This is a genomic window from Salicola sp. Rm-C-2C1-2, assembly GCF_040196175.1.
Lineage (GTDB): Bacteria > Pseudomonadota > Gammaproteobacteria > Pseudomonadales > Oleiphilaceae > Halospina.
In genome coordinates this window covers 1-112,820 of the sequence record NZ_JBEFNF010000008.1, presented here as the reverse complement: position 1 = coordinate 112,820, position 112,820 = coordinate 1, and the positions used below count along the sequence as shown (strand labels likewise).

110 protein-coding genes and 4 pseudogenes (1 of these 114 running past the window's edge) are annotated in these 112,820 nt (G+C 57.2%); 38 read left to right on the top strand and 76 right to left on the bottom strand.

All coding sequences use genetic code 11. The features are described 5' to 3' along the window. Window positions 1-1,065: the 3' portion of a RelA/SpoT family protein gene (locus tag AAF659_RS13250; RefSeq protein ID WP_349752255.1), read on the top strand. Its footprint begins 1,062 nt before the window's first position; the window shows 1,065 of its 2,127 coding nt (coding positions 1,063-2,127); its start codon lies off the left edge, out of view; its stop codon occupies window positions 1,063-1,065. 62 nt (window positions 1,066-1,127) lie between these two features. Further along, complete coding sequence (gene ridA, locus AAF659_RS13245; protein WP_349752254.1) at window positions 1,128-1,514, top strand: deaminase RidA; 387 nt, start codon at window positions 1,128-1,130, stop codon at window positions 1,512-1,514. A gap of 3 nt (window positions 1,515-1,517) precedes the next feature. Here ridA and AAF659_RS13240 read toward each other — a convergent pair whose 3' ends face one another. From AAF659_RS13240 to AAF659_RS13220, 5 genes are all read right to left on the bottom strand, one after another. Beyond that, entirely contained in the window at window positions 1,518-2,207 is a 690-nt protein-coding gene (locus tag AAF659_RS13240; protein ID WP_349752253.1) for a 3'-5' exonuclease, read from the bottom strand. After that, window positions 2,207-4,066 (bottom strand): putative nucleotidyltransferase substrate binding domain-containing protein, encoded by a 1,860-nt coding sequence (locus AAF659_RS13235; RefSeq protein WP_349752252.1) that lies wholly within the window; start codon window positions 4,064-4,066, stop codon window positions 2,207-2,209. The genes AAF659_RS13240 and AAF659_RS13235 overlap by 1 nt, the downstream gene beginning before the upstream one ends. Beyond that, window positions 4,063-4,557, bottom strand: a complete 495-nt coding sequence (locus AAF659_RS13230) for a hypothetical protein (protein WP_349752251.1) — start codon at window positions 4,555-4,557, stop codon at window positions 4,063-4,065. Before AAF659_RS13230 ends, AAF659_RS13235 begins: the two co-directional genes overlap by 4 nt. A gap of 140 nt (window positions 4,558-4,697) precedes the next feature. After that, complete coding sequence (locus tag AAF659_RS13225; RefSeq protein WP_349752250.1) at window positions 4,698-6,431, bottom strand: sodium:solute symporter family protein; 1,734 nt, start codon at window positions 6,429-6,431, stop codon at window positions 4,698-4,700. 12 nt (window positions 6,432-6,443) lie between these two features. Next, window positions 6,444-6,722 carry a DUF4212 domain-containing protein gene (locus AAF659_RS13220; RefSeq protein WP_349752249.1) on the bottom strand — a complete coding sequence of 93 codons (279 nt, stop codon included), beginning with the start codon at window positions 6,720-6,722 and terminating at the stop codon, window positions 6,444-6,446. Between the two features lie 266 nt (window positions 6,723-6,988). Between AAF659_RS13220 and acs the strand changes: the two genes are divergently transcribed. The 3 genes from acs (at window position 6,989) to AAF659_RS13205 (ending at window position 10,956) form a co-directional block, all read left to right on the top strand. Beyond that, complete coding sequence (gene acs, locus AAF659_RS13215; protein WP_349752248.1) at window positions 6,989-8,953, top strand: acetate--CoA ligase; 1,965 nt, start codon at window positions 6,989-6,991, stop codon at window positions 8,951-8,953. Window positions 8,954-9,080: 127 nt separating this feature from the next. Beyond that, window positions 9,081-9,737, top strand: a complete 657-nt coding sequence (locus tag AAF659_RS13210; protein ID WP_349752247.1) for a response regulator — start codon at window positions 9,081-9,083, stop codon at window positions 9,735-9,737. A gap of 82 nt (window positions 9,738-9,819) precedes the next feature. Beyond that, window positions 9,820-10,956, top strand: a complete 1,137-nt coding sequence (locus tag AAF659_RS13205; protein WP_349752246.1) for an alpha/beta fold hydrolase — start codon at window positions 9,820-9,822, stop codon at window positions 10,954-10,956. Window positions 10,957-10,971: 15 nt separating this feature from the next. Here the strand turns inward: AAF659_RS13205 and AAF659_RS13200 are convergent, their stop codons facing one another. Both AAF659_RS13200 and AAF659_RS13195 read right to left on the bottom strand, forming a co-directional pair. Continuing rightward, on the bottom strand, window positions 10,972-14,469 hold the full coding sequence (locus AAF659_RS13200; protein WP_349752245.1) for a PAS domain-containing hybrid sensor histidine kinase/response regulator: 3,498 nt from the start codon (window positions 14,467-14,469) through the stop codon (window positions 10,972-10,974). Between the two features lie 30 nt (window positions 14,470-14,499). Then, complete coding sequence (locus tag AAF659_RS13195) at window positions 14,500-15,357, bottom strand: NAD(P)H-binding protein (RefSeq protein WP_349752244.1); 858 nt, start codon at window positions 15,355-15,357, stop codon at window positions 14,500-14,502. 68 nt (window positions 15,358-15,425) lie between these two features. On the opposite strand from AAF659_RS13195, the gene AAF659_RS13190 reads away from it, so the two are divergent. The 3 genes from AAF659_RS13190 to AAF659_RS13180 all read left to right on the top strand — a co-directional run bounded on the left by AAF659_RS13190 (window position 15,426) and on the right by AAF659_RS13180 (window position 19,908). Then, window positions 15,426-16,391 (top strand): hydrogen peroxide-inducible genes activator, encoded by a 966-nt coding sequence (locus tag AAF659_RS13190; protein WP_349752243.1) that lies wholly within the window; start codon window positions 15,426-15,428, stop codon window positions 16,389-16,391. Between the two features lies 1 nt (window position 16,392). Then, complete coding sequence (recG, locus tag AAF659_RS13185; protein WP_349752242.1) at window positions 16,393-18,471, top strand: ATP-dependent DNA helicase RecG; 2,079 nt, start codon at window positions 16,393-16,395, stop codon at window positions 18,469-18,471. A gap of 69 nt (window positions 18,472-18,540) precedes the next feature. Then, entirely contained in the window at window positions 18,541-19,908 is a 1,368-nt protein-coding gene (locus tag AAF659_RS13180; protein WP_349752241.1) for an HDOD domain-containing protein, read from the top strand. 41 nt (window positions 19,909-19,949) lie between these two features. On the opposite strand, the gene AAF659_RS13175 is transcribed toward AAF659_RS13180, so the two are convergent. The 3 genes from AAF659_RS13175 to AAF659_RS13165 form a co-directional block, all read right to left on the bottom strand. Continuing rightward, the gene (locus AAF659_RS13175; protein ID WP_349752240.1) at window positions 19,950-20,474 is read right to left on the bottom strand and encodes a DUF2489 domain-containing protein; all 525 of its coding nucleotides are present in this window, start codon (window positions 20,472-20,474) and stop codon (window positions 19,950-19,952) included. A gap of 16 nt (window positions 20,475-20,490) precedes the next feature. Continuing rightward, window positions 20,491-20,946: a copper chaperone PCu(A)C gene (locus AAF659_RS13170; protein ID WP_349752239.1), complete on the bottom strand. Its 456-nt coding sequence runs from the start codon at window positions 20,944-20,946 to the stop codon at window positions 20,491-20,493. 97 nt (window positions 20,947-21,043) lie between these two features. Then, on the bottom strand, window positions 21,044-22,165 hold the full coding sequence (locus AAF659_RS13165) for an HD-GYP domain-containing protein (protein ID WP_349752238.1): 1,122 nt from the start codon (window positions 22,163-22,165) through the stop codon (window positions 21,044-21,046). A gap of 152 nt (window positions 22,166-22,317) precedes the next feature. On the opposite strand from AAF659_RS13165, the gene AAF659_RS13160 reads away from it, so the two are divergent. Then, window positions 22,318-23,025, top strand: coding sequence for an outer membrane protein (locus AAF659_RS13160; RefSeq protein WP_349752237.1), 708 nt, complete (start codon window positions 22,318-22,320; stop codon window positions 23,023-23,025). 5 nt (window positions 23,026-23,030) lie between these two features. On the opposite strand, the gene AAF659_RS13155 is transcribed toward AAF659_RS13160, so the two are convergent. The 3 genes from AAF659_RS13155 to AAF659_RS13145 are packed head-to-tail and all read right to left on the bottom strand — an operon-like array spanning window position 23,031 to window position 26,012. Then, entirely contained in the window at window positions 23,031-24,503 is a 1,473-nt protein-coding gene (locus AAF659_RS13155) for a PhnE/PtxC family ABC transporter permease (RefSeq protein ID WP_349752236.1), read from the bottom strand. A gap of 1 nt (window position 24,504) precedes the next feature. After that, window positions 24,505-25,155, bottom strand: coding sequence for a phosphonate ABC transporter ATP-binding protein (locus tag AAF659_RS13150; protein ID WP_349752235.1), 651 nt, complete (start codon window positions 25,153-25,155; stop codon window positions 24,505-24,507). After that, on the bottom strand, window positions 25,155-26,012 hold the full coding sequence (locus AAF659_RS13145; protein WP_349752234.1) for a putative selenate ABC transporter substrate-binding protein: 858 nt from the start codon (window positions 26,010-26,012) through the stop codon (window positions 25,155-25,157). Before AAF659_RS13145 ends, AAF659_RS13150 begins: the two co-directional genes overlap by 1 nt. Before the next feature lie 103 nt (window positions 26,013-26,115). Here AAF659_RS13145 and senB point away from each other — a divergent pair, with 103 nt between their 5' ends. The 3 genes from senB to AAF659_RS13130 all read left to right on the top strand — a co-directional run bounded on the left by senB (window position 26,116) and on the right by AAF659_RS13130 (window position 29,388). Further along, on the top strand, window positions 26,116-27,105 hold the full coding sequence (senB, locus tag AAF659_RS13140; protein ID WP_349752233.1) for a selenoneine biosynthesis selenosugar synthase SenB: 990 nt from the start codon (window positions 26,116-26,118) through the stop codon (window positions 27,103-27,105). Between the two features lie 27 nt (window positions 27,106-27,132). Then, complete coding sequence (gene senA, locus AAF659_RS13135) at window positions 27,133-28,488, top strand: selenoneine synthase SenA (protein WP_349752232.1); 1,356 nt, start codon at window positions 27,133-27,135, stop codon at window positions 28,486-28,488. A gap of 156 nt (window positions 28,489-28,644) precedes the next feature. Beyond that, window positions 28,645-29,388, top strand: coding sequence for a putative 4-mercaptohistidine N1-methyltransferase (locus AAF659_RS13130; protein ID WP_349752231.1), 744 nt, complete (start codon window positions 28,645-28,647; stop codon window positions 29,386-29,388). Window positions 29,389-29,403: 15 nt separating this feature from the next. Here the strand turns inward: AAF659_RS13130 and selD are convergent, their stop codons facing one another. Then, window positions 29,404-31,677 carry a selenide, water dikinase SelD gene (gene selD, locus AAF659_RS13125; RefSeq protein WP_349752230.1) on the bottom strand — a complete coding sequence of 758 codons (2,274 nt, stop codon included), beginning with the start codon at window positions 31,675-31,677 and terminating at the stop codon, window positions 29,404-29,406. A 256-nt stretch (window positions 31,678-31,933) separates the two neighbouring features. Here selD and AAF659_RS13120 point away from each other — a divergent pair, with 256 nt between their 5' ends. Then, window positions 31,934-32,668: an outer membrane protein gene (locus AAF659_RS13120; RefSeq protein ID WP_349752229.1), complete on the top strand. Its 735-nt coding sequence runs from the start codon at window positions 31,934-31,936 to the stop codon at window positions 32,666-32,668. Window positions 32,669-32,723: 55 nt separating this feature from the next. Then, window positions 32,724-33,143 carry a hypothetical protein gene (locus AAF659_RS13115; RefSeq protein ID WP_349752228.1) on the top strand — a complete coding sequence of 140 codons (420 nt, stop codon included), beginning with the start codon at window positions 32,724-32,726 and terminating at the stop codon, window positions 33,141-33,143. Here the strand turns inward: AAF659_RS13115 and AAF659_RS13110 are convergent, their stop codons facing one another. After that, a complete protein-coding gene (locus AAF659_RS13110; protein ID WP_349752227.1) occupies window positions 33,144-33,458 on the bottom strand; it encodes a DUF4156 domain-containing protein in 315 nt (104 codons plus the stop codon). A gap of 115 nt (window positions 33,459-33,573) precedes the next feature. Between AAF659_RS13110 and AAF659_RS13105 the strand changes: the two genes are divergently transcribed. Next, a complete protein-coding gene (locus AAF659_RS13105) occupies window positions 33,574-34,707 on the top strand; it encodes a patatin-like phospholipase family protein (RefSeq protein ID WP_349752226.1) in 1,134 nt (377 codons plus the stop codon). Window positions 34,708-34,736: 29 nt separating this feature from the next. Here AAF659_RS13105 and AAF659_RS13100 read toward each other — a convergent pair whose 3' ends face one another. Further along, on the bottom strand, window positions 34,737-35,510 hold the full coding sequence (locus AAF659_RS13100) for an enoyl-CoA hydratase (protein ID WP_349752225.1): 774 nt from the start codon (window positions 35,508-35,510) through the stop codon (window positions 34,737-34,739). Window positions 35,511-35,735: 225 nt separating this feature from the next. On the opposite strand from AAF659_RS13100, the gene AAF659_RS13095 reads away from it, so the two are divergent. Continuing rightward, on the top strand, window positions 35,736-36,692 hold the full coding sequence (locus AAF659_RS13095) for a radical SAM protein (RefSeq protein ID WP_349752224.1): 957 nt from the start codon (window positions 35,736-35,738) through the stop codon (window positions 36,690-36,692). Between the two features lie 184 nt (window positions 36,693-36,876). Here the strand turns inward: AAF659_RS13095 and AAF659_RS13090 are convergent, their stop codons facing one another. Together AAF659_RS13090 and AAF659_RS13085 are read right to left on the bottom strand one after the other, a co-directional pair. Beyond that, the gene (locus AAF659_RS13090; RefSeq protein WP_349752223.1) at window positions 36,877-37,809 is read right to left on the bottom strand and encodes a carbohydrate kinase family protein; all 933 of its coding nucleotides are present in this window, start codon (window positions 37,807-37,809) and stop codon (window positions 36,877-36,879) included. Window positions 37,810-37,981: 172 nt separating this feature from the next. Continuing rightward, window positions 37,982-38,557: a DUF2452 domain-containing protein gene (locus AAF659_RS13085; protein WP_349752222.1), complete on the bottom strand. Its 576-nt coding sequence runs from the start codon at window positions 38,555-38,557 to the stop codon at window positions 37,982-37,984. Between the two features lie 162 nt (window positions 38,558-38,719). On the opposite strand from AAF659_RS13085, the gene AAF659_RS13080 reads away from it, so the two are divergent. Further along, entirely contained in the window at window positions 38,720-39,454 is a 735-nt protein-coding gene (locus AAF659_RS13080) for a Crp/Fnr family transcriptional regulator (protein ID WP_349752221.1), read from the top strand. A 2-nt stretch (window positions 39,455-39,456) separates the two neighbouring features. Here AAF659_RS13080 and AAF659_RS13075 read toward each other — a convergent pair whose 3' ends face one another. After that, window positions 39,457-39,816, bottom strand: coding sequence for a rhodanese-like domain-containing protein (locus tag AAF659_RS13075; RefSeq protein WP_349752220.1), 360 nt, complete (start codon window positions 39,814-39,816; stop codon window positions 39,457-39,459). 198 nt (window positions 39,817-40,014) lie between these two features. Between AAF659_RS13075 and AAF659_RS13070 the strand changes: the two genes are divergently transcribed. Together AAF659_RS13070 and AAF659_RS13065 are read left to right on the top strand one after the other, a co-directional pair. Further along, window positions 40,015-41,997 carry a polysaccharide biosynthesis protein gene (locus AAF659_RS13070; RefSeq protein WP_349752219.1) on the top strand — a complete coding sequence of 661 codons (1,983 nt, stop codon included), beginning with the start codon at window positions 40,015-40,017 and terminating at the stop codon, window positions 41,995-41,997. Window positions 41,998-42,099: 102 nt separating this feature from the next. Next, window positions 42,100-42,609 (top strand): BLUF domain-containing protein, encoded by a 510-nt coding sequence (locus tag AAF659_RS13065; RefSeq protein ID WP_349752218.1) that lies wholly within the window; start codon window positions 42,100-42,102, stop codon window positions 42,607-42,609. 6 nt (window positions 42,610-42,615) lie between these two features. Here AAF659_RS13065 and AAF659_RS13060 read toward each other — a convergent pair whose 3' ends face one another. The 6 genes and pseudogenes from AAF659_RS13060 to AAF659_RS13035 all read right to left on the bottom strand — a co-directional run. Then, on the bottom strand, window positions 42,616-43,653 hold the full coding sequence (locus AAF659_RS13060; RefSeq protein ID WP_349752217.1) for a DUF2333 family protein: 1,038 nt from the start codon (window positions 43,651-43,653) through the stop codon (window positions 42,616-42,618). Between the two features lie 173 nt (window positions 43,654-43,826). Beyond that, window positions 43,827-44,474 carry an ankyrin repeat domain-containing protein gene (locus AAF659_RS13055; protein ID WP_349752216.1) on the bottom strand — a complete coding sequence of 216 codons (648 nt, stop codon included), beginning with the start codon at window positions 44,472-44,474 and terminating at the stop codon, window positions 43,827-43,829. Beyond that, window positions 44,471-44,758, bottom strand: a complete 288-nt coding sequence (locus AAF659_RS13050) for a hypothetical protein (RefSeq protein ID WP_349752215.1) — start codon at window positions 44,756-44,758, stop codon at window positions 44,471-44,473. Before AAF659_RS13050 ends, AAF659_RS13055 begins: the two co-directional genes overlap by 4 nt. A 212-nt stretch (window positions 44,759-44,970) precedes the next feature. After that, on the bottom strand, window positions 44,971-45,261 hold the full coding sequence (locus AAF659_RS13045) for a helix-turn-helix domain-containing protein (protein ID WP_349752214.1): 291 nt from the start codon (window positions 45,259-45,261) through the stop codon (window positions 44,971-44,973). Between the two features lies 1 nt (window position 45,262). Next, a complete protein-coding gene (locus AAF659_RS13040) occupies window positions 45,263-45,487 on the bottom strand; it encodes a type II toxin-antitoxin system RelE/ParE family toxin (RefSeq protein WP_349752213.1) in 225 nt (74 codons plus the stop codon). 297 nt (window positions 45,488-45,784) lie between these two features. Continuing rightward, window positions 45,785-46,594: pseudogene (locus AAF659_RS13035) on the bottom strand (IS30 family transposase); the annotation flags it as partial. A 156-nt stretch (window positions 46,595-46,750) separates the two neighbouring features. Here AAF659_RS13035 and AAF659_RS13030 point away from each other — a divergent pair. Further along, a complete protein-coding gene (locus AAF659_RS13030; RefSeq protein WP_349752212.1) occupies window positions 46,751-47,089 on the top strand; it encodes a hypothetical protein in 339 nt (112 codons plus the stop codon). Here the strand turns inward: AAF659_RS13030 and AAF659_RS13025 are convergent. The 13 genes and pseudogenes from AAF659_RS13025 to AAF659_RS12960 all read right to left on the bottom strand — a co-directional run. Then, window positions 47,086-47,437: pseudogene (locus tag AAF659_RS13025) on the bottom strand (DegT/DnrJ/EryC1/StrS family aminotransferase); the annotation flags it as partial. The gene AAF659_RS13030 and the pseudogene AAF659_RS13025 overlap by 4 nt on opposite strands. A gap of 195 nt (window positions 47,438-47,632) precedes the next feature. Next, window positions 47,633-47,983: a hypothetical protein gene (locus AAF659_RS13020; protein ID WP_349752211.1), complete on the bottom strand. Its 351-nt coding sequence runs from the start codon at window positions 47,981-47,983 to the stop codon at window positions 47,633-47,635. Next, on the bottom strand, window positions 47,949-48,557 hold the full coding sequence (locus AAF659_RS13015) for a nucleotidyltransferase domain-containing protein (protein ID WP_349752210.1): 609 nt from the start codon (window positions 48,555-48,557) through the stop codon (window positions 47,949-47,951). The genes AAF659_RS13020 and AAF659_RS13015 overlap by 35 nt, the downstream gene beginning before the upstream one ends. A 341-nt stretch (window positions 48,558-48,898) precedes the next feature. Next, window positions 48,899-49,912 (bottom strand): MraY family glycosyltransferase, encoded by a 1,014-nt coding sequence (locus tag AAF659_RS13010; protein WP_349752209.1) that lies wholly within the window; start codon window positions 49,910-49,912, stop codon window positions 48,899-48,901. 1 nt (window position 49,913) lies between these two features. Further along, the gene (locus tag AAF659_RS13005) at window positions 49,914-50,876 is read right to left on the bottom strand and encodes a UDP-glucose 4-epimerase family protein (protein WP_349752208.1); all 963 of its coding nucleotides are present in this window, start codon (window positions 50,874-50,876) and stop codon (window positions 49,914-49,916) included. Window positions 50,877-50,925: 49 nt separating this feature from the next. Then, window positions 50,926-51,696, bottom strand: a complete 771-nt coding sequence (locus tag AAF659_RS13000) for a glycosyltransferase family 2 protein (RefSeq protein WP_349752207.1) — start codon at window positions 51,694-51,696, stop codon at window positions 50,926-50,928. A 13-nt stretch (window positions 51,697-51,709) separates the two neighbouring features. After that, window positions 51,710-53,119, bottom strand: a complete 1,410-nt coding sequence (locus AAF659_RS12995) for a mannose-1-phosphate guanylyltransferase/mannose-6-phosphate isomerase (RefSeq protein ID WP_349752206.1) — start codon at window positions 53,117-53,119, stop codon at window positions 51,710-51,712. An 11-nt stretch (window positions 53,120-53,130) separates the two neighbouring features. Next, complete coding sequence (gene fcl / locus AAF659_RS12990; protein ID WP_349752205.1) at window positions 53,131-54,102, bottom strand: GDP-L-fucose synthase; 972 nt, start codon at window positions 54,100-54,102, stop codon at window positions 53,131-53,133. Further along, the gene (gmd, locus tag AAF659_RS12985; RefSeq protein ID WP_349752204.1) at window positions 54,099-55,226 is read right to left on the bottom strand and encodes a GDP-mannose 4,6-dehydratase; all 1,128 of its coding nucleotides are present in this window, start codon (window positions 55,224-55,226) and stop codon (window positions 54,099-54,101) included. The genes fcl and gmd overlap by 4 nt, the downstream gene beginning before the upstream one ends. A gap of 52 nt (window positions 55,227-55,278) precedes the next feature. Beyond that, entirely contained in the window at window positions 55,279-55,956 is a 678-nt protein-coding gene (locus AAF659_RS12980) for a sulfotransferase family 2 domain-containing protein (RefSeq protein WP_349752203.1), read from the bottom strand. A gap of 16 nt (window positions 55,957-55,972) precedes the next feature. Then, the gene (locus tag AAF659_RS12975) at window positions 55,973-57,160 is read right to left on the bottom strand and encodes a hypothetical protein (RefSeq protein ID WP_349752202.1); all 1,188 of its coding nucleotides are present in this window, start codon (window positions 57,158-57,160) and stop codon (window positions 55,973-55,975) included. 246 nt (window positions 57,161-57,406) lie between these two features. Next, window positions 57,407-58,546, bottom strand: coding sequence for a glycosyltransferase family 4 protein (locus AAF659_RS12970; RefSeq protein ID WP_349752201.1), 1,140 nt, complete (start codon window positions 58,544-58,546; stop codon window positions 57,407-57,409). Between the two features lie 963 nt (window positions 58,547-59,509). Continuing rightward, window positions 59,510-59,686 carry a hypothetical protein gene (locus AAF659_RS12960; protein WP_349752200.1) on the bottom strand — a complete coding sequence of 59 codons (177 nt, stop codon included), beginning with the start codon at window positions 59,684-59,686 and terminating at the stop codon, window positions 59,510-59,512. 146 nt (window positions 59,687-59,832) lie between these two features. Here AAF659_RS12960 and AAF659_RS12955 point away from each other — a divergent pair. Then, a protein-coding gene (locus tag AAF659_RS12955) for an IS3 family transposase (RefSeq protein ID WP_349752199.1) occupies window positions 59,833-61,397 on the top strand; the annotation gives its coding sequence in 2 pieces (ribosomal slippage) (window positions 59,833-60,321 and window positions 60,324-61,397; 1,563 coding nt in all). A 247-nt stretch (window positions 61,398-61,644) separates the two neighbouring features. Here AAF659_RS12955 and AAF659_RS12950 read toward each other — a convergent pair. The 22 genes from AAF659_RS12950 to AAF659_RS12845 form a co-directional block, all read right to left on the bottom strand. Further along, window positions 61,645-62,523 carry a glycosyltransferase gene (locus tag AAF659_RS12950; protein ID WP_349752198.1) on the bottom strand — a complete coding sequence of 293 codons (879 nt, stop codon included), beginning with the start codon at window positions 62,521-62,523 and terminating at the stop codon, window positions 61,645-61,647. Window positions 62,524-62,579: 56 nt separating this feature from the next. After that, window positions 62,580-62,945 (bottom strand): transposase, encoded by a 366-nt coding sequence (locus AAF659_RS12945; protein ID WP_349752197.1) that lies wholly within the window; start codon window positions 62,943-62,945, stop codon window positions 62,580-62,582. Window positions 62,946-63,319: 374 nt separating this feature from the next. Continuing rightward, complete coding sequence (locus AAF659_RS12940) at window positions 63,320-64,702, bottom strand: hypothetical protein (RefSeq protein ID WP_349752196.1); 1,383 nt, start codon at window positions 64,700-64,702, stop codon at window positions 63,320-63,322. 39 nt (window positions 64,703-64,741) lie between these two features. Beyond that, on the bottom strand, window positions 64,742-65,785 hold the full coding sequence (pseI, locus tag AAF659_RS12935; RefSeq protein WP_349752195.1) for a pseudaminic acid synthase: 1,044 nt from the start codon (window positions 65,783-65,785) through the stop codon (window positions 64,742-64,744). Continuing rightward, entirely contained in the window at window positions 65,782-66,474 is a 693-nt protein-coding gene (locus tag AAF659_RS12930; protein WP_349752194.1) for a formyl transferase, read from the bottom strand. The genes pseI and AAF659_RS12930 overlap by 4 nt, the downstream gene beginning before the upstream one ends. Window positions 66,475-66,543: 69 nt before the next feature. Continuing rightward, complete coding sequence (gene pseH / locus AAF659_RS12925; RefSeq protein ID WP_349752193.1) at window positions 66,544-67,059, bottom strand: UDP-4-amino-4,6-dideoxy-N-acetyl-beta-L-altrosamine N-acetyltransferase; 516 nt, start codon at window positions 67,057-67,059, stop codon at window positions 66,544-66,546. A gap of 8 nt (window positions 67,060-67,067) precedes the next feature. Next, entirely contained in the window at window positions 67,068-68,147 is a 1,080-nt protein-coding gene (gene pseG, locus AAF659_RS12920; RefSeq protein ID WP_349752192.1) for a UDP-2,4-diacetamido-2,4,6-trideoxy-beta-L-altropyranose hydrolase, read from the bottom strand. Further along, on the bottom strand, window positions 68,144-68,839 hold the full coding sequence (locus AAF659_RS12915; protein WP_349752191.1) for a PIG-L deacetylase family protein: 696 nt from the start codon (window positions 68,837-68,839) through the stop codon (window positions 68,144-68,146). The genes pseG and AAF659_RS12915 overlap by 4 nt, the downstream gene beginning before the upstream one ends. Beyond that, a complete protein-coding gene (locus tag AAF659_RS12910; protein WP_349752190.1) occupies window positions 68,817-69,524 on the bottom strand; it encodes an acylneuraminate cytidylyltransferase family protein in 708 nt (235 codons plus the stop codon). The genes AAF659_RS12915 and AAF659_RS12910 overlap by 23 nt, the downstream gene beginning before the upstream one ends. Next, window positions 69,509-70,270 (bottom strand): SDR family NAD(P)-dependent oxidoreductase, encoded by a 762-nt coding sequence (locus AAF659_RS12905; protein ID WP_349752189.1) that lies wholly within the window; start codon window positions 70,268-70,270, stop codon window positions 69,509-69,511. Before AAF659_RS12905 ends, AAF659_RS12910 begins: the two co-directional genes overlap by 16 nt. After that, window positions 70,267-71,169: a Gfo/Idh/MocA family oxidoreductase gene (locus AAF659_RS12900; protein ID WP_349752188.1), complete on the bottom strand. Its 903-nt coding sequence runs from the start codon at window positions 71,167-71,169 to the stop codon at window positions 70,267-70,269. Before AAF659_RS12900 ends, AAF659_RS12905 begins: the two co-directional genes overlap by 4 nt. Continuing rightward, entirely contained in the window at window positions 71,166-72,026 is an 861-nt protein-coding gene (locus AAF659_RS12895) for an aldo/keto reductase (protein ID WP_349752187.1), read from the bottom strand. The genes AAF659_RS12900 and AAF659_RS12895 overlap by 4 nt, the downstream gene beginning before the upstream one ends. Next, a complete protein-coding gene (gene pseC / locus AAF659_RS12890) occupies window positions 72,023-73,180 on the bottom strand; it encodes a UDP-4-amino-4,6-dideoxy-N-acetyl-beta-L-altrosamine transaminase (protein WP_349752186.1) in 1,158 nt (385 codons plus the stop codon). The genes AAF659_RS12895 and pseC overlap by 4 nt, the downstream gene beginning before the upstream one ends. Beyond that, window positions 73,181-74,179: a UDP-N-acetylglucosamine 4,6-dehydratase (inverting) gene (gene pseB, locus AAF659_RS12885; protein ID WP_349752185.1), complete on the bottom strand. Its 999-nt coding sequence runs from the start codon at window positions 74,177-74,179 to the stop codon at window positions 73,181-73,183. It lies immediately after the preceding gene. A gap of 53 nt (window positions 74,180-74,232) precedes the next feature. Further along, window positions 74,233-75,951 (bottom strand): ABC transporter ATP-binding protein, encoded by a 1,719-nt coding sequence (locus AAF659_RS12880; protein ID WP_349752184.1) that lies wholly within the window; start codon window positions 75,949-75,951, stop codon window positions 74,233-74,235. Between the two features lie 191 nt (window positions 75,952-76,142). Further along, window positions 76,143-76,361, bottom strand: a complete 219-nt coding sequence (locus tag AAF659_RS12875) for a hypothetical protein (protein ID WP_349752183.1) — start codon at window positions 76,359-76,361, stop codon at window positions 76,143-76,145. A gap of 188 nt (window positions 76,362-76,549) precedes the next feature. Beyond that, complete coding sequence (locus AAF659_RS12870; RefSeq protein ID WP_349752182.1) at window positions 76,550-77,698, bottom strand: glycosyltransferase family 61 protein; 1,149 nt, start codon at window positions 77,696-77,698, stop codon at window positions 76,550-76,552. Window positions 77,699-77,799: 101 nt separating this feature from the next. Further along, the gene (gene rffA / locus AAF659_RS12865; protein ID WP_349752181.1) at window positions 77,800-78,948 is read right to left on the bottom strand and encodes a dTDP-4-amino-4,6-dideoxygalactose transaminase; all 1,149 of its coding nucleotides are present in this window, start codon (window positions 78,946-78,948) and stop codon (window positions 77,800-77,802) included. A 3-nt stretch (window positions 78,949-78,951) separates the two neighbouring features. Beyond that, a complete protein-coding gene (locus tag AAF659_RS12860; protein ID WP_349752180.1) occupies window positions 78,952-79,836 on the bottom strand; it encodes a methionyl-tRNA formyltransferase in 885 nt (294 codons plus the stop codon). Between the two features lie 370 nt (window positions 79,837-80,206). Then, window positions 80,207-81,088 carry a glucose-1-phosphate thymidylyltransferase RfbA gene (rfbA, locus tag AAF659_RS12855; RefSeq protein WP_349752179.1) on the bottom strand — a complete coding sequence of 294 codons (882 nt, stop codon included), beginning with the start codon at window positions 81,086-81,088 and terminating at the stop codon, window positions 80,207-80,209. A 129-nt stretch (window positions 81,089-81,217) separates the two neighbouring features. Continuing rightward, window positions 81,218-82,291 carry a dTDP-glucose 4,6-dehydratase gene (gene rfbB / locus AAF659_RS12850; RefSeq protein WP_349752178.1) on the bottom strand — a complete coding sequence of 358 codons (1,074 nt, stop codon included), beginning with the start codon at window positions 82,289-82,291 and terminating at the stop codon, window positions 81,218-81,220. Window positions 82,292-82,390: 99 nt separating this feature from the next. After that, window positions 82,391-82,720: a MarR family EPS-associated transcriptional regulator gene (locus AAF659_RS12845; protein WP_349752177.1), complete on the bottom strand. Its 330-nt coding sequence runs from the start codon at window positions 82,718-82,720 to the stop codon at window positions 82,391-82,393. A 371-nt stretch (window positions 82,721-83,091) separates the two neighbouring features. Between AAF659_RS12845 and AAF659_RS12840 the strand changes: the two genes are divergently transcribed. The 6 genes from AAF659_RS12840 to AAF659_RS12815 all read left to right on the top strand — a co-directional run bounded on the left by AAF659_RS12840 (window position 83,092) and on the right by AAF659_RS12815 (window position 89,974). Then, window positions 83,092-84,258: a nucleotide sugar dehydrogenase gene (locus AAF659_RS12840; protein ID WP_349752176.1), complete on the top strand. Its 1,167-nt coding sequence runs from the start codon at window positions 83,092-83,094 to the stop codon at window positions 84,256-84,258. A gap of 61 nt (window positions 84,259-84,319) precedes the next feature. Further along, window positions 84,320-85,906: a phosphohexomutase domain-containing protein gene (locus AAF659_RS12835; protein ID WP_349752175.1), complete on the top strand. Its 1,587-nt coding sequence runs from the start codon at window positions 84,320-84,322 to the stop codon at window positions 85,904-85,906. A gap of 109 nt (window positions 85,907-86,015) precedes the next feature. Continuing rightward, entirely contained in the window at window positions 86,016-86,987 is a 972-nt protein-coding gene (galU, locus tag AAF659_RS12830) for a UTP--glucose-1-phosphate uridylyltransferase GalU (protein WP_349752174.1), read from the top strand. Between the two features lie 41 nt (window positions 86,988-87,028). After that, window positions 87,029-88,420 (top strand): glutamine--fructose-6-phosphate transaminase (isomerizing), encoded by a 1,392-nt coding sequence (gene glmS, locus AAF659_RS12825; RefSeq protein WP_349752173.1) that lies wholly within the window; start codon window positions 87,029-87,031, stop codon window positions 88,418-88,420. Window positions 88,421-88,592: 172 nt separating this feature from the next. Then, window positions 88,593-89,423, top strand: coding sequence for a hypothetical protein (locus AAF659_RS12820; protein WP_349752172.1), 831 nt, complete (start codon window positions 88,593-88,595; stop codon window positions 89,421-89,423). A gap of 62 nt (window positions 89,424-89,485) precedes the next feature. After that, on the top strand, window positions 89,486-89,974 hold the full coding sequence (locus AAF659_RS12815; protein WP_349752171.1) for a hypothetical protein: 489 nt from the start codon (window positions 89,486-89,488) through the stop codon (window positions 89,972-89,974). Window positions 89,975-90,088: 114 nt separating this feature from the next. Here AAF659_RS12815 and AAF659_RS12810 read toward each other — a convergent pair whose 3' ends face one another. The 3 genes from AAF659_RS12810 to AAF659_RS12800 form a co-directional block, all read right to left on the bottom strand. Further along, window positions 90,089-90,424 (bottom strand): type II toxin-antitoxin system PemK/MazF family toxin, encoded by a 336-nt coding sequence (locus tag AAF659_RS12810; RefSeq protein WP_349752170.1) that lies wholly within the window; start codon window positions 90,422-90,424, stop codon window positions 90,089-90,091. Further along, a complete protein-coding gene (locus tag AAF659_RS12805) occupies window positions 90,414-90,614 on the bottom strand; it encodes a DUF2281 domain-containing protein (protein WP_349752169.1) in 201 nt (66 codons plus the stop codon). Before AAF659_RS12805 ends, AAF659_RS12810 begins: the two co-directional genes overlap by 11 nt. An 89-nt stretch (window positions 90,615-90,703) precedes the next feature. Beyond that, window positions 90,704-91,039, bottom strand: coding sequence for a BrnT family toxin (locus AAF659_RS12800; protein WP_349752168.1), 336 nt, complete (start codon window positions 91,037-91,039; stop codon window positions 90,704-90,706). 530 nt (window positions 91,040-91,569) lie between these two features. Here AAF659_RS12800 and AAF659_RS12795 point away from each other — a divergent pair. Then, entirely contained in the window at window positions 91,570-91,884 is a 315-nt protein-coding gene (locus AAF659_RS12795; RefSeq protein WP_349752167.1) for a hypothetical protein, read from the top strand. 4 nt (window positions 91,885-91,888) lie between these two features. Next, a complete protein-coding gene (locus tag AAF659_RS12790; RefSeq protein ID WP_349752166.1) occupies window positions 91,889-92,539 on the top strand; it encodes an RES family NAD+ phosphorylase in 651 nt (216 codons plus the stop codon). An 86-nt stretch (window positions 92,540-92,625) separates the two neighbouring features. Here the strand turns inward: AAF659_RS12790 and AAF659_RS12785 are convergent, their stop codons facing one another. Further along, the gene (locus AAF659_RS12785; RefSeq protein WP_349752165.1) at window positions 92,626-93,000 is read right to left on the bottom strand and encodes a hypothetical protein; all 375 of its coding nucleotides are present in this window, start codon (window positions 92,998-93,000) and stop codon (window positions 92,626-92,628) included. Window positions 93,001-93,752: 752 nt separating this feature from the next. Here AAF659_RS12785 and AAF659_RS12780 point away from each other — a divergent pair. The 3 genes from AAF659_RS12780 to AAF659_RS12770 are packed head-to-tail and all read left to right on the top strand — an operon-like array spanning window position 93,753 to window position 98,876. Next, window positions 93,753-94,250, top strand: coding sequence for a hypothetical protein (locus AAF659_RS12780; protein WP_349752164.1), 498 nt, complete (start codon window positions 93,753-93,755; stop codon window positions 94,248-94,250). Then, complete coding sequence (locus AAF659_RS12775) at window positions 94,250-96,745, top strand: hypothetical protein (protein ID WP_349752163.1); 2,496 nt, start codon at window positions 94,250-94,252, stop codon at window positions 96,743-96,745. Before AAF659_RS12780 ends, AAF659_RS12775 begins: the two co-directional genes overlap by 1 nt. Next, window positions 96,738-98,876 (top strand): site-specific integrase, encoded by a 2,139-nt coding sequence (locus AAF659_RS12770; RefSeq protein WP_349752162.1) that lies wholly within the window; start codon window positions 96,738-96,740, stop codon window positions 98,874-98,876. Before AAF659_RS12775 ends, AAF659_RS12770 begins: the two co-directional genes overlap by 8 nt. Window positions 98,877-99,023: 147 nt before the next feature. On the opposite strand, the gene AAF659_RS12765 is transcribed toward AAF659_RS12770, so the two are convergent. The 5 genes and pseudogenes from AAF659_RS12765 to AAF659_RS15135 form a co-directional block, all read right to left on the bottom strand. Beyond that, window positions 99,024-99,296, bottom strand: coding sequence for a BrnA antitoxin family protein (locus AAF659_RS12765; protein ID WP_349752161.1), 273 nt, complete (start codon window positions 99,294-99,296; stop codon window positions 99,024-99,026). Next, window positions 99,271-99,645: a BrnT family toxin gene (locus AAF659_RS12760; protein WP_349752160.1), complete on the bottom strand. Its 375-nt coding sequence runs from the start codon at window positions 99,643-99,645 to the stop codon at window positions 99,271-99,273. The genes AAF659_RS12765 and AAF659_RS12760 overlap by 26 nt, the downstream gene beginning before the upstream one ends. Next, window positions 99,620-100,795, bottom strand: a complete 1,176-nt coding sequence (locus AAF659_RS12755; RefSeq protein WP_349752159.1) for an RNA-guided endonuclease InsQ/TnpB family protein — start codon at window positions 100,793-100,795, stop codon at window positions 99,620-99,622. The genes AAF659_RS12760 and AAF659_RS12755 overlap by 26 nt, the downstream gene beginning before the upstream one ends. A 133-nt stretch (window positions 100,796-100,928) precedes the next feature. Beyond that, a pseudogene (locus tag AAF659_RS15140) lies at window positions 100,929-101,201 on the bottom strand (recombinase family protein); the annotation flags it as partial. Between the two features lie 30 nt (window positions 101,202-101,231). Beyond that, window positions 101,232-101,405 (bottom strand): MerR family DNA-binding transcriptional regulator, encoded by a 174-nt coding sequence (locus tag AAF659_RS15135; RefSeq protein ID WP_502949214.1) that lies wholly within the window; start codon window positions 101,403-101,405, stop codon window positions 101,232-101,234. A 55-nt stretch (window positions 101,406-101,460) separates the two neighbouring features. On the opposite strand from AAF659_RS15135, the pseudogene tnpC reads away from it, so the two are divergent. Continuing rightward, window positions 101,461-102,177, top strand: a pseudogene (gene tnpC / locus AAF659_RS12750) (IS66 family transposase); the annotation flags it as partial. 149 nt (window positions 102,178-102,326) lie between these two features. Here tnpC and AAF659_RS12745 read toward each other — a convergent pair. From AAF659_RS12745 to AAF659_RS12735, 3 genes are all read right to left on the bottom strand, one after another. Beyond that, window positions 102,327-102,602, bottom strand: a complete 276-nt coding sequence (locus AAF659_RS12745) for a helix-turn-helix domain-containing protein (protein WP_349752158.1) — start codon at window positions 102,600-102,602, stop codon at window positions 102,327-102,329. Further along, on the bottom strand, window positions 102,589-103,953 hold the full coding sequence (locus AAF659_RS12740; RefSeq protein WP_349752157.1) for a type II toxin-antitoxin system HipA family toxin: 1,365 nt from the start codon (window positions 103,951-103,953) through the stop codon (window positions 102,589-102,591). The genes AAF659_RS12745 and AAF659_RS12740 overlap by 14 nt, the downstream gene beginning before the upstream one ends. A gap of 653 nt (window positions 103,954-104,606) precedes the next feature. Beyond that, the gene (locus tag AAF659_RS12735; RefSeq protein WP_349752156.1) at window positions 104,607-104,843 is read right to left on the bottom strand and encodes a hypothetical protein; all 237 of its coding nucleotides are present in this window, start codon (window positions 104,841-104,843) and stop codon (window positions 104,607-104,609) included. 184 nt (window positions 104,844-105,027) lie between these two features. Between AAF659_RS12735 and AAF659_RS12730 the strand changes: the two genes are divergently transcribed. From AAF659_RS12730 to AAF659_RS12715, 4 genes are all read left to right on the top strand, one after another. Beyond that, the gene (locus AAF659_RS12730; protein WP_349752155.1) at window positions 105,028-105,270 is read left to right on the top strand and encodes a type II toxin-antitoxin system Phd/YefM family antitoxin; all 243 of its coding nucleotides are present in this window, start codon (window positions 105,028-105,030) and stop codon (window positions 105,268-105,270) included. Between the two features lie 3 nt (window positions 105,271-105,273). After that, window positions 105,274-105,660, top strand: a complete 387-nt coding sequence (locus AAF659_RS12725; protein WP_349752154.1) for a type II toxin-antitoxin system VapC family toxin — start codon at window positions 105,274-105,276, stop codon at window positions 105,658-105,660. A 551-nt stretch (window positions 105,661-106,211) separates the two neighbouring features. Then, the gene (locus AAF659_RS12720; RefSeq protein WP_349752153.1) at window positions 106,212-106,853 is read left to right on the top strand and encodes a hypothetical protein; all 642 of its coding nucleotides are present in this window, start codon (window positions 106,212-106,214) and stop codon (window positions 106,851-106,853) included. A 150-nt stretch (window positions 106,854-107,003) separates the two neighbouring features. Further along, the gene (locus tag AAF659_RS12715; RefSeq protein ID WP_349752152.1) at window positions 107,004-108,986 is read left to right on the top strand and encodes a polysaccharide biosynthesis protein; all 1,983 of its coding nucleotides are present in this window, start codon (window positions 107,004-107,006) and stop codon (window positions 108,984-108,986) included. A gap of 33 nt (window positions 108,987-109,019) precedes the next feature. Here AAF659_RS12715 and AAF659_RS12710 read toward each other — a convergent pair whose 3' ends face one another. Together AAF659_RS12710 and AAF659_RS12705 are read right to left on the bottom strand one after the other, a co-directional pair. Continuing rightward, on the bottom strand, window positions 109,020-109,442 hold the full coding sequence (locus tag AAF659_RS12710; protein WP_349752151.1) for an antitoxin Xre/MbcA/ParS toxin-binding domain-containing protein: 423 nt from the start codon (window positions 109,440-109,442) through the stop codon (window positions 109,020-109,022). A 210-nt stretch (window positions 109,443-109,652) separates the two neighbouring features. After that, entirely contained in the window at window positions 109,653-110,726 is a 1,074-nt protein-coding gene (locus AAF659_RS12705) for an RNA-guided endonuclease InsQ/TnpB family protein (protein ID WP_349752150.1), read from the bottom strand. Between the two features lie 169 nt (window positions 110,727-110,895). Between AAF659_RS12705 and AAF659_RS12700 the strand changes: the two genes are divergently transcribed. Then, window positions 110,896-111,588 (top strand): metallophosphoesterase family protein, encoded by a 693-nt coding sequence (locus tag AAF659_RS12700; RefSeq protein ID WP_349752149.1) that lies wholly within the window; start codon window positions 110,896-110,898, stop codon window positions 111,586-111,588. A gap of 101 nt (window positions 111,589-111,689) precedes the next feature. Here the strand turns inward: AAF659_RS12700 and AAF659_RS12695 are convergent, their stop codons facing one another. Continuing rightward, window positions 111,690-112,487 (bottom strand): metallophosphoesterase family protein, encoded by a 798-nt coding sequence (locus tag AAF659_RS12695; protein WP_349752148.1) that lies wholly within the window; start codon window positions 112,485-112,487, stop codon window positions 111,690-111,692. A gap of 105 nt (window positions 112,488-112,592) precedes the next feature. Beyond that, the coding region (locus tag AAF659_RS12690) for a transposase domain-containing protein (protein ID WP_349752147.1) at window positions 112,593-112,820 on the bottom strand (228 nt) is incomplete at its 5' end.

The window sequence follows — 112,820 nt, the reverse complement described above, 5'->3', positions numbered from 1 at the left end:
GATCGCTGGCTGGAAGGGTTGATGGAGATGAGTGAGCGGGCGGATGACTCGCTGGAGTTCATCGAGCACGTGAAGGTCGACCTTTTCCCGGATGAGATCTACGTGTTCACCCCCAAGGGCCGTATTATGGCACTGCCGCGCGGCGCCACGGCGGTGGATTTCGCCTATGCCATCCACACGGATATTGGCAATGCCTGTGTGGCCTGCCGGGTGGATCGCCAGCTGGCTTCGCTTAGCCAGCCACTTTACAGTGGCCAGACAGTGGAGATCATCACCGCGCCTGGTGCCAGGCCGAGCTCTGTATGGCTCAATTATGTGGTGACCGGTAAGGCCCGCTCCAGCATCCGTCATTTTCTCAAGACCCAGGAGCGCCGGGAGTCGGTCGAGCTGGGCCGGCAGCTTCTCAGCCGCTCGCTCAAAAGTCTCGGGTCACGTCTGGATGATATTGGTCAGTGGCGTATCGAGCGGGTGCTGGCGCATAACCAGGCGGAGGACTTTGACCGGCTGCTGGCGGACATCGGGCTTGGCAACCGCATGGCTTACATCATCGCCCGCCAGCTGGCGCCGGAGAACGGGGACGACAGCGATATCACACCGGCTCTGGAAGAGACCCGCGCAGGCCAGACCATGACCATTGCGGGAAGCGAAGGCTCGGTGATCCAGTTTGCGGACTGCTGCGATCCCATCCCGGGGGACCCCATTGTCGGCCGTATGAGCTCCGGCAATGGTATGGTGATCCACTCGGAGCGCTGTGAGAGTGTGCGCCACCTGGATGCCGATTCCGCCGAGCTGGTGTATCTGAGCTGGGCCAAGAACATTACCGATGATTTCTCGGTGGAGCTGCGGGTGGAAACCGCGCGTAAGCGCGGCCTGATTGCTGAACTGGCCAACACGGTAGCCCAGGCCGAGGCGAATCTCGAGGGCATCAATGTGGATGAACACGACGCCCGCCACAGTGTCGTTGTTATGACGCTGCATGTGAGCGGGCGTCAGCAGCTGGCACGGATCATGCGCCGCATCCGCAACCAGCGTACCGTCAAGTCGGTTACGCGGGTGCGGCGTTGACAGCGCCGCGCCGGCAGGCGAGCATCAGTATTCCGGTACAGACGACAGGAAAGCCGTAACCCATGACGAACAAGTCCATCATCCAGACGGATAACGCACCCGAAGCTATTGGACCCTACTCACAGGCCGTGAAGGCAGGCGATACCGTCTATCTCTCGGGCCAGATTCCGCTGGACCCGGATACCATGGAACTGGTCCCGGGCGGCTTCGCGGAGCAGGTCAATCGCGTGTTCGAAAACCTGAAGGCGGTTTGCGAGGCCTCCGGTGGTCGTATTCAGGATCTGGTCAAGCTCAATATCTATCTTACGGACATGGCCAACTTCGCCACGGTCAATGAGATCATGGCGACCGTCTTTGGTGAGCCGTACCCCGCGCGTGCTGCCATTGGCGTGGCCGCCCTGCCCAAGGGCGCCCAGGTGGAGATGGATGCCATCATGGTGCTGAAGTAGAGCTCAGACCCGGCTGAGGCAGTTCTTGACCCTGGGGCCGTCACCTCCGTAGTGGCGGGCCCAGGCCATGAAAAGCTCCCCACAGGCCAGAGCATCCTCCAGTGCATTGTGTGCCTTGGTATCCGGCAACCCGTAGCGTTCGCGGCAGCTGTTCAGCCGCAATACATTGCGCGGCAGGTTCTGATCGCGCTGAAACAGACGCTTTTTCTCCAGTGTCAGTGTGTCCGCAGTGGGTTGGAACCAATCCATGCCGAACTGCTCCCGGTAGGCGGCGCGCAGAAATCCCACATCCAGTGGCGCGTGATGCATGACCGCGATCCGCTCGGTCAGCGCCCGTGCCAGCATGCGCAGGGCTGCGGGCAAGTCTACGCCCTCGCTGCGGTCCGCATCCCGGATGTGATGGATGGTGGCGCTGTCGCCCACCAGATTGCGGCTGTCGATCAGCAGGTGCCGGGCGGTATCCAGCCGGATCCGGCCCTGGTCCACGGCCACCCACCCGAAGCTGATGATGTAGCCCGTTTTCGGGTCCAGCCCGGTGGTCTCCAGGTCAATCGCCAGCCAGTCCACCTCGTCCCAGCGGGCGCTGGTGTCCGGCCAGGGCGTTGCCAGCAGCCGCTCCAGCGTCGGCTCCGGGAAGGGGTGACGGGCATAGCGTCGCCGTGCCCGCTCGTGGCGGGCGCGGGTCAGCCACATCAACGCATGCCCTGGCGATAGGCCAGGCGCACGGATTTCTGGGCGCTGTCGACCAGCTGGAAGGCGTCCCGCAACTGCTCGCGTGCAAGCTTGGGCAGATTACGGGGATTACAGTAGTTGCTCAGCTCTTCGCCCTCGCGGATCTGGTCCGCCTGTACCTGCAGCCGCACCTGCATCAGAAAGCGCAGGGCGTCCTGCAGGTTGCGGGCGTCGTAGCGGGTCATGTGTTTGCTCCGCGCCAGCTCATCCAGTCGTTCCAGAGTGTTGATGCGGTCAATTCCGGCCGCCAGCGCATGCAGGCGCACAATCTCAATGATCGGCAGAAGGCCACGCTTCTTCAGGTTGAGCGTATCCTTATGGTCGCCATTACGCTCCACCACAAAGCGCCGGAAAATACCGATAGGCGGACTGCCTTCCAGCACGTTTTCCGCCAGTGCTGCCTGGAAGATGGAGTTCGCCTGAACGCGCTGGAGCATGTGCGACTGGATCTTTTCAGTGAGCGTGAAATCACCGTGGACGGTGCGCAGATCGAAGGCGATGCTGATCTCCATCACATGGTGCGGACTGAAGCTCGCGACCCAGTTATCCACCGCCACATGCCAACCGGAAAGCCGGCGCCGCCAGAAGGGGTTGGTCGCCATCACGTAGCCATCACAGTAGACATAACCGCATTCATTGAGGCTGTCGCTGACTCTGGTCGCCAGCTGTTCGAACCAGGCCATATCCTCGTCATTGGCCTCATCCGAGATGACCAGCCCGTTGTCCTGGTCCGCGTTGAGCAGCTGCTCGGCACGCGCCTGCGAACCAAAGCACAACCAGGCATAGGGCACCGGGGCCGGCCCCAGCTCCGCCAGCGCCATCTCGATCAGCCGATTGGTCACGGTATCGCTGATGGCGGTGAGGATGTGGCTGACCTGGTCTGCGGGAACGCCTGCATCCGTCCAGCGCAGAAGGAACTGGGGAATGTCCCGCAGAACCATCTGCAGGTTGGCAACCGATTCCTGGCGCGAGAGGCGCTGAACGATGTAGACGGGATCGTCCTGGCGGGCGGTTATCAGATCCGATGTCGTCAGGATGCCCACCGGCTTGTGGTCCTCAAGCACAGGCAGGTGATGCATGCGGTGGCGCGTCATCAGCAGGGTAGCGTCAAACAGCGTCGCCTCGTGCTTCAGGCTGACCGGATTCGCCGTCATGATGTCGGCGACCGGTGTATCAGGGCAACGCCGCGCTGCCAGCACCCGGCTGCGCAGGTCCCGGTCCGTGACAATGCCGCTGAGGTTACCGTCGTTCAGTACCAGTGCGGAGGATACCCGTCGGTTCGACATCATGTCCGCCAGTTCGGCCACTGAGGTATCCTCGGTGGTGGTGACCAGATCTGTGGCCATCAGGGCTTTGACGGGTGTCAGCATGCCGTCCGGGGAAACCATGCTCTGGGTCGCGCGGAACAGACGTCGACTGCGCTGACCATGGAAGAACCGGTCGAAATCCCGGAAGCGCCCACGAAGGTCCTGGTAGGCCTTTTGGGGGAGGAAGTAGATCAGGCTGTCCTCAATCAGCACAGCACGCACGCCGGGCTCCTGCTGAAGCAGGCCGCTCAGAGCGAAGCTTTCGCCCTCTGCCAGTCGATCGAGCAGCTCACCATCCTGGCTGCGGATTTCCGCCGCGCCGCTGCGTAGAATGCGCAGTCCCTGATCCCGGGTGTTTTCGTTGAACACATGGCCGTTACGGAAATAGCCGATTTCCATCTCGTGCACAATGCGGTCAATTTCGGGTTCGGGCAGGACATTGAACGGCAGCGTCGTGCGGATGAAATCCGCGACTGAGGCCAGCTCGGGCGGCAGCGATTGGGTTTCAGTCATTTCCGGAAGTCCTCCCCGAAACTGGTTTCGTAATCGATGAAGACGGTCTTTGCATCGCCGTAATAGCTGGTGCCGTCCGCTCTCGCCAGGACCCGCATGCGGGCCTTGGTACTCGCCTCGCCGGGGATAACACCCTGCCAGCGAGTGGCCTTTTCATTGACCGCTTCCAGCATCGTCTGTTTCGTGCTGTCGGCGTCGGGATTGACCCATCCCATGCTCATGGCATCCAGTGGATGGGCCGATTCCAGTCGCACCGCCAGCTTACCCTCGCCGGCGCGGTCCACCTGGATGTCCAATTTGAAGTTGCCGTTGCTCATGGTGCAGGTGCCACTCTCATAGCGGCAGTTGGATTCACCGATGAGTTCGTAGCCCAGACCTTCCTTCGCCTTCTCTTTTTTGTCCGAAAGCATGGTATCCGCTGCGTACCAGGCCAATATGGCCAGAGCCGGAGCAACCAGAAGGGCGACAATGAAATGGAAATTGCGGAACATGCACGGCCTCTGTTCAGGGGAAGGGGAATTGCCGGGGCAGCGTCCCGAAAGCGGGGCGCTCTCCCGGCATCTCCGTTAAGGGTAGCTGAAAACAGACAGTACTGCCGAAGCAGCACTGTCTGAAGTGGTTCCATCAGGGCTTAGTGACCGCCTGAGGCGAGCGACGCGCCCGTCGGCACCCGTACATCGTCCACGATGTGCTGGATATGATCCGGCGGTTCCGGGGTCATCTGGCACACCGCCATGGCGACGATGAAGTTGACGATGGCGCCCACAGCACCAAAGGCGTTCGGCGAGATACCGAAGAACCAGTTCGGGTCCAGACCACCCAGGAAGGAAGTACTGGAAACGAACATGATGCCCTTGTGCTGGAACACGTACAGCAGGTTCACGGTCAGACCCGACAGCATGCCGGCGATGGCGCCTTCCTTGTTCATCTTCTTGTAGAAGATGCCGAACATCAGCGCCGGGAACAGACTGGCGGCTGCGAGCCCGAAGGCCAATGCCACTGTGCCCGCCGCGAAGCCGGGTGGATTGAAGCCCAGGTACCCCGCTACGGCAATGGAGGCCGCCATCGAGATCCGGCCGGCAAGCAGCTCATTCTTCTCCGAGATGTCCGGCTTGAACACCCCTTTCAGCAGGTCATGGGAGACCGCCGAGGAGATGGCCAGCAACAGACCCGCTGCTGTGGACAGCGCGGCGGCAAGACCACCAGCGGCCACGATCGCGATCACCCAGTCGGGCAGCATGGCGATCTCGGGGTTGGCCAGAACAATGATGTCACGATTGAGCTCGGTGACCTCATTCTCTTGCGCGTTAGAGCTGTAGTTGATGGTGCCGCTGTTGTCCTTGTCGGTGAACTCGATGAGTCCAGTCTGCTCCCAGTTCTTAACCCACTGGGGCCGCTCCTCGTAGACCATCTCAGTGGCGTCCGTGGTGCCGAAGGTCTCCATCAGGTTCAGCCGGGCCATGGCGCCAACGGTCGGTGCGGTGGTGTACAGGATGGCGATGAACACCAGAGCCCAGCCCGCGGAGGAGCGCGCCGCCTTGACCGTCGGAACGGTGAAGAAGCGGATGATCACGTGCGGCAGGCCGGCAGTACCGATCATCAGCGACAGCGTATAGAAGAACATATTGACGCGGTTGTGCTCATCCACCGCCACGTATTCGGCAAAGCCCAATTCGCTCAGAACCTGGTCAAGACGGTCCAGCACATAGGTGCCATGCTCGGTCAGAGTGGAGCCCAGGCCAATCTGCGGCAGTGCCCAGCCTGTCATCTGCAGAGAAATGAACACAGCCGGAACGGTATAAGCCGTGATCATGACGCAGTACTGGGCAATCTGGGTGTAGGTGATCCCCTTCATGCCGCCCATGACGGCGTAAAAGAACACGATGACCATGCCAATGGACAGGCCCATCTCATAGCTCACTTCCAGGAAGCGTGAGAAAGCAACGCCGGTGCCGGTCATCTGGCCGATAACGTAAGTCAGCGAGGCCAGAATCAGGCAGATAACGCCAATGATCCGCGCCGTATTGGAATAGTAGCGATCCCCCAGGAATTCCGGCACCGTGAACTTGCCGAATTTGCGCAGGTAGGGCGCCAGCAGCATCGCAAGCAGCACGAAGCCACCGGTCCAGCCCATCAGAAAGACCGAGCCGCCATAACCGAGGAAGGCGATAAGACCCGCCATGGAGATGAAGCTTGCTGCGGACATCCAGTCGGCTGCCGTGGCCATGCCGTTGGCAACCGGATGGACGCCCTTGGAGGCTACATAGAATTCGCGGGTGGAGCCCGCCTTACAGTAAATGGCAATGCCGATATAGAGCGCGAAGGTAGCGCCCACGACAATATAGATCAGTGTCTGCTGGTCCATGGTGAGCCCCCGTTACTTCGCGTCTTCGGTTTCTTGAACGCCGTATTTCCGGTCCAGCCGGTCCATCAGTTTCGCGTAGACAAAGATCAGCACCACGAAGGTGACGATTGAACCTTGTTGTGCGAACCAGAAACCAAGCGGGTAGCCGCCGATGTGGATGGCGTTGAGAGCCTCCGCAAAGAGGATGCCGCAGCCGTAGGACACAAAGGCCCATACCGCGAGCAGCCACCCGATAATGCGCAGGTTGTCGCGCCAGTACTGCTTCTTGAGATCTTCATTTTGGAATGCCATCAGCATTTCCCCCCATTATTGTTTTCAACGCGTGCACGGTGGGATCACCGCTACTGCACAGCTTTGACCCAGTGGCTGCCAGTCTCCATACGACTTTGGTCTAAGCGCTCTGAGATGCTGGTTAAGCGCCTGTCATGAAAGGATTCACCGCCGTTAGACCATGGTCTAATACCCAGTGGCGCCACCCTTGTCGACACTGGGTGGTACGAAGCCTTCCCGCACGAAGGCCCCGAATTGACCAATAAAACCCAATTGAGGAGGTAGTGATGAGTGACGAAGCGGTCTACCCGGTCACGGACCACTTCCGGAACAAGGCGCTGATCGACAGAGAGACCTATGAGTCCATGTATCAGCGTTCCATTCAGGATCCGGAGTCTTTCTGGGCGGAACAGGCCAAGCGTCTTGACTGGATGAAGCCGTTCTCGCGCGTCAAGGATGTCTCTTTCGCCAGTAACGACGTGCACATCCGCTGGTTCGACGATGGCACGCTGAACGCGGCGGCCAACTGCATCGACCGTCACCTAGAAGAGCGCAGCGGTCAGCCAGCAATCATCTGGGAGCCGGATGAGGAGAGCGAAGACAACCGCGTCATCACCTACGCCGAGCTGCACGAAGAAGTCTCCCGCCTCGCCAACGGCCTGAAGTCGCTGGGTGTCAAAAAGGGCGACATCGTCACGCTCTATATGCCCATGGTTCCGGAGGCGGCCTACGCCATGCTCGCCTGCGCACGCATCGGTGCCATCCACAGCGTGGTGTTCGGCGGTTTCTCTCCGGAAGCGCTGGCGGGCCGGATTGACGATGGTGGTTCACGGGTTGTGATCACCGCGGATGAAGCGCGTCGTGGTGGCAAGAAGGTTCCGTTGAAGGCTAACGTCGATGAAGCCGTTTCGCTGTGCAAGGAATCGAACGTCGACAGCGTCGTGGTTCTCAAGCAGAGCGGCAGTAACGCTGACTTCAACGGTAACCGCGACATCTCGTATCGGGACCTGGTGGAGAAACAGTCCGCTCAGTGCAAACCGGAAGAGATGAACGCCGAAGACACCCTTTTTGTGCTTTATACATCCGGCTCCACCGGCAAGCCCAAGGGCGTGGTCCATTCCACCGGCGGTTACCTTCTGCATACCTCGCTCACCCATGAGTACGTCTTCGACTATCGTCCGGGCGAGGTTTACTGGTGCAGCGCGGATGTGGGCTGGATCACCGGCCACTCCTACGTGGTTTATGGCCCGCTCGCCAACGGCGGCACCACCATGATGTTCGAAGGCGTGCCGACCTACCCGGATGTGGGCCGCCTTGGCCGTATCATCGACAAGTACAAGATCGCCACCTTCTACACCGCGCCGACGGCGATCCGTTCACTGATGGCCGAGGGTGATGCCCCCGTGGCCAACGCCGATCTCAGCTCCCTGAAGCTGCTGGGCACCGTGGGCGAGCCCATCAACCCCGAGGCCTGGCGCTGGTTCTACCAGAAGTTCGGCAAGGGGCAGTGCCCGATCGTTGACACCTGGTGGCAGACCGAGACCGGCGGCATCCTGATCTCGCCGCTGCCCGGCGCCATCGACCTCAAGCCGGGCTCGGCCACCAAGCCGTTCTTCGGCGTACAGCCGGCGCTGATGGACCCCGAGGGCAACGAGATGGAAGGTGCCACCTCCGGCGGCCTGGTTCTGAAGGACAGCTGGCCCGGCCAGATGCGCACCATCCTGGGCAACCACCAGCGCTTCGTGGAGACCTACTTCTCTACCTATGAGGGCTGTTACTTCACCGGTGACGGTGCCAAGCGTGACGAAGATGGCTACTACTGGATTACTGGCCGCGTGGACGACGTACTCAACGTCTCTGGCCACCGTATGGGCACTGCCGAGGTGGAAAGCGCGCTGGTGTCCCACGACAACGTTGCAGAAGCCGCCGTTGTGGGCTGCCCGCACGAGATCAAAGGCCAGGGCATCTACGTTTACGTGACGCTGACCCACGGCGCCTCGCCCAGCGACGAGCTGGCGAAGGAACTCAAGCAGCACGTGCGCAAGGAGATCGGCCCGATCGCGACGCCGGACGTTATCCAGTGGGCCGACGGTCTGCCCAAGACCCGCTCTGGCAAGATCATGCGCCGCATCCTGCGCAAGATCGCCGCGGATGAGTTCGACGCTCTCGGTGATACCTCCACACTGGCGGACCCGAATGTGGTCGACGACCTCATCGAAGGCCACAAGGTAGCGGCTGGTTCCGGAGAATAAACCGGGACTGCGCTGTTTTCCCCGGAAAATTGCGCAGCCGCCCAACAGCAACTATGGTCAGTGGGGCATCGGCGATGGGTCGTTGCCCCACTTTTGCTTTCAAGTCAGCGAGCGTGACGCCTGAATCATGACAACCCTGATCGTCGCCGACGACCATCCGCTGTTCCGCTCGGCCCTGAAGGATGTGATCCGTCAGGAAGAGCCTGACGCCACCCTCGAAGAGGCCTCGGACTTCGGTGATCTGCAATCGGTGATGACCCGGCTCACCGAGGCCGCAGTGGTACTCCTTGACCTGCATATGCCCGGCGCCCACGGGTTCAGCGCATTGCTGTTCCTGACTGCCCATTATCCAGATACCCCGGTGCTGATGATCTCCGCCAACGAACGTGAAGACATCATTCGCCGAGCCGCCGACCACGGTGCTGTTGGTTTTATCTCCAAAAGCGCCAGCATGGAAGCCATTGGTGACGCCATCCGTGGCGTTGCCCAGGGTGACTTCTGTTTTCCGGACAGCGTCGACCTGGCCGTCCCAGGGGTCAGCCAGGAAGAATCCGGCGTCGCCGAAGCGCTATCGGAACTCACTCCGCAGCAGTTCCGCGTTGCCACCATGATCAGCCAGGGCCTGCTGAACAAGCAGATCGCCTATGAGCTCAACGTCACCGAAGCCACGGTCAAGGCCCACGTTACCGAAATCTTCCGTAAACTCGGTGTGCACTCCCGAACCCAGGCCGCCCTCAAGCTGGGCCAATTGGATCTTGCGGATGTCTCCCAGGAAGACGGGTGATATGCTTTCTCAACGTTTTCCGTGACCTAACCTGAGGGGATCGGGGAATGCTAAAAGTCCAGTGATATGGGAGTAATGGAGGATGCCCGAAACCCTGAATGAACCTCTGACCAGCCTATCCAGAATCACCCGCAACGCCCGCCAGCGCTTCCTCAACCCGGAAACCCTGGTCCAGGCAGAACAGACCCCCTACGACGTCATCTTCAATGACGACCTTGTCAGCGTGCGCTACTACCCACCGCTGCGCGACAACCATATCCCCGTGGGCGACGACGACACCCCCATGGCCGTCCAGCGCGACACTCACAAGGTCCCGCTCGTGCTGGTTGCACCGCTGGCCGTGAACATGTCCATCTACGACCTCTTCCCCAACCGCAGCCTCGTACGCTACCTGCGCGCCAGCGGCTTCGAACTCTACCTGATCGACTGGGGCACCCCCGGCTGGGACCATAACCATTTCGACATCGCCACCTACTTCGCCGACTACCTGCCCAAGCTTGTCGACGAAGTCGAGAATCACAGCGGTGTCAGTGAGGTCTCGCTCTACGGCTGGAGCTTTGGAGCCCTTTTCAGTTACTGCGCGGCGGCCATCGACGCGGATCAACGCATCCGCAACCTGATTCTGGTGGGCAGCCCCTGTGACTATCACGCCAATGGAAGCATCGGTAAGCAGTACCAGCTGATATCGAAGTCCCTGAGCTTCCTCGAGAACACCCTCGGATTCCGGGTCCACCAGACCAAGCGCCGCTTCTGGCGCTCGCCCGGCTGGGCCAACGCTACCGCCTTTAAGCTCACTTCGCCCATCAGCAGCCTGCGCAACTACCTGGACCTGGTGCGCAACCTGCACTCGGAAGAGTACATCACCCGCAACGCCACTCAGGGCGCGTTCTTGAATGACATGGTGGCCTACCCCGGGAGCGTTATACAGGACACCGTGCAGTACCTGTGGGTGGACAACTGCACCGCCTATGGAAACCTGCCTATGCATGACCCGGATCATACGCTCAGGGATGTCACCTCGGACATCATGCTGGTCTACGGCGACAACGACCCGCTGGTTACCCCGGAATGCAGCCGCGCACTCGTGGACCAGGTCGCCAGCCGGGAGGTTGAGCAGGCGCTGGTGCCAGGGGGGCACATGGGGATCCTTGCGGGCAGCGCCGCACCCACTCACATCTGGCCGCAAATAAGCGAGTGGCTGAAGAAGCGCTCTGACTGAACCTGTTTGCCGGGGTCAGCGCGTCGGGCGTCGGCGTAACAGGCGCCGCAGCGTCAACCGCAGCGAGGCCGCATCCACCGGCTTGGCCAGAAAGCGGTAGCCCGCCTCACGCACACCATTGCGGATAGGGTCGCTGTCGTCGGCGCTGATGATCAGAACCGGCACCGTTACCGCCCAGTTGAGTGTCAGCGCCTGGGCCACCGCCACCCCTGTTTCCTGATCCAGATGATAGTCAGCAACCACAAGGTCCGGAGCTGTCGCCGGCTGTTTCTGCATGGCTTCCCCGAGGGACTTAGCCGTGGTGACCCGGCAGCCGAACTGGGTCAGAAGGGCCTGTAACCCAGCGAGCAGGTGGGGTTCGTTATCAATACAGACCACCTGCAGGCCACTCAGCTGCGGGTCCTCGGTCTGGGGCTGATCGCGGCGGGTCTGTTCGGGAGTACCCCGTGGTGCCGTCAGCGCAAACATGGAGCCCTGGCCCTGAATCGAGCGGCAGTCGATGGGGTGCTCCAGCAACCGGGCGATGCGCATGGCGATCGGCAGACCCAGCCCCAGCCCCTGGACTTCCCGGGTGGCGTCCGTGTGCAGGCGCTCAAACTCGTCAAAGATGCGTTGCTGGTCCTCTTCGGCGATGCCGGGGCCAGTGTCCCAGACCTGGATGCTCACCGACTTCTGGCTCTGGCGGCAGCCCAGCACCACGCGCCCTTCCCGGGTGTAGTTGATGGCATTGCTCAGAAAGTTCTGGATCACGCGGCGCAGCAGGTGTGGATCGGTTCGGATCCAGAGTGAGCAGGGCACATAGTCGAGCTGGATGCCCTTACGCTCGGCGGTCATGCGGAACTCGTTGGTCAGTTCTTCCAGAATCGGATTCAGTTCGACATTGCGCACCTCCGGCTCCAGCCGTCCAGAATCCAGCCTGGAGATCTCACGCAGGTGGCTGATGAGCGTCTCGGCCGAGGCCAGCGCCGAATCAATGTGGCGCAGCTCCGGCGCCGCCTCCTCCCCCTGGCGGCGCAGCAGGGTGGAAGACAGCAGCCGCGCGGCGTTGATCGGCTGCAAAAGGTCATGGCTGGCACCGGCGAGGAAACGGCTCTTACTCGCGTGTACCTGATGCAACTCGCGCTCAATGCGGGCCCTGAGTTCATTCTCGCTCTGAAGGGACTCGTTGGCGGCGGACAGTTCCCGCGTGCGCTCGGCCACGCGTTCCTCCAGAGTATGGCGGGCTTCTTCCAGCTCGGTCATCACCCGGTGATACTCGGAGACATCGTTATAGGCGGTTACATAGCCCCCGGAAGGGATGGGCTTGCCGCGGATCTCGATGACACTGCCATCCGGCATATGGCGTTCCAGCCGATAGGGGCGCCCGGAACGCAGCATTTCAAGGCGCCGCTCCACGGCCGCATTGATGTTGTTGTCGCGCACGTCCGACAGCAGACCGCGGGCAGCGTTGTACTCATAGATGCGGGAAATAGGGCAGCCTACGTAGAGCAGCCGCGGCGGGTAGTTGAACAGTTTCTCGTACTGGCTGTTCCAGGCCACCAGCTCCAGATTGCGATCCACCACACTGATGCCCTGGGGGATGTTTTCCAGTGTCGTCTGCAGCAGGTGGCGTGAGAACTGCAGCTGCTCCGAGGTCCCGCCCATGAGGTCGGCAATGTCCTCCATCTGCAGTGGTGTCTGGCGTTCCAGCAGGCGGATGGCGCGGTGGGCGGAGGCAGCACCAATGACTGACCCCAGCTTGGACTCCGTCATGCGTACCGTGTAGCGGGTCGCCCGGTCGAAGGGCAAAAGGCGCTGTTCCTGGCTCTGCTCCAGCTCTGCCCAGAGCCGTTCGGCTTCTTCCTGGCCGAGCACCGGCCGGATCAGGCTGTGCAGCTGATGGAGAGTGATCTCGGTGGCGGAAAGGTCTTCATCGCTGAGTCCGTGCCCGGGCATCGGGTCCATGAACGCCAGTGCCTGGCGCTCATCCAGGGGGGTGGCCTTGGAAACCTGTGACACCAGACTCATGACCGTGATATTAAGGCCCAGGCTCCAGACCACACCGTGGGTCAGCGGATCAAGGACAGCGCCGAGCCCGAACAGGCTTTCCGGTTGCAGCCAGCCAAGCCCGAATGGCCCCTGGGTGAGCCAGCCATTACTGGACTGGATCAGCACCGGCAGCAGCAGGGTATAGAGCCAGGCCAGCGTGCCGGTGAGCAGCCCCACAAGCACCCCATTGCGATGGGCGCGGCGCCAGTAGAGCCCGGCCACCAGCGCCGGCATGAGCTGGGCACAGGAAGTGAACGCGAGCAGCCCCATATACGAGAGCCCCTCGGTGAAACGTGCCCCCTGCTCCAGGATCCAGCCCAGAAAGAGAATGCCCAGGATCGATGCCTGGCGCACCTGGCGCAGCACTGCGCCCAGGTCATTGCGTGGGCGGTTCAGGCGCTCGCGCACGCGCAGGTACAACGGCATGAAGAGTTCGTTGGAGATCATCAGGGACAGGGCAATGGTCGCGACCAGCACCATGGCGGTGGCGGCGGACATGGCGCCCACAAAAGCCACGGCGGTCAGCCAGGAGTGACCGGTGAACGCCGGCAGTGCGAGCACATAGCTGTCGCCGGGAATCGCCAGATCGCCAAGATGGTAGCGGCCGACCTCCACCAGTGGCAGCACCATGACGGCGAACAGTGCCAGATAGAGCGGGAACATCCAGCGGGCGCAGCGGGCTGAGGCCTGGTCATGGTATTCCACCACCAGCACGTGAAACTGGCGGGGCAGACAGACAATGGCCAGAGCGCTCACCAGCAGCTGGGTGTAGAAGCCCGTATCACCGAAAGTCGAGAAGGAGAATGACGAGCCCTCGCCCAGTGGGCGCATGTCCGTCTCGCCGGCCAGCAGCCAGATGGCGAAGCCTCCCAGCAGCAGAAAGGCGAGCAGCTTGACCGCGGACTCGGCCGCCACCACCGCCAGCAGGCCGCGGTGGCGGTTGGCGCCATCGATGATGCGGGTGCCGAAGGTGATGGCGAACCAGGCCAGAAAGAGCGCGGCAAAGAAGCTCACGTTATTACCCAGGGAAAAGGGCATCTGCCAGTCTGTGATGTTCGCGGAGCTCCAGGCCAGGGCAATGCCGCGCAGCTGCAGAGCAATGTAGGGTAAGGTGCCGATCAGGGCGACGACGGTGACCAGCGCGGCCAGCTTCTGGTCTTTGCCAAAGCGCGAGCCGATGAAGTCCGCGATGGAGGTGACCCGGTTGCGGCTGCCAGCCTGCAGCAGGCGCCGGATGAAGGGCCAGGCAAAGACGAACATCAGGATGGGACCGAGGTAGATCGGCAGGAAGGTCCAGCCGCTGTCCGCGGCATTGCCGACGGCGCCCAGAAAGGTCCAGGAACTGCAGTAGACGCCCAGCGACATGCCGTAGAGCAGGCCCCGCATGCGCTTGGGCCAGCCGCCGGCACGCTCCGCCAGCCACGCGAGAACCACAAGGGTCAGCGCGTACAGGCTCCCGAACAGGATCAGTTCATTACTCGCCATGGTCTCCCGCAGTCAGTGAACGGCCCATTACTATGGCACAGGATGACGGGTCATGCTGTCATAGCCTTCGCGGAAGGTCGGGAACAGAAACTGATAACCGCAAGCCTGCAACCGCCCACTATCCACGCGTTTCGAGCCCACGCGGCTGTCACGGCGGGCATCGGGCCGGACCGGCTCACAGCTCATGGTTTGCCGGACCCAGGCAACCACATCACCCAGGCGGGCGGGTTCGCAGTCGCTGGCCAGATAGCACGCCGCCAGCTCGCTGCCGTTCAGTTCCCTCTCCACCAGGTGGCAGAGCGCGCCCACGGCGTCGTCCTCATGGATGCGATTGGTGTAGCCGCTGTCCGGATCGGGGGCGATGCTGCCGTCGCGCATCTTGGACAGCATGCCATCGCGGTCGTTGCCATAGATGCCCGAGAACCGCACCACCGTGCCCGGAATCGGGCTGTCATGCAGCCGCTGCTCGGCCTCAAGCAGGGCGGTGCCGTTGTAGCGAGGTGGATCCGTGGGGCTGGTCTCATCCACCCATTCATCGTTGTGCTGGCCATAGACCGCCGTGGAGGAAATGAAAAACACCCGCTGCGGGGGCCGGGCTGCGGCTTCAAACACCGCCATCAGGTTACTGGTCCCCTGCAGGAAGGTGCGGTGGTAGCCCGCCTCATCGTACTGGTCCGGTGTCAGGCAGATGATGGCAACAGCCACTTCGGGAACCTGGGCCGCCAGCGTTGCCGGGTCAATAAGATCCGCCTGGACGGGCGTCAGCGGCAGAGGAACCCGGTTTGCCTGGCGCCGCAGCCCGAATACATGGTGGTGTTCGGAAAGGGCACTCCCGATCCGCTGACCAAGCCTGCCGCAGCCGGCCATCAGGATTCGTGCATCGTGCATTGCGCTGTCTCCGCTCATTTCTTATGCTGCAATAGAAAAATTTAATCATTACCGGCCCGGGAGCGGCCATGACCCTTACGGAACTTCGCTACATCGTCACCCTCGCTCGGGAGAAGCACTTCGGCCACGCAGCGGAGCGCTGCCATGTAAGCCAGCCTACACTCAGTGTGGCCGTGAGAAAACTCGAGGATGAACTGGGCATTGCGCTTTTTGAGCGCAGCAAGAATAGTATCCAGGTCACCGGGATCGGTCAGCGTATTGTGGAGCAGGCCCAGAAGGTTCTCGACCAGGCCGGTGTCATCCATGATCTGGCGGAGGATGGCAAAAACCAGCTCAGTTCGCCGCTTAAGGTGGGTGCCATCTACACCATTGGGCCTTATCTGTTTCCCCAGCTGATGCCCAGCCTGCGGGAGACCGCGCCGGATATGTCGCTGTTCATTGAAGAAGGCTATACCGGGGACCTGCGCCGCAAGCTTCGTCATTCCGAACTTGATGCCATTATTGTAGCGCTGCCGTTTGAGGAACCGGAGGTAGTAACGCTGCCGCTCTACGATGAACCATTCGTTGTGCTGATGCCCGCGGATCACCCGCTTGCGGAATTGGAGCGCATCGACAGCACTCAGTTGGCGGATCAGCCCCTGCTGCTGCTTGGCCCTGGTCACTGCTTCCGCGACCAGGTCCTGGAATCTGTGCCGGAGCTGATCGACACCATCAACCAGCGCCGCGAGACCGCTGGCGGGGTGGTTACCGAAGGCAGTTCACTGGAAACCATCCGCCATATGGTTGCCTCTGGGCTGGGGATAACCGTGTTGCCGCTGTCCGCCGCCACCGCCATGAACTATCAGCCGGATCTGCTCGCGGTACGCCCCTTCGTGGACCCGGTGCCTTCGCGGACGGTGGCATTGGCCTGGCGGGTAACCTTCCCGCGGCCCAAGGCCATCGATGCCTTGGCCCACGCGGTTGCCCAGTGCCGCGACAGCACCGCCACCCAGGCGGCCTGCGGGCTGAGCCTGCGCGCGCCCACGCGGGGCTGACATGACTGATCCGGCCACAGTGGATGTGACCGTGCTCAAGGGCGTTGGCAGCAAGCTGGCGGCCACCCTTGAACGTCTGGGGATTACCTGTCTTCAGGACCTGCTCTTCCACCTGCCGCTGCGCTATGAGGACCGCACCCGTATCCTGCCCATGGGCCAGCTGCGAGTGGGGGATGCTGGCGTGGTGGAAGGCGAGGTGGTGAGCGCCGATGTGGTCCAGGGCCGGCGCCGCAGCCTGCAGGTGACCCTGCGCGACAGCAGCGGTTTTGTGGCATTGCGGTTCTTCCATTTCAGCGCCGTGCAGCAGCGCCAGTTCGCCCCGGGCACCCGGGTGCGCTGTTACGGTGAGATCCGGCCCGGGCGCGCCGGGCTCGAGATCTACCACCCGGAATACCAGACCAATCCCGGCCCCCTGGCCACCGGTGACGACGCCACCCTTACGCCGGTCTACCCGCTCACCGAGGGCATTCAACAGCCGCGCCTGCGCCGTCTGTGCGAGCAGGCAGTGGCCATGCTTGACCGTCATCCGGTGCGCGAATGGCTGCCGGATTCGGTACTCGGGGAGTATGAGCTGCCGGAGATCAACCAGGCCTTGAGGATGCTGCACCAGCCACCAGCGAGTGCGGACCTCAGTGCTCTGATGGAACAGCGCCATCCGGCGCGGGACCGTCTGGTGATGGAGGAACTGCTGGCTCACCATCTAAGCCTTCTGAAACTGCGGGCGCAGGTCCAGTCATGGCAGGCATTGGCCCTTAATACCGGTGATGGTCGCCTGGTCACCGGTTTTCTGGAAAGCCTGGCGTTTGCGCTCACAGGTGCCCAACGACGGGTGAGCGAGGAGGTCAGTCAGGACCTGGCCCGCCCAGCGCCCATGCTGCGGATGATTCAGGGCGACGTGGGATCGGGCAAGACGGTGGTGGCGGCCGTAGCGGCCCTTCAGGCCATTGAGGCCGGTGCCCAGGTGGCGCTGATGGCGCCCACGGAAATCCTGGCCGAGCAGCACTACCTGAGCTTTCATGAATGGTTGGCGCCTTTGGGCATCGAGCCCGGCTGGCTCTCGGGTAAAAGCCGGTCCAAACACAAACAGGCAACGCTGGCGCAGCTTGCCAGCGGCGAATGCCCGCTGGTGATCGGCACCCATGCGCTGTTCCAGCAAGAGGTGGTCTTCCAGCGTCTGGCATTGGCGATCATCGATGAACAGCACCGCTTCGGCGTGCATCAGCGGCTGGCGCTGCGGGAAAAGGGCGCCAACACCGAAACCGTACCGCACCAACTGATCATGACCGCCACGCCCATTCCGCGCACCCTGGCGATGAGTGCCTACGCGGATCTGGATACCTCGGTGATCGACGAGCTGCCGCCGGGGCGCCAGCCTATTGAGACCATTGCCCTGCCAGATTCACGCCGGGGTGACGTGGTGGAACGGGTGCGCAGCGCCTGTGCCGAGGGCCGCCAGGCCTACTGGGTCTGCACCCTTATTGAGGAATCCGAGGCTCTGCAGTGCCAGGCTGCGGAAGATACCGCGGCGCAGCTCCAGACGGAACTTTCTGAGCTCAACGTCGGGCTGGTGCACGGGCGCATGAAGGCAGCGGAGAAGGCCGATGTCATGGACGCCTTCAAGGAGGGGCGCATCGACCTTCTGGTGGCGACCACCGTGATTGAGGTGGGCGTGGATGTGCCCGAGGCCACGCTGATCATCATCGAGAACCCGGAACGGCTGGGTCTGGCTCAGCTGCACCAGCTGCGCGGCCGCGTTGGCCGGGGTGAACGCGCCAGCTACTGTGTTTTACTGTACCATCCGCCTCTATCGGAGACGGCTAAATCCCGCCTCCAGGCATTGCGTGAGACCCAGGACGGCTTCGCTATCGCCCAGCGTGACCTGGAGATAAGAGGCCCCGGCGAGGTACTGGGCACCCGTCAGACCGGGCTCATGGGCTTCCGTCTGGCAGACTGGCAAAAAGACACTGGCTGGCTCGAGGAGGTGCGCCGGATCGGACCGGCGCTGATGAGCGATCCGGAACGGGTTGACGCTCTGGTCCAGCGGTGGCTGGGTGAGCGTATCCAATACGGTGATGTGTGAGCTATGCTCACGCGTAACGACGCCCGGATGGCGAACAGGGAATTGAATGCACCCGCATTGGACAGGACCATGAGCGCACCCCAACACCTTGAGACCTATTTCCGCACTGATGACGGTGCTCTCAACCCCGAGCTCATTGCGAGCGATGAGCCCTCAGCCGAACCCCGGATCCGTGCAGCGGTGCTCGCGGATGCGTTGGGCCGCATCCAGGCCTTCTACCGGGAAGACAGCCTGCTGGATATTGACCGGCTGAACCAGGCCCTGGCGCGTGAGCTCCGCAGGCTGACTCTGCGCGACATGGGGCGCTTGCGCCAGAAATACCAGGTGCGCCAGCTGCCCCCGCTGCCAGCGATGACCCACTTTGAAACCACGGTGGACAATCAGGTTACAGCGCTCAACCGGGTGCGGTTCTACAGCGGTCAGGGGGATGATGATGTGGCGCTCTCCCTGGAGGCTTACATGAGCCTTTTGCGCGGCGTTCGCTGGCTGGATTTCACCCGCCCGCTCAGTGAGATTGACGTTAATCGCCAGTCTCCGGATCAGGATGAGGCTCAGCTGCGCCAGGCGGTGCACAGTTTCACAGGCCTGCGCATCAAACAGCGCCTGGATGACACCCTGGAGATCCCGCCGCTGCCGGAAACCGCCCAGCGCATTCTGCATCTGCGCATGAAGCCCAATGCCGAGGTCGGTGACCTGGCGGACATTGTCGAGAACGATCCGAGCCTGGCAGCTCAGGTGGTGAGCTGGGCCTCATCCTCTTTCTATGCCTCGCATACCCCGGTGAACTCCATCTACGACGCCATCCAGCGGGTGCTCGGGTTTGATCTGGTGATGAACCTGGCCATGGGGCTGTCCCTGGGGCGAACTCTTAAGCAGCCCACGGACCAGCCCGAAGGATTCATCGGCTACTGGACCCAGTCCATCTGGATGGCCCAGGCGGTGAGCGTGATCATCAGCTGCATGCCCCGGCGCGAACGCCCCTCGTTTGGTCTGAGCTACCTGGCAGGGCTGCTGCACAACTTCGGCTACCTGGTGCTGGCGCACGTATTCCCGCCGTATTTCTCGCTGATCTGCCGCTATACTGAAGTCAACGGCCATGTGCCCCATGAGCTGGTGGAGCACCACCTGATCGGCATTACGCGCGAGCAGATCGGTGGTGTGCTGATGGATCTGTGGCATATGCCGGAAGAGGTCGTGGCTGCGATCCGCCACCAGAAGAATCCGGATTACGCCGGGGACCATGCGATCTACGCCAATGCACTCTACCTGGCGCGGGCACTGCTGGTTGAACGCGGCGTCCGGCTGGGTCCGTCACTGTCGGTGCCGGCGGAGCTTTATGAGCGTCTCAACGTCTCCTCCGGGCGGGTGGGCGAAGAGATGGACATTCTGGTGGAAAACACTGACTCAGTCGCCAGCATGGCCGGCATGCTGGCCTGAACACCCTTGGTCATTCCGCTAGCCCTGGTACCGGCGCAGAGTCAGGGCTGGAGCGTGGATGCGCCCGGGTCAACGGTACGTGGTTCGCCTGCGGAGGCGCTCACGCTGCCGTCAAAGCGATAGTACCGGATGGCCATGGCGCCTTCCTGAATGGCGTCGGCGTACGCCGCTTCCAGCGCAAAGCGTTCCTCGTCCAGACGCTGGATGAGCCTGGGATCCGCCTGCTGGCGGGCCTCATGAGTAGGCATGTGTTGTGTCTTCTCATAGATGGTCTGGAAAACGTCGTAGGGGCTGTGGCTGAGCAGCTCTGGCTCCACATGGTCGAGGAGGCCTTTGATGCGGATACAGCCCTCGGAAGGCTCCACCTGCTCCTGCTGAAGCGTCATGGCAAGGATGCGGATGCTTTCGATCATACTGTCTCTGCGCTCGGCTTGTAGGGCCCGTGTGCGCGCCACAGCACGCTGGTGCTGGCGCAGCCTCCGCCACTGGTAAATGATATAGAACGTCAGGCCGGCGATGGCAATGACGCCGGCGGCGATGAGAATCCATTGCAGATTCTGGGGCATGGGTGGCTCCTGATCGTCAGTGACTGCTCTGGCTGGTGCTTGCGTCCGGGCCACGGACGTCCAGCTGTGTGTTCAGCGTCCCGCCGTTGCGGAACTCAAGCGTGAGCGCCAGCGTGTCGCCCTGGGTAAGCCGTTCCGTCAGCCCCATGAGCATTAGATGGCGGCCCATCGGGGCCAGTTCAAGTGATTCCCCCGGTTGCAGTGTCAGCCCGTCGGGCAGCGCCTGCATCCGCATCTGGCCGTCGACCTCGCGGGATTCATGGATCTCGATGCGCTGCGCCCAGGTCGCGCTGGCACCGGTCAGGGTGCGGGCCTGCTCACCGGTGTTGTGCAGCGTCATGTAACCGGCGCCACGCTCAATGCCGGGTGGGGTGGCGCGGGACCAGGCATCTTTGATGCGAACCTCCGCCAGGGCGCTGCTCATCGTTGTGAGCAGAATCAGAGCCCAGAGCGTGCGGGTTGCTTGTCTCATGATCAAGTCTCCAGAAAGCCTTTTTGACGGCTCACACCCATGTCAGTACGAATGATCAAGGGCAATCGGATCGCAGCCGTCGAGCATAGCGTTGTTTTCAACTGTAGCCCCAAAGCAGCGCCAGGTTGAGCGAGGGCAGCATGTCTGGCACCAGAGTACTGTGAACGCGATACTCCTCAACACTGGCATCACGCCGCAAGGGCCCCAGGTAGCGTCGGCCCTGGGCATTGAAAATGGCCTGGGCAACAGGTGATCTGGGGCTGCGGCGCCGGTGAGTGACCAGGCCCGTCTCACCGTTGGCGAGCTGCACCAGGACGCCTGGCGGGTAAGGCGTGAGCTGCTGGAAAACGGCCTCGTAGACGACCTGATGCGGGTCTTGCGCCATCGAATGAAGGATCTCATCCATGGCCTGATCGGCGTGGTAGCGCTCGCGGTAGGCGCGCTTGGTGATCATGGCCGTATAGCGTTCCGCCAGGGCAACCACCTTGGCTTCAACCAGAAGCTCGGGGCCGCTGATGCCTTCGGGGTAGCCGGAACCGTCGAAGCATTCATGGTGCTGCTCCACAATGCGTAGCAAAACCTCGTCGTTGATGCCCGCCTGGCGCAGGGCACTGGCACTGAGTTCCGGATGTTTCTGGATGATGCGGCGCTGTTCCTCCGAGAGCCTACGGTTGGTGTTGTTGAGTTTGTCCAGATAGGGCAGCAGCGAGATGTTTGCCGTCAGCGCCGCCTGCAGCAGGATCAGCGTCCGGTTTTCGTCCAGCTCGAAGTGGTAAGCGGCCAGCCAGCAGATGATGGCGTAGAACAGGGTCTGTTCGTAGGCGGTAGGCCGCACCGCGTAGACGTGCACCAGGCCAATGCAGGCATCCGGATCCTGCTGGCACAGGCGCTGAATGCGCCGGGCCAGATGCTCAAGACGTTCGAGCGCGCGGCGATCGGCGTCAACGATCCGGTCGAGCGCACGCTCAAGCTCATAAAGCAGTATGGAGTACTCTGCAAAGGGGCTGAACCGGGGGGTGTCGTCATCCTCCCGGCGTTTTTCAGCCTGGCGCTCCGGCGGCTCATACAGGCCCTGCTCGTAGAGACGCTCAAGCTGCCATTCGCTCTGGATCACATACCCCTGAGCGACCAGCAGATTGCCGGTTCGGTCGTAGACTGGCCAGGGCAGTGGCTTCCCGACGGTCAGCAGCCCAGGTGCGAGTCGTACCAGATCCGACATCAAAAACCTCTTGCAGACTGTATGAAGATGACAATAAACCACAGACAGGGTTCACGGTATAGATCGGAATTCATGCCTATGCCTTGAGCGTGCGGGCATTATCAACTATATCTAGGCGTAATCGTACGTCATACAACGTCAGGAGAAACACAATGAAAAAACTGCCTATGACCGTGGCGGTATCCTTGCTTACCGTTACCGCGCCGGGGCTGGCCGCAGCAGAGAGTGGCAATTATGTTGCTGTCAGAGCGGGTATCAATGATACGCGCGAAAGCGATTTCAATACAGATGAGTCCGCGACCCGAAGTACAACCGTCTCGAGCAAGTACGACACGGGTTACGGCGCGGCACTGGCGATTGGTCGTGTTCTTGATGCAAGCCGCAACCTGGGTCTGCGGACTGAATTTGAGCTTGGTTACAGCGAGACGGAAGCGGATTCCCATCGCGAAGTGGTAACGGATAGCAGCGGCCCTTCACCCCAGACCGTCAGCCGCCAGTCGCTGAGCCCGGCCAAGGGGGATCTGATGGTGACCACAGCCTTTGCCAACTTTTACGGCGAGACGGAGCTTGACGCAATTGCGAACGCCCACTTCCTCGTTGGCGTTGGTGGCGGACTGGCTCAGGTTAATCTGGACCAGGCCGGGGCGCCGGGTAATATCAAGCTGGATGACCAGGCAACCACCTATGGTTTTCATCTGAGCACAGGCTGGTCCTATGATCTGAACGATCAGATTTCGCTGGAAGCCATGTACCGCTATCAATCCATCGAAGACGTGGATCTCGAATCAGTGGCGGGAAACGAAGACAGTGCTCGGCTTGATTCCCACAACTTCCTGGCCGGATTGCGCTACAACTTCTGAGTCGCTCAGGCCTCGCAGGTGGGCCGGGTTCTCAGCCTCAGCCATGCCCTGATCCGTCGTGACAGGGCATCCACCGCGATGTTCAAAAGGGCTGTGATCAGAATCAGTACCATGGCCCGGTCAAAGCGGATCTCCTGGATTGCACCTTCCACATAGAACCCCAGCGTGGTGATGCCGAGAATGCCCAGGATGGCGGTCTCGCGCATGATGATTTCCCACCGGTAGAACAGAAACGCCAGAAAGGGTGGGTAGACCCGTGGCACCAGCTCCCATGCATAACGGTTGAAACCACCAGGCGCACCCTGGCGCAAGGGCACTTCGTCGCTCATGCGTCCGACCAGGTGGCCGATGATGCCACCGTTGTGCAGTGCCAGGGCCACTACGGCCGGCAGCATGGACGGGCCCCAGAGCTGGAGCAGGATGTAGGCCAGCATGTACTCCGGGGTGGAACGCGCTATGACCAGCAGCACGTGACCACTGGTGCGGCGTACCGGCCCGGTGAAGTGGGTGGAGATCAGAGGAAAGGCCAGCAGCGCCAGAACACCAGTGGCCACCAGTGCCATCTGGGTCAGCAGCAGGGTGTTCCAGACGCCCGGCAAAGCCTGGTTAACCAGGATCTCTGTGAGCCAGGGTTCCAGACCCTGCCAGCCTTCGCCTTCGCGCAATGGTCGGGGCACGATGTCCTGGGTGACGAAGCGGGTTACGTTGCCCCAGATGATGGGCAGCCCTTCCCCCAGGAAGAAAGGCGCCACCACCAGATAGACTGGGACCAGGCGCGGCCGTACCCACAGCCGCATGGTGGCGATCAGGAGGTAGAACAGCAGCAGAAGCGCGCCCACCTGGGAGTAATAGCCCTGAGAGAAGGCCGCCTCCAGGTGGAACCCAAGGGTGGGCAGGCCGATGAACCCCAGGATGGCGGACGAACGCAGGCCGCACTCCAGCCGGTACGCGGTGTAGGTGCGCAGGTGCGGCCAGGCCTCGGGCACCTGAGTGAAAAAGTAGCGCAGCAGACGGCCCGTATTCTTCGGTACCGCTCTAGCGGGCAGAGGGTCAGCCTCATCGATGATCTCGGAATACACTTTGGCAAAAATGCCCGAGAACGGAATGGCGATGGCCAGAACCCCGGAAAGCGGATGGATCCCGAAGCACTGGAGAAAGATCAGTGCCCAGAAAATCTCATGGATGGAGCGGATAAAGGCGCAGAAAGCGCGCACCAGGCGCGAGCTGAAAACCGTCGTGAGGAGGAAGCCCGCGACCGCGCCGAGCGCTACCCCGGTGAAGGCATAGGCCAAGGTTCGGGTGAAAGCGGTCAGCAGCTCATCCGTTGCCGTGAAATCCGGGGTGATCAGGCCATGAAGGAGCCGCTGGAGTTCCCGCCACGGGTTAACCGTGGTAATCGCCAGGTCCGCAAACGGCAGGCAGGCCAGAGCCACGCCGATGAACGCCAGGGTTATGAAGCCGGTGCGGGATCGAAGCATGTCAGTAGAGCGGCTGCAGATCGGCGGTTGAAAGTCGACTGCTTGGCTCGTCCAGGGCGATGTGGCCATCCTGGATACCGACGACACGGTCGGAATAGGCCAATGCCAGATCCACGTCGTGCAGCGCGATCACGGAGGTTGGATAGCCCCGCGACAGAGCGTCCATGATGCGTCGCGCCAAAGGCCCATCGAGGGCGGAAACCGGCTCATCCGCCAGCAGCATACTGCCCTGCTGGTAAAGCGCCCGGGCGACCGCTGTCCGTTGGCGTTGGCCACCAGAGAGCTCACCTGTGGGCTCACGCAGTTTGTCGCCAAGCCCGAGTTCATCGAGGATTGTCTGGACTTCGCCACGCGGCTTTTGCAGCGGAAACAGCAGGTTGATCAGGCTATAAATCGCGCTATGGCGGTCCAGCTGGCCCATGTAGACGTTGTGAAAGACCGACAGTGTATCCACCAGCCCCAGATCCTGGGGCATAAAGGCGGTGCCGGAACCGGCCTGATCGTAAAGCAGGCTCAGCAGTGTCGACTTGCCGGCGCCGCTTTGTCCCACCAGGGCCACCCGTTCACCGGCCGCCAGACTGAGCGAGAGCGGGCCCAGGACCCGCTCGCCACCATAGCTGGCAGAAAGGTTGCTGACCTCAAGTGCTGCCATCAGTCGAGCAGGCCTGTTTCCCTGCCGACCCGCCGGATAGTCTTATAGTCGTCATTGCTGGCAGGCACGAACGCGGAGCGCGGGAAGGTCTCCAGCAGTTCCGGATCGTCCATGTTCAGCAGCGCCTTCTGCACCCTTTGCTTGAAACCGTCGCCAAAACGCTCATTCACATCGCCCCGGATGGTCCATTGATAATCGGGATAGGTGGGCGACTTCCAGATCACCTGGGCCTCATCCGTATCAATCTCACCGTTGTCGACCATTTTCTCCCAGACCGTGTAGTTCAGCACACCGACCTCATAGGTCCCTGTCTCAACGAGCCTGGCAGTGCGGGTATGGTTGCCGCTAAAGCCGACGCGGCTGAAAACCTCATCCGGTGCCTGATTGAAACGCTCACGGATGTAGTACTCCGGCATCAACCGTCCCGAGGTTGAGCCGCGCGAACCAAAGCTCAGGGTCTTGCCTGTGACTGCTTTTGGCAGCTTACCCTCGGACGGTTCAATCCCGGTGCTTTTGTGAGCAATGAAATAACTGCGGAATTTCTGGTCCTCAGCGCCCTGTGCAATGGCTTGCGAGCCGGGAACAGCTTCACGCGCCCGGACGCCGGAAAGACCGCCGAACCATGCCAGCTGAACCTGATTATTGCGGAAGGTGGTGACCGACGCCGCGTAGGATTTGACCGGAACAAAGCGAACCGGTACATCAAGCTTGCTCTCCAGGTAGTCCGCCACCTTGGAGAAGCGTTTTTCCAGACTGGTTTCATCCTCATCCGGAATCGCCGTGAAATAGAGCGTCGGTTCGGCCAACGCCGGAGAGCTCATCATCAGGGCCACAAGTAGGCCGGTTATCAAGCGCATCGTATCGTCTCCTTGATCATTATCGTATCTGAGGTAGCGTGGAGTCCTACGCTGGAAAGTCTCTCAGCGTTCATTAGTAATCATCAAATCAGGATCCGGCACCTTGCACATCACATTTGTCACGCCCGCCGTGCGCGGATCACGCGCCGGTAATCGCGCCACGGCCGAACGCTGGGCCCGCCTGTTGCGGGCTGGCGGCCACCGGACGCGCATTATAACGGAATACGACGCCGAACCCACGGATCTGCTGGTGGCGCTGCACGCCTGGCGCAGCAGTGAGTCCGTGCGTGCGTATCGGGCACACCATCCTGCCGCGCCCTTGATTGTGGCGCTCACCGGCACCGACATCTACCGCTTCCAGCACACGGATCCGCAGGCAACAGCGTACAGCATGCACGAGGCGGACGCCTTGATTGCGCTGCATGAACGGGCTGCGGACGACCTCTCGAGGGCTTTTCACAATCGCCTCCATACGATCTTTCAATCGGCTGAGCCACTGCCCCGGCGCCAGTCTCCGGTACAGTCCCGGTTCGATGTGGTGGTCATTGGTCACCTGCGGGACGAGAAGGACTCGTTGCGCACCGCCTGGGCGGCCCGCCAGGTGCCATCGGCTTCGCGGCTCAATGTGATTCAGCTGGGCCGGGCGCACAATGATCATTGGCAAGCGCTGGCGCACCAGGAGGCGCGCGGGAACGCGCGTTTCGACTGGAAGGGCGAACTGCCCCGCTGGCAGGTGCGTCGGCACATGGCCAGGGCCCGCCTGATGGTGATCAGTTCAGTCATGGAAGGGGGCGCCAATGTGGTCTCCGAGGCGTGCGTGGCCGGATTGCCGGTGATCGCCTCCGCGATTCCCGGCAACGTGGGGCTGCTCGGTGACGACTATCCCGGTACCTATCCAGTGGCGGACACGGCCGCCCTGCGCGAGCAGCTCCTGCGCGCTGAAAACGACCCGGGGTTCCTGCAAACACTGCGGGCCCATGTTGAAGCGCGGGCGCCGCTGTTCCGGCCCAAAACCGAGCAGGCGGCGCTGGAACGGGTGGTCAATACCGTCATGGGCCAATACGCTGGCCACCAATCAACGTACACTCTTTAGAATCGAACGCTACGGAGAACGCACGGGATGAACGACCGCGACAGCCTGATCCAGGCCCTCCATCAAACCCGGGACCGCGTGAAGGATCTGGTCTGCAGCCTGCGCGAGGACCAGCTCAGCGTGCCCTATCACCCCGGCGTGAACCCGCCGGTCTGGGAAATGGGCCACGCCACCTTTTTTTACGAGGTCTTCGTCCTTAACCGGCTGGACGGCACACCCAGCTACGACCCCGCCATGGACCAGCTCTGGGACTCCTTCTATATGGACCATGGAGACCGCTGGTCCAAAGAGCTGTTCCCCTCGCGCGCGGCGACGCTCGAATACATGGATACCATCATCCAGCGCGTCGAGGACCGCATCCGTAACCAGCCGCTGACGGATGAGGCACTGTATCTCTATCGCTATGCGATCTATCACCAGAACATGCACGTGGAGTCCATGACCTGGTGCCGCCAGACCGTGGGCTATCCGGCACCGCCTTTCGTGCAACCCAAGGGCTTAACCAGCGAAGGCGTGGATCAGGACGCACGTGGCGATGTGACCATTCCCGCGGGGCGCTACCTGATTGGCCTGCCGGCGAACCGCGATACCGATGCCTACGCTACCGAGGACTTCGGCTTCGATAACGAAAAGCCGGCCTTCGAGGTGGATCTTCCGGAATTCAAAATGTCGCGCACCCTGGTGACCAACGGCGAGTTCCAGAAGTTCGTGGAAGAGGGGGGCTATGAGCGCGCTGAATTCTGGAGCCAGGGCGGACGCAAGTGGCTGGAACGCGAGATCAACCTGCACTTCGGCACTGGCGAGCCGCCGCTGATGGGAAGCCAGACGCAGCCGTTCCATTGGCGCAAGCGCGATGGCCGCTGGTACGAGCGGGTGTTTGACCAGTGGCTGGCGCTGGAGCCGGGGCATCCGGTGAAGCAGATCAGTTACTGGGAGGCAGAGGCGTTCTGCAACTGGGCCGGGCGGCGTCTGCCTACTGAGTATGAGTGGGAAGTAGCGGCTCTCGCCAATCAGCCGGGCGAGCAGCGCCAGCGCTACCCCTGGGGCAATGAGATGGACCCGGAGAAGCTGGATATGGACCAGCGTTACATGGGGCGTGTGCCGGTAACGGCGTTCCCAGCGGGTGAGAGCCCTTTCGGCTGCCGGCAGATGCTGGGCACGGTCTGGGAGTGGACGAGCAACGAGTTCTTCCCTTATGACGGCTTTGCGGTGGATATGTATCCGTTCATGTCGACGTTGCAGTTCGGGACGCACAAGACCACCAAAGGCGGTGGGTGTGCGGCCTCGTCCATGCTGATTCGTGGTACTTACCGGCAGGCTTACCATCCGGATCGGTGCGATGTTTATACCGGGTTCCGGACCTGCGCGTTGTCTCAAGATTGAAAGCTGGTACGGGGCAGGTGCTCGGGTAGTGTTGTACGGGAATCGCCACAAGTACATGCATGTAGGCTGCGCGGTCGCCATCCCTGGCGACCGAGCTTCCCGTGCAATACTACCCGACCCCCTGCCTCAGAGTTTGTTGCTGTACGAGAACCCTATATGACTGACTTCTATGAGTCTGATGAGCAGTTGGGCCAGTACATGGACTTCCATTACGGCCCCGAGCATTTCGGCGTGCCGAATTTCCCGAAAGCCTGTGCCGAACGCTGTCTGAGGGCCAAGCCCGAGGGCAACCGGGCTCTGGATCTGGGCTGTGCCACCGGCCGTAGCACCCTGGAGCTGGCGAAGGGGTTTGAGCATGTGCTGGGTATGGACCTGTCGCATCGGTTCATTGAGGCGGCGGAGCGGCTGCGCCGGGATGGCGAGCTGGAGTACCGGCTGGTGGATGAGGGCGAGCTTGCGCACCGCGAGACGGTTGCCCTGGCGGATCTGGGGCTGGTGGAAGAAGCCGACCGGGTGGCGTTCGAGGAGGGCGATGCCGGGAACCTGGGGCTGGATTACAGCGGCTACGACTTGATTTTTGCCGGTAATCTGATCGATCGCATGCCCAACCCGGGAGCTTTTCTGAGTGGTTTGCGGGAGCGGTTGAATCCGGGCGGGGTGCTGGTGGTGACCTCACCCTACACGCTGCTGCCCGAGTTCACGCCCCGTGACAACTGGATCGGCGGTTACTACGGCGCGGATGGCGAGCCTGTGACGGTTCTGGATGGCATGAAAGCGCATCTGGAACCCGGCATGCAGCTGGCCGCCGAGCCAGAGGGTGTGCCTTTCGTGATCCGCGAGACACGTCGCAAGCACCAGCATACGCTGGCGCAATTGACGATCTGGAGTCGGGTCGAGTAATCACGGAGGGACTGCTCAGGGATTGAGCAGGATCGGCTCCAGTGCCTCGCCCTGAGCCTTGACCCGGCCGATGACCGCTGTTTCCGGGTATCCCATTGCCTGCAGCGCGTGCACACAGGCGTCTGCCTTGTCCGCCGGTATACTGGCAAGCAGGCCACCGGCCGTCTGTGGGTCGAATGCCAGCGGGTAGCGCGGATGGTTGACCATGGCCTCCTGGTTGCGGATGGCGCGGCGCAGGCGCACATTGGCCGGCTGCAGTGAGCTGAGGATGCCGGAGGCGGCGGTTTCCTCGGCGCCGGGCAGGACCGGGATGGCACCCAGGTCCAGTTCCGCGTCCACGCCCGAGGGACGGGTCATTTCCACCAGGTGGCCGAGCAGGCCGAAGCCGGTCACATCCGTGCAGGCCTTGGCCCCGTACTCATGCAGACAGCGCGCGGCCTGCTGGTTCGAAACAAGCATGGATTCAAGTGCTGAGTCGATCCAGCGGCCTTTCGCTTCCAGCCTGGGATGGGCGGCAAACAGGGTGCCGGTCCCGACCGGCTTGGTCAGGATCAGCACATCCCCGGGCTTCATGCCGCCCTTGCTCATAACGGTCTCAGGGTCGATGTAGCCATTGGCGGCAAAGCCCAGAGCCAACTCCTTACCCTCGCCGGTGTGGCCGCCGACCAGGGCGCAGCCGGCGTTATTCAGGGTCTCAACCGCACCGGCCATCATCTGGTAGACCACGTCTTCCACTTTGGATTCCAGCCCATACGGCACGGTCGCCACGGCGGTGGCACTCTGGGTCTCCGCGCCCATGGCGAAGAGGTCGCCCAGGCTGTGGTTGGCGGCAACCTGCCCGAAGATGTAGGGATCGTCGATGAAGGCGCGGAAGAAGTCCACTGTGTGCACCATGGCCATACCCTCTGGCACACGCACTACGGCGGCGTCGTCGGGCGCGTGCAGGCCCACCAGGACGTCGTCGCGCTCAATGGGTTGCAGGCTGTTCAGGGCCCGTGACAGCACCGTGCTGCCGACCTTGGCGCCGCAGCCACCGCAGCGCATGGCTACCGCGGAAATGGCCTGCTGGGCCTCGTCATTGCCGAGGGCAATACCGGAGGTGGGGTCGTCTTTGCTGTCCTCGCTCATTGCGGGCAGCTGATTGAACTTGGCCATGAAGCGCTGGTCGATCCAGTCCTTCCAGCGCCACACCCATTCACCCGCGAACCCGATGGACCCGCGCGAGGCCACGGCGTACTGGTCGCCAGTACTGATCAGGGCCAGCCACTGCTTCTGCGGGTGGTAGTCCTTCAGCTTTTTGCCATGCACGGCCCGGCGCAGGTTCTGCCCCAGCGGCTTACCCTGGCGCACGGCGAAGACGCCCGCCTTCTCACGCGGGTGGTTGATCATGGTGGCGATGTCGCCGGCGGCGAAGATTTTGGGATCCGTGACGGTCTGCAGCGTATCACGGACCTTGATGAAACCGCCCTCGTCCAGTTCCAGGCCGGTGCCTGCCAGCCATGGCGCGCCGCCGGCCTGGGTCACCCAGAGGACTTCGTCCGCATCAAAGGTCGCGCCGCTGGTGGCGGTCAATTGGCCATCGGAAACCTGATCAATGCGCGTGTTTTCATGAACGTTCACACCTCTTTGCTGCAGAACGGACTCGAAGCGGCGGCGAACGCCGCTGTTGTGCGTAGGCAGAAGCTGCCCCGAGGCATTGAACAGATGGAACCGTGCCGCCTCCGGGTCTTTGCCGGCGGCACTGAGCGCGTTGCGCAGCCGGTGCTGCATCGCCAGAGTCAGCTCCACGCCACCCGCGCCGCCGCCGACCACGGCTACATCCAGCGGGCCTTCGTGGTTTTCCATGCGTTCCAGCAGGGATTGCCAGCGGTTATTGAAGCGGTTGATGGGTTTGACCGGCACGCTGTGGTCCTCGGCTCCGGCAACCTGGTCGACCCGTGGCGTGGAGCCGATGTTGATGGACAGCAGGTCGTAGGGAATGGCCGGGCGATCACGGCAGATGACCTGCTGGTTGCTGCGGTCGATGTCGATGGCTTCGCTGCGGTAAAAGCGGGCGCCGGCGAACTCGGCCAGGCGGCTGAGGTCGATGTGGACGTCGTCGTAGCTGTAATGGCCGGCGATGTAGCCGGGGAGCATGCCGGAGTAGGGGGTGTGAGTGTCGCGGCAGATGAGGTTGAGGCGCACGCCTGGGATGGGGTTCATAGCGAAGTTGCGCAGTACGCCAACGTGGCTGTGGCCGCCTCCGATGAGGACGATATCGCGGAGTACTGGCTGATCGGGTCGGTCCATTAGGTGCCTCATCTGTGAATTGCTTTCGGTCTGGGGCGGTGGTGGCGGGGGTTGCTGCACGGCAAGCTCTGGAACCATGGATTCCCGTGCAGCAACCCCGCCGCCGCCTTCTCGCCTGATCCAACCCCTAATCTACGCAGAAGAAGGCGTTGAAGATCGCAGGTTGATTCCCGGCACTGTTAAAAGCACCACGGAATCATCGGGCGCGCTATGGTATCAATGCCGCTCGCGATACAGCGATAGGGAGAGATATCGCATGAGGCAGGCCTTTTCCGTAGTGGCGGTGGCGACGCTGGTGGTGGCGATACCGGCGCAGGCGCAAAGTTACTACATCGGTGTGAACGGCGGCTATTCCGATTTCCGGGATACGCGCTTCAGCTATGGTGATGCGGGGAGTACCCGCGTTCTGGGCGCCTATGAAGGGGGCGAGACGGTGTCCGTGAGTATCGGCCGGGCGTCGGAAGGCAGCGCAACCTTCAATGGTCGGACGGAGCTGGAGTTCGGGTTCCAGCGTGATCGCGTCGACGGCATGGTGTTTGATGACACCACCAATGAAGAGCCGGCGATTGACGACGACAGCCAGGCGGTCGACGGGGATAGCGGTGAGGTTGAGGATGAAGGCAGTCGTGAGCGTATAGGCGATGTATCCGGGCATTCAGAAGCGGCTTTCGGGTTCGCCAATGCCATTGGCGATTTCAGTTTTACCAGCAATACGGCCCTGGTGGGCGGTTTTGGGTTTGGTATCGCGGAGGTGAATTTTGATCAGCACAGCGCCCGTGGGCAGGGAGTGGTGATGGATGAGCGTGACATCACCTACGGCTATCAAATGATTGGCGGGATGGCTTGGCGGCCGTTCAGTATGCTGGATCTGGAGGTGTCGTACCGTTACCGCTCCTGGGAGGACGTCAGCCTGCGCGCCACCAATGGCATCAAGACCAAGCTTTCCGTGCGCTCGCACAATCTCATTGGCAGTCTGCGTCTGCGGTTTTAATCCGGATGGAAACTGCTAGTCTGGGAGGCAATGTTCGTAAACCGGAAGGATAATCATGGTCTGGCTCAAGGCGTTTATTGCTGCATTTCTGGCAACCCTCGTGTTCCATCAGGGTGTATTCGGTCTGATGTATCTGGCCGGGATGGTTCCCGCTCCGCCGTTCAATATGGAGCCGAGGGGGCCGCTGGGCGTGCCCGCAGTGCTTTCGCTGGCATTCTGGGGCGGGCTCTGGGGCCTGGCGCTCTGGGCGGTGGTCCGGCGCATGGGGGCTCTGGGTTACTGGGGGATTGCCCTGGTCTTCGGGGCGGTGCTGCCCACGGCCGTGGCCATGCTGGTGGTGTTTCCGCTCAAGGGACTGGATGTGTCCGCCTCCACCTGGGTCGGTGGTGGCATCCTCAATGGCGCCTGGGGAATTGGAACGGCCCTGTTCATGGTGCTGATGGGGGCCCGCCGGCGCCCTGTGGATGAGATCTGACTATCGCGGGCAGCGGTAGGCTGTGCCGCTTACCTCGGGCGTGACGCTCGTCTCATTGTGCTGCCAGACCACATGCGTGGCATCACGCCGGGCGGCACTCTCGAGCGCCCGGTTACGCGCACTGACCATGGCTTCACCCTGGGACCAGTGGAACCCGGAAGTGCTGCCGTAGACTGAACCCACAGGCTCACAGTTTGCCACCTCCGAGGGATGGGCCTCCACAATCCGTGCCGCTTCGGGACTGGGGCTGCTGGCGCACCCCGCTATCATTGCAACCGCACCTGCCAGCGCCGTGAACCGCTGAATCACTCCCATAACGACCTCCTCGACCTAATTCCTGCCTTGATAACACGATTCCCTCGTGAACCGCTATGCTGGTGGAGCAGTGGCGCTGAATGAAGGCACTGAGCAACCCAGAGAGGAGTACAGAATGACCCATACCGGTGTCGTACTGACCGGCGGAGGCGCCCGGGCCGCCTATCAGGTTGGCGTATTGCGGGCGATTTCGGATATGTATCCGGCCAGTGGCCACCCGTTCGACGTAGTGGTTGGCACCTCAGCGGGCGCTATCAATGCCGCAGGTCTGGCGGGCGGTGGCAGCATTTTCCGCCACAATGTCACGCATCTTGAAACGATCTGGGCGAACCTGAGCGTGGACCAGGTCTATCATTCCGGCTCCATGGCCATCATGCGGAATATGACCCGGGTCGCGCGCAAGCTGATCTCGGGGAGCGAGCAGCGCCAGAGTCTGTCGCTTCTCAATAACGCCCCGCTCAGGCAGCTTCTGGAACAGCAGCTGGACTTTGATGCCGTCCATGAGGCGATTGAACAGGGGCATCTTCGGGCGCTCGGGCTCAATGCCTGTGGCTACACCACGGGGCGCAACCTGTGTTTTTTCGAGACCGGCTCAGACATCAGCAGCTGGAACAACGGCCAGCGTGGCGGCGCACGCACAGAGCTTTCGCTGGATCATGTCATGGCCTCGTCCGCCATCCCCACGCTCTTTGAGCCGGTTCACATCAACCGCGAGTATTTTGGCGATGGCGTGACACGCCAGATGGCGCACATCAGCCCGGCCATCCGTCTGGGCGCGCAGAAGGTGCTCATCATTGGCGTCAGCGGCAACAGCCGGAGCGAGCCCCGACGCCCGCAGAAGCCGGTGATCCCCACGTTCGGCCAGATCATGAGCCATGTGTTCAACGGGCTCTTTCTGGACACGCTGGAGTACGACATTGAGCGGCTGGATGTCATCAATCAGCTGTTGTCGCTGATCCCGGAAGAATCAGTGGCTCAGGCCGGGCTGGATCTCAAGCCCATCGAGCTTCTGGATATTTCGCCCAGCAAGCCACTGGAAGACATCGCAGAACAGTATATGGACGGCCTCCCCGCTATTTTGCGCACCCTCGGCGGGGTGCCCGAGGATGGCAACATCTCCGGTGCCAGCCTGGGCAGCTACCTGCTGTTCGATCAGCGCTTCAGCCGGGATCTGATCGAGCTGGGCTACAAGGACGCCCAGGACCAGAGCGATGAGATCGCGCGTTTCTTCGGCCCCGGCACCCCCTGAGTCAGGGTCGCAGTCCCTTCATCAGGCATTCAGTTGAAGCGGGTAAAATCCGGTGCCCGCTTCTCCTTGAACGCCGCAAAGGCTTCGGTGGCTTCCGGGGACTCCAGCCGCTGCGCAAACTGCTGACCTTCGCGTTCCATGGTCTCTGACACCTCTTCCGCGGTGGCGGCGTTCATCAGTTCCTTGGTGGCGCGCAGGGCGGCGGGTGGCAGTGCGGCCAGCTCCAGGCAGGCGTTCCAGGCGGTGGTCTCGGTGTCCGATGGGTCGCAGACGCCGTTGATCAGGCCATAACGCTCGGCTTTTTCGGCGTCGAAGGGGCGGCCGAGCAGCAGCAGTTCACCGGCGCGCACACGGCCGAGCCAGCGCGGCAGCAGCAGGCTGGAGGCACCCTCTGCGCACAGGCCCAGGTTGGTGAAGGGCATGCGGAAGGTGGTGTTGCTGCCGGCCCAGGCGAGGTCGCAGTGCAGCAGCAGGGTGGTGCCGATGCCCACTGCGGGGCCGTTGGCGGCGGCGACGATGGGTTTGGTGGCTTCAGCCAGGGCGAACAGGAAGCGGCCGACGGGGGTGTTCTGGAATGTATCCGGCAGGCCGTTTTCGAATTCGGAGAGATCGTTGCCGGCGGTGAAGCATTCGCTGTTGCCGGCGATGAGGATGGCGCGGATGGCGGGGTCGTTATGGCCCTCGGCCACGCCGTCCGCGAGGGCGGTGTACATGGCGTGGGTGAGGGCGTTTTTCTGGTCCGGGCGGTTGATGCGCAGGATCAGGATCTGGTGGCTTTTTTCCTGAGTGATGTGGTCGGTCATGGGTTTTTCCTGGAATTCGGTTGTGGCATGGAAAGTGATTCTGAAAGTCTAACGCTGGAAAGGGTGGGTGGATGCTCTCCTCCATGTATTCAGAGGCAATGCCAGTATCTGAGTTGAGCAAAAGCAGAGTATAACGGCCCGCGCCGATTCTGTAACATCATGGTCCACACACTGTCTGGTGCGTATGAGAAATCAGAGAAGTCAGGAACAGAACAGGAATCGATAATGGAAGAGACCGTCGCTCAACCGCTGAAACTGCTGGATCCGCGTAAGTTCCGGGACTCGTGGACGACTGCGGACGGGGAGCCGCGGGCGAGTGTGCACCTGGTGAAGCTGGAGACCCTTTGGTTCTGCACCGGTACCCTGTGCAATCTGACCTGTGAGCACTGCTACATCGAGTCCTCGCCCACGAACGACAGCCTGGTCTACATCAGCGTGGGCGAGGTGGCGACGTATCTGGATGAGATTGAGCGGGAAGGGCTGGGGACGCAGACTATTGCGTTCACCGGCGGTGAACCGTTCATGAACCCCGATATGGTGCCGATCCTCGACGAGGTGCTGCGGAGGGGCTATGAGGTGATGGTGCTGACCAATGCCATGAAGCCGATGATGAAAGTGAGCGAGCCGTTGCTGGCGGTGCATAAGCAGTACGGCGAGCGCCTGACCATGCGCATCTCCATCGATCACTACAGCAAGGATGTACACGAGCAGGAGCGCGGCAAGCGCTCCTGGGATCCGGCGATCCAGGGCATGCAGTGGCTCAGCAGCCATGGGTTCCATCTCGACATTGCCGGGCGTCTGTTCTCCGGCGAGACCGAGGAACAGATGCGCGCCGGTTTTGCACGCCTGTTTGAGCGCGAAGGCATCCAGATGGACGCCTGGAACCGGCATCAGGTGGTGCTGTTCCCGGAAATGGACGAGCGGGTGGACGTACCCGAGATCACCACCGACTGCTGGCGCAAACTCAAAGTGTCGCCAGACGACCAGATGTGCGCCAGCTCCCGCATGGTCATCAAGCGTAAGGGCGCCGACCACCCCGTGGTCGTCCCCTGCACCCTGCTGCCGTACCAGCCCGAATTCGAACTGGGCCAGACCCTGAGCGAAAGCTTCCAGGAAGTCCCCCTCAACCACCCCCACTGCGCCAAATTCTGCGTCCTCGGCGGCGCCAGTTGTTCCGGCTGATCAAGGATGGGAGGGGGAATCCTATCCGGGAGGCTCGATGGCAGGGATGCCATCGCGCCAGCGCCCATGGATGGGTTCACAGCGGTCCCGGAAAGGGTTCCCCCTCCCAGCCGCAGGCAACCAAATCAAAAATGCCCAGCACAAGGCCGGGCATTTCCAAAAGCTTAAAAGGTAGAGCGGACGATCAGTCCAGCGCCACCCCAAAAGCCTCCTTGAACTGCTTCGCAAACTCATCACGCGTCAGCGAATGGTTCTGCGGCCCGGTGCTGGCGACCTTGATGGAGCCCATCAGTGACGCCATGCGGCCCGCGGTCTTCCAGTCCTTGCCTTCACTCAGACCGGTGAGCAGCGCCGCGCGGTAAGCATCGCCACAACCCGTCGGGTCCTTGATGGCGGCCGGCTTCACCGGCTCCACGTGAACCTCCTCATCGGCATAGATCACGGAACCATCGCCGCCCAGCGTCACGATCAGCGCCTCAACCTTATCACCAATCTGCTGGCGGCTCAGGCCCGTCTTCTCTTCCAGCATGCCCGCCTCGTAGTCGTTCACGGCAACCCAGGTGGCTTTCTCAACGAACCACTCCAGATCATTGCCATCGAACATCGGCAGGCCCTGGCCCGGATCGAACATGAACGGAATGCCCGCCTCCGCGAACTGGCGCGCGTGCTCAATCATGCCGTCGCGCCCGTCCGGCGCAACAATGCCCATCTTGATGCCCTGGCCCGTGGGCACGCTCTGGGTGTGCGCATGGTTCATGGCGCCCGGGTGGAAGGCCGTGATCTGGTTGTCTTCCATGTCCGTGGTGATGTAGGCCTGAGCGCAGTACTCGGAATCAATGGTCGTCACGTACTTGTCATTGATGCCGTGCTTGTTCAGCCAGTCACGGTAGCTGCCGAAGTCGGCGCCGACGGTGCCCATGGCCAGACCATCGCCACCCAGCAGGTTCATGTTGTAGATGATGTTGCCGGCGGTACCGCCAAAGTTGCGCTGCAGGTCCGGTACCATGAAGGCCACGTTCAGCATGTGAACGCGATCCGGCATGATGTGATCCTTGAATTTGCCATCAAAGGTCATGATGGTGTCGTAAGCGAACGATCCACAGATCAGTGCTGTCATCGGTAGTCTCCTTGGTTCCCTGCGCCGCTTGCGGCTAAGCGCGGGTGCGCCCGCGAGCGGTGCCAGTTGTGAAGTTATGATTGGGGCTTCCAGCCCCATGGTCGCCTTGCAGGCTACCTTTGTCTGGCGCTTGTTTCAAATCGGAAACATACGGCCGCATCAGGAAATGCGGCTACGCGTCGGCCCCTGAATCATCCGGCAGCTGTGCCTGAGCCTCGTGGTAGGTCAGTGCCTGAATGCCTGAGCCCTGCATGGAGGCACGCAGAGAATGGGCCAGGGCGAAAGCGTAGGCACGCTGGTAGAACGGCATCTGCCCCTGATAGCGCGGCAGCGCGTCCTCCACCGTTTCGGATTCCTCCATGGCTTCTTCGAACGACGCCCAGCGCTGCTCCAGGCTGGCCATCAGCTGCTCGTCCGCCGCGGCCTCCTCGCACATCTCCAGCGACCAGGTCATATCCTCATGCAGCTCACACTCACCGATGTAGCGGCCGTAGACTCGTTCATTCCACTCATCCGGGCGGATGGGCGAGAGCCAGAACCGGCCGTTCTTCTGGTAGAGCCAATAGCTGTTGCCACGCACGGGCTTGAACTTGAAGTCACTCTCCAGCACGAACAGCGACGTGAACAGCTCGAGTGAAATCTGCTTGATCTGCTTGGGCTGGGCCATGAGTGCTGGTGCCCGGCTTTCTTCAAGGAAAGCCAGAACCGGTCGCAGGCCCTTGCCCTGGGGGTTGGGATTATCCGACATAATTGAAACCCTATCATAAAGTCCTGTGGTGTCCCACGTTTACCCATTCCGGGATAGACGGATCAGCCATCGGAGCAAGAGTCAGGATTGGGGCTGACTGCTAGTCTGATTAACGCGTTATAACTTTCCTGTGCGGGCTGATTCTACGGCATGAATGACTGTATGAGCGAAGAAACCGAAACAGTCGCACCACCCAGGCAGGAACAGCGGTGCCGCAACCCCGGCTCTGGCATGGCCCTTCTCGGCCAGCATCCGCTGTTCAATGGTCTTTCCAGAGCCGACTTTGAGGATCTGGCTGACAGTGTGCGCCTGGTACAGCTGCGTCGCGGCCAGGTGCTGTACGAGCAGGACTCACCGGCCTACGAATTCTTTTACGTCATCAGTGGCCGGTTGCGTTTATATCGGCTTGATCCCTCCGGCCAGGAGCGCACCCTGGACAGCCACGGCTCCGGGGAGGTGTTTGCGGATGTGATGATCTACGCCGACCCGGCCCGGTACGTGGCCTATGCCGAGCCTTTGCGGCGAACGGAATTACTGGCGATCCCCACGGCCAGGTTCCGGGAAGTGCTTAATCGCAACCCGGAATACAGCCAGCTGCTGCTGCGCCAGTATGCCTCGCGCATGGTGCAGCGTTTTCAGGATCTGGAAGTGATGACGGTGCGCCGCGGCGTACAGCGCGTGATGCGTTACCTGCTGCAGTTTGTGCCGGAGAGCCAGCGCTACAACATCGAAGTGGAGCTGCCGCTACCCCAGAACCAGATCGCCACCCGCCTGGCGATGCAGCCGGAGACCCTCTCCCGGCTGATGCGGGACATGGCCGATGAGGGTGTGTTCGAGCTCCGGCGCGGTCGGTTGTTCATTCCGGACCGTCGCGCGCTGGAAGAGCGCTGCCGCTAACCTCAGGCAGCGCCCAGAGCCTGCATGACCTCGTCGCAACTGCAGTCGATAATGCTGACATGGCGGAACCCCATGCGCTCGAGCGCCTCCGCCGCCAGCGCCGCCCGGCCACCGGTGGCACAGTGGAGGAAGATCGGTGTCTCGGGGTCCGTGGTGTATTCCGGAATCTTCATCTCCAGAACGCCGCGCGGCAGATTGATGGTGCCGGCGGCCTGTTTCTCGCTCACCTCTAAAGGTTCGCGCACGTCGATCACCAGCGCCTCAGGCTGATCCGCGAGCATGTCGCGTGCCGCCTGTGGCGTGAGACAGCGCAGGTTTGCTTTGGTCTCTCCAACGATCTCGGGAAGGGATCGAATGCTCATCAGCTGGCTCCTCGTTAGTCTATTTAGATTATTCTAATGTAAAGGCGCGGGTGCGTCACTGGTCATCCGTAGTCTCCTCAGTGGGCAAGCCGCCGCAGAATGTGGATAATCGTCATCAATGATTGTCTGTACGGGCTGTTTCAAAGCGACAGCGCCAGTTGTTGTTATACTGTTGAAAACAGTTGAAAGGATCTGCGCATGACTGGACGTCTCAAATCCGTTTTCCGCCATATCTTCGCGCGCTTTGCGGCGTTGGAGCGACCCCATAAACGGTTTGTCTCTGTCATCTCGGATGCGCTTTTTGTCCTGTTTTCCCTCTGGGCGGCTTTTTCCCTGCGCTACGAGACGCTGTTCCGGTTTGATGCCCCGGCTTACTGGGTGCTGTTCGCCGTTACGGCCGGGGCGACCATCTTCCTGTTTGCACGGCTCGGGCTTTACCGGGCGGTCATCCGTTATCTGAGTGAACGGGCTCTGGTTACTGTTCTGGCCGGGATCACCGGCTCGGCACTCATCCTCATCGCCACGGCCTTTGTGCTGCAGGTGGCCATGCCCCGTTCGGTTCCGTTTCTCTACGGCGCGCTGGCGTTCCTGTTCGTTACCGGTACCCGCTTCAGTGTGCGCACCGTGCTTAACCGCCCGCGCCATTTGAGCAAGATGCCGGTGCTGATCGTGGGCGCCGGCGAGACCGGCCTGCAGCTGGCCTCCGCGTTGAGCCAAGGCATCGAGTATCGGCCTGTCGCCTTTATCAGCCTGGAACCTGATAACCACAGTACCACGATCAACGCGCTGCCGGTCTATGACCTGGGCCATGCCCGCAAGGCGGTGCATAAGCACCAGGCGGAACGGATCCTGCTGGCGATTGATGAGCGCGCGGTGGTGGATCGCCGTCAGCTGCTGAGTGATCTTGAGGACCTGCCCGTGCCGGTGCAGACGGTGCCCTCGGTAACGGAACTGGTGACCGGCCAGGCCCGGATCAGCGATGTGCGGGATCTGGCTATTGATGATCTGCTCGGGCGCGACCCGGTGCGCTACCGTAATGAGGAGGTGGCGGAATCGCTTAGCGGCAAGGTGGTCATGGTCACCGGCGCAGGTGGCTCCATCGGCTCTGAGCTGTGCCGCCAGATCCTGAGGCAGGAGCCCGCGGGGCTGGTGCTGTTCGAGCAGTCTGAGTTCGCGCTCTACAGCACGGAGCGCGAACTGCACACCATCTGTGAGAACGAGGAACTCGAGATCCCCATCCACCCGCTTCTGGGCAGCGTCACCCACCGGCGCCGTTGCGAATGCGTGATGCGTGGGTTCGGAGTGAACATTGTCTACCATGCCGCCGCCTACAAGCACGTGCCACTGGTCGAGCAGAACGTGGTCGAGGGGGTGCAGAACAACGTCTTTGGCACCTGGTACGCCGCCGAATCCGCCATCGCCGCGGGCGTGGAACAGTTCGTTCTGATCTCCACGGACAAAGCCGTGCGGCCCACCAACGTCATGGGCGCGAGCAAGCGTCTGGCTGAGCTGGTCCTGCAGGGGCTGGCGCGGCGCCAGAGGCACACCGTCTTCTCCATGGTGCGCTTTGGCAATGTGCTGGGGTCCTCGGGCTCCGTGGTGCCGCTGTTCCGGGAACAGATCCGCAGTGGCGGGCCCGTGACCGTGACCCATCCGGACATCACGCGTTATTTCATGACGATCCCGGAGGCCAGCCAACTGGTCCTGCAAGCCGGCACCATGGGTGAGGGTGGGGAAGTGTTCGTGCTCGATATGGGCGAACCGGTGCGCATCGCCGACCTGGCCCGGCGCATGATCCACCTGATGGGGCTTACTGAGAAGAGCGAGGATAACCCCCGTGGTGACATTGAAGTGGTCTTCAGCGGTCTGCGCCCCGGCGAGAAACTCTATGAGGAGCTGCTGATCGGCGACAACCCTCAAGGCACCGCCCACCCGCGCATCATGAAGGCACGGGAAAGCGACATGGACTGGGCCTCATTGGAGGAGTTGCTGGAACAGCTGATGCTGGCCAGTCGAGGCTTCGACTGCGAGCGCGTGGTTGAGCTGCTGCGCGTCGCACACACCGGCTACCAGCCCAACGACGGCGTCTGCGATCTGGTCTGGCGTAACGGTGGCGATGAGGTCCTGCACATGAGTGACGGTGCCAATGTCAGCGAGACGCTGAGGCGCATTTTTGAATAGCGTCGAGCACGAAGCCCATAGCAGGCTGATCCTGGCAGGGGCAGCGTGCGTAATGGTTCGGCACGAAATCATTCACGGTAGAGCAGTGCTCTGGAGGTATTGTTGAGCGGATCGCTGGTTCGACTGATCTACGCAAGCACAGCCACTTTTAAGGCTAATGAGAAAGGCGGTGTGGAAGTCGCCGTCGGCCAGATCCTGTCTGAATCCCGGCGCAATAACAAACGGCAGCGGGTTGGGGGCGTACTCCACTACGGCAACGGCTATTTCTTCCAGTGCCTTGAAGGTGAGCGCGAGGCGGTGGATGCGTGTTACAACCGCATCAGCGAGGACGATCGGCACCGGGATGTGCAGTGCCTGTCCTATGTTGAGATCGACAGCCGCATGTTCCCGGACTGGTCCATGAAGTACCTGCCGGTGGAAGACGAAATCACCCGGCTACTGAAGCACTACAACACCGACTTCAACCCCTACCGGTTCAGCAATGCCATGCTCATGGAGCTGTTGAAAGCCTGTGCCCGGGGCCATGAGCCCGAGGCGACCCGCCAGACTGCGGCGGATCAGACCCCGGCGCCGAAACGGCCCTTCTGGAAGCGCCTGTTCGGCAAATCCTGAGGGCGGTCAGCCGTCGCGCAGCAGACTGATGATGTTGATGAGCCCGGCGTTGGCGCGCGTCAGGTAAGACGACATCGTCAGCGAATAGTTGGGAACGATCCCGAACTGGGAGCCATTGAGCACCATCGGGCTGGTCAACGAGCGCTGGGTGTACTCCAGCTCGCGGATGATCTGCTCAAGGCTGATCATGGCGTTCTTGTCCTCCAGTACGCTGCGGAAATCGCGCTTGAGGGCCTTGAGGTAGACCAGCATCGTCCAGGTTGTGCCGCGCGCCTGGTAGAACACATTGTCCACCTGCATCCACGGCGTCTGGCTGACGTCCTCCACCGGCTGGACCTTGGCCGCAGCGGCATTGGGGTCGTTTGCCAGCATCGTGGCCCGGCGGTTCTCCGCCACGCTGGCGGCCAGATTCTGGGACATGCTGCCCAGGCGCTTGTTCATCAGGTCGAGGATTGTGGCCAGGTTGTCCGCCCGGGCGTAGAAATCCCCACGGCTGGTATCAGGGTTCGTCAAATCCTTGCGGTAGGCCTTGAGTTCCTCAATGGCGCCGTTGTACTTACTTTCCGCCGAGGGAAAGATCCAGCGCTCACTGTCGTTGTTCAGCAGGATCTGAGCCTGGACCAGGTTCGGATTCTCGTTCGATTGCGACTGAGCGCGTGAAATGTCATTACGCAGCGCCAGTGACAGATCCCGCGCCTGGCGGATCGCGCCCGTCTCCCAGGCCGCGATGTTGTCCATCAGCACAAACGGGGGCAGCACGTCATTGGAAAGGAACCCACCGCGCTTGTTAACGATGATGTCCAACGAGCGGATCAGCGATTCCGTGGTGTAATAGCCCACCGGCGGCTTGTCCTGATCGGATTGCGCCGTGAACGATTCCTCAATGGCACCCTGCTTCGGCGCTTCAGGCGCGGCGTTGGGCCAGAACGAAATCACAAACAGCGCCACCGCAATGGCCAGTGCCAGAACCAGTGGCGTCATGACCAGGCCCCGGGCCGGGAGGCGCAGCCTCGGCATCCGGATCCGATCGGTGATTGCCCGCATCGTGCGTCTTACAGTTCCCATAGGATTCCCGTCATTGTTGATTACTGATCAGCCCTAAGGATAACTGACTTCACTCCATTCGGGCACGGGCGATTCGGTAGACAAGCCGGTGATGACGCCGTGGTGTTTGAAGTTGGGTGGATAGGCCAAACCGGAGAGAAAGACGTTGGGTATTATTTGCCTTCCCGCCCCCAGCGCTCACGGACCTCTTCCGGAGAGGATGGTGGGAACTCGACGCCGCGCTCTTCAAGTTGTTGTTTGACCTTTTGGGCCCATTTGTAGGTTTCAGATTTCGGATCGATAAGGTCCCTTTTGAGCCGCTTATGGATGGTCCATGCGATATCGGCTCCAACTTGATCACGCTGAAGGGGGTCGGCACCCTGACTGATCAAATAGTTGGCAATTTCAAATTGGTTGAGCCGAGCAGCATATCTTGCGCTGGTCGTGCCGGTTTTATCTGTAAGGTCTGGATCAGCGCCGTACCCCAGCAGTGTTTTGATATTATCCCAGCGCTCCTCGCTGATGGCATCAAAAAGGGCTGGCTGGCCATTGCGATTGGTACCGTTAGGATCACCACCATGTTCGAGCAACAGCCGCAGTATCTCGTTGTCATTGCCCCCTGCCATCATCGTGACTGGGGTATCTCCGCTGTCATCGGGGAAGTTGGGATCTGCCCCGAGCTTAAGGGCAAGTTTCTGATACTCAATGCCGGCGATGACTTGATCCATCTTGTGACGCTCCAGAGGTGTGCCGCCGTTCACGCTTGGAAGGGATCGATGATTCCCAAGGGCTTCTGGAAGGTCCAGGAGCATCGAGGTCATGGTAGCTCCCGCGACTCCTGAATCGGGTCCGCCTCGGCGGTGGGTGCTCTGGGGATGGCACCGGCAGCGGAGCTTTTATCACTGTCCTGCGGCGGCCGTTCCACGGATTTCCGGGGCCGGGGTTGCTCTGCCACTTCGGGGGCGGTGTCACGAGAGGACGCTTGGCTTTCCGTGGCGGCGGCTTTTTCAGCCATCTGTTGCCGCATCCCTTCTTCGGTGGGGCTGTATTCCAGATAGACACGCAGGTCGCCCCGCCCAGTGGCCTCGGCCAGGTCCTCAATCACGTCGTAGAGGTCGGTGGGTTGGTCCCAGGGCGTCTGGAAGACGTCCAGCCAGAGCTTCCACAGCTTTCGATTCAGGGTATCATCCCACCAGCTTTCGGCTATGGACTGAAGCAGCTGACGACCGTAGGCAGGGCACTGGAGAATGCCTGGGCGGCGGGGGTAATCCAGGCGCTGGCAGGTGCGCGGGGTGTTGTTCAGTGTCCTGGTGCGCTTTACGCTACCTCTTCATCGGAAACCGTCACAGTCACATGCTTACCCGCTCGGGCCAACACATTAACGAGCTTATCCAGGCTGAACCGGTCCAGACGGCCATGCAGCAATTCATTCAGGCGCGGTTGTGTCAGCCCCAGGCTTTTGGCCGCAGCTTGCTGGGTCATGTTCAGGCTCTCCACGTACTGGCGGATCTGTGTCATGAGTTCGGCACGCAGCTTCATGTTTTCAGCCTGCTCCGGAGAATCCTCCAGAGCATCCCATACGCTATTGAAACGTTGACTGTTACTCATGTCATGACCTCCGATCAGTCATCAACTGTTTGAAGCGCTGAGTTGCAACCTCCAAGTCCCGCTTGCTTGTCTTCTGGGACTTCTTCTGAAACGCATGCAGTACATGCACAGCATCCTCAAAACGGGCTATATAAACGACCCGGTAAGCATTGCCGGATTCCTTTATTCGGATCTCTTCAACGCCCGCTCCGATGCTTTTCATCGGTTTGAAATCGTCCGGCTGCATTCCCCGCTGCAATCGATCAAGCTGATAGCCAGCGGCAGTTCTCGCCCCTCAGGCAGATTCCGAATGACGTCCAGACTGTCTCCCCAGAATTCAATATCCTTCATGGTGTGATTTTATATTAAATTCTGAATAATGTGTACAGCTGGGTAAGGCTTCCCGCTCGTTATTGCGCGGATGCCTCCTGCATAACCACCTTCAACGCATCACACGTCTTCTCAATTTCTTCGTCAGTCAGGGTAAGGTGGCGGAGAAATATGTCTGGCGTTGCTCAGCTCATGAGGAGCGGTGACCCTGGATTCAAGTAATAAATGCAGCACCCCCCGTATGGAGTGCTCCTGAGTATTCACCCCAGAACACTTCCGCCGGTGTGCGATAACCGAGCCGCTTCCGGGGTCGGTCGTTGAGCTGTTCCACCGTCTGTCTGAGCTGGTGGTCGGAGACAGTCCGGAAGTCGGTTCCCTTCGGGAAGTACTGGCGTAGCAGCCCGTTGGTGTTTTCATTCGTTCCCCGCTGGCTGGAGCGGTACGGATCGCAGAAATAGGTTGCGGCACTGAGCGTATTGCCCACACGTTGATGATCTGCAAACTCAAAGCCATTGTCGAACGTCAGCGTCTTCACAGCCCCGCGGATACGGCGGAACTGGCGGATGATCGCCTGGGCGGTGGGCTTCGCCTTCAACTGCGTGAGCCGCTAAGCAAGAAGATAGCCGCTGCGCCGCTCCACCAGGGTCATCATGCCCGATTGTTTGTGCCCGTGAAGGACTGTGTCGCCCTCCCAGTAGCCGATGGTCAGGCGCTGGTCCACATGCTCGGGCCGGTCCTCGATGCCAGTACGGTTGGGGATACGCCCCAGCCCGGCCTGTTTGGCCAGGTGACGCTGATAGCGCCTGTGACTTGGATGACGGCAGTAACGCCACAAATCACCCCCAGCGGCTTTATCCCAACGGATCAGATCATAGATCCACTGGTGGGACACAAGCCGGCTACCACAACGGCGAATGAACCCGGCAATATGCTCCGGACTCCAACGCTCCCGCAGTCGGGCGCTGACCCACACAATGATCGATAAAGCCTGTTTGTGGGCCTTGCGAGCGCTGCGGCGGCGCTTGGATGTGGTGGTCAACGCACCGTCTCTCAAGCGGCTCCCGATCCATGAAATCGCCGAAAGGAAGCAGAACATCTGGAACAGACAGCGGGGCATCTGTTTCCGGCAGACAGGGAGCTGAGTGAGGCAATCGTCAGCGAATGGATCAATGATCTGACGATGTCGGAGAGGCTCGACGCTTTCGTAACCCGCTTCAGTCGGCTTCAGGATACCGTTGGCGATAAGCTGATACCTGCGCTTTTGGTCTACCTGCAGGAAAAGACAGGCCCCGCGATTGATAATCTGAACCACGCGGAGAAGTTTGGGTGGCTTAGTTCAGCGGAGGACTGGATTATCTTTCGTAAACTCAGAAACCAGATGGTTCACGATTACATTGAAGACATTTCTGTATTAACAGATGCGTTGCGTAGTGGCCAATGCTATGTGCCGGAATTAACCCGGGCTGCACGAAAGATTGCCGAGGAAGTGGAGCGTCGTGTGGGGAAGGGGTGGCCTTAACCAGCCGCCTCCTGCATTACCTCAGCCAGAACCTCACAGGTCCTCTCAATTTCGGAATCGATCAGGGTAGGATGGCAAAGAAACATCAGGCTGGTGCTGCCCAGCTCGCGGGCGGTGCGCCAGATTGCCTCGCAGTTGGCCGGGCGCTGTTCATGCCATTGGGGCATGCGCTGGACTGGATGCGGCCGATCACCGCCTGCATCTCCGTCATGCGCCAGTTGGTGCCGAAGCTCTCATGGAGCCACCGGAACCCGGGGGATGCTCGCGGTTGTAGACTGCCTCGTAAATCTTGCCGTGGTCCTTGTAGCTCCACATGCGGGACCAGAGCCCGGGGTCATTGGTAGTGACCCTTCAACAATCCCCAGCCTCTTTACACCCAGATTCAGCACCAGCTTTTCTAAGCGGTGACACTTCATGAAACCCGGATCGAATCTCGTCCACCAGCTCTGGATGGTTCACACACAGCCGAATCAAGCGATCCATCGCCATGCTTCATGGGGAAATCAATGGCCAGCTCCCGACGTTGACCACGAATGGCTCGATTCATGGCAACAAATCCGCGTGTTGGTGAGCGAGCCAGTCCTGGACAGTAACCTCAAGATCTGTAGCGCGTCTGAAGCACTCGTCGACGGCTGACCGAGGCACTGGATCACCAGAGTAATCGGATACGTTGCGCTGTTTACGCAGGGTATCAAGAAGAATCATGGTTTCAGAATCGAGCCCGACGGTCTTGGTCAGCAGCTGGATCATCGTACGATGATGCCCTGGGCGACTGGTCAGTGTCCGGTACCCTTCGGCCTGAAGAGCCAGGTTGGCGAGCTGCATAATGGCTTTGTAAGCGGCATCGGGTTCGATTGCTTCAAGGCTGCTTCCCAGCAGGTTGTGTAAGGTCATCCTTGCCTCCAATTATGCTTATCACGGGGTTGCTCATCACCTCTCTGGCAAACGCTGACGGTTTGGCTGCCTCATGCAACCATTCGTCAGGTTCATAGAGTTTCGGGTTGATTTCGCGCCCGAGAATTTCCTGTGCCGGATACAGGGCTGACACAAGCTCAGCAAAGCTCACGTTACCAATCGACAGAAGATCAATGTCGCTCCCGCTCTGAGCTTTACCACTGGCAATGGATCCGAAAACCAGCACTGTGTTCAGGTTGTCTCTTAAAGGTACAAGCGCATCCCGCAAGACATCGGCGATACCGGAAGTTTTGCGCAGGATGCTGCTCAATTCCTCGAAAATCACACACTCAGAATCGGCCTGATACCAGACCTGGTTGCCGCGGGCACGACGGGTCAGAATGCCCACGTCGGCCAGGGTGCGCAATTCCCTGTGCAAAGTGCCCGGGACAGTGCCTGTCAGGCGGGCTATTTCGCGCACGTGAAATGGCTCGGTGGGCTGCAAAAGCAAAAGCCCCAGCACCTTACGCCGGTATTCCTTGAACAAGACGCCCGGTAATGTCGTTGACGGCATTTTTGTAGCCTTTATAGCTTCACGTGAAGCCTATAGTGCTTCAAGAAATCGCAAGAATCAACAGCCAACTCAAAACACAAAACTTAAAGCGATAACCCCTTTATTATCGTGAGGCGCTTTTAATATCAGGGGGTTAGATGTAGGCAGGGTGGTTCGCTCGGAAATTTTAGCCCCGATTTTGGCGGGTTGGCTTAACGCTAAAATTTCCATCCTCTCAAAACCTTGGAAATTTTAGCGCCCTAAATCGTGGGTTCGCCAAACGCTAAAATTTCCGGCTCAAGAAACAGGCGGAATTTTTAGCGGGGATTCTGGTAGGTTGCTAAAGCGCTAAAATTTCCATTTTACTCCGCAGCCCCGGCCTTAAACCAAACCGCCAGCACCACCAAAGGCACCCAGGCAACAACAAGAACAAGCAACACAGGAAGGGAAGACGTAACGGCGAGAACCGCCAAGGGCGTGAGCCAGGCCAGGTTGATCAGGCCAACGGCGAGGGAGACCGGCGTGTGACTGGCGTAGTGGCGGGAGGCGAACTGGTAGGCGTGGCTGCGGTGGGCCTCGTAGAAGGCCTCGCCACGGAGGATGCGGCGCAGGAGGGTGAGGGTTGCGTCGACAAGAAAGGTGCCCAGAAGAATCACCCAGGCCATGAACAGCTCCGGCTGCAGCGCCCCCTGCCAGACGGCAATCAGGCCCAGGACCAGACCAAGGAAACCACTGCAGGCATCGCCCATGAAGATACGGGCATGGGGGAAGTTCCACACCAGGAACCCGAGCCCGCCGGCGATCAATACCGCCAGCAGCAGGCCGGCGTCCCAGATGCCGGCAATACTGGCCACCACCAGCCCGCCTAGGGCAACGGTGACCAGCTCAATACCGGCAATGCCATTGATGCCGTCCATGAAGTTGTAGAGATTGAGCAGCCACACCAGAAAGACCGCCGCAATTAGATGCCCGGCCAGCCCCAGATCCACCGGCTGCTGCCAGAGCACGATCTCCGGCAGACCCCCCAGCCAGTAAAGCCCCCAGCCCGCCGCTAGAAAATGCCCCAGCAACCGCCAGCGCGCGGGCACATGGGCATGATCATCCAGAAACCCCACAACGGCCACGACCAGCCCCGCGCCCCCCAGAGCCAGAAATACCGGCGTACTGATGTCACCAAGCCCAACCAATGCCACGAGAGCGACCAGTGCAACACTAACGAGGGCGAGACCACCGCCCCGGGGCGTGGGTACCTCATGAGAGCTGCGGGCATTGGGAATGTCGATCAGGCTGCGGGAGAGGGCGTAACGGCGGAAGCCACCCGTCAACAGAAGGGTGGCAACCAGCGAGCCCAGGATCAGAAGGCCGGGGGTCAGCATGTCAGCGCTTCTCCATTGCGTCAGCGGTTTGTTGCAGGCCCTCATCCAGGGAGAGGGGTGGCGTCCAATCCAGGGTCTCGCGGGTATGGCAAATATCCAGTTGCAACGAGCCAAACAGTCGTTGATAGATATCCTCCCGCCGGGCCAGCTTCGCGCCGAATCTCATCAAAGCAGGCGGTACCGGCACCAGGCGGGCTTTCCTGCCCAGTGCCGCCGACATTTTCTGAAGCAGTTGCGTGGTGGAGACGTCTTCCCCGTCACTGGCCAGGAACGTCTGGTTGGCGGCGTTGGGGTGATCCAGGCAGGTGATGATGAGGTCTACCAGATTGTCCAGTGCCAGAAAGGAGCGGACATTCTCCGTGAGGCCGAGGGGCAGGGGAATACCGCGATTGAGCCAGTTCATCATGGCCGCAAAGTTGGCTTTTACACCCGGCCCGTAGATCAGCGGGGGGCGGATGATGACCACTTCCATGTTGGTTTCGGCAGCAATCGAACGCAGCACCTCTTCCGCTTCGGTCTTGGACTGGCCATAAGGATCTTTCGGTGAAGGCTCGTCCTGAACTGTGAATGGCTGCCCCGGTTCCGTGAATTCGCCGTTCACTTTGATAGAGCTGACAAAAATAAAACGCTTAACGCCTGCACTGGCGGCTTGTTTTGCAAACGAACGAGTGCCCTCTACATTGGTGTGACGAAACTCATGGAGCGGATCAGCAGAGTTGTCGTTCATTACATGGACACGGGCGGCGAGATGGATCACATAGTCCACGCTCTGCAACGCCTCATACCAGTCAGTATTAGCGTCCAATTCTCCAACAGGGGTAACTGTGACTGGTTCGGAAAAATGGGCCTGACTGCGCACTGCTGCAGTTAAATAACAGGCAGTGTTTTTCAGAATGGCGGGGAGAAGCCGGGTTCCTATGAAACCCGTTGCTCCGGTAACAAGGATACGGCTCTTATCATCCAAGATATTATTTTGACTCAAGTGAAAGAGTGGAATAGTTCAGGGATTGGCTTCAATGTCTGGAGCCAGCACGTTTACCGGCAAGCTCCAGAAGCTTAAAAGGGATTTTGGTAAGTACGAATAGAAGATTGGTATAGATACCATTGACCCGGCAGGCTTTAACGATTTCCTGGTTGAGCAGTAAGCTACTTTCCACCCCTGAAGTGCTTACACCTCCCGAGCGCATTCGGACGAGCACTTTATCAATGTATGCGTAACTGCATTTACTAACCAAAAGCCAGCGAACAAACATCTCATAGTCCGCTGCGATCTTCATATCCTGGCGGTATTTTCCAGCCGCCTCATAGAGCTCTTTTCGCACGAAAGTAGCAGGATGGGGAGGCATCCACCCAAAACGTAGTTTCCAGGGGTGAAAATGCGCAGCGCGATAATGTCGACTTACAGTGGTCAGGTCGTCAGGTCTTACAAAAACGACATCCCCAAAGACCATGTCCGGGGTTGGAGAGACCTTGAATGAATTGACCACCTTCTCGATGACTTCTTTATCTTCATAAAAATCGTCAGAATTAAGAACGCCGACGATATCACCACTCGCTGTTTCAATCCCCTTGTTCATGGCATCGTAAAGGCCTTGATCCGGTTCACTGATAATCGGCCCCAAGGAAGAGCGATACTCATCGACGATCTCTAAAGTGTCGTCTTTTGACGCGCCGTCAACGATTATGTGCTCTATACCCGTGTGGCTCTGCGCCAAAACTGACTCAATAGTGTCGCGAATAGTTTCCCCGCTATTGAAGCAAACGGTGATGATGGATACTTTCAAGGATATGCCCCTATTAAGTGCGGCCGTACTGATCTTTCAGGCGAACAATGTCATCCTCACCAAGATAGGAGCCGGACTGGACTTCAATGAGTTCTAGAGGGATAACACCTGGGTTCTCAAGAGTGTGTACGCGTCCAACCGGAATGTAAGTCGATTGATTCTCGGTAACGAGGTAGGATTCATCACCATTGGTAACCTTTGCCGTGCCACTGACGACAACCCAATGTTCTGCTCGATGATGATGCATCTGAAGAGAGAGCCGTGACCCCGGATTTACCGTGATTCGTTTCACCTGATAACGCACACCTTGATCAACGGAATCATACATACCCCATGGGCGGTAAACCTCACGGTCGTTCAGATGTTCCTGGCGGCCATCAGTCTTGATTCGCTCTACTACTTTTTTGACGTCCTGAACAGAGTCTTTGTGGGCAACAAGCACCGAGTCCTTCGTTTCTACAACAACCAAATCGTCGATCCCCACGGTCGCAACGAGCCGGCTTTCTGCTCGCACCAGCGAATTATGGGTATCCTGAGTGAGCACGTCACCAGTTAACACATTGCCATGCCCATCCTTTTGGCTGTGATCCCAAAGGGAACCCCAAGAACCGATATCACTCCAGCCCACATCCATCTCTACAACGACGGCGCTTTCGGTATGCTCCATAACCGCATAGTCAATAGAATCTTCAGGGCAGGCGGAAAAAGGCTCTTCATTGACTCTGAGAAAGTGCATGTCTTGATCTGACGCGCCCATAGCTCTTTTGCAGACCTCAAGAATATCTGGCCTGTTGGTTTGGAGTTCATCCAGATAAGCGCTCGGCCGGAACATAAACATGCCGCTGTTCCAGGTATGCTCCCCACTATCGAGATATGTCTGCGCTGTCTCGATGTCTGGTTTCTCGACAAAACGGCGTACAGCGTTGACGCCCTCATCGATTGAAGGTCCCGCTTGGATATAGCCATAGCCGGTTTCAGGCCTATCGGGTTTGATGCCAAATGTGACCAGCTTTCCGGATTCAGCGTGAGGCAGAGCTGTCTTGACGCATGACTGGAATGCTTTGGTGTCCTGAATAGAGTGATCAGCCGGCAATACAAGCATGACGGAGTCATCATTACGGCTGGCCATGTCCAGAGCTACCAGGGCAATGGCGGGCGCTGTATTGCGGCCCACAGGCTCGAGAATGATTCTGGGGTCGTGAATGTCCTGCTCCCTGAGCTGCTCCGCAACCAGAAACCTATGTTCGTTATTGCAAATTACACTAGGTTCAGAGCCATGCAGCCCGCACAATCTTGCCAATGTGCTTTGAAGCATCGACGCTCTATCGTCAGTGACCTTATGGAATTGCTTGGGATTTAGTTGCCGAGAAAGTGGCCAAAGGCGAGATCCCGTTCCTCCGGCCATAACAACGGGTACGAACATATCTTTTCCTGTTAAAGGCGTGCCGATTCCATGTTTTCAGTGAACCACTGATAAGTTGATCTCAAGCCTTCCTCCAGCTCGATCTGCGCGCTCCATCCCAGCGAGTGGAGACGTGATACATCCAGTAGCTTACGAGGCGCGCCATCCGGTTTGCTGGTGTCAAATGTGAGTTTTCCCCTGAAACCAGTCACTGTAGCCAGTGTCTCAGCGAGATGTTTGATTGAGCAGTCTTGACCGGTCCCGACGTTGATATGAGATAGCATTGGTTGTGTATGGGCTTCGTAAAGCTTCTCATCAAGCGTCATGACATGGACACAGGCATCTGCCATGTCGTCAACGTGAAGGAACTCCCTTAAAGGCGAGCCACTGCCCCAGATAACAACTTCTTCCGTATTGGCCTGCACTGCTTCATGGAAACGTCGCATGAGCGCCGGAATGACGTGTGAATTTTCAGGATGAAAGTTGTCATTGGGGCCGTACAGGTTAGTGGGCATTACGCTACGGTAGTCACGGCCATGTTGGCGATTATAGCTTTCACAGAGCTTGATGCCAGCAATCTTAGCGATTGCGTAAGGCTCGTTGGTGGGCTCCAGAGGGCCGGTCAGCAATGACTCTTCGGCCATTGGTTGAGAGGCAAGCTTGGGGTATATGCAGGAAGAACCAAGAAAAAGCAGTTTCTGAACGCCAGCGCAATGGGCGGCATTGATAAGATTGCTCTCAATCATCAGGTTTTCATAGATAAAGTCCGCAGGATAGGTATTGTTCGCGTGAATGCCCCCCACTTTAGCGGCTGCAATATAAACCTGATCAATTGCTTCACTTTCAAAAAATGCACGAATATCGGCTTGATTGGAAAAGTCAAGTTCAGACCTGCTTCGAGTCACGATGTTTGTATACCCAAGCAACTCCAGTCTACGCACGATGGCTGAACCAACCATCCCTCGTTGGCCAGCTACGAAGATACGGGGCGCTGCGCTGTTCATGATCCATTCTCCAGCGACAGAGGAAGTTCAAGGCCGTGTTTCTTCAGCAATGCATAGCGGCGAGCGGTTTTTAGATCCTCAGCTACCATTTCTGCACACATTTCATGGGCAGTAATCTCCGGTTCCCACCCAAGCGTCTCTTTAGCCTTGGTTGGGTCTCCAAGCAGTGTTTCCACTTCAGCTGGACGGAAATATCGGGGGTCCACACGGATAATGACATCTCCCGGCTTAACGGCGGGTGCTAGTTCACCTTCTACAGATCGGACCACTCCTCGCTCTTCCACGCCTTTACCCTGAAACTCAAGAGTAAGACCAAGTTCAGTAGCTGACCATTGAATAAATTCTCTTACGGAGTACTGCCTGCCTGAAGCGATTACAAAATCTTCCGGTTTTTCCTGTTGCAACATCATCCACTGCATTTTTACGTAGTCCTTGGCGTGGCCCCAGTCCCGAAGTGCATCCATGTTGCCCATGTAGAGGCATGTGTCCAGGCCTTGCGAAATATTGGCCAAGCCTCGCGTGATTTTCCGTGTTACAAAGGTTTCACCGCGGCGGGGGGACTCATGGTTGAACAAAATCCCATTGCAGGCATACATGCCGTAGGCTTCGCGGTAATTCACCGTTGCCCAGTAGGCATAAAGTTTGGCCACCGCATAGGGGGATCTCGGGTGAAAGGGCGTATTTTCGCTTTGCGGCGTTTCCTGAACCAGCCCGTATAGCTCGGATGTAGAAGCCTGATAGAATCGAGTAGTCTTTTCCAATCCGAGAAGCCGGATAGCTTCCAGCAGGCGAAGCGTGCCTAAAGCATCGACATCGGATGTGTACTCCGGGGATTCGAAACTAACGGCAACATGGGACTGGGCGCCAAGGTTGTAAACTTCATCTGGTTGAACGTCCTGAAGAATCCGCGTCAGGTTAGATGAGTCTGTCAGGTCACCATAGTGGAGTACAAAGTTCCTGTTTGAGACATGAGGGTCCTGATAAATGTGGTCTACTCTCTGAGTGTTAAATAGCGAAGCTCTTCGCTTTATACCATGAACCTCATATCCTTTCTCCAACAATAATTCACAAAGGTACGAGCCATCTTGGCCAGTTGCTCCTGTTATAAGTGCTTTCTTGATCATTATGAATCCAATATATATCTGAAACGTTGAGGGCAAGAAATGACGCCTGAATTCAAGTTTTCGAATCGTATATGTTTAAAGACTTTGCCGTAGTGTAAATTTCTAAGTCTTTGGGGACTTTCTGTAACACGATATCTTCAACTGTTTTTAGATCATTTTTAGAGCTTGTATTAGCGCTTTTGTTCTCTAGGTTTAGAGCTAACTCATCATGGGAATAACCAAGTTCAGAAAAAATCCTTGTAAAATCGTCTTGTAATTGATCAAAAACCCCTAATTTGTCAATTTTTAATTCGTTTCTGTTATCAGTCAGAAAAAAAGAACTGGACTTAAAAGGATAAAGAGAGGCCCAGGCTTTTAGTGGTAAAGACTGAGCCAAAAGAACTCGCAGTGCTATGCTGATTTTGAAGTCTTTCGTGAAAGGTTTTGCCTGAAATAAACCATGCTGCCTGTGTGCCCTTCCAGATTTGTAAAAGTGATACTTTGAAAGAATAACCTCGCGGGGATCCCGGATAAACGCTACAAAAGTATAGTTATTGGCGTTATCTCCAAGAATATATTGCACCTCAGCTGCGGTGATGTGCGTCCTGACATTGATCCATTCCCCTTGCGGCGTTTTGATCTTATTATGCGCGACATCAGAATCAATATTTTTAAGTTTGGAGTGAATAGACGTCGTTCCCGTCTTCGGAACAGCAATAAATACGAATTTTTTAGTTTCGCAAAAAAGCATTTGATCACCAAAGCAATTAGGTTCGCGGATTATATTTATAAAAAATAAACGAAGCTATCAACATCGGGATAAGAGGAAAAGCGAGTGGTATTGCGCTAAGCAATAGTATATATAAAAAGGTGACTTCTGTTATGCCCCAAATGGTTGGCTTTGCTGCCGTGTAAAATAAAATGGCCAAAGCCAAGATACCAAAAAGCCCCAAGCTGTAAACCCAGTCCCCCAGCCAGCTCATTATTTTAAGGCTTGCGCCAGAATACCAGAAAAAGCCATTATAAAATTTCAATAAGTAGGGCCGTGAATGGTCGAATGTATCAAAGCCGCCTGGCAATAGGCCATTCAAAACTGTGCCGTGAAGGGCGAAGACAACGTGCTCAAGCCTTGCATTCATGCTAGCATCATGGTGAAAAATCATGTAGAAATCGGTTGTTTCTGCGACCCGACCAATAACTGTTATTAGTCTGCTACCTTGAAAATAAGGATATGCAAGTAAAGCGGAAGTTGAAATAAATACAATTGCCGATATCAATATGTAAAAGGCACTTTTTCTTATCTTTAACGACAATAAGGTACCAAGCATTGCAAATATTAAAGCAAGTATTAAGTATAGTGCTCCCATGGTAGATTGGGCTAAAAGCATTATAGATAATATTTGAAGCCAAAATATTACTGACTGATCTCTTAAGGAGTAATTTTTGTGTATAAGTAATAGCCAAGATGAAAAGAATAGATAAATTGCGAAAAAAGTGGGTTCCGGGGAAAGGGATGTAATCCCACGGCTTGCGCTGGTCCTAATTGGAGAAAGTAAATTTATGATTTCGGGGGTTTGTGTCTCAATAATTCCAGCTAAAATCCACAGCGCTCCGGAGAAAATAATCAGCCGGTATGGAAATGCAAAACGAATTAAGTAGTTGTAGAAAAATATCAGAAAAACGAAAAAGCTTAAATAGTTATAAATCGAACGCAGTGACAAAAATGATATTGGTGAATCTGAGCACGCTAATGCTAGTAATAATCCTATGAAAACGAATCCACTGACTAATCCAGTATTGGGGGGGAGTTTTATGTTTCGGTAACATGCTGCGATAAATAGTATAGAGAATACCAGTGGGTAAGGTTTTGAATCAATATTAAAGAGACCAATTCCGACCCAAGGGAATAAAGCCGATAGTACAGCGGCTTGTCCAGTTTTTTTAGTTATATTCATTCTTGAATGCTCTGAAAACTATAGGATGATGTATAGTGCAAGTCGGTTTCGTTTGATAGGCGCCGTTCATAGACTCTTTAGGGCACTGGCTCCGGTTATAAGATTTTTAAATTATTCGTAGCATAAATGTCTATTCTCATTCTGGGATGTCGTTGCCTCACCATGGGCAGGCTAAATAGTTCTAGCGACACCCTCTACGCCAATTTATGTTATTCGATGTAATATTATGTACTAGCATAAGGTCTATTAATATAAATCAATAATTTCTCGATAAAGACTTGTATATTTTTCACCTATTACAGCTGGCGATAGATTATCGTTAACATATTGTCTCGCATTGCAAGAAAACTGATCGTAGTCCAAAATTATTTGTTTGCACTTAGTAGTAAAGTGTAAGCAAACCTCATCTGATTTGTGCCAAAAATCGATCAGCGCACCGTAACTTTTGTCAATGTAGCTGTCCATACCAGTACCGGATTGCGCAATTACAGGTCTGCCATATGAAAGAGCTTCACAAACAGTATTAGGTGAGTTATCTAAGCGTGACGGGCACAATAAAATATCGAATGTATCAAAAACTTCACAGATATTCTCACGTGAAAAAGATCCATGGTATGTGATATCTAATCCAGAGCACCAAGTTTTTTCCCGCTCAGCGATCCGGCCATACACGTGCAGAGATACTTCAAAGCCTTGCTTAGAGAGGGCTAGGAGAGGATGAAGAACACGATAAAACCCTTTCCTCGGATCGGTAACCTGGTTCGAAATAAAGCCAAATCTGATTCTGTACTCATCTGGTCGTGACCCGGGGAAGATCTGGGGCAGCTGTACTGCGTTAGGAATAACTCGTATCGGAGCCTTTATGCTTGGATAAACCCTTAAAGATTTTGCTAGCCAATGAGAAGGAGCCACCCTTACAGTCGGTAAATTTAAACCATTGAAAATAGTTTTTTTGAAAAACCAATTTGCTATCAGCCTACCGTCATTCTCTCCTGGTAAAGCATAATGAGAGGGGCCATGATAAGGCCAGAAATCGCTCATCCTGTGTACTACAGGACAGGGCAGGTTTGAAAGCTCTGAAAACGAAATGACGTTTCCCGATACGTCACCTAGCTGAACTATATCTGGATTGTGCTTTTTGACAATTTTTTGAAGCTCGAAAGTTGGTCTGAATAAACGCGTGCAATGAGTGTTTGCATCGAAAAAAAAATGATCGATTACTCGTTCTATAAAGCGTTTTGTGCGTTGCAGATAACTATTTGTATTCTCGTAACCCCCATAGGGTATAACTTCATGACCCGCGATTTCGAGTGCAGTGATAAGGTTTGATGAGCCACTGGCTGACCCGCCTTTAAGCAACGTTTTTGTGATGAATAGAATTTTCATAATGACGATAAGCTTTATCACAGTAATTGGGGATGGCTCGTTTATCTCGGAAGCCCCTAAGTAACATGGCTTAAGGAACTTCTGAATAACTGGGCTTGAACGCCGATTTCAAGTTTCAATCATTGAGATGAACCGATTTCAGGCACAAATTCCTGGTCTGTTTGTTAATATTTTGTCCGATCCCCGCCGTATCGACCGAAACCGGACACACTTCCCCTACGCGGCGTGGGGAGATAACGTTCGCCTATAAGCACATTGCTGAACGCAGCCAACAGGTAGAGCTGATTGGCGTTCTAGGCCAAACTGCGGTAGCGGGTTTGGCGTAACCAAATTGACGCTTAATGGTGCGAAACGGATGCTCGACCTTTGCCCGAACACCGGCCTTGATCTGTTGGTTCCGCCGTGGCGAAGTCGTTGCTTTCCGGGAGCTGGCGTGTCACGTCGGGGCGTCGGGCGATTAATCAGTTCACGTTGCGATGCTTGTGTTTTTTTCGCTCTTCGATGCCTCGATAATCGGAATCCACAAGGCCGCGCGTCACCCGCATGGAGGAAGGCAGCGGCCGCGTTAAAATCGTGCTCCTGGATTCAAGTAATAAACGCAGCACCCTCGTATTCAATACTCCTGAGTATTCGCCCCAGAACCGACCTCCGCCGGGTGTGCGATAACCTAGCTGTTTCCCGGGGCGGTCATTGAGTTGTTCCACCGTTTCTTGGAGCTGGCGGTCAGAGATCCTGCTGAAGTCGGTTCCCTTCGGAAAATACTGATGCAGCAGCCCATTGGTGTTTTCATTCGTTCCACGCTGGCTGGGGGGTGCGGATCGCAGAAATAGGTTGCGGCACTGAGCTTATTGCCAACACGTTGATGATCTGCAAACTCAAAGCCATTGTAGAACGGCACCGTCTTCACAGCCCCGCGGATACGGAGGAACCGGCGGATGATCGCCTGGGCGGTTGGTTGCGCTTTCAGCTAGGGTAGGTGAGAAGCCCAGCAAGGAAGTAGCCGCTGCGCCGCTCCACCATGCCCGATTGCTTGTGCCCGTGATGGACTGTGTCGCCCTTCCAGTGGCCGATGGTCAGGCGCTGGTCCACATGCTCGGGCCGCCGGTCCTCGATGCTAGTACGGTTGGGAATGCGCCCCACGATGTCCTCTAAAATAATCAGGCGACAACTACGTTGACACATAGGAAAACTGTGCTGCTACTGCTCTGTATCCCTCTCTGTCAGCCTAGTTGTCCAGATGGCGATTTCGCCTGAACCCATTCAGAGAGGGCGGTATGAGAGCAGTCATGCCAAGGTACTCAGAAGAACATAAAGCCGCAGTGCTGAACAAGCTGTTGCCGCCGATGAATCGCACAGTGGTGTCCGTTTCCGCCGAGGAAGGCATCTCCGATGTGACCCTGTATAGTTGGCTGAAACAATGCCGTGAACGGGGAATGCCTGTGCCTGGAAACCGCAAGACCGGGGACGACTGGTCCGCCGATGCCAAGCTGGCTGTCGTCATCGAGACCGCCGCCATGTCAGAGACGGAACTCAGCGCTTACTGTCGTGAGAAGGGTCTGTATCCCGAGCAGATCCAGAGTTGGAAAGAAGCCTGCCTGCACGGTGCTGGCCAACAGCAGAGTCAGCACAAAGAGACTCAACGCCAGCAAAAGCAGAGCAGGAAAAAGATCCATAAGCTGGAGTCGGAGCTGCGGCGCAAGGACAAGGCCCTGGCCGAGACCACCTCGCTTCTGGTGCTGTCAAAAAAGCTCGAAGCCTTGTACGGCAGCGACCGGGACGACGAGGACAGCTGACTCCGTTGACCGAACGTGCAAGGCTGATTGAATACTTTGATGAAGCGGTTGCCAGTGGTGCGCCACGCTACAAGGTGGCGCAACTGATGGCGCTCAGCGAGCGCACGATCAAGCGTTGGCGCGAGGGTGACCACGTGGCGGTGGATCGCCGCCCGGACACACAGCCCGCGCCACAGCCTCATCAACTCACGCCCGAGGAAGAACAGGCAATGCTTGATACCTGCAACCTGAGCGAGTTCCGCAGTCTGCCGCCGTCGCAGATCGTGCCGGCGTTGGCCGATAAGGGCATCTACATCGCCTCCGAGTCCTCGTTCTATCGGGTTCTGAAAAAGCATCGCCAGCTCAACCATCGGGGCCGGAGTCAGCCGCCGCGCCAGGTGCCGGAGCCGACCAGCTTTACCGCGACTGGGCCCAACCAGGTCTACAGCTGGGGCATCAGCTACTGTCCGTCCAACGTGAAGGGACTGTTCTGGTACCTGTATCTGATCCTGGATGTCTACAGCCGCAAAATCGTTGCCTGGGAGGTTCATGACACGGAATCCGGCGAGCACGCCCGAGCGCTGGTTGAGCGGGCGCTGATCCGTGAAGGCTGCTGGGATAATCCGCCCGTGCTGCACTCGGACAACGGCGCGCCCATGACCTCCTACACGCTGAAATCCCGAATGGCGGAGCTGGGCATGGCCATGTCCTACAGCCGGCCCCGGGTGAGCAACGACAATCCGTACTCGGAGTCGCTGTTCCGCACCGTCAAATACTGCCCGAAGTGGCCGCCCAAGGGCTTCAAGTCGCTGGAAACGGTTCGCCAGTGGATGCTGCGCTTCGAGCATGCCTACAACGAACAGCACCTACACAGCGGCATCAACTTCGTGACGCCGGGCGCCCGCCACCGCGGCGAGGATCAGCACCAGCTGGCTTACCGCAAGGCGGTTTACGAGCGGGCCAAACGCAACAACCCGAAGCGTTGGTCCGGGGACACCCGGAACTGGAAAGCAGTCGGCGCTGTTCCACTCAATCCGGGCAAGCGTCAGGAAATCGAGCGCAACCAATGCGCGGCTTAGAACAAACTTTTTGGACAACTGGGTTGAAAACTACCGGTATCTTCCAGGCAATGGTTCGAAGACTGCACTTTTGCTGCAAGCCGGGCCTCCTCCCTTTACCGGTTTATGCTAAAGTGCTGCAGTTATTATCTGAATTTAGGAATGAAGTTCAGGGCTGAAATGGTAACCGAAAGACGGTTAAACGTCCGATTTTGGCACACATTTTAGGTTTCGAAAGGGCCACTATTTTCGGTCACTGATATCGGCATTATTGATGGTTTTTGCAGTATTGATATTGAATATTCATTTTTTTCCACGCTTTTTGCTTTATGAACCCTAAAATTATTCTACAGTTGCTTGGGTTTGTCAGTAGAAGCAAAGGAAAAATTTTTTGGTTTTTGTTTTTTGTTATTAGGATTCTTGCTTTAAATGATTTTTTTTGAGATTTGGTTAGTTTTTTGTGGTATTTTTTGTTAAGTAGTTTGTATGCCGCATGTCGGTTGTTGCGGCCTGATGTTATCCGCGCGAACTGGTGGTCTGTATCCACAAAGCAATTATTAGAGTAGAACAAACGCGATGAGCCAAAACCCTGGATAAGTCTTATCCAAGTGTCATAGTCCTGTGCCGCCGGAAGATTCTCATCAAAGCCGCCTATTTCTCTTAACTTGTAGGTTTCTGTAAATATTTGGTTTCCCACAATATTGAAATGAAGTAGTTGGCATAGATGGACTTTTCGTGTGGCGAACACGATTGGGCTGAAAAAGATATCTTTCACGGAAAATTTGCGTGAAAACACAAAAGAGTATTCCGGATGGTAATGTGAGAATAATTCAGTGATGCGTTCAGGGTAGAAGTAGTCATCGTCATCTAGACCGGTTATGTACTGACCTGTAGCCATTCTTATTGCGAGATTACGGCTAGCGGGAGCTCCTTTGCCCTCCTTTTTTTTTAAGTAGCGTAGGTTCGGATGTTTCTTTTCTAAATTTTCTAGATAACTTGCTGTACCGTCGTCTGATTCATCATCAACTATGATTAGCTCTATATTGGTATAGGTTTGTGTCAAAACCGAGTTGACTGCCCGTTTCAGAAGGCGCAACCGATTGTAGGTCGGAATGTAGACCGTAACCAAAGGGTTTTTGTCAATCATTCTTATACCTTTTTAATAAACGTTTTCTAAGTAGCCGCCCTTGTGAAACCCGTCTTTCAGGCGGTCGCAGGTTTGAGCTGTGGCGTTGATCCGGGAACACCGGTCCCGGATTGATGGATTGTCGCCAGCAGACCCCGAACGAATTGAAGCCCAAAAAGCTGCACCAGCCGGCACAGGATCTTCCTCAGGTTGAACCCGACCACGCACAGCACCGAGTGGACCCGATCGCCTTCGCGCCCACACAGATGGTAGCGGTCCAGCAGGCCTTCGTGTTTCATGTGGCCGATGATCGGCTCAACGCTGTTGCGCCGGTGCTGGGGCTCGGCATACTGGCGCCACAGATACAGCGCCTGGTAGAGCGCCTCATCCAGCCCCTGGCTGCGTTGGCCATGAGGCTGCTGGCGGTCGTCGGCGGGAATCATGGCGATGAAAACTACACGGTTTTGGGTCTGTGGGTGCATTTCCGGGGAGAAATTATACCGGGAAACGACCCCAGGATCCTGTTTTTATTATCAAATTGGGTTTTGCAAGGGCAACTAAGTAAGACCTTAAAGCTATTAGTGATAGCTGAATGCGAGTGCGGGAAGTTACCGGGAAGACTGTGAGGAAGGGATAGTGGGTGTTCGGCTGTAATCCCGGTTTTAGGCGCTTCATATGCTGATTCGGGCGCAGCGTCGAAATATTGAAGCGTAGTTGGTGCCAGCCTCCACGCTCGTTCCGATCTTGAAGTTGGGCTGCGATTGCGATACACAGTAACAGTAGATATTTAATGCGGTCAGAGCGCATAGTAAAGGTTTTATGTAGTCGGGCAATTCGTTGGGGCTTGGGAAACATCTCGATCTTTTTTGGACTGTTTCTGGGCTAGCAACTGTTGAACCACAAACTCACCTTCTCTGCCTTCCCATTCAGTACCGTAGGTTGCGCTGAAGTGCTGCACGGCTTGAGTGTTAATGGTGGCATTACCGTCGTCAATTCTTTTGAGAAACCGTGCCAATTCTTCAACTGTGGTTGCTTGTTTTGAAACCCCCTGCTTAACATAGCCGTAGTAATCTGGGTTATCTGCAGGGGTGAACTCGTAGTAAACCGGTACTGTACCGCTTAGCGCTGCCTCCAGATGAATGCTGCTATTCCCCGCGACCAGTGCTTTGACGCTTCCAAGAAAATCCCCGACTGTCTCTTCTCTTGGGTCACTCTTGGCAACATTACCGTGCTTAGTCATAAGATCTAGCAGCGGCTTCAGCGCGCGATCTTTCAAACCAGGGTGCCAGCGGATTTTAGCCGATATGCCTTTTGACTTGATTTCAGTCAGAAACGCATCGATATCTCTTGGATTATCCAATGCGTTAAGAGCTACGCCGACAGAGTAAATCTCAGGCTTTGGCCTTGCGGCCAGCTTTTTCTTCTGCCCGCTCAGAAAAATATGACGGTCGGTCCTCAGGGCTTTACCTGGAGGGTGATTGGGCTCGCATTGTTGATAGGTCTGAGCAGCAGCTTCTCCGTCAAGAAAAGCATATTTAACATTGATTGCAGGGAAGAGGGACGATACGGAGGCGTGTTGCATATATACCGTATCGATCTCGTGATCATCAGCAATCGCAAGCAAGGCTCGATTTGCAACATTGTGATCGTTACTGACGATGATGAAGTGTGGGCGTTGGTGACGCAAAAGCCGCTCAAAATATGCGAGGTGCGCGTAGACACTGCAAAATGTATCTAACTTGTGCGTGAGCAGAAATTTGTCTGTCGTAACTAATTCTTTACGCAAGAAGTTGAAGCGTGCGATTAGCAGTATTGCAGTCTTCAGAACGTCTAGCGGGCTGAAGCTCAGTGGTTGATAGCCTTGTATTTTAGCGGAATCATCAAAATTCTGATATTTGATGAGCGAGGTTACTTCACATTCATGTCGATGGAAAGCTATTAGCGTGTCTTCAAGCGCGCTCTGTTGGTTGGCCGAGTCCGCATAGACTAGAAACCGTTTAGTATTGGGCTTATTCTTAAATTGGATTGCCTGAAACATCCTAAAGAAGAAAACCGAGACTCTGAGGAATGAGCCTCGTACACGCGGTTTTAATCTTCGTAAATGGGGGATGTTTTCAAGCTGTTGTCCATCCAAGTAGGCGAGCCATGTTTCAGGCTCTTTTTCCAGGATACTTTGTATGCGTTTAAACCATTTAGGCATCTGTAATACGGGCTCTCTTAGGGGCAGGTGGGGCCGTATTTATCCAATGAGATTCCAGGATGCCGGGGTTCCTGCGGCAATGTCGACATTGACTCGGCGCCCAAGCAAATGGTCAAAGAACTTGGGCGGCAGCCCCATTCCGGGGCGGACGCTTCGGAGATTTTCTTCCGTCAACGTCTCGCCAGCTTTCATGTCTTTCGCGATGTAAAGGGAACGCCGGAACTGCATTGAGGTTTTTTCTTTTTCTGTCGGCCCGTATTTAACGGTTCCCAGGCTCTGCCAGGCTCTTTCCGTTTCGGTTACGAGGGTGCGCATTTCTTCTGGCTCCAGGGAAAAGGTGGAGTCGACGCCGCCATCTGCACGCCGCAGGGTAAAGTGTTTCTCGACCACGGTGGCTCCATGGGCCACAGCAGCAACAGCGGCACCGACCCCCATTGTGTGGTCTGATAGGCCAACCTGGCAGTCGAAAAGCTTACTCATGTGCGGGATGGTCAAAACGTTGGTGTTGTCAGGCGTAGCCGGGTAGGTGCTGGTGCATTTGAGCAGCACGAACTGGTCACAACCATTTTCGCGAAGGGTCCGGACAGTTTCGTCGAGCTCTGAGATTGTCGCCATGCCAGTAGAGACGATGATGGGCTTCCCTGTTTGGGCGACTTTGCGGATAAGTGGTATATCAGCGTTCTCGAAGGATGCAATTTTGTAAGCGGGTACGTTGAGGCCCTCGAGGAAATCGACGGCCGTGTGATCAAAAGGACTGCTGAAACAGATCATGCCCAGTTCGTTGGCTCGGCGCATGATGGGTTCGTGCCAGTCCCATGGGGTGTGTGCCTGCTGGTAAAGATCGTGGAGGTTGCGTCCTTGCCAAGGAGTACTGTCATCAGAGATGAAAAATTCCCCCTCTCTGATATCCAGTGTCATTGTGTCTGCAGTGTAGGTTTGAAGCTTCAGTGCATGAGCACCACTTGCTGCAGCTGCATCAACAATTTCCAGAGCTCGGTCAAGAGACTGGTTATGATTGCCTGACATCTCGGCAATAATAAAGGGGGGCTCATCGCGGCCAATGGCACGGTCGCCAATTTTCATGTCTTCACATCTCCATCATCTCTGAACTCGATACGTACGTTCGCTTCAACTGCATCGGTACGCCGGTTGGCTCGGGTAAACCTTAAACGGAAGGGGCCGACATCGATAAATGCTTTAGGGTATCCCTCAGCATCCAGCATTCGAATGTGGTCAAACACAGCATCAAGGTTGGTGGCTTCGGACCAGTTGCTTTCTTTAGGCTTTCGGCGTTTGAAAACAAGTGGTTCTCCTTGTTGGGGGTGGGGCTCAGGACGTTCTTCAATGATTTCAATGATCATTGACTCAATGAGCTTATCTGCTCTCAGGAAAATTTCTTCGGCGTTACCATTGAGGTTAAGGGGGCGCTTCAAATATACAGGCCCCGCATCCATTTCTTCCACACACTGAATGGCGCTCATGACCGTATTTTCATGACCACGGACTATAAGATTCTGAAGGGGAGACCCGCCTCGGCCATACGGTACATCAGTCATATGAAAAATGATGCACTCATAATTGTCGTGAATCGAAGAGGGAATCTTGTAAGACCAGTGAGCAAAGAAGATGGTCTGAATCCCCTCTTTTTCAAGAAACTGAGCGGTCAATTGGTCTGGTTGGTCAATCACGCATATATTACAGTTTAGTCTCTTTTCCAGCCGCCCCTTGAGTTTTGTGTTCCAGCAGCGATCTGATACCAATCCAAGCCTCATGGTGTAGGTACCTGCGTAGGGTGATCTGAGATGTTGCTTGGGAGCATCTTTCTTGTCCCGTTCAATCGTTTAATGATGATTATTGCTCGAGCCTGCCCATTCGCTAGCAAGTAGTCCGAAACGAATGATATTGAGGGTCTTGTCACCACTCCTATATTGTTCTCTAAAAATCCCCTCACGGACAAATCCGCATTTTTCATGCAGTCTCAATGATGCCGCATTCGTCTCAAGAGCCTCGGCGCAAACCTTCCTTAGGCCAAGTGGACCAAACGCGTAATCCAGTGCGGAAAATAGCATGCGCGTACCAGTCCCAGCTGAGGCAGTTGGCTTTGTATAAAAGCCCCAGAATGAGGTTTCATGGTATTCATTGATATCAGTGAAATACACTACTCCCATTGGGGTTTGGTCTGTCTCCTTAGCTATAAACCAGTGCGAGCTTTGATCATCTTGCAAATGCTCAAACCATTGTTCGTGTTCTTTCTGCGAGATGACTCTTTGTGAAAACATAGACGTTCGGGTCTCTGGGTGATTCCGCCACTCCAAGATCAAATCTCGCTCTATTTCTGTAATAGGAGTCAATTGCATAGTAGGTCTCAGCTCGAGTTGTAAATAGTGTCAACCACGCGTTCGGCACCACGCCCATCGACTAAGGCCCTAGCTTTTGAGGACAAGCTCTTCAACTCGTCGGGAGAGGCAATAAGCTCCTTAACCAAGCTATGGATTGACTTGGCGGAGACGGTCTCTCCGTGACCTGCATATCGAATTAAATTGTCATTTGCCAAATCTCTGCAGGCAGGTATTTGGTTATCTGCGATACTTATAATCAGGCTTGGTAAGCCCAGAGCCATCCGCTCCCAGGTTGTTGTGCCGCCAGCTCCTATTGCTAAATCAGCCTCGCTTATAAGATCTGCCAGATGCCGACGTGGCTTGTAGAGTATTACAGACGGGAGTTGTTTTGCAGTGGCTTCAATTGCATCCTTGTTAGGAGCTGAGGCACCGATGACAACATCGATCTGCATGGGCCCAAGGTCAGCGTCCTTAAGAGCGTTGAGAGTCCGACCAGTGAGATTGTCGGGATCCGATCCACCAAAGAAGATAAAGATTCTGTCTACAGACCCTGTATGAGGCTTTCGATGCTTTCTGTAAGCGATGTACTCAGGTGATAGGAGTGCATAGGACGGGCCGATGAGGCACTGTGTTGACGGGGGCACTAGCCCGTTATACCGCTCTTCGGGATTCTGCGTATAGTTCTGATCCAACAGGACATCACAGTCGTGTTTGCGGTTGGCAATGTCATCGATAACAAAGATCCGCCGTGCCCGGGCTCTGCATTTGGCTTCCCATTCTACGCCTAAGGCGTAGTGATCCACGATCAGCCAGTCTACAGGTGCATTCAATGCTTGAATGGTTTCTTCCGCATCCTGTTCGGGCGGCACGCCAAGCCAGATCTTGTAATCCTCTTTGGCGGTCGACGCGCCTGATTCTGGTTTGGGTAATATCGAAACCGGGAAGCCTTCCTCCTTGAGCTCTGAGATAAGATTTCCCGGGTGCTCGCGGCAGACGAACTGTATATGAGCGCCTTGCGCCTGCAGCGCCCTGGCTAAAGTTCGGCAGCGAACCAGGTGGCCGGTTCCGCTCATTCTGGAGGCGTCGACACGGATTGCGATGTTCATTGGCATTGCCTGGCCAGCATGAACGCTTCAGCCGCTTCGCATCCAATAGTAGCACCATGCCACCTTGCTCGGTAATCGACAGCTTTGATTGACCGCGGATGCGGCCATGGGCGCATTTCCTCAGAATAGGCATCCAGGGCTGCCAACTTCCGGTCTAGGGTTGTGCTGATATCCACGTACCAGTGGGGCTCGAACGGTATGCTGGTACACGCAGGCTGCCACTCGGTACTGGACATAACCTCAAAGCACAGCAATGTCTTCACGGGGTGCCCTGACTGGGGCCGACACGCGGTCATCACCGCTTGGTGGACGCGGCGATGGTCAATGTTCAGGTCGCCGGCATGATGAGTCAGCACGGTTTCTGGTTGGTACCGGTTGATGAGCGCTTCAACTCTCTGGGCAATGTCCAGTAACGGGATGCTGTCGAGCTGATTGTCTGGAAGATCATCGAATTTGACGGATGTAGCGCCAAGAATATTGGCGGCGCTGTTTGCGGCGTCTCTCCGTTGGTGCAGCGCCCGTTCCTCTTCTGGGCCAGGGGTTCGGGCGCCGATGCCATCCGCCATAAAAGCCAGATGGACTTCTGCCCCTTCATCTACCCAGCGAGCAATCGTACCTCCACAGCCCAGTGCTTCGTCATCGGGGTGAGCTGCAACAACTAAAATTGGTTTAAGTTTCATGGTGCTGAGCAACCGCTAAGGCGAATTCAAGATCATCCTGATCGTCGATATCTATGGCGCTTTTCCAGGAAAGCGGCTCAAACCTATTGTCTTCTCCGTAGAAAGTTTTTGATTCCAGAAATTGCTTCGCTTGTGCTATCCAGACTGCGCCAGTCGGGCAGAAAAGGTCTGGCAAGTCTTGAGATCGTTGAACTGCGGCCTCTGGAAACAGCTGTGTGGGACGTCCTTCCCCGTCGAGTTTTGTCGCCCACCATGGATTCATCCAGCCAAAACGAAAGCAACTGATCTGAAAGGTGCGCTTCTGAGTGTCAAATGCCTTTACGCAATTCTTGATGTCTTCAGAATCACGTAAAGGACAGTTAGCCATCAGTTGGACGACTATATTGTAGCTTTCTCCCCAATAGGACATGGCCTGGTTTAGCGCATGCCATGTTGCTTCACTGACCGGGCTGTGGTCATCCGCGTTATTTTCCCGCAAAAAAGGAGCTTCGGCTCCAAACTCTTGAGCTGTTTCAGCAGTTTCTGGGTCATCGGTAGAGACCAGAATACGGTCAAAACAACCTGACTCCCGGGCAGCTTCGATGGTCCAAGCAATCATTGGCTTGCCAAGAAAATTAATGATGTTTTTTCTGGGAATGCGCTTGGAACCGCCTCGAGCGGGTATGATTGCGATTCGTTTATTCACCAGATTGTCCATCCACCATCCGCTTGTATAACTTGCCCTGTCATTGAACTGCTCTGCTGAGACACAAGAAAGGCTACGGGGCCAGGGATTTCGTCTTCCGTCAGCATTCGACCGTTTGGTGCCAAGCTGGAGTAACGGTCCATGAAACTCGGATCGACGCGGCCCTCAACTCCACCATAAGCAACAGCGTTAACGCGAATCCCTTCAGGTGCAAATCGCACTGCTAATTCCCTGGTCAGATGGTTCAGTGCGGCTTTAGCGACGTTGTACTGAATCGGAGAAAGCTTATTTGAGTTACCGTAAAGTGCGCGATTCGATGCCACAATTCCGTATTGTGAGCTTATATTTGTGATTGTTTTAAGGTCTTCAGGTTGCTCTTTCCAGAGTGCGATGGAGAGTTCGTATGGTGCGACAACATCCATGAGGTACTCATTCATGAAATTCGAACGGGACGTGGTTCCGTCTTCATTCTGGGCAGCTGATGCCAGGCTGCGTGCATTGTTGACGAGATGATTAATCCGTAACCCCCTGGCATTCAGGGTGGTCAGAAACTTGTCAATGCTTATTTCATCGGTCAGGTCACACGCAAGGCCGGTTACCTTATCAGCTGATTGCGGAAACTCGCGTTCCATTGCCTCTGCACGTTCTTTCGAGGTCGAAGTAAAGATGACGTGCCAGCCGTAATCGACGAAATGTTGAACGAGGCGCTTTCCGAGCTTGCCCGTTCCACCTGTAATGAGAATGGATTCTTTAGTCATTGCATACCTGCTTCAACGAGCTGGACCGTACGTTGGTTATGGCTTTTCGGAGATCGGGTGTCCCCCGCCGCAATTCCCTCGACAAAATCCAGTAGTGCTGACCGGAAGGCTGAGAATGAGTTCTGAAAGGTCAGATCTGTCCAGCTTTCGGTGCCGTGGAGACGAAGGCTCAATGGGCTTGATGCCTTCCCAGTCGCATGAAAGCTTGTTTGCACGCCGCTACTCCAGTTGACGATCAGGCTTCTAGCGCCATCGTCGGGCTTTCGCCGTTTGCTGACCTGAAAGCTGGTCGGACTATCATCGGAGTTAAGATAACCGAGAACAGGCTCAATGATGTGCATGCTGTATTTCGCCCAACTTTTTGGAGTAAAGGCGGTAATTTGCCGAATCTCTCCGATCTTTTCTCTGTCTGCCGGGGTCAGCTGTAAATCGTTGCTGTAGCTTAAAGCGGAGCATGTAAAAATCTGTCCCGGGTACCTTTCGTGTTTATAAAGCTTTTCAAGCGCCTCTAGCGACAGGGCAACAGGTTTGTCTATATAAACCGGCATGCCAGCATCCAGAAAGGTTATGGCATGCTCTATGTGGTGTTCCGCATCGTCACGCGCAAGAAGAATTGCATCACACAAGCTGTGTAGGTCTTCCAATCTGCGACATACGTTGGGTATTCGGGCTGCTTTTGCAATGTGTTTGGATATTTTAGGGTCCTGGCTCCAGACCGCATTAACCTCAGCGCCTTTGACCTGAATTTCAGGCCACTCCTGTTTCTTAAGATAACGAGGTATCACAGGAAAGCCGCAGTTCTCCATCGCCTCCTTATCGTAGCCATTGAAGATCGCCGCCCAGGAGTATGGGTGGCCATTCCCCTCAGACAGGCCGATTACGCCAAGTCGCAGTGTCATAGGTTCCAGTTTCCAGGGTTGATCAAATTGGGTTCTGAAGATTCAAGCTCTTTGGGGGGCGTTAGAGGGCGGTCAGGAATTGCTTTAACGATTGCTTCAAGTTGAGCCGATGAATCTACGCCAACGATGACCCTGTCAACGGGGCTGTGGTATGCGAATCCCAAGCATGCCTCCAGTGGTGATAGTTTTTCAGTTTTGAGCCATTGATCATAGTGATCAAAGGAGTCTGACCATGCCTTAAAATATTGCGGCCTTTCTTTGGGCTGCATCAGTAAGGCGCCCTGGAGAAATGCGGATCTAGCATGAACCTCGATGCCATTGTCCGAAAGGTGTTGCAGCCATCCGGAGGAGATCAAGCGTCTGTCGATGAGGTTAAGTGGTGCTTGAATCAGGTCCACTCGGAAATGGGGAAGAATGAGTTCCAGTTCTGATGGTTCGTAAACAGATAACCCGAATTTCTGGAACCACCCTTTTGCCCTAAGGTCTTGCAGGACCGAATATAGTTCCTCGCCCCCGCTATCCATAAGCTGAAGGGGGCGGTGCAGAAGCACCGCGTATACTGTTGATACCCCCAGGTTCTGTAAGGACTGCGCGATAGTTTCTTCGACCCAGCCACTGATATCATTTGCATGCGATGGTACAGGCGGCAACTTGGTTACAATCTCGAACTCTTCCACTCCGGCCTGACCCAGCACTCGCTCACTTGTCCCGTAAACTGCGGCAGTATCGAGCATGTTTATGCCGGAATTTTTTGCTCTTTGAAGAATCTTCTTAGCCTCTGACGAAGAAATTTGGCCTTCCTTATTCGCTATTCCGTAATCGAGGCCAAACTGAGCTGTGCCTAAAGCGAGCTTCATTGAGAAAGAAGCCTCTTCAGGGTTGAGACCACATGGTTATGCGAGGTGTCTTCCATGGTCGGAAATAACGGTAGGCTAATAGCTTCAGCATAATAACGTTCCGCCTCTGGGAACTGGCCTTCTTCAAAGCCCATGGTCTGAAAGTAAGGCTGGGTATGAACCGGGATGTAATGCAGGTTCACGCCAATGCCTGCCTCACGCAATCCTTCGAAAATTTGGCGGCGTTTGGGAGTAAGCTCCTGGTTCAGCCGAATAACATAGAGGTGCCAGGCTGAGTCGCTCGCCGGATGTTGATGGGGGCGCGTCAGGGGAAGCGAAGCCAGTCCATGGTTATACCATTCGGCTCGCTCTTTCCGACTGGCTACATAGGCATCCAGCCGGTCCAGCTGGCTGAGCCCTAGTGCTGCCTGCAGCTCTGTCATGCGGTAGTTGAAGCCCAGCTCAATTTGCTGGTAGTACCAGGGGCCGTCGGGATCATGGGTCATCAGGTTCGGATCACGGGTAATGCCGTGGGAGCGGAGCCGCTCCATATGCTGTGCGAGATCCGTATTATTCGTGATGGCCAAGCCCCCTTCGCCAGTGGTGATGATCTTGACCGGGTGGAAGCTGAAAACGGTGATGTCGCTGTATCGCCCGCAGCCAACGGGTTCGCCTTTGTAGTGGCCGCCAATGGCATGAGAAGCGTCCTCTATGATGAAGAAGCCATAACGCTGGCTCAGGGCGTGGATCGCCTCCATATCGCAGGATTGGCCACATAAATGAACCGGAACCACCACTTTGGGTAACCGCCGCTCCTTCTCAGCGATTTGCAGCTTTTTCTCCAGCGCTGCGGGGCTGAGGTTATAGGTGTGGGGATCGATGTCCACGAAATCGATGTTGGCCCCGCAGTATACACCGCAGTTGGCGGAGGCAACGAAGGTGATAGGGGTCGTCCACAGCCAGTCTCCTTGACCCAACCCCAGGGCAAGACAGGCGAGGTGCAGGGCGGAGGTGGCACTGTTAGTGGCTAAGCCATGATTTGCCCCTACTTTCTGTGCGACGGCCTGCTCAAAACGTTGGATAACCGGACCCTGGGTGAGGAAGTCTGATTCCAGCACATCACGAACGGCGTCAATGTCCGCCTGCTGAATGTCCTGCTTGCCGTAAGGAATCATTCAGATGGCTCCAATCTTTTCCCAGTTTGAATCAACCCAGCGCCGGAGTTCGTCTTCGCTCATCCAGTCGTCGTTGTTATCACTGGAATAGACAAAGCCTTCCGGCACTTTGGTGCCATCCTTTATCCGGTTGGCGTCTTGGTCCCAGCTGTTAATGGCGGGAAGGATTTTGTAGTGCTCCGAGTATTCATAGGTGTAATAGGCGTCTTCTGCCCCGATCATCTGCTCGTGCAGTTTTTCGCCAGGACGAATGCCAACTACTTCCTGCTCGGCGTGGGGGGCGATAACTTTGGCCAGATCCGTGACTTTCATGGAAGGAATCTTTTTCACGTAGATTTCGCCACCTTCCATGTCCTCAAACGCATGCCAGACCAGCTCAACACCCTGTTCAAGTGAGATCATAAAGCGCGTCATCCGTGGATCAGTGATCGGGAGCTTGCCCCGGTCTCGTATTGAAACAAAAAAGGGAATGACCGAGCCGCGTGAGCCCATGACATTGCCGTAGCGCACGACTGAAAAACGTGTGTCATGACCGCCTGCGTAGGAATTTCCGGCGACAAAAAGTTTGTCCGAGGTTAGCTTGGTGGCTCCATAAAGATTTACAGGGTTGCTGGCTTTATCGGTGGATAGTGCTACAACCCTTTTGACGCCCTTATCGATACAGGCATCGATAAGGTTCATAGCACCATGGACATTAGTTTTGACGCACTCAAAGGGGTTGTACTCGGCGGTGGGGACGATCTTGGTAGCTGCTGCATGGACGACGTAATCGACACCGTCTAATGCTCGATAGATCCGAGCTCTGTCTCTGACATCGCCGATAAAAAAGCGAACGCGTGAATCGTGCTCAAACTTCTTGGCCATTTCCCACTGTTTCATCTCATCGCGGGAGAAGATGATGACGCGGTGAGGATTATAGCGCTCCAGGAGCATCGGGATGAAGGTATGGCCAAAGGAGCCGGTGCCACCGGTGACAAGGATTGATGCATTATTGAACATGGGTTTTGAAAACTCAGTCTATTTACGATTTATAAGGAAAGATTTTACTGGAACTAAACTGCCATCCGTTGAAAGGACTGGCTGTTGTGAAGCAGTTCGTTGTAGGTGCCTTTTGCGCTGATGGTGCCCTGTTCCAGAAGAACAATTTGGTCGCATTTTTCCACTGTGCTAAGCCGGTGGGCGATCATGATGATGGTCTTGTCGTGACTCAGGGCGTTCACGGCATCTATAACTGCTTTCTCCGTCGCATTGTCCAGGGCACTGGTGGCCTCGTCGAATACTAGAATAGCCGGGTCATGATAGAGCGCCCGGGCGATGCCAATGCGCTGGCGCTGACCGCCTGAGAGGCGGACGCCGCGCTCGCCCACCTCCGTTTCATACTGCTGTGGCAACTGGCCGATGATGAATTCATGCACCTGTGCCATGCGAGCACATTCTTCCACTTTTTGATGATCGATTTTGGCTTTCGGGATACCCAGGGCGATGTTCTCGGCAACGGTAGCGTCTACGAGGAAGATGTCCTGTGGCACGTAGCCCAGTGAAGCTTGCCACTGGCGCAGATTTTGGTCGGTGATTGGGATATCGTCGACTTGCAGTTGGCCTTTTGTAGGGAGAAGCAGGCCGAGGATCAGGTCAACCAGGGTGGTTTTGCCGGCGCCTGTGCCGCCAACAAGGCCGATAGCGTTACCAGCTGGAACGTTCAGGTTGATGTTCTGCAGGGCCGGGATTTCAGAACCTGGGTATGTGAAGCTTAGGTTGTCGAGGGTGATCGTGTTCTGGACTTCCAGTCGATCCTTGGGGAGATCGCGGATTTCCGCTAATTCATCGCGTTCGTGTAGGTCATTATAGATTTCGTTCACGGCGGCCGCGCCGAAGCGGAGTTTCGCCACTCCCCCATAAATACGCTGGGCCGCGGGAAGCAGCTTGTAGCCGGCAAAGGCATAGAGCCCAAGGACGGGGAGTGTTTGGCCGAACTCACCACTGCGGACCATCAGTACCAATGCAAGGGCGATGATGCCGCCAACGCCGATGGCTTCAATGAAGTAGCGGGGGACTTCAGAGAGTGTGGCGTTGGTAGCCTGGTGTTTGGAAAAGCGTGCGGACGAGGGCCGGAAACGGGTCAGATAGGCGTGTTCTCGGCCAAGCAGTTTGATGTCTTTTATGCCGCCCAGCGCTTCGCCGGCGGCTGTGAAACGCTCTTTGTTGGCGGTGGCGCGCTCCCTACCAATGCGGGTCAGGTGCTTCTGGACAATGGCATAGATGAGTGCGTAGCTGCCGCCGATGACGATGCCTACACCCAGTGCCAGCCAGGGATCCTGCACGATCAGAAAGCTGATGATAGCCAGCGTTACGACGCTGTAGGCGATGGCGTCAAAGCCTGGTTTGATGACGTTCCCGGTGAGTTGGTCGACCTCAGAGAGGATACTTTTGGCCATGTCGCCGCTGTGGCGGTTTAGGAAGAAGGCGTAGGGCTGGCGTAGGTAAGTTTCTAACAGGCGTTCGCCTACGCTATGCCGGCGCATCTGTGTGTAGTGGTTGATAGCATAGGTAGTCAGGATTCTGAAGGCGGCGCTGAACAGCAAAACGCAGAAGGCACCAATGCCCAAGGCCATCAGGAAACTTTGCGTGGATTCGAAGCCGAAGAAGTTGTACGTGGCGTAGAGGTAGGGGGTGTTTTCCACGGCTTCCTGGTTGCCCAGTACGGACAGGAACGGCATGACTGAGGCGATGCCAATCGTTTCCAGTACGGCCATGATGATGACCATGCCCATAACGAGGGCGCCTCGGCGCCGTTCCCGGGGGGAGAGTAGGGCCAGGACTTTTTCTAATGTGTTTGCGGGTTTCAAGTAATTCGTCTCACCTGTCGGGTTTCAGATTTCATGTTTTCGCTTTTATCGCAGCCATAGCCGCTCCTGCAGGTCGAGGAGAGTGCTACTTATTGTCTGCTGTGCGACTGCCTGCTTCAGCGTTTCAATCTCACGCTGCAGTTGTTCGTGTTCTTCCAGCTTTTGCGAGAGAAAAGCGCTGGGTGATGGTGGCTTTCTCGCTGATGCCGGCGGGCGTGAGTTTGTACAGGTATGCGGTCTTGTTGGTGCTGTTGCGAAAGTTCTCCGCTTTGAACCAGTCCCTTGCCCTTCAGTGCCTGGAGGCAGTAGTTGATTTTGCCCAAGCTATAACCCACCTCTCTGGCCAGCTCGCGCGGGGAGGCCGGAGGTGTTGGGTTTGTCTTCTAGAGCTTTGAGCAGTTGGTAGTGTTGTTCGTCTGAGAGCCTCGGTTGGTTTCCTCGCGCACGCCTTCGCCTAAGGGTGTGTCACCCTGTTACCAGATCGGTGGCGTACCCTCTTCTAACGGGGCTTGGGAAAACTATATCAACTTGACAGCAACCTATTGAGTTTACCTATGTCAACAATTAAGTAATCATTTTTGTTGCAACCTGATTCACAAAATAATGGGCTATAATTGTGCCCCATAACCTTTGAGTAGCAATAAAAACCAAGTGGCACAAATTCACCAAAAAATTCAATTACCTTAATATCATTGCTAAAAATAAGGTTAGTAAGTGCTGAGCCATGAGGACCGACAACGACTTCAGCTTCTAAAAACGCTAAAATCTGATGTTCTAGCGTCATTTCCTCTGGATAAAGAACCTCAAACCCCTTACCAGACAGAAACGTTATCAATTCACTTTCATTTTTTACGCCGCGAGACCCAAATTTATTCCTAGATAAATAAAGCTTTCTACGAGCGTTTTTTTTAACGTCTAAATCAAGGCCTTGAGCAAGTCTCTTTTTAAGCCATAAAAAAGCATCATAGTTTGGAGAAGGGTAGCTCGGGCAATAGAGATCCTCAACATATTCTCTACAAGAATCCCATTCAACGATTTTCTTGCTATCCCAACCCAAAGCGTTAAGTATTTTTATTTTCCAGGCAGGCGGGTTATTCTCTATAATTAGACAGACATCCAGAGCATCCTCTCCTAAAGCATCGAAAAGAATCTTTAACTTCAATAGATGTTCAGGCACCCAATGCCCGTAGTGGTTCCACTTCGAAAATAAAAGCATGCAGTTGCTGATTGACTTTTTGTCTTTTGGTCTCGGACTAAGCGACAGATTATGTTTGAATCTCGATACAAAATTACTTCTAACCTGTGACCCCAACCGGTCATGCTCTTCGCTAAAGAAAACACTTTCACGCAAATAAAGGCCATCCTTATAGATAAGAGGATAATTACCCACAAGGACAGCTTTATCAAGCTTATATAGATAATTATTTGAAGCCAAAGGGGCTTGCGTGAACACTTTGCAAACTGAAGGGATGCCTTCTGGCTTTATAGGTCCTTCCAGCAAAAGATTAGTTAACTCTTGATGCTTTGACGGGTTCACGATTGTTCTTTTATAGATACAAATAGAACTGGCTAACTGAAAGACCCAACCTGACCTCAGCTTAATACGCTGCACTTCAATTTGAGAAAATTTGTGAAGCGTATAACTAAAAAATTCTTTTATGATTTTTTTCATCAAAAAACCTTAGGGCATTAATATGAAATTTAGATAAATAACGATTTTTCACTTAATTGCGCTTCATGGGTGTGACCAATATTGGCATTTAATTCGTACTTTTAAATTTTCCGAATTCCCTGATAAAAGGATAAAATTCCTTCAATAACTTGCGTTTGTTGAAGCTCCGAGATACCGTAAAACATTGGCAATCTCACAAGTCGTTCACTTTCTTTAGTGGTGAACTTGTCTTCACCATAAAAACGTCCGAATGCCATGCCGGCTTTGCTAGTGTGTAGCGGCACATAGTGGAATACCGCCAGAATATCTCGGTTCTTGAGATGATCCAGCAATGCCATGCGATCTTCCAACCCGGATGTTTTAAGGTAGAACATATGGGCATTGTGAGTACACTCTTCTGGTATGGCTGCCAAGTCAATGCACCCCTCATCAGCCAGTGGCTGTAACTTTTCCCAGTAATATTCCCAAGCACTCAGGCGCGCTTTATTAATTTGCGTCGCATGCTCCAACTGAGCCCATAGATAGGCCGCTTGCAATTCGCTTGGCAGGTAACTGCTTCCGACATCTACCCATTGGTACTTATCCACCATGCCTCGAAAGAACTGACTTCGGTTGGTGCCTTTCTCACGAATGACCTCGGCACGCTCGGCAAAGCGTTCATCGTTGATGATCATCAGGCCGCCTTCACCGCCGCTCGTGTAGTTCTTGGTCTCGTGGAAGCTGAAAGCCCCGAGATGGCCAAGGGTTCCAAGCGCGCGCCCCTTGTAGTTGCTCATCATCCCCTGGGCGGCATCTTCAACGACATAGAGGTTGTGGTGGCCGGCAATATCCATGATTGTGTCCATCTCGCAGGCAACGCCCGCGTAGTGCACAGGCACAATGGCTCGGGTGTTAGGGGTGACTGCCTCCTCGATCAGGTTTTCATCGATATTCATGGTATCTGGCCGTATATCCACGAACACAATCTTTGCACCACGGAGCACGAAGGCATTGGCCGTGCTCACGAAGGTGTAGCTCGGCATGATGACTTCATCGCCGGGCTGTATGTCGATCAAGACGGCGGCCAGCTCCAGTGCGGCGGTGCAGGACGGGGTTAGCAACGCTTTTTGGGCTGGAAGGATTGATTCGAACCAGTTCTGGCATTTTTTGCAGAACGGGCCATCACCGGAGAGTTTTTCACCGTTAATTGCTGAGGCGATATATTTTTCTTCGAACCCTGTTCGGGGAGGTTGATTGAACGGAATGTCCATCGGTTAGGCACCAAACCGGGTTCGAAAAGGTAGCCTTCCAATCAAAGAGTCCCCATTTTCATCAATGACGTTAAGTAATTTTATCAATCCCGTACCACAAATAACGGTTGGACAACCGTTATCCATGAATATCACTTTCCCAATGTGAGCATTCCGGCTTTCAACCTTCACATCCTTAACTATGTCCACATCCAAAATCCGAATCGACTTGCCATGTAGCTGTGTTTTGGCTCCAGAGTATGGATAACCCACTGCATCCACAAAACGCTTAAGTTCGTCTGCCCCGCTTTCCCAATTAATTTGATAATCCGACTCGTCACGCCATAAACTAAAAGTTGCTTCGGTTTTATCTTGTGGGGTTCCTTGTAATTCTTCACCAGAAACAATGCGACCGGCTATTCTTAGTAGCGCCAGTTCGTAAAGGTCAGCCACCCTGTCGATTGCTTCCGATATTTTTAATGGGTAAGTGATTTGAATTGATTGCCGTTCAATTATGTGGCCTGCATCATAACTCAGGGAAGCATAGAGGGCTGTAACGCCGATCTTCTTTTCCCCGTTGATCAGCATATTCACGAGCGGAGCAAAACCTCGATATTTGGGAAGGAGTGAGTCGTGAAACACGATCAACCTGTAGCTATCCGGAATCAACCACCGCCAGCCAATCGCAAAACTTACATCAAAGTTATTAGGAACATTCTCAGAACGGTCGTATAGGTTTACAGCATGCTGTCTGCAAAGACTCGATATCTCATCGAAGTAGTCATTTTTGACGCCTCGGTCTCTCGCCAAAACCACAAAGGCAACCGCCTTCCCACCATACTCTTCAAGAAATCGATTCAGGCATCGATAGCCTTTTTTCCCTAGCAGGTAAAACGCAAACTTTTTCACGAATGAAGAATCCTAGCGTATTGATCCATCAACTTGTTCCGGCTGAACTCCAGCTTAACCAGCCGCGCGTTTTGTGTGGGATCCTCAGAAGCTAAGAGCTTGAGATGATCTCGTTCAACATAAATAACCGAAATGTCCTTTTTCTTAAAAAGCTCCCGCTGAGGCACATTACTTCGTAAGAGCACTATCTTCCTAAGATTCAAAATCTGGCTCCACGCACAAGAATTGTTTCACGCCTTGGTACCGGATATTGCTCGATTTAACCCACGAAACAGAATTTTTTCCCTCGTTGGCCTCTTCTTCAATAAGCTTGACGAACGGCGGAATAAATTCATCGAGGTTGCCCGCATGTAAAATCACAGAATACCTTTCAGAGCTCACCACGGACCAAGGCGCTGAGGTATTCGCCGTAGCTATTTTTGCGTAATTCTTGGGCTTGTTGCTCTACTTTTTGCTTGCTTAACCAGCCTTGGTTGTAGCCAATCTCTTCCAGGCAGGCGATTTTGTAGCCTTGGCGCTTTTCAATTGTTTCCACAAACTGTGCGGCTTCCAGCAGGCTTTCGTGGGTGCCTGTGTCCAGCCAAGCGAAACCACGACCCAGAAGATTTACGTTCAAATGACCTTTTTCCAGATACGCTCTATTCACGTCTGTGATCTCCAGCTCACCACGGTTTGATGGCTGAACGGCTCTGGCGACCTCGACCACCTGGTTGTCGTAGAAATAAAGACCGGTTACCGCAAACTGTGATTTTGGATTTACGGGTTTTTCTTCGATCGAGATAGCTTTATGTTCACTATCGAACGCCACCACGCCGAAGCGTTCCGGATCCTTAACCTGGTAACCGAATACGGTTGCTCCGCCCAGTTTTTCAACTTGGTTCACGGCTTCGTGGAGTTTGGGAACAAAACCTTGGCCATAGAAAATATTGTCACCGAGTACAAGGCATACGCTGTCGCTACCAATGAACTCTTCTCCGATGATAAACGCTTGGGCGAGGCCGTCCGGGCTTGGCTGGACTTCGTAGCTCAGGCGGACGCCAAACTGTTCACCGTTGCCCAGCGCACGCTGAAAACCTGGCTGATCTTCCGGGGTGGTAATGATGAGGATATCCCGGATTCCCGCCAGCATGAGCACAGAGAGCGAGTAGTAGATCATGGGTTTGTCGTACACCGGCAGGAGTTGCTTGGAGGTGCCGAGTGTATTGGGGTACAGGCGGGTGCCGGAGCCGCCTGCGAGGATGATGCCTTTCAAACTTTGCTCCTTTGGGATTTGGAATGGGGGAGCTTTATCGATTTCTCTTCTTCCCTGATCCTCTCCCGAAAGGGAGAGGAAATGTCCGCCGCTAACTGAGCGTTAGGAATATTCGACGATCACTTAGGGTTAACTTGTTTGGCCTAAGCGCTCCCGCTGGTAGGTGCCGTCTTGTACTCGTTGGCACCATTCCAAATTGTCCAGATACCACTGCACGGTTTTGCGGATGCCGGATTCGAAGGTTTCTTCTGGCGTCCAGCCGAGTTCTTTTTCAATTTTACTGGCGTCAATGGCATAGCGCCTGTCGTGGCCTGGGCGGTCTGTGACGGTGGTGATCAGGTCGCGGTAGCGTTTTTCCTGTGGGCGCATTTCCTGGAGAATGTCGCAAATGGTGAGAACCACTTCGATATTTTGTTTTTCGTTGTGGCCGCCGATGTTGTAGGTCTCTCCCGGTTTGCCCGCGGTGAGAACCGTGTGCAGGGCGCGGGCATGGTCTTCCACGTAGAGCCAGTCACGGATCTGGTCGCCATTGCCATAGACGGGGAGTGATTTGCCGTCCAAGGCGTTGAGAATGATCAGGGGAACCAGTTTTTCCGGAAAATGGTAGGGGCCGTAATTGTTCGAGCAGTTGGTGATCAGCACCGGTAGGCCGTAGGTGCGCTGCCAGGCTCGTACCAAATGGTCCGAACCGGCTTTGCTTGCGCTGTAGGGGCTGCTCGGTGCATAGACGGTGGACTCGGTGAACAGGAACTCTTCCGCATCAGGGGTGTCGCTTGGATGCGGGAGATCCCCGTAGACTTCGTCTGTGCTGATGTGGTGGAAGTGGAAGTTCTCGCGCTGCTCGGCATCCATGGTTTGCCAGTACTGGCGAGCCGCTTCCAGCAGAGTGTAGGTGCCTACCATGTTGGTTTCGATGAAGGCTGCGGGGCCGTCTATGGAGCGGTCTACGTGGCTTTCAGCAGCGAGGTGCATGATGGCGTCTGGTTGGTGTTGGGCCAGGACGCGGTCGACCTCGCTGCGGTTGCAGATGTCCACCTGTTCGAAAGCGTAGCGATGGCTCTCTGCGGCTTCTGCGAGGCTTTCAAGATTGCCGGCGTAGGTGAGTTTGTCGAGGTTGACCACTTCATCGTTGGTGTTGCGAATGATGTGGCGAATGACGGCGGAACCGATGAAGCCTGCGCCTCCAGTGACAAGGATCTTCATATTGAATTCTTCTTACAGCAAGGGATTGGCTATAGTGTTGTTGCACGACTGATCTATCGAGGCCATAACCTGCTTCTGCAGGGAGAGGTAGAGTGCCCCTTATTGAGTTTGTTCCGCGACTTCCTGTTTCAATGTTTCAATCTCACGCGCCAGTTGTTCATGCTCTTCCAGCTTTTGCGAGAGAAAGCGCCGGGTGATGGTGGCTTTCTCGCTGATGCCGGCAGGCGTGAGCTTGTACAGGTACGCGGTTTTGTTGGTGCTGTTGCGAAAGTTCTCCGCTTTGACCAGCCCTTTGCTCTTCAGCGCCTGGAGGCAGTAGTTGATTTTGCCCAAGCTGTAACCCACCTCTCTGGCCAGCTCGCGCTGGGAGGTGTTGGGGTTGTCTTCCAGGGCTTTGAGCAGTTGGTAGTGTTGTTCGTCTGAGAGCATCGGCCGGGTCCGGGCACGCTACCGCCCCAGGGTGTGTCCCCCTGTTGCCAAATCGGTGGTGCGGCCCTTTGCTTCTTCCAAGCTGGACAAGCAGAGGAGGAAGAGGGTGCGTTCAGGTTGTGAACGTGAGCATAGCACTGTTCGTGCGCTTTTTGAAGTGGCGGATGTTAAGCCGCGAAACAGGGGTTGGCAAGGCCAGTAGGATTGAACGCTGAGGCCAATACGATCGCGCCTGCACAGCGCTACCCCGACTTGGCGCGCCAGAGTGCGGCGGGGAGACTTCGCTGCAAGTCGCATATCCTTCGGGTGAGAAAGTAGACTAAAATCCTCAGCGTTCAAGCGCACCACCCGCTCAGGTAAAGGAGATATCCATGAACATTGCCGTCGCTGGCACGGGTTACGTCGGCCTGTCCAACGCCGTATTGCTTGCTCAACACAACCAGGTAACCGCGCTCGATGTGGTGCCGGAGAAGGTGACCGCGATCAACGCGCAGCGCTCGCCCATTGATGACGCGGAGATTTCGCAGTTTCTGGCGGACAAGCCCCTGAACCTGACCGCCACGCTCGATAAGGAACAGGCTTATCGCAACGCGGATTTCGTGATCATCGCCACGCCCACCGATTATGACCCGGACACCAATTACTTCAACACATCGAGCGTGGAGGCGGTGATTGGGGATGTGTTGTCGATAAATCCACACGCGAGCATCGTGATCAAATCCACGGTGCCGGTCGGTTACACGGCGCAAGCGTGTCAGCGCTTTGAAACCGACAACCTGATTTTCTCACCGGAGTTTCTGCGCGAGGGCCAGGCCCTTTACGACAATCTCCACCCATCACGGGTGATCGTAGGGGAGCGCTCCAGCCGGGCGGAGGCCTTTGCGGGATTGTTGACCCAGGGTGCCGAGAAAACGGATATCCCGGTGCTTTTTACTGACTCCACCGAGGCCGAGGCGATCAAGCTTTTCGCCAATACGTATCTGGCCATGCGCGTGGCCTATTTTAATGAACTCGATACCTACGCAGAGACCCACAACCTGGATACGCGCCAGATCATTGAGGGCGTCGGGCTCGATCCCCGCATAGGCGATCACTACAACAACCCTTCCTTTGGTTACGGCGGCTATTGCCTGCCCAAAGACACCAAGCAACTGCTCGCCAATTACCACGAGGTGCCGAACAACCTGATCGGCGCCATTGTGGATGCCAACAGCACGCGCAAGGATTTCATTGCCGAGTCCGTGCTGCGTCGCCGGCCTCAGGTGGTGGGCGTGTACCGGCTGATCATGAAAACCGGCTCCGATAACTTCCGCGCCTCGGCGATGCAGGGCGTGATGAAGCGCATCAAGGCCAAAGGCGTGGAGGTGATTGTCCATGAGCCGGTGTTGGAGGCGGATACCTTTTTCAACTCCCGCGTCATCGCGGACCTGGAGGCGTTCAAGGCCGAGGCGGATGTGATTGTAGCCAACCGCCTTACCGACGAACTGGCTGATGTGGCTGACAAGGTCTACACTCGCGATCTGTTTTCAAGCGACTGAATTTGTTTGACCTTTCACAGCCCGATCCCCTTGGCGTTACCCGTTAAAAGGCACTTTTTGCATGTCGTTCATTCCCGAATTGATCAGCGCCTACTTCCAGATCCTGCCCGACGCCCAGGACCCGCAACAGCGGGTGGCGTTCGGAACGTCCGGACATCGCGGCTGCTCCCGGACCGGCTCATTCAACGAGACCCACATCCGCGCTATTGCCCAGGCGGTGGCCGAGTATCGCAAAAACGCCGGTGTGACCGGACCGCTGTTTCTGGTGGCGGACACCCACGCCTTGTCGACGCCCGCGCTGGGCACCGCTTTGTCGGTGCTTGTGGCCAACGGGGTGGATGTGCGGCTGGATAGCGCGCAGCGCCCGGTGGCGACACCACTGGTCTCACGGGCCATTCTGTCGCATAACGCTGAGGCCACCGAGCAGGCCGACGCGCTGATTCTCACACCGTCGCACAATCCCCCGGAGGATGGGGGCATCAAATACAACGGCCCGGACGGCGGGCCGGCTTCCAGTGACACGACCGGCTGGATTGAGCGCCGCGCCAACGAGCTTCTAGCCGATGGCGGTGAGGCCATACCCACTGTCGCGCTGGAGCGTGCGCGGGAGCGGGCCGGGCATTATGACTTCGTTACTCACTATGTGGCGGCTCTGAGCGAGGTGGTGGACATGGAAGCCATCGCCGGCAGCGGCCTTCGCCTTGGTGTGGATCCCATGGGTGGGGCCACACTCAGCGTCTGGGAGGCCATTCGTGAGCACTATGGGGTGGCCATCACGCTCACCCAGCCGCGAGTGGCGCCGGATTTTGCGTTTCTCGATCCCGATCACGACGGGCGCATCCGCATGGACTGCTCCAGTGAGCACGCCATGGCCAGCGCCATTGCTAAGCGCGACGACTTCGATCTGGTTGTGGCCAACGATGCCGACGGGGACCGCCATGGCATTGTGGATGCCGGTGGGCTGCTCAATCCCAACCACTTTCTCAGTGTGTGCATTGATTATCTGCTGACGCACCGACCGGACTGGCCCGCAAGCTTAGGGGTGGGTAAAACGGCCGTTTCCTCAGCGATGATTGACCGGGTGGTGAACGATCACGGGCGTGCCCTTGAGGAGTGCCCGGTGGGCTTTAAGTGGTTTGTGGAGGGCCTTCGGGCGGGGCGGATCGGCTTTGCGGGCGAAGAAAGTGCCGGGGCGAGTTTCCTGGATCGCCAGGGGCGGCCCTGGAGCACGGATAAGGACGGTCTCATCCTCGCGCTGCTGGCCGCCGAGATTCAGGCGGTCACGGGCGAGACGCCCGGTGCCTGCTACCGACGATTGACCCACCGCTTCGGCGAGCCGCACTACCGCCGCGTGGATCAGCCCGCCACCGCCGAGGCGAAAGCGGCGATCAAGGCACTTGGCCGCGGCGATATGGAAGGTCGCCAGTTTGCAGGTGAGACCGTGACCCATGCCTTCAGCCAGGCCCCAGGTAATGGGGCACCGCTGGGCGGGATCAAGGTGGTGCTGCCCTCAGGCTGGCTGGCCCTTCGCCCCAGCGGCACCGAGGCGCTTTGCAAGCTTTACGCGGAGAGCTTTCGCGATGAGACGCACCTGGAAGCGTTGGTGGGCGATGGCCAGCGGTTGCTGTCGCAGTTGGTTGGTGAATGAGCCTGGTAAAAGACGACCGTCTGGAAGGCCCTAAAAGTACGCAGTGGCTGTGCAAAGGGCGGATGGACACTGATGTTGCAACAAAGAACAAACACTCAAGGAGTACACTATGAGGCAGGTCCGCAAAGCCGTTATCCCCGTCGCCGGATTGGGCACACGCATGCTGCCGGCGACCAAGGCCATCCCGAAAGAGATGCTGCCCATCGTCGATAAGCCACTGATCCAGTATGTGGTGGATGAGTGCGTGGCCGCCGGCATCAAGGAGATTGTGCTGGTCACCCATGCCAGCAAGAACTCCATCGAAAACCACTTCGACACCTCCTTTGAGCTGGAATCCATGCTTGAGCGCCGGGTTAAGCGCCAGTTGCTGGATGAGGTTCAGTCGATCTGCCCGGATGACGTGACGCTTTTGCACGTGCGCCAGGGCGAGGCGCTGGGACTGGGGCATGCCATCCAGTGTGCGGGCCCAGCCGTGGGTAATGAGCCCTTTGCGGTGGTACTGCCGGATGTGCTGATTGATGAGGCAGCGGCAGACGCGAGCCGGGATAATCTGGCGGCGATGGTACGCCGCTTTGATGAGTGCGGGCACTCGCAGGTGCTGGTGGAGCCGGTGGCGCATGAGCAGGTTTCCAACTACGGCGTTGCGGACGTGGCCGGTGAAAAGATTGAGGCAGGGCAGGCCAGCCCGATGGGCGCCATTGTTGAAAAGCCCGCCGTGGATGAGGCGCCCTCCAATCTTTCGGTGGTCGGGCGCTATGTGCTGTCCGCCGCCACCTGGCCGCTGCTGGCGCAGACCCCTGTCGGTGCCGGGAATGAGATTCAGCTGACCGACACCATTGCCATGCTGATGGCGGATGAGACCGTTGAGGCGTTTCATATTCAGGGCTATTCCCATGACTGCGGGAACAAGCAGGGCTACCTGGAAACCTTTGCCACCTACGCTCTTCGCCATGAAAGTTTGGGGGCGGCTTTTGAGCAGTTTCTGCGGGGGCAGCTTGGTGTTGCTGACGCCGGTGATGCGGAGCAGCAGGTGAGTGGCGCCGCTCCTGGTGTCGCCGAACAGGCGGAGCCGCCTCATTGAATGAAGCCTGAGGGCCCTACGTCACCAACCACCGGAGGCGTGTGAGGTGGAGGGTTATTGCCGCTTATGCCCTTGCTGTGATCAGCGCCAACGACGCGAATACGATTGTGCTCACCCGTGAGGGCTCCCCCTTGGTGCTGGGCGTGAGTGACCAGGGCACTTACGCGGCCTCGGATACCTCCGCGCTGCTGGCACTGACCCGGGAGATGGTGTCACTGGACAATGGCGATAGCGCGAGCATTTCGGCCTCGGGCTATCAGCTGTATGACCGTGAAGGCCACCCTGTGGTGCGTCAGCGCTTTATCAGTGAATTGAGCCTCGATGCGGTCTCGCTCGGCCAGTACCGCCACTACATGCAAAAGGAAATCTTCGAGCAGCCCAGGGCGATTGCCGACACCGTATCGCTGCTTGAAGGGGCTGAGGTGGTTTCACCCAGGCTGTTTGGCAATGGCGCCGAGGCGCTTCTGGGTGAGTGCGACGCGGTGCTAATTCTCGCCTGCGGTACGTCGTTCTACGCCGGTCTTGCGGCCAGCTATTGGATTGAGGCGACCGCCGGTGTGCCCTGTCGCGTTGAAATCGCCAGTGAGTACCGCTACCGGCGCTCGGTGGCGAACCCCAACCAACTGGTGGTTCTGATCAGCCAGTCCGGGGAAACCGCCGATACGCTTGCGGCGTTGCGCCATGCCCAATCATTGGGGCATGACAAAACCCTGGCGATCTGCAATGTGGCCGGCTCAGCACTGGTGCGTGAGTCGAGCCTGGCATTCCTGACCCGAGCGGGCCCGGAGATTGGTGTGGCCTCAACCAAGGCGTTCACTACCCAGCTCAGTGCGCTGTATGTGTTGAGCTTTGCGCTTTCGAAGGCAAAGGGCAACCTCGACTCGGCTGAGGAGTCCGAGGCGTTGGCAACCCTGCATGCGCTGCCCGATGTGCTGCACCAGGTGTTGGCTCTTGAGCCTGCGATTGAGCACTGGGCTTCCGCCTTTGCGACCAAGGCGCATGCGCTGTTTCTCGGGCGCGGCCACCACTACCCGGTTGCCCTGGAAGGCGCGTTAAAGCTCAAGGAAATATCCTACATCCACGCCGAGGCCTACCCGGCCGGTGAGCTCAAACACGGCCCCCTGGCGCTGGTGGACGAGACCATGCCCGTGGTGATGGTTGCGCCCAAAGATGCGTTGATCGACAAGCTCAAGGCCAACATGCAGGAGGTTCACGCCCGCGGTGGTGAACTGTATGTGCTGGCGGATAAGGGCACCGGTATCACTGAGGAGGATTCCGGGATCCATGTGCTGGAGATGCCCGAGCACCAGGGGTTGCTGTCGCCGGTTGTCCACGTCGTGGCGCTGCAGCTGCTGGCCTACCATGTGGCCTGCGTGCGGGGCACCGATGTGGATAAGCCGCGGAATCTGGCGAAGAGTGTGACGGTTGAGTGAGTGTGGTTGGGGGTTGGCATGGCGGCGGTGGCTGGCCGATAGGGTTACAGTCCGGTAACATCGCGGTTCTTATGCCGTGAGGGCTCAAGTGCAGCTGGTCTGATAAAGGGCCTTGCACAATGGCTCAGGCGAACGGTGGGGAACATGAATAGCAGTGCATCAAGGAGGAAAGATGCGGGTAACGATTGGAGCGGTTGGTGGAGCGCTTGTTTTGCTGACCGGTTGCATAACCGGAGGTGGTTCAAGCGATGATTCTCGCGACCAAGTAAGCGATGCGCCCAGGGAAGAGGCGTCTCAGGAAGAAGGTTCAGTCCGCGTCCAGTTCCAGCGTCGCATGGAAACGCAAACAGCGCAGGTGTTCACGCAGGCACTTGATGAACCGTCCATGGTTCGAATCGTGATCCGGAACCCAGAGACCTCGTTCCGTGTGATTGAGGACTACCCAGTGCCGGATACCGTTGATGCAACGATTTCTGTGCCCGTGGGTAACGGCTATGAAATAGCTGGCATCTCCTATAAAGAGGGAGCTGCGCAGTTTGGTAATCATTTGGTTTTGAAAACCGAGGTAAAAGATGACATTTCGGTCGCATCGGATTCTGTGACGAACGTTGCACTGGTTCTGGAAGAGCCCACTGTCTCCTTTACATACCCGGATTCTGTCAATGAGGGAGCGCTTACCAGCGTCTCGTTCAGCGAGGAACCTGGTTTTTTCAGACCGACTTTCTGGGTGTACTACGATTTTGACCACTTGGCATTTCCCTCTTTCGATGGTGCGGAGCGAGAGGTCGGCACCGATGAAGTTCAATTCAATGCCCCGTCTGTCGATACCAAGGACACGCTTCACGCAATGCTCGCATTGTTACTGCAAGAGCAGTATCGAAAGGGTTCGGAAGGGATTAACTCTTTCCGGTATTACGTTCCTGATCAGCCCACTTCCCAGGGCCAGTTGGAAATCGAGGTCTTGCCGGAGGAGGGTGAGATTGGCGTGGACATAGAGTATTAAGGTGTTCCGGCGTCATACAGCGGATGCAGCGCGGCCCGTTAAAACTGAAAGGCTCAATCACCGTGGCAGCAAAGAGCTCAACCGAAGTAGTGACCGGGCGCGTGCGCTCAGTCAAGGCGATCAGCCAAAACGTAGCCCTTGTTTCGTTGGAGGGGTACCAGGCGGCGATAAGATTGAGGCTGGACTGCCACTGGTACCTGGATAAGGGAGACGAGGTTGCTTTGGCGGCTACCCGCCAGCGCGATGGTGTATGGCTCAGCCACGCCTACCGCAATTTCACAAAAGGCATTGGCGGCGGGCTTCGCCAAGCATTCTTTGCCTCCTACTCACTGTTGATACTTGTCCTTGCGGCGATGCTGTGGAGCTTTACGGTGATGGGGCTCAGTGATGGAGGCGGTGCGGTTGTTATTACCTTCCCGCTGGCGCTACTGTTCACCTATGTCGGCGGCAATCTCGCCATTGATGCTTTCAGAACAACTCAGCTTGCGGCTTATCAGATCCGTCACCTTAATAAGCATCTCCGCCGGTTCAATGCTGAGCCTGAGGCATAAAAGTAGGCATGGAAATGAGGCGGTTGTGGTCGTCGTAGTACATTCTTATGAGAATGCCGAAAAAATCGCTGATCGTTGGCATTGTTTTCAGGGGGTTAGGAGCAAGGAGGTTTTCTATCCGCTGCATCCGAGGTAGTGACAGAATCCCTCCTGGACCCGGCTGTAAGTCTCTGAAGCAAGCCGTCCGTACTGTTTAACGATGATTCCCTCGCTCAGCGTGAACACCTTGTCGTATCGTATCCAGCTTGGCTTCGGGAGTGCGCCCTCAGAGAGATCGCTGGTCTTAATGGCCACGGCGTTCTCGGGCGTTGGGGCCGATGTGACGGCGAGCGCGATGAAGTCGCCGTGCCGATCCGGTGGCGTGATGATCACCACCGGCCTTCGTTTGGCGGTTTGCAAATTTGTGTATGGGAAGGGGATGGCTACGAGGCTCCCCGGCTCACCACTCATCCCAGACCTCGTCTTCCGTGTTCTCCCATAGTTTTTCCATTACCTGTTCCTGCGCTTTCTTGATCTCTTCAGTATTTCGTTCTGTTAAACCGTGCTTGGTTTCCAGGTACCCGATAAAGTCGGACACCTCGTGCGCGAGAGGTTCTGGAAGGCGTCGTACTTCCTGGTAGATATGTTCGGCAATGTTCATCTCGGTACCTTTACCGCTTGATGGTATTCCATTGAATCATAATATCCCATTGCTGGGTTTGAGTTGTAGTAAATAGAAGGACCAAGGAGCTACTTTACGCCCTCGATTAGATCGATGTCTTTCTTCAGCAGGTCATTGATTAGGGTGTTCAGATCGACGCCCTTGGATTCTGCTTGAGCTGTGAAGTACCTGAGGACTTCCTCTTCGAGGTAGAGAGGCATGTTGTACTGCGCTTCCGGGTGATGGAATTTGCCTCGTTCAGCATTCGAAAAATCATATTCATTCCGCATGTATTCACCCTGCTCGTACTGCGTGATCTCATGCCTCGTTGCGCGCCGGGCTGATATCACTCTGATGGTTACACTCTCTTGATTCTGAACTCTATAGGTGTGCACTACAATCAGATAGTGCTGCGCTGCCGCCATTCACAATCTTATCCAGCGGTTTACGCATCCAGGCTCTGAATCTTCTTGCTCGAACAGACTCACCCTCTCTGTCAGCCTAGTTGTCCAGATGGCGATTTCGCCCAACTGCGTATTCCGGTTCACCGTAAAAGTGATTCAGCGCGTCTGGAACGCACCCAGCTGCAGGGGGCGCCAGGGGCTGGTCAGAACCTACTGCAGCCTCGACAGCCAGATCCGGGGGGCTTTGTGGTTTTGTGAGCTCGAAACAATCGGTTGCCGGGCGGCGACCGTTCCTGATGCAGCGAGATCAAATACGCAAATCTGCAGTATCTAATATAAAATATGCAAAATTGCCCAAAACGGCGAGGTCCGATATACTTTTGGTGTGACCAAAAGGGGGATTTATGGGTCGTCAATCCTTAGCTCAGTCTTCTGAACAGGCCCAGGTGCCGGGTGCATCAAGCCAAAGCGTCCATGATGGACTCACCCCGCGCCACGCTGCGGCAGGACTCAGGTGGTTGTTCGATCGCTATCGTCGGTGGGGATTGAGCATGTCGGATCTGGCCACCCTTCTGGGTGGGCTCAGCACGCGCCGCCTGTACGACTGGAAGCGCCACGTTGAAACAAAGGATGAGATCGAGATCCCGCGCGATACGCTGGAGCGGATCAGCTTGCTTCTGGGCATACACAAGGCATTGACACTGATAACCCCGGATGGGCACGAAGAGGAGGCGTATGCCATGTTCCAGCGTCCGCTCGATCTGTTCGGGCTGCAGGGACGCTCGGTACGCGACTTTTTGCTCGAGGACGGCTCGATTGGCGCGATGTACTTCGTGCGCCGTAGCCTGGACGGTATGAGGGCCTGACTGGATGGCGGACTGGCCGAGGGAGCATCCTCAGTGGACGCACCACCGCGTCATCCATACCAAGCATCCGCCGATTGACCTGTTCGAGAGCCCGGAGCACATGCTGCTTGGTGAGCTGGAATCAGCCACCAGCGATCGGGCGGTGCACTGGCATCACTTCGTGAATAAAGCCGATGCGCGCTTCGGTCCCGGGTGGTCACCGGTGATGGCCGCGTTCTGCTACGGCCGAGAAGCCCGGTTCAATACCGGCGAGCGAGGCGCCTACTACGCTGCGGATAGCGTGAGCACCGCTCTTCGCGAGTGGGCACACCACACGGCCCGTGCATGGCGTCAATTCGGTTTCTCCCAGGAAGTCTCTGCAACGGTGCGCTGTTATACGGGAGTGATCGTTGAGCCGCCGGTGGATGTGCGTGGCGACACGACAGTCCACGACCCTGACAGCTACACCGCGAGCCAGAATCTGGGCGCCAGACTAACGGCTGCCGGCGAGTTCGGTATCCTTTATGAGTCGGTACGAGATCCCGGGCACGAGGCGGTGGCACTTTTGCGACCACCGGCGACAACGCCTGTTACACAGGCAGGACTCTATGTATTGCGATGGGACGGAGACCAATTCATCGAGTACGCCTACACCGAGGAATTTAAGACGCTTTGACATCCTTCATCCTTCAATCGCTCAAGCGGTGTTGTGGCGGGGCAGGTGGGTTGAGGCGGTCGCCAGCTGCAAGGCCAGGTGAATAATCAGCCCCATGACGGCGGCGGCCGCGAACCAGAGCAGGAAGCGCCTGCCGCCATGATGCCGACAGCCAAAATCAGTATGGGCTTGGGGTAGTGGCGTGTGGCCTTGGCGCTGGGGGCGAATGCTTCCGAGTCCGGCAGGCTGAAGGCGTACCAGAACTGGGTAAGCACCAGAAGCCCGACGAACAGCAGCCACAGGCGCACCAGCGGGGCGTCCCGGAACCAGGGGCGCCAGAATCGGACCATGGCGGCCAGAAGCAGTGGCGCCATGAGGAACTCCGCAGACCGGTAGACCTCATGCCAGGGAAGCCAGAGCAGTGCGTAGAGCAGCAGTGTCCCGGCAGTGGCGGGGAGTAAGAGGTGTTTCCAGTAATCCACGTTGGCAGTCTTGATCCTTGAAGTTGCGGCGCGATTCTAGCGCAACTTGATGCTGCTGGGCAGGTTTACGGTCGTTGCCTTGACGCCTGCCCCGCCATCGGAGTCTTACCTACCCGCACTTTTTCATCGGTATTCGCCCCAACTCGCGGCCACCCCTGAGCCTTCCCAGGTCCGGCTCATTCGCATCTGTAGTAAAAAACGCGCTTTCTCGCCCCAAAACGCCATGGCTGGCCCCGACAATCACTCCAGGCACCGGTTGGCAGCCTTGGTTTGTCGAGGACCAGGCGTTGTACAACAAAGTGCCAATTTTTGCCCGTTGTTCTGAGAAGACACCCGAACCGAGGCAGGTACCCTTAATAAAGTTCAGCCAGTGCTGGTGCATAAACCGCAGTTTCAGGCATGTCCATGATTGGAGGCGTTAGAGCATGCAGCAGTGGAAATTTTGCTGGGCCGTAAACCGTCGAGGTACCGCAAACCCGCCTTTAAAGCTGGGTTTGAAGAGCCTTCTTGGCCTCAAAATAGATGAAAATGCGTCCCATTGGATGAGGTGGCCACGGCCATTTTGAGGGGGTGATTCGAGTTAGCATTTTCCGTGAAATTCACAGTCGGAGAGACCAATGCAGTACACAATTTTTCCAGATCCGAACCTAAGGTCACTCAGCATAGAAGCTGATGAGCGCTGGACTCGCGCTGACGACCTATTTCGGGGTAATTATGACAGTTCGGTCCATTCGACTAGGGAGTCAGTACACATGCTGGCCGCGCACCCAATTATCGGATGGACTATTGAAGAACAGACACCCAGACTCCTGAATGCCCGCATTGTCGATCCATTGCTCCAGAAAGTTCCCGGAGAGCAGTACGTGCGAACGATCTGGTATGAAGCGCGTGATCAACACGCGCTGGACGTTGTTCAATTCGCCACCGTTGAATTGTACCTGGCACGTGAGAATGCTTTAGAGCAGTGTGTCGATATGCCGATGAAGCTCAGTAATCGTGAGTACCATGAAATCAGCAAAGCGCGTAAAGGGGAGCTGGGTAAGCGGCCTGCGAAATTCTACTCAGGGTGGCAGAACGCCGTACGGCTTTTGAATAATTCGCCCGCGCTTGCCGAAAGAGTCGCGGAATGGGCATTCGATAAAGATAATCTTGATCACTACGACTACGAAACGTTGATCAGTAAACGAGTGAGTGCTCAGCGAATCGGGCAGGTATTGGCGGAATTCAACAGCCAAGATGGAGATGCGTGATGACCGGTGAGCTGGGGGCTGAAGATATTCCACTCACTCGTTCTCAAGCGAGCGGCAAGATTTGGCCTTTTGAAGCTGTTGAAGGCATGTGGCAGCACCGTGTGCTGCCCATGCTGATTGAGCGCGATGCCGCGCTGTTTGAGCGGGTTATGACCGTAGTGCGCTACACGTATCCCCCGCCGAGTTGGGCCGCGCTGGAGCACTCTGGCGCCATCTACGCAGCCGATCATCCTGAGGCAATGCCACTGGAATTGGAGGCGTTGGAGTCGACCTGGCTTGCTCAAGGTTTACCAGGCGAGAATAAAAACATAAGGGTAAGCTTCGCGGGGTATTATACATTTCAATGCCTCTATCAGAAATCAAGCGACAGTCACTGTTGGCGAATTGCACGCGGCCTTCTCGCGCAGCTCATAGATGCACATTGTGGCGCGGATAGCGAGCAGATAACCGTCCCCCAGACGTATACGCATGTGCTGAAGCTACGCAAGGCGCTTCTGGAATTTGTGCCGCGTATAGCCCAGCAGGGGACCGTCTGCGACGAGACCTCTTTGGCGGATGCGGTGGTGCAACGTCTCGAAGAGGCTATGGAGCAACTTGCCAGTGATGATAATGAGCGTACGCCCACTCGACAGGTTATTGAGATTCTGACAGGGAATCGGACATTGGGGGGAGCGAACCCCCGGCGCAAAACCTACAGTAGCGGTACGGATGCTGATCAACCGGCGCTGCCACGAGAGTTGATTCAAACCGCACCGCGCGAGACAAACCCACAGACCCGAGAGCGTCACCAGGCCCGTCCCGAGACGGTCGTCACCCGAACGGAGTCGGGTCAATTCTGGCCCAAAGCTCAAACGGTCGGGACGGGGACCGGGGCGTCAGAATTAGAGGAGCCGGCTCCCAGTGTCGCTACTCAAAAGCTTGTGCACCAGCTCGCTCGCTGGGAGGGCCAGGATGAGAGCCCTGTTGCGGATGATCCCGAGCAGATTGATAGGGTTATCGCTGAGCTTCCAGTTGAGCAGAGACAGCCTGCTCGCACCCGCGCCCGCAAAAGGCGCCCATTGCAGCGGCTTCGCGGTTCGGCGGATGTCCACCGGGTGAAATCCGGAGTGGTTCGGGCACTGCTTCAAAGCGCCGATAGTCCCGAAGAATTAGTGTTCATGACGCTGGTGCACCTCGGTCGCTCACCGAAGCAGGTTGAGAAGCTGGCCATTGTTGAGCAGCTCGATGCGCAATCAAACGTGGCAACCCTGAGGTACGAACGAGCCCGGCATTGGTTGTGGATGCCTATCGATGGTGGACCAGACTCGCACTGTCGGGTGTTGGTTTCTGGTTTGTTGAGACAGGCACTGGCGCGGTGTTCTAGCTCAGATCAGCCGCTGGCCGGACTGACTCGAATCATTGATCAGCGGGGGCGCTCCAGGGCGTTCCGGCGCCTTGGTGGACTCCCGATCACCGCGGAGCGGCTGCGCGCAGCCGGCTGGTTGGCACTGCGTCCGATTGCCGGCGACGATATGATTACGGAGGCGCTTGGTGGGCGATTAAGAGCTGCGAGTGCAACGGATATTGCGTATCGTCGGATCGCCAATCAATCCCTACAGGACGCGTTTGATGGGTTCGTGCATCAACTGGGGTTGGCTCCGCGACAGGAACCGGGACTGTTTGAACTCTACGATGAGCACGGCACGGATAACATCGGCTCCCAATCCGGATTTGGCCTCGATGATGCGTTCGAGCTGATTGACCAGCTGCGTCTGAGCACTGAATCACTCAAGCATGGCGATCGGTCGGCGCGAGCCAATGATGAAAACCGCCGGATTATTAATTTCATTAACCGCACTACCAGCCTGTTGTATCTGTTGCTGGCGCTATGTACTGCTTCAAGGCCCTGGGGGGCGGAAACCGAAAACAGTCTACATTGTGATGGCCGGTACCATTTTATTCTGCATAGCGAAAAAAACACGAAAACGCACACTGAAAGGCGCTGGTTGCCTGTGCCGCCGTGGCTGGCCCGCTGGCTGCATTGCTGGCGTGGCTGGGTAGAGGACTGGAAGCGGCGGCAAACGCGCACTGGGTGGCAGTGGCAGGGGGGCGGTGCGTTGCGGACGGTTCTGCCAGAGCGGATTCATATGACCGCTAGCCGCCAACAGCTCAAGGGTAATGCGTTCACCCACGCTGATTTCAAACGCGAACTCGATGCGTTGATGCCCCAGTCTTCGTCCTGGCGGGCGTATCGGGACAAATCGCGTGGCAATGCCCTGCGCCACTTGGTGGCGACTCGTGCCCAGACAAAGCTTGGGCGCAGTGCACAACACTGGTTGCTGGGTCACATCCGTGAATCAGATGCCAATCTGCATTGGAGCAGCAGCCGCTCGGTATGGACGGATGAGCGCGACATCCGTCGGTTCCAGCAAAATTTGGTCAGCACAGTTTGCCCACTGGAGCTGGCTTTGCCAGCAGCTGAGGATATGCAGCTTCGGGAGGTGGACCGTGGCTGAGCAACGACAACCTCTGCGGGATGCGGTCACACCGGGGAGTATCGCTGAGCGCACGGCACTCGAAGATTTTCGGGAACTATCCCGATGTTGGCAGAGCCAGCGCGTGCGTGAAAGCGTCGGCTGCGAGTGGGATGCGCTGATCGCCCTAGTGTGCGCGTTGGGTTTAGGGCTTGAGCAGGCAGTGGCCAGCCTGGCGGCACTTTGCCAGTGGCATTGGAACCGCCAGACGGGACGCCTGCGATTGCCGGCTTCGCCCATGGATGCTATCGCGAACACGGCCGAAGCGGCTCATGAGGTGGCGTTACCTCAGTTTACGCATGCACCACTCAACCGATTCCTGCGTGTCCGCGGCAATGATGCTGCCGCACTCGACCGCGATGAAGACGATGCCAGCGCCTGGCAAAAACGCCAGCAAGCACGTGATCAGATGATGGCAACGGTCTGTCAGCAGTGTGAGCGGTTTGTAGTACATAACGATCTGCTCCCTACTCTGTCATTGAAAAGCTTCTCGCGTGCTTGGCTGCGGCGCACGCTCGATGGAGCGGCTCTGGCACTGATCCAGCGTGGCATGCCCTCGATCTGGGTCTCAATGATGCGCGGCGCTCCGCTGCCGACGACCACACCGAGCCCAGTGTTCGAAGATGAGGCCCGATTGGGGCAGGGCAGTTCCCTCGATCTGGCGAGCGTAGCGACCCGTTCCAGACGCGGTGCAGGCAATGAGACCGCCGTGTCACTGACCATGACTCCGGACAAGGAGTATTGCGAACGCTCTCCATGGCTCGTGGAGGCCATTCGTCAACGGATGTCGGCGTTGTTGAAAAAAATCGAGCCGATGATGAACAAACACTCGCAGAAGCTGATGGCGCGGAAAGAATCGACGGTGCAGCGTCTGTGCGAGGATACACTCAAGCAGTTGAAAGACATTGAGCAGGCCGACAACACTCTAGCTCAGCTGACAGTGTTGTGCCTTGCCGCCGCCCTGGATCAGCGCGAAAGCACGTTTTCAACGCTCTGTACCTATATGGACCACTTGCGTTTGGGTGAACTTCTGTCTGCACCGTTGTCACTCAATGTCGCCGAATGGGATGGCGATGCGGTTGGTGACATTGCGGAATTGATTGATGCCAGCCGCAACTGGGCCTCCGCCACCTGGACGGTATTCTGGGCAGCGCTGGGCTGGTTCGTGCGTTATGTCCAGAGTTTGGGTTATGCGGAGGAGGTTGCAGTTCCGGGAGGAAATCAGGGACCGCGGGCGAGCATCCACCGGAATAACCTGCTGCGCCCGCCGGCGGTGGATGCGCTGGTGCGGGACTGTCTCGTCTTTGACGAAGCGGGGTCCGAGGGTACTGATGTGGGGCTGTTGATCGCGTTGGCTTACTATTGCGGCTTGCGCTCCGGCGAGCTGGTGCAGTTAACCCTGGCGGATATAGTGGTGGATGAGTCCGATGAGCCGGTGGCGTTCAGTTCTGAACAGTTGCGACGCCTGCTCGGCTCTGCGAATCTGGCCGTGGCTTGTCCGGATTCGTTCAAAGCGGACAACGTGGACTCTAGGACGGTCTACATCAATGTCCTGTATGGTAAAACGGCCGCTGCTCGACGTTGCATTCCGGTCCATGCGCTGGCGCCGTCCTGGATCGTTTCAGCTCTGATTGATTACTGGCGTGAGCATAGTCAGCGGACAAGGCGACTCGATAAATTTCCACTCTTTGCACCCCATCGCTATGTCGCCGGCTATAAGCGTGACCTTACGCGATTGGCGATCGAGGCGTTGCAGCGGCGTTATGGCAACGGGCGCGACCTCCACCTGTTGCGCCACTGCGCGGCGAGCAATCTTGCGTTGCGGATACACGGTCTTGATCATCCTGAGTTCAGGCAGCAGTTGGCTGAGCGCGAGCATGAGCTTTTCAGTGATACTCATCAGGCGCGTCTTCAGACGGAGATGGAAAACCCTCTGGGAGACACACTGTGGGGCGACGGTCTGCCATATCACTGGATGTCACGGGTTCTAGGCCATAGTAACGCGGAGACCTCTTTCAGAGTCTACGTGCACACGGCTGGCGTGATACATAGTGACTTGCTTTGGCGGGTGTTCTCGAACCACGCGAAACGCAGTGGCGGATCAGTGCCTTAAGACATCGGTCTGGCATCGGTAACATCCGGTGCATTCGGAGAAGTCGTTAAGCTAGAGAGGAGCAGGTCAACGGCTCCGTAGGCCACCTGGGCAACCAGCATCGATGAATCGCGCATCTTGGCTGCGTCATGAATTTCCTACCGTTCATCAGGACTGGCGGCTTTCTTCCACATCTTCAGAGAGCCATGCCTTGATTAGCGACTGGTAAGGCATATCGCGTTTGTTCGCTTCGACCTTGATGCTGTCTAGAAGGGATTCAGGTAGCCTCAGAGAAATAGTCTTGGTAGATGGTTTCAGTTTTGGGAACTGGGCCCGTTGGGCCTGTTCCCAGTCCACGAACTCTGTGGAGTCGTGACTTTCCCAGAAAGCACGCTCTTCGGCTTCATTCTTGAAATCAGGCGTCGTTTTGGTTTTGCTCATAAATTTGCCGCTGCTTACGGTGCATATTACGGGCGGAAATCACTCTGACCAGACTGCCAGCACCCCGTAAGGTAAATGTAATGTGTAGCCGCTGCCGGTCATCCGTAACACCCAAAGCATGATACCGAGGCTCCTCACGGCTGTGCTTGTGGTCAGGCACTACCAGCAGAGGTTGGTTGAAAAACACCTGCTCGGCCTCCGGCTGGAACACTTCGTGCTTTTCCGCGCTCTTTCGGGCATTCCGTTCTGAAAGACTTACCCGAACCTGATCATCAGGTCCAGTGCTTACTTCTGCATTCGTCGATGCTGGTTGCCCGGGTGGCTTACGCCGCCCGGGCAGAGCCGTCATCTCCAGCAGCGTTAATTCCGGCTGAACGAGCCGTACTGTAGTGCTCCAGATTGATGCTGGCGTTGGTGTCACGGCACTGGCGGTGGCCGCACTCGCCGCAGTGATACACCCGATCCGCTAGCGTGAGATCCGGTTTGTGGCTTCCGCAGTGTGAACACAGTTTGCTTGACGGGTACCAACGATCGGCCACGGTTAGCACGCCACCGCGCCAGTCCATTTTGTAGGTCATCTGGCGACGGAACTCGAACGCGCCGACATCGGCGATGTGGCGCGCCAGACGCCCATTGGCCATCATGCCTTTGACGTTCAGGTCCTCGATGACCACCTCGGCAAAGTGGCCGGACAGATAACTTGTGAGCTGGTGCAGTGTATTGACTCGGATGTCGGCAATGCGCTTGTGCAGCCGTGCGATGCGCATCCTGAGTTTCCGGTAGCCGTTGCTGCCTTTGACCTTCTTCGCCAGCCGGCGCTGGTAACGCGCCAGTTTGCTGAGCGCGTTTTGAAGGGGTTTGGGCGACTCCCACTCCGTTACCGGACCCCGGGAGATCGTGGCCAATGTCTTGATGCCGAGATCCACACCGCAGCGTGCTTGGCTTTCGCTTGGCAGCGGGCAGAGATCGACAGTGAGTGAGAACGCCACAAACCACTGATCCGCCTGGCGCGAGATGGTCATGCCGCTGATATGGCCACCGTAGGTCAACGGCTCTGCCATACGCACCCAACCTAGGTTGGGCACTTTGACCCAGTGACCGTCCACCCTCACCTGGTCACCGCCGACGTAGAACGAGTCGGTGGCCTTGCCCTTTTTCTTGAACCGCGGCCGGCGCTTTTTCAGGTGCGCGGGCTTGGAGGATTTGAGGTCCTTCATCCAATCCGAGAAGGCCCGCTGAAGGGCGATGAATGGCTGCTGGGAGGCGTACTTGGTGACCTCATAGACCCACGGGTATTCGGTCTTTTTGAGGCCATTGAACTGGCGTTTGAGCGCCATGCCGGAGGGTAGATCACCTTGCCCGTCCCTGTGCAGTTCGTATTGCCAGTTCCACTCAGCCAGCCCCCAGTTCCAGCAGAACCGGGCGGTTCCGCTGGCCTTGGCAAAGTAGGTCCTCTGCCGGTTGTTGGGCCGAAGCTGGGTTTTGAAGGCAATGTCCATACCCAGAGCATAACGCACGGAGCTGTATATGCAACCAGCATCAGGCCGCCAGCTTTCGATTGTGGTGGGAACGTCTACCGTAAAGCCACCGCCATCAGTGTCAGCACATCCTGCGTCAGTTCCCGCTCAAAGCTCACATCCTGCTCATCATCCAAAATAACCCCATCAGTGCCCGCCCACCGGCACGCCTGGAAGATAAGCTCGTGGCAAAGCGCACCAGGCGGTCTTTGTGCGTGAGATACAGTGTTGATACGTCGTGATTCAAAATTGCCGTCAACAGCCGCCGCAGTCCTGGCTTTTTACAGTTCAGCCCAGAGCCCAGGTCTTCGATGACACCATCACAGACACCGGCCAGCCGGCTGGCCTGGGGCACCAGATCCGATTTCTGGTCATGGGATGAGACCCGGGCATAACCGACCCGGGAACGTGAATCAGGTCATCCCAGGAGCTTGCGCACCTGATTGGGAGCGAATCGCCGATGCCCACCCGGCGTACGGAAAGCCTCGCGAACCCTGCCAGCTCGGCACCAACGTCGAACCGTGACCACGGAGACGCCAACCGCTGAAGCGAAAGCGCCGATTGAAAGCGGGGAGTGGCTGTGCCTGATCATCGGATTGCTCTCCAAATGATCAGGTTTAACCATTTTTTGGAAAACTAGCCAGTGCCCCTCGCGCGGGGGCAGCGTGCCCGTGCGCCTGCTCGATGACTTCAATGGCATCCTTCAGGCCGATGGTTACTCCAGCTATGGGAAGGTGTGTCGGGATAACGCCATCACCCGGATCGGGTGCTGGGATCATGCCCGTCGCGAGTTCGTCGAGGCCTCGAAAGCGGCGCCGGCGAAAAAGAAAGGCAAGGGCCAACAGCAAACGTCCAAGGCCGATGTGGCACTGAACCACATCCGCAAGCTCTACGCCATCGAACGCCGGATCACCGATCTTGGCGATGACGAACGCTATCGCATCCTTCAGGCCGAAAGCCTGCCCCGGCTGTAGGCGTTCAAGAGCTGGCTGGACGACAACGCTGACAAGGTCGTAAAAGGCTCACTGACCCGCAAGGCGATGGACTACGCCCTCAACCAGTGGGAGACCCTGGTGGGTTACTGCGAGCGCGGGGACCTGCAGATCAGCAACGCTCTGGCCGAGAACGCCATCCGCCCGTTCGTACTTGGACGCAAGGCATGGCTGTTCGCCGATAGCACGCGAGGGGCTAACGCCAGTGCGAGCGGCTACTCGCTGATCGAGACGGCCAAGGCGAATGACCTGGAGCCGTCGGCCTACATCCATCATATCCTCAAGCACGTCGGCGAGGCGGACACCGTCGAGAAGCTGGAAGCGCTGTTGCCCTGGAATACCGACCTGGAGCCGGCTCCAAAAAAGAGCTGATCAATGCGCCTGGGGCAAGTGGGTCGATTTACGGGCGCTTACCGCTTTGGTGGACATCCGATTCTTTGATATCAATGGAGGGAGAGAACGCCACAAAGCGGGTCAACGCCATATCGAATCGATCGAGCTTGCTCGCGAATGGCGGCGACTCAGTCCAGCCGGATGGTAAGGCGCGCCCCAAGCACCCGCAGCACGCGGTGAACGGTGTCCAGGGTGGCGTTGCCACTGTCGCGCTCGAGCCCGGAAAGGGTTGTTACCGAAATGCCGGCAAGCTGAGCCATCCGCTTTTGGGTAATGCCAGCCCAGTTCTGGCGCATTCGTTTGATGGCCTGGCCCAGGCTGATGGTGCCTTCGGCCAGTTGGTGTTCAAGCTCCTCGCGCTGGGCGATGCGGGTCTGGGGGTCAACGGGGCTAACTCTGGGCATCGTGGGCTCCTGCAAGCTCGTCAATCACGGTTTCCAGCAGCTCGGGCCTTACGGCTGGATGGTCCAGCATGGCGCGGGGCGCACCCTGTTCGGCGAGGCGACTCCGCAAGTTGTCGGCACTGCGCAGTGTTTCGATCATGTGCTCAGCTGCAGCGCTGGCATCCAAGGCGAGCGCCTGGACGATGGTGGCGTAGGCACCCCGGGTCCCCGTCCGCCATTCGCTCTCCCAGGTTGAGGTACGGGACAGACCCTCCGGGTCCAGGACCATCGGTGCCAAGTCAAAGGCCGGCGCCATTCGCAAGCGGCCTGCGTCCTTGAGGATGGCGGTGTTGCGGCCATGGTTGTCGCGGTTGCCGATGGCTTCGTTAATGACATCGTTCACCAGGTAATCCACCAGCATGTCGTCATCCCTGAAACGCGCCATCAGGGTCTTTGCCACACGATTGTGGGAAAGAGCCGCGCCATCACCGCGCATGCCCATAAGGCTGTAGATGGACTCAACGCCCAGCCTGTGTACCTTGCCTTCGTCGGTTTTGCAGCGATCAAAGCGCAGGAGCCAGAGGGCGGGGCCGCGCTCGCCCTCAGTCAGGTGGGCCTGCTGGATGGATCGTACCCTGGTTTGTGCCAGCGCCCGGTAGACGGCGGCCTCTCCCCGGAGAACATCCTGGTCACGGCTGCTGCGATTGCCTCTTGCAAACTTGATGATCCAGTGGCGTACGGCCTTTGTATCGCTGCACGTGCCTTCCATGTAGAACAGTCCGTCTTCGGCTTCGGTCATCATCAGCTTGGGGGCATCACCACCGACACCGGAGGCACTGCCAATAGCGAGATGGAGGTAGCGGGCGTGTTCAATCAGCTCATCCGCACGATTGTTGATTTCCGCGGCGGTGAAGCCGCGTGCATCACTGTCTTCAAGCCTTTGCTGGAATGACTCCGCCGCTTCCCGGATGCGCAGATTGCCGATGGGCGCGATGCATCCGGCCCTGAGCAGGGGGATGTCCGCGGACTGCTCCACGTTTGAAGGGTACCCAAGGACGCGTGCCAGATGCCGCCGGCCTGCCCCCTGGGGGATGATGTCGCGCAGGAAGGCGGCAACCTCTGCTCCGAGGTAATCGCCCATGAACGAGGCGGGAAGGTTGAACGAGAGGGCGCGTTCATCAAGCAGTGCCAGGTGTTCGCCTTCTGGAAGAGGGCGCAGATCCAGTGCCTGATTGACGTAGTCAGCCCGGTAGGAAAGCCTGATGCGGTTGCTGATCAGGCCCTGCTCAGGTTCGCTGAAAACCACGTCGGCAGCTGTATGCCACTGGTCACCCCAGAAAATCTGCAGTGTGAGCGATTGGTGGTCAGCCATTGATGCCCTATTATTCAAGTAAACTGGTTATAAGGTATCAGTGACCCGTATTTTTTGCCAGTAAACTTGAAAAATAAAGCTTCATACATGCGTGTGGCCTTTTAGATGTCTTTGTTCTGGCTGGCCTAGTCGCCAACGATCAGCAGCGGCTAAATCGAGTCTCTGCTGGGTTAAATGCGCCCGGTAATCTGGTCCGACGCGGGACGCGCATCTCCCAAAAGTGTCGGTTTCGCGATTGCGATTGCCCCTATAAGGCGTTTCACAGTGAATGCCTCCGGAGCAAGTGCACTCAATGCCCATCTCAATGTAAAGGTGTGAGGCTCATAGCGGTGTCGCCGATGACTGCTGGAAGATTGTGGGCTGGGAAGGGTAGATCGTTCCGCTGTCCTGTGGGCCGCTATAAAGACCGCCAGTGGGGGCATGAGCCAGCTTGGCGATAAAGCGATATTCGGCCACTTTCGCACCGGCGTGCCGTGAGCACAGAAGTGTGGGCATAGCATTGGGGAAAGAGTGGGCACGGCGTTCAAATCCCAACCTGACTCTCCATGAGGCCTGCTTGTCTTCTGCTGCCACTTTCAGGCACGCACCGCTACCCAGTGTTGTCACTGCTGATAACTTTTGATGTACTCCCGTTCTGAAAGGTCTACTCAAACCTAATCATCGGGCTCACCGCTTTCTCCTGCCTTTATCGGGCTGAGGAGTTTGGTGTCTTTGAGCTCATTAAAGAGATTGGCCCGGCGCTCCAGCCACTGCTGATACCGTAGTTCGCGGATTTCGTCTTTACTCAACGGCTTGTCGGCGCGCACTTCGGGATAGCGCTGGATTAGTTGGCGCAGCTCATTAAGTTCATTCGAGAAATCCTGATTCGTGCTGCGTTCACGCTTGGTCATTGTGCAGTTGGGCTTGGAGGAAGAGGGTTACGTTTGCCTCGATAATACCAAGGTGCGTGGGCCTGGGCGAGCCATCGCCGCCTCAGGGTGGCTAATCATTGTCTTTTCAGCTTCGCGAAAGTTGATTAAGTCAGCGGGGAGCACTAAACTAACCTTACCAGACTAACCCTTGAAGGCGGAGTGAATGATGGAGACCGTCAACATGCATGAGGCTAAAACACGCCTGTCCTCGCTCGTTGAGAAAGCCATGAATGGCGAGCCATTCATCATTGCCAAAGCCGGCAAGCCGGTAGCGCGAGTCAGTGCTATCGACAGTCCAGAGACCGGTAAAGAGCGTCGGCTGGGCTTTATGAAAGGCCATATCCAGGTACCGGATGATTTTGACCGCATGGGTGAAGCCGAGATTGTCGAGATGTTTGGAGGATAGACGTTGAATCTCATCCTCGACACTCAGATTCTGCTGTGGGCAGCGGGTGCGCCCGAGAAGCTGTCCTGTGAGGTAACCGCATGGCTTGAAGATCCCCAGATTACGCCGTATTTCAGCTCAGCCAGCATCTGGGAGATCGTGATTAAGAGGAATCTGGAGCGGCCTGATTTTCAGGTTGATCCACACCTTTTTCGCAGAGGCTTACTTGAAAATGGCTATATGGAACTGCCAATCACCTCCTCTCACGCCCTTGCGGTTGCCCACTTACCTCAGATTCACAAAGATCCCTTCGACCGCATTCTGATCGCACAAGCTGAGCAAGAGGGCTTTCTACTGGTAACCAGCGATGCCTTAGTCGCTCAATACCACGGGCCGATCCGAAAAGTGTGATGCTTCCTGACCTGAACGCAGATGAGACGAATTCAAAGTGGCGGTTGAGAATGCACTGCACAGTCAGGCGCGCACTCTGGGTAATGCAGTCACTGCGCATGGCTTATGCAGTGAGAATCATCGCAAGTGCTCGGTAGTCACTCTCCCTGTTCGTTCTCGGTCAGTCGATGCTCTGGATCATCGCCAGCATGGCGCTTGGTGGCTCGAGACGCTACCAGCACACCAGCAGCCGCCATCAAACCCAACAGAAAAAGGAAAAGGCCAGGTAGGTTCATCGCGCGGCCTCGGTCTTGAAGCTGTATCAGAACCCAACAAGATATCGGTTGCGTTCAGACTGACACACGAAAAACCATCTGCAAGCGGTATCTACCTGGTGGTACCTGAGACGACAATTATACCGTTCGAAACCGGGACCATGATCCTTCCGAGTTGGTGAGGCTGGCACTGTGTTGGTGTTTGATGTGCCGCCAAAAGCGGCGTGTTGAGAGGTGGTTGCAGGTGGATGAGGTCATGGGAGGCTGGTGGTAAGTCCTCCAACCAGGAGCAGTGTTATGTCGAACTACCAGCCCCTCCAACTTGCCATGGATCTCGATCCCGTCCGGCCGGATGCCGCTGGCGCCAACCTCATAGAGGCTGAATGTGAGCGCCAGCGTGTGCGTCTTTTCCAATGCATGGGTGATCTGCGGGTTTCGAGCGCAAGCGCCGCGACAGCCGCCACCGCTGATACGAGTACGATGCTGGCACCGTTAACGGTGCTTGAAGAGGAGTACCTGGCTGGTGGCTGGGAAGATCTGGATCTCAGGCTCGATGTTGAGCAGTTAATAGTCGACAGTGCCGCTGTGGGTGAGCCGCTCGATCAGTCCGAGCTGTGTGATGAGCTTTCACAGCTGTTTCTGTCACTGCGCCTGCCCACTGAGGATGGCTTTCGGGCCTGGGAGGCGATTGAACGGCTCATCCAGAAGCTACGCCACGACCACTACGATCACATGGTTGATGTTGATAACCGCTGCGTGTTGGCGGCGACATTAGCGCCGGCGGATATGGATGAGCCGGCCACCGGGCTGGCCCGCTGTATGCGCCAGCTGGCGGCTTTGCCGAAGAGAGTGCGGGAGTGCTTTGGCCTTTATCGAGATGACGAGCTGCGAGCGCCAACACTGTCGCCTTTTCGAATTGGCACAGGCTGGCACTTTTGATCGTTGACTTCGTTCAATGCGAAAGTAGGTCGAGATTGATTCGATGTAATGCATTCAGTGGACTATAATCAGCGTCGTTTCAGAGCGGCCCCGTTAAGCGGCTGAGGATGTGACGTTCCAAGCTCAGTGGAAAGAGGGTAACTCACAGCTATGTTCCGCAGATTGAAGTCCGGATTGGGATACCTGCTTCATGGGTTTGCCGCGCTACAGCGATCCCATAAGCGCCTGGTCTCGGTGGTCTCGGATACCGTGTTTGTGCTGCTCTCGCTATGGGCTGCACTGTCGCTGCGCCACGAGACTCTGTTCCGCTTTGATACTGGCGCCTACTGGGTACTTTGCGCCGTTACAGCGCTGGGCACGGTCTTTCTTTTCGCACGGCTGGGCCTCTACCGCGCCGTCATCCGCTACCTCAGCGAACGGGCGCTGATCACCGTTCTCGGTGGCGTGACGGGCTCCGCGCTCATTCTCATCGCCGCCGCCTTCATCCTGCGGGTCGACATGCCCCGCTCAGTCCCCTTCCTGTACGGGGCCCTGGCATTCCTGTTCGTCACCGGTACCCGCTTCAGCGTGCGCACCGTGCTCAACCGCCCGCGCCACCTGAGCAAAATGCCGGTGCTGATCGTCGGCGCCGGGGAGACCGGCCTGCAGCTGGCCTCCGCCCTCGGGCAGGGCATTGAGTACCGCCCCGTGGCCTTCATCAGCCTGGAACCGGACAACCATAAGACCACCATCAACGGCCTGCCCGTCTATGATCTGGGTCATGCCCGCAAGGCGGTGCACAAGCACCAGGTGGAGCGCATCCTGCTGGCGATTGACGAACGTGCGGATGTGGACCGGCGCCAGCTGCTGAGCGACTTGGAAGGACTGCCCGTGCCGGTACAGACCGTGCCCTCCGTAACGGAGCTGGTGACCGGCCAGGCCCAGATCAGTGATGTGCGCGATCTGGACATTGATGATCTGCTCGGCCGCGACCCGGTGCGCTACCGCAATGAGGAAGTGGCGGAATCGCTGAGCGGCAAGGTGGTCATGGTGACCGGCGCCGGTGGTTCCATCGGCTCTGAGCTGTGCCGCCAGATCCTGAGGCAGGAGCCCGCGGTGCTGGTGTTGTTCGAGCAATCTGAATTCGCGCTCTACAGCACCGAGCGTGAGCTGCTTACCATCTGTGAGAACGAGCAGCTCGAGATTCCCATCCACCCGCTGCTGGGCAGCGTCACCCACCGGCGCCGGTGTGAGAGCGTGATGCGCGGCTTCGGGGTGAACATCGTCTACCACGCCGCCGCCTACAAGCATGTGCCGCTGGTGGAGCACAACGTGATCGAGGGGGTGCAGAACAACGTCTTCGGCACCTGGTACACCGCCGAATCCGCCATTGCCGCGGGCGTGGATCAGTTTGTCCTGATCTCCACGGACAAGGCCGTGCGCCCCACGAACGTGATGGGCGCCAGCAAACGCCTGGCCGAACTCGTCCTGCAGGGGCTGGCCCGGCGCCAGACACACACGGTCTTCTCAATGGTGCGCTTCGGCAACGTACTGGGCTCCTCCGGCTCCGTGGTGCCGCTGTTCCGGGAACAGATCCGCAGTGGCGGGCCCGTGACCGTGACCCATCCGGACATCATCCGCTACTTCATGACGATCCCGGAGGCCAGCCAGCTGGTCCTGCAGGCCGGCACCATGGGGGAGGGTGGTGAAGTGTTCGTGCTGGACATGGGCGAGCCCGTGCGTATCGCGGACCTGGCCCGGCGCATGATCCATCTGATGGGGCTTACGGAGAAAAGCGAGGACAACCACCACGGCGACATTGAAGTGGTCTTCAGTGGCCTGCGCCCCGGGGAGAAACTCTACGAGGAGCTGTTGATCGGCGACAATCCCCAGGGCACCCGCCACCCGCGCATCATGAAGGCACGGGAAAGCGATATGGCCTGGGCCTCACTGGAGGAGCTTCTGGAACAGCTGATGCTGGCCAGCCGCGGTTTCGACTGCGAGCGCGTGGTTGAGCTGCTGCGCGCAGCCCCCACCGGCTACCAGCCCAACGACGGCGTCTGCGACCTGGTCTGGCAAAACGGCGGCAATGAGGCGTTACGCATGAGCGACGGTGGCAACATCAGCGAAACCATCCGCCGTATCTTCGAGTGACACCGCCCGGTTGAGTCTGGCCTGATTCGCCGCTTAGTGGAACTCGCCGCTGGCAATCGAGTTCAGCACCTGTCGAACCCACTCGCGTCCCTTGAACGTATCGAACCATGCCGCAGGTGGCTCGCCGGCAAGTGCTGGTATGGGCGTGGTCAGCCATTGCAGTGCATCCTCATCGCAGCCCCAGAGTGTGCTGGCCTGCTCCAGGGTCCTGAGCGTGTCCATTAGCTTTTCAGAGTCTCTCCGGTCGAGGGCTTTGCGTTGATAATAGCGATGGAGGCGGGCGCTGGATGTATTGAGGGCCTGAGCGAACAGCTGACGATGCCCAAAGCGCTGCACCGCCTGGCGCAGGTGTGAGCCCGGGAGTCCATCTCGAATTTGCAGGATCGTTGCCAAGGGGCTGGCCAGTGCCTGAGTGGTTGTCGCGGCCTGGGTTGAAGGTTCTCGTGCTTGTGGCATGGCAGTAACGACCTATGATCAACTCTCACCCACAAACGGGCGTTGCCAGATTCGACTTAGCGTTGGCATCGGATCGAACAGCATAAAAACCTTGCCGGAGAGGGCAAGGCTCTGGCTCCTATTATTTATGGTGCCTCTCAACACGCAAGAGGTCACGCCGGATCTGCAATCGACGACGCAGATCGCTCGAAACTTGACATCCTCCCCGCCCTAAAGTGCGGGGATTCCTCCTGCGAGACGGCCATGCCCGGCCGCGAGAATGTTGCGAGCCGCGTTCACGTCGCGGTCGTGATGGGCACCACACGCATCACAGCACCATTCTCTTATTCCAAGCCCTGCTCTACCTTTCGGACTGCTGTCGGGTATCGACCCGCAGCACGAACAGGACTGGGTGGTGTATCGTTCATCGACAACCTCGAAAACCACGCCTGCGTGAGCGCATTTGTATTCCAGCATGGTCTTGAGCATCCCCCAGCCAGCGTCTAGGCTCGACTTTGCCAGCCGGGTCCGGGCTATGGCTGAGGAATTGACGTTGCCAACAATGATGGCGGAGTTGTGGTTGACCAGCCGCCGCGAAAACTTGTGCATCGCATCCTTGCGCCGATTTCGGATCTTGGCGTGGATCGCCCGGACCCGCTGCTTGTTCCTTGCCCGTTGGGCAACCGCCAGTTTGGCCTCCTGGTCGCGGTACCAGCGTCCGTCGAGCCCGTCGCCATCGGAGCAGGTGGCGGCCTCCTTGCAGCCCAGGTCGATGCCGACCGCCCCAGTGCCCTGACTGGGTTTGTTGGCCACCTCGACAGTGACGTTGAAGTACCAGCGTCCACGGGCGTCCTCGTTGAAGCTGGCGGTTTTGAACCGGTACTGCGACAGCCCGTAGCTGTCCCAGACCTTGTAGTGCTGGCCGTTGAAGTGCACCTGACCGTGCTTCCATGTCGCGGCCCCGGTGTTGACCGGGATCCAGCCGAGCGAGCGTCGAGCACCGAAGGTCTTGCGCCACGCCAGTCGCCGCTTTCGGAACTGGTTGCGCCGGGTGACGTACTCTTTCCCAATTCGCTGCACGGTGTGACTGTGCAACCCCAAGCACTTGGCAGCACCGTCCGTGTACTTCTGAACATCGTAGGCCGACAGAAATTGCCCACGCTCGCGGATCGCTCGCCAGCTCAGCTCGTTCACGTAGTTCCAGACGTAGTTCACCGCCGCCGCCTGCCGCCGTAGCGCCTTGGCGTGCTTGTCGCGAACCCGGACTTTCAGGGTTTTCGTGACGGTATTGGCCACACTGTACATTTTAACAGTGTTTCGGATTTGCGGGGAAGGCTTCGCCTTCCGCGCTATCCTTCCCCGCCCTGAAGGACGGGGCTTGTCGCGCTATTTGGTCAGTTTCAAGGCATCGGTATGACGACATTTGGACCAGAGAATAAGAGAGGCCGCTGAATGCATTACTGGAGAGCTTGTTTTGACCGGCCAGCCTGACGTCCGTAGCGCACGCATTGCTTTTATCGGTGACACCCACGGCCGCAACCGCCGGACCGCCACAGATCTCGTTGAGTTGGCGCCAACAGTGGCGCTCCATGTAGGGGACTTTGATGCGGACCAGCCGATCAACCACCTCTACGACGAACTTAAACGGGCAGGAATTGACTTCTACTGGATCCACGGTAACCACGACGTCGATCGCGAGCACTGGTACGACAATACGTTGGGCTCTGATTGGGCGCGGTACTGCCTGCATGGTCAGGTGATGGATTTTGGTGGCGTTCGTGTGGCCGGGCTGGGAGGCCACTTTGTCGAAAAAATCTGGCATCCTGAACTCGCAAAGCCCCGATTCGCCTCCCGCCGGGATTATTTGGCGGTGTGTGGTAAAGGCAATCTCTGGCGCGGCGGCCTACCGCGGAAAGTCCGCGGCGCGATCTGGTGGGAGGATATTGAGGCCCTTTGGGACCAGTCCGCCGATGTGTTGGTCACTCATGAGGCGCCCACGCCGCACCGCTATGGCCACTCAGTGATCAGCGAACTGGCGGAGGCAATGGGCGCGAGACTTATCGTGCACGGTCATCTTCACGAGGCGTATCAGTCAGTGACGCCGGGTGGCGTTGAGGTGATCGGCTTGGGTGAGAGCGAGATCCGATTGCTTGGCCAATCCTTTTGAACAGAGGCCTTTCCCAGGCGATCAAACGTTCAATGCTTGTCATCATTCCGCCGATTAGTAGCAATTAGTACCGGGGCTTACTGAATTAGTAAACGCTTTTACTAAGAGCTACTAATTGCTGTCTGGCCAGGTCCTTCGCAGATCACCACGTGCCCATCGACGTTGATGGCCTGGCCGTTGCCGAGAGTGATTAGAAAGGGGTTATCCCAATGGCAGTGGCCAAACACGGTCAGTCCCCGATAGCTTTTTTCGAGGGTGGCACGGGTCGCCGCGTCTCCGCGCTGGCCGCTCGCCGGATCATCCGGGCCCTGGTGAAGGATCAACAGGTGAGGGCAGCCAGCAACGGCGCGCTGGAGCGCGCGGGCGTATGTCTGATCCGACTTACGTTGATTGCGTTTGGGATCGCCCGTAATGCCACTGACACCACCAACACGCAGCCCGGCAATCTCGACAACGGACCCATCGAGGATCAGCGTGTTGTCTGGTAGCGCGTCGGGCACATTGAGCTCGTCATGATTGCCCATGACCCCAACGACTGGGGCCAGCTTGGCGCAAGCATGCCAGACGGAATCGACCGGGCCTGTCCCGCCGCGCTTTCGCAGATCCGGGTAGTCGTAGAGATCGCCGGCAATAACAATTAAACGGATACGGCCAAGCTCACCGACCGACTGAAATAGCGCAAGTTCCTCTGCAACGACTTCACCGAGCAGGCGATTGCCGGATGCTTGCTCCCGCCCCTGGAGGTCGCTGATGAGCACCACGGCACCGTCCTCTGGTGGGAGCCCCTCAACCGTTGCTCGATAAAAGGGAAGGTGGTTGGTTTGTGGGCGGTTACTCTGCCCGCTGGTGAGAAACGCTATTTGATGCGGCCATTCCCGGATTTGGGTTATTCGTAGCATTGCAAGTGTTCCGACAAGCCGAGAGGATTCCAGCACTCAGGCGTAAGGGCTGTTATAACCGGCTCTATCGCCACGCTCACCGGATTGTTGTAAGCGGTCCACGAACTACGCGGTAACCGCCCCTTCCTGCCGCCAGGGCAGCAGCCGATCCAGTTGTTCATCGGTAGTGGCGGTTGGCAGCTGGTTCAGAACTTTGACCATGTATTCATAGGGTTCGAGCCCATTGGCCTTGGCCGTCTCGATCAGGCTGTAGATGCGGGCGCTGGCATCGGCGCCTTTCGGCGTGTCACTGAACAGCCAGTTCTTGCGCCCGATCACGAACGGGCGGATGGC

Excerpts from the sequence above, each read along its gene's own strand:
- gmd (WP_349752204.1), bottom strand. The coding sequence starts at position 55,226 with ATGATCAAGAAAGCACTTATAACAGGAGCAACTGGCCAAGATGGCTCG.
- AAF659_RS12705 (WP_349752150.1), bottom strand. The coding sequence starts at position 110,726 with ATGTACAGTGTGGCCAATACCGTCACGAAAACCCTGAAAGTCCGGGTT.
- AAF659_RS12795 (WP_349752167.1), top strand. The coding sequence starts at position 91,570 with ATGTCGGATCTGGCCACCCTTCTGGGTGGGCTCAGCACGCGCCGCCTG.
- AAF659_RS13160 (WP_349752237.1), top strand. The coding sequence starts at position 22,318 with ATGAAAAAACTGCCTATGACCGTGGCGGTATCCTTGCTTACCGTTACC.
- AAF659_RS13070 (WP_349752219.1), top strand. The coding sequence starts at position 40,015 with ATGACTGGACGTCTCAAATCCGTTTTCCGCCATATCTTCGCGCGCTTT.
- AAF659_RS13230 (WP_349752251.1), bottom strand. The coding sequence starts at position 4,557 with ATGTTCCGCAATTTCCATTTCATTGTCGCCCTTCTGGTTGCTCCGGCT.
- AAF659_RS12715 (WP_349752152.1), top strand. The coding sequence starts at position 107,004 with ATGTTCCGCAGATTGAAGTCCGGATTGGGATACCTGCTTCATGGGTTT.
- AAF659_RS12835 (WP_349752175.1), top strand. The coding sequence starts at position 84,320 with ATGTCGTTCATTCCCGAATTGATCAGCGCCTACTTCCAGATCCTGCCC.
- AAF659_RS12800 (WP_349752168.1), bottom strand. The coding sequence starts at position 91,039 with ATGGCGGCAGCGCAGCACTATCTGATTGTAGTGCACACCTATAGAGTT.
- AAF659_RS13225 (WP_349752250.1), bottom strand. The coding sequence starts at position 6,431 with ATGGACCAGCAGACACTGATCTATATTGTCGTGGGCGCTACCTTCGCG.
- AAF659_RS12900 (WP_349752188.1), bottom strand. The coding sequence starts at position 71,169 with ATGACACTGCGACTTGGCGTAATCGGCCTGTCTGAGGGGAATGGCCAC.
- AAF659_RS13040 (WP_349752213.1), bottom strand. The coding sequence starts at position 45,487 with ATGCAGCCGGACGATTTCAAACCGATGAAAAGCATCGGAGCGGGCGTT.
- AAF659_RS13015 (WP_349752210.1), bottom strand. The coding sequence starts at position 48,557 with ATGCCGTCAACGACATTACCGGGCGTCTTGTTCAAGGAATACCGGCGT.
- AAF659_RS12820 (WP_349752172.1), top strand. The coding sequence starts at position 88,593 with ATGCGGGTAACGATTGGAGCGGTTGGTGGAGCGCTTGTTTTGCTGACC.
- AAF659_RS13155 (WP_349752236.1), bottom strand. The coding sequence starts at position 24,503 with ATGCTTCGATCCCGCACCGGCTTCATAACCCTGGCGTTCATCGGCGTG.
- AAF659_RS12970 (WP_349752201.1), bottom strand. The coding sequence starts at position 58,546 with ATGAAAATTCTATTCATCACAAAAACGTTGCTTAAAGGCGGGTCAGCC.
- AAF659_RS12845 (WP_349752177.1), bottom strand. The coding sequence starts at position 82,720 with ATGCTCTCAGACGAACAACACTACCAACTGCTCAAAGCCCTGGAAGAC.
- AAF659_RS13180 (WP_349752241.1), top strand. The coding sequence starts at position 18,541 with ATGAGCGCACCCCAACACCTTGAGACCTATTTCCGCACTGATGACGGT.
- AAF659_RS13145 (WP_349752234.1), bottom strand. The coding sequence starts at position 26,012 with ATGCGCTTGATAACCGGCCTACTTGTGGCCCTGATGATGAGCTCTCCG.
- senA (WP_349752232.1), top strand. The coding sequence starts at position 27,133 with ATGAACGACCGCGACAGCCTGATCCAGGCCCTCCATCAAACCCGGGAC.
- AAF659_RS13210 (WP_349752247.1), top strand. The coding sequence starts at position 9,081 with ATGACAACCCTGATCGTCGCCGACGACCATCCGCTGTTCCGCTCGGCC.
- recG (WP_349752242.1), top strand. The coding sequence starts at position 16,393 with ATGACTGATCCGGCCACAGTGGATGTGACCGTGCTCAAGGGCGTTGGC.
- AAF659_RS13115 (WP_349752228.1), top strand. The coding sequence starts at position 32,724 with ATGGTCTGGCTCAAGGCGTTTATTGCTGCATTTCTGGCAACCCTCGTG.
- AAF659_RS12995 (WP_349752206.1), bottom strand. The coding sequence starts at position 53,119 with ATGTTCGTACCCGTTGTTATGGCCGGAGGAACGGGATCTCGCCTTTGG.
- AAF659_RS12905 (WP_349752189.1), bottom strand. The coding sequence starts at position 70,270 with ATGACTAAAGAATCCATTCTCATTACAGGTGGAACGGGCAAGCTCGGA.
- AAF659_RS15135 (WP_502949214.1), bottom strand. The coding sequence starts at position 101,405 with ATGATCAGGCACAGCCACTCCCCGCTTTCAATCGGCGCTTTCGCTTCA.
- AAF659_RS13200 (WP_349752245.1), bottom strand. The coding sequence starts at position 14,469 with ATGGCGAGTAATGAACTGATCCTGTTCGGGAGCCTGTACGCGCTGACC.
- ridA (WP_349752254.1), top strand. The coding sequence starts at position 1,128 with ATGACGAACAAGTCCATCATCCAGACGGATAACGCACCCGAAGCTATT.
- rffA (WP_349752181.1), bottom strand. The coding sequence starts at position 78,948 with ATGGACATTCCGTTCAATCAACCTCCCCGAACAGGGTTCGAAGAAAAA.
- AAF659_RS12895 (WP_349752187.1), bottom strand. The coding sequence starts at position 72,026 with ATGAAGCTCGCTTTAGGCACAGCTCAGTTTGGCCTCGATTACGGAATA.
- AAF659_RS13190 (WP_349752243.1), top strand. The coding sequence starts at position 15,426 with ATGACCCTTACGGAACTTCGCTACATCGTCACCCTCGCTCGGGAGAAG.
- AAF659_RS13240 (WP_349752253.1), bottom strand. The coding sequence starts at position 2,207 with ATGTGGCTGACCCGCGCCCGCCACGAGCGGGCACGGCGACGCTATGCC.
- AAF659_RS12760 (WP_349752160.1), bottom strand. The coding sequence starts at position 99,645 with ATGACGGCTCTGCCCGGGCGGCGTAAGCCACCCGGGCAACCAGCATCG.
- AAF659_RS13110 (WP_349752227.1), bottom strand. The coding sequence starts at position 33,458 with ATGGGAGTGATTCAGCGGTTCACGGCGCTGGCAGGTGCGGTTGCAATG.
- AAF659_RS12805 (WP_349752169.1), bottom strand. The coding sequence starts at position 90,614 with ATGAACATTGCCGAACATATCTACCAGGAAGTACGACGCCTTCCAGAA.
- AAF659_RS12880 (WP_349752184.1), bottom strand. The coding sequence starts at position 75,951 with ATGGGCATGGTCATCATCATGGCCGTACTGGAAACGATTGGCATCGCC.
- AAF659_RS12755 (WP_349752159.1), bottom strand. The coding sequence starts at position 100,795 with ATGGACATTGCCTTCAAAACCCAGCTTCGGCCCAACAACCGGCAGAGG.
- AAF659_RS13175 (WP_349752240.1), bottom strand. The coding sequence starts at position 20,474 with ATGCCCCAGAATCTGCAATGGATTCTCATCGCCGCCGGCGTCATTGCC.
- AAF659_RS12730 (WP_349752155.1), top strand. The coding sequence starts at position 105,028 with ATGATGGAGACCGTCAACATGCATGAGGCTAAAACACGCCTGTCCTCG.
- AAF659_RS13100 (WP_349752225.1), bottom strand. The coding sequence starts at position 35,510 with ATGACCGACCACATCACTCAGGAAAAAAGCCACCAGATCCTGATCCTG.
- AAF659_RS13130 (WP_349752231.1), top strand. The coding sequence starts at position 28,645 with ATGACTGACTTCTATGAGTCTGATGAGCAGTTGGGCCAGTACATGGAC.
- AAF659_RS12975 (WP_349752202.1), bottom strand. The coding sequence starts at position 57,160 with ATGAATATAACTAAAAAAACTGGACAAGCCGCTGTACTATCGGCTTTA.
- AAF659_RS13095 (WP_349752224.1), top strand. The coding sequence starts at position 35,736 with ATGGAAGAGACCGTCGCTCAACCGCTGAAACTGCTGGATCCGCGTAAG.
- AAF659_RS13045 (WP_349752214.1), bottom strand. The coding sequence starts at position 45,261 with ATGAGTAACAGTCAACGTTTCAATAGCGTATGGGATGCTCTGGAGGAT.
- AAF659_RS13220 (WP_349752249.1), bottom strand. The coding sequence starts at position 6,722 with ATGGCATTCCAAAATGAAGATCTCAAGAAGCAGTACTGGCGCGACAAC.
- AAF659_RS13060 (WP_349752217.1), bottom strand. The coding sequence starts at position 43,653 with ATGCGGGCAATCACCGATCGGATCCGGATGCCGAGGCTGCGCCTCCCG.
- AAF659_RS13085 (WP_349752222.1), bottom strand. The coding sequence starts at position 38,557 with ATGTCGGATAATCCCAACCCCCAGGGCAAGGGCCTGCGACCGGTTCTG.
- AAF659_RS13055 (WP_349752216.1), bottom strand. The coding sequence starts at position 44,474 with ATGACCTCGATGCTCCTGGACCTTCCAGAAGCCCTTGGGAATCATCGA.
- galU (WP_349752174.1), top strand. The coding sequence starts at position 86,016 with ATGAGGCAGGTCCGCAAAGCCGTTATCCCCGTCGCCGGATTGGGCACA.
- acs (WP_349752248.1), top strand. The coding sequence starts at position 6,989 with ATGAGTGACGAAGCGGTCTACCCGGTCACGGACCACTTCCGGAACAAG.
- AAF659_RS12780 (WP_349752164.1), top strand. The coding sequence starts at position 93,753 with ATGCTGGCCGCGCACCCAATTATCGGATGGACTATTGAAGAACAGACA.
- AAF659_RS12710 (WP_349752151.1), bottom strand. The coding sequence starts at position 109,442 with ATGCCACAAGCACGAGAACCTTCAACCCAGGCCGCGACAACCACTCAG.
- AAF659_RS12745 (WP_349752158.1), bottom strand. The coding sequence starts at position 102,602 with ATGCCCAGAGTTAGCCCCGTTGACCCCCAGACCCGCATCGCCCAGCGC.
- AAF659_RS12930 (WP_349752194.1), bottom strand. The coding sequence starts at position 66,474 with ATGAGGCTTGGATTGGTATCAGATCGCTGCTGGAACACAAAACTCAAG.
- AAF659_RS12765 (WP_349752161.1), bottom strand. The coding sequence starts at position 99,296 with ATGAGCAAAACCAAAACGACGCCTGATTTCAAGAATGAAGCCGAAGAG.
- AAF659_RS12810 (WP_349752170.1), bottom strand. The coding sequence starts at position 90,424 with ATGAGTGGTGAGCCGGGGAGCCTCGTAGCCATCCCCTTCCCATACACA.
- AAF659_RS12870 (WP_349752182.1), bottom strand. The coding sequence starts at position 77,698 with ATGAAAAAAATCATAAAAGAATTTTTTAGTTATACGCTTCACAAATTT.
- AAF659_RS12950 (WP_349752198.1), bottom strand. The coding sequence starts at position 62,523 with ATGATTGACAAAAACCCTTTGGTTACGGTCTACATTCCGACCTACAAT.
- pseC (WP_349752186.1), bottom strand. The coding sequence starts at position 73,180 with ATGATTCCTTACGGCAAGCAGGACATTCAGCAGGCGGACATTGACGCC.
- AAF659_RS13205 (WP_349752246.1), top strand. The coding sequence starts at position 9,820 with ATGCCCGAAACCCTGAATGAACCTCTGACCAGCCTATCCAGAATCACC.
- pseI (WP_349752195.1), bottom strand. The coding sequence starts at position 65,785 with ATGAAAATTGGCGACCGTGCCATTGGCCGCGATGAGCCCCCCTTTATT.
- AAF659_RS12775 (WP_349752163.1), top strand. The coding sequence starts at position 94,250 with ATGACCGGTGAGCTGGGGGCTGAAGATATTCCACTCACTCGTTCTCAA.
- AAF659_RS13030 (WP_349752212.1), top strand. The coding sequence starts at position 46,751 with ATGTCGGAGAGGCTCGACGCTTTCGTAACCCGCTTCAGTCGGCTTCAG.
- AAF659_RS13020 (WP_349752211.1), bottom strand. The coding sequence starts at position 47,983 with ATGACCTTACACAACCTGCTGGGAAGCAGCCTTGAAGCAATCGAACCC.
- fcl (WP_349752205.1), bottom strand. The coding sequence starts at position 54,102 with ATGAACAGCGCAGCGCCCCGTATCTTCGTAGCTGGCCAACGAGGGATG.
- AAF659_RS12720 (WP_349752153.1), top strand. The coding sequence starts at position 106,212 with ATGTCGAACTACCAGCCCCTCCAACTTGCCATGGATCTCGATCCCGTC.
- AAF659_RS13235 (WP_349752252.1), bottom strand. The coding sequence starts at position 4,066 with ATGACTGAAACCCAATCGCTGCCGCCCGAGCTGGCCTCAGTCGCGGAT.
- AAF659_RS12695 (WP_349752148.1), bottom strand. The coding sequence starts at position 112,487 with ATGCTACGAATAACCCAAATCCGGGAATGGCCGCATCAAATAGCGTTT.
- AAF659_RS13075 (WP_349752220.1), bottom strand. The coding sequence starts at position 39,816 with ATGAGCATTCGATCCCTTCCCGAGATCGTTGGAGAGACCAAAGCAAAC.
- AAF659_RS12940 (WP_349752196.1), bottom strand. The coding sequence starts at position 64,702 with ATGCCTAAATGGTTTAAACGCATACAAAGTATCCTGGAAAAAGAGCCT.
- AAF659_RS12910 (WP_349752190.1), bottom strand. The coding sequence starts at position 69,524 with ATGGACAATCTGGTGAATAAACGAATCGCAATCATACCCGCTCGAGGC.
- AAF659_RS12790 (WP_349752166.1), top strand. The coding sequence starts at position 91,889 with ATGGCGGACTGGCCGAGGGAGCATCCTCAGTGGACGCACCACCGCGTC.
- pseH (WP_349752193.1), bottom strand. The coding sequence starts at position 67,059 with ATGCAATTGACTCCTATTACAGAAATAGAGCGAGATTTGATCTTGGAG.
- AAF659_RS13165 (WP_349752238.1), bottom strand. The coding sequence starts at position 22,165 with ATGTCGGATCTGGTACGACTCGCACCTGGGCTGCTGACCGTCGGGAAG.
- AAF659_RS12740 (WP_349752157.1), bottom strand. The coding sequence starts at position 103,953 with ATGGCTGACCACCAATCGCTCACACTGCAGATTTTCTGGGGTGACCAG.
- AAF659_RS13195 (WP_349752244.1), bottom strand. The coding sequence starts at position 15,357 with ATGCACGATGCACGAATCCTGATGGCCGGCTGCGGCAGGCTTGGTCAG.
- AAF659_RS12840 (WP_349752176.1), top strand. The coding sequence starts at position 83,092 with ATGAACATTGCCGTCGCTGGCACGGGTTACGTCGGCCTGTCCAACGCC.
- AAF659_RS13010 (WP_349752209.1), bottom strand. The coding sequence starts at position 49,912 with ATGCTGACCCCCGGCCTTCTGATCCTGGGCTCGCTGGTTGCCACCCTT.
- AAF659_RS13150 (WP_349752235.1), bottom strand. The coding sequence starts at position 25,155 with ATGGCAGCACTTGAGGTCAGCAACCTTTCTGCCAGCTATGGTGGCGAG.
- AAF659_RS13090 (WP_349752223.1), bottom strand. The coding sequence starts at position 37,809 with ATGACAGCACTGATCTGTGGATCGTTCGCTTACGACACCATCATGACC.
- pseB (WP_349752185.1), bottom strand. The coding sequence starts at position 74,179 with ATGTTCAATAATGCATCAATCCTTGTCACCGGTGGCACCGGCTCCTTT.
- AAF659_RS12945 (WP_349752197.1), bottom strand. The coding sequence starts at position 62,945 with ATGATTCCCGCCGACGACCGCCAGCAGCCTCATGGCCAACGCAGCCAG.
- pseG (WP_349752192.1), bottom strand. The coding sequence starts at position 68,147 with ATGAACATCGCAATCCGTGTCGACGCCTCCAGAATGAGCGGAACCGGC.
- AAF659_RS13120 (WP_349752229.1), top strand. The coding sequence starts at position 31,934 with ATGAGGCAGGCCTTTTCCGTAGTGGCGGTGGCGACGCTGGTGGTGGCG.
- AAF659_RS12735 (WP_349752156.1), bottom strand. The coding sequence starts at position 104,843 with ATGACCAAGCGTGAACGCAGCACGAATCAGGATTTCTCGAATGAACTT.
- AAF659_RS13170 (WP_349752239.1), bottom strand. The coding sequence starts at position 20,946 with ATGAGACAAGCAACCCGCACGCTCTGGGCTCTGATTCTGCTCACAACG.
- AAF659_RS13080 (WP_349752221.1), top strand. The coding sequence starts at position 38,720 with ATGAGCGAAGAAACCGAAACAGTCGCACCACCCAGGCAGGAACAGCGG.
- AAF659_RS13105 (WP_349752226.1), top strand. The coding sequence starts at position 33,574 with ATGACCCATACCGGTGTCGTACTGACCGGCGGAGGCGCCCGGGCCGCC.
- AAF659_RS12980 (WP_349752203.1), bottom strand. The coding sequence starts at position 55,956 with ATGCTTTTTTGCGAAACTAAAAAATTCGTATTTATTGCTGTTCCGAAG.
- rfbB (WP_349752178.1), bottom strand. The coding sequence starts at position 82,291 with ATGAAGATCCTTGTCACTGGAGGCGCAGGCTTCATCGGTTCCGCCGTC.
- selD (WP_349752230.1), bottom strand. The coding sequence starts at position 31,677 with ATGGACCGACCCGATCAGCCAGTACTCCGCGATATCGTCCTCATCGGA.